Consider the following 115,343-nt stretch of genomic DNA (forward strand, 5'->3'; position numbering starts at 1 on the left):
TATTGCTTACGTGTTTCAGAAGAAATAAAAATTTATGAGAAATTAATTGATAACAGCTCATTAATAAATGCCCACTGCTCGCCAGGAACATTAGATATGTTGGCACAATTTTCTGTACTAACACGTCTAAAAGAACCACAAAACTCAAGCATTTATTCTAAAATGCGTGTTTATAATGGTGAAAGCTTAAAAGATACCGACCCTAAAGCAAAATCTTACCAAGAATATCGTGATTTTGCTGGTGTTGATGAAGGGATGAGTGGTATTTCTACCCGCTTTGCTTTCAAGATTTTATCAAAAGTTTTCAATTTTGATCATAGTGAGGTTGCAGCTAACCCAGTGCATTTACTCTATGTACTTGAAAGGCAAATTGAACAAGAGCAGTTTTCACAAGAATTACATGAGAAGTATTTAACTTTTATCAAAGAGTATTTATCACCGAAATACGTTGAATTCATTGGTAAAGAGATTCAAACAGCTTACTTAGAATCGTATTCAGAGTATGGCCAAAATATTTTTGACAGGTATATTACATATGCTGATTTTTGGATTCAAGATCAAGATTACCGAGATCCTGATACGGGCGAAATTTTTGATCGCAGCGCATTAAATTCTGAATTAGAAAAAATTGAAAAGCCAGCTGGGATTTCCAATCCAAAAGACTTTCGTAACGAAGTTGTGAATTTTGTGCTTCGCGCTCGTGCTAATTATCATGGTAAGAATCCAATGTGGAACAGTTATGAAAAACTTCGAACTGTTATTGAGAAAAAAATGTTTACCAATACAGAGGATTTATTACCAGTTATTTCTTTTAATGCCAAAGCTTCTGAAGATGATAAGAAAAAACATGAGGAATTTATAGCCCGGATGGTAGAGAAAGGTTACACTCGCAAGCAGGTACGTCTACTTTGTGAATGGTATTTGCGTGTACGGAAGTCGCAATAATAGTTAAGTAATCGTATGATTACTTAAGTTTACTTGCCTTAAACGAGATCGGGTGAGGAGAAATACTAAGCCATGTCACAATTTATTGATCGTCGAGAAAATGCTGGTAAAAAAAGCACTGTAAATAGACAGCGCTTTTTAAGGCGTTATAAAAATCAGATCAAACGTGCCGTGTCAGACGCTGTAGGCCGTCGTAGTATTACTGAAATTGATCAGGGTGAGCAAATTAGTATTCCTGCACGGGATATTTCTGAGCCGACCTTCAGAAATGGGCATGGGGGTCAGGTCGAGCGCGTGTTGCCAGGCAATGATCAATTTATTGCAGGCGACAGAATAAAACGACCTAATCAAGGTGGACAGGGATCTGGGGGCAGTCAAGCCAGTAAAGATGGCGAAGGCGAAGATGAGTTTGTATTTCAGTTATCAAGAGAAGAATTTTTAGAATTATACTTTGAAGATTTGGAACTGCCTGATTTAATTAAAAAAGATTTAGCTAAAGTTAGAAATTTTAAAGTGGTTCGGGCCGGGGTTACGACCAGTGGTGTACCTACTAATATAAATATTGTACGTTCGATGCGGCAAGCCACTAGTCGGCGTATGGCACTTGCAGCCCCTTACAAAAGAAAGTTACATGCAGCACAAGAAGAATTAAATCGCTTAGAAGCTCAAGCAAATCCTGATCGTTTAGAAGTCTTGCGTCTACAACGAGATATTGAATTTTACAAAAAGAAAATAAAATCCGTTCCTTTTATAGACACAATTGATTTACGTTATAACAATCGAATTCGCATCCCAACACCTACAACACAAGCGGTGATGTTTTGTATTATGGATGTTTCGGGCTCCATGGATGAAGCTAAGAAAGATATTGCTAAGCGTTTTTTTATTCTCTTATATCTTTTTTTGACCAAGAACTATGAAAAGATTGACTTAGTTTTTATTCGCCATCACACGTCAGCTAAAGAAGTCAGTGAAGATGAATTTTTTTATTCACGCGAAACGGGTGGTACTGTTGTTTCTAGTGCATTAGAACTGTTAAGTACGCTTATTGAAGCTCGCTATCCTGCTGCTTCTTGGAATATTTATGTAGCTCAAGCCTCAGACGGTGATAACTGGAATGCAGATTCACCTTACTGCCAAGAGTTATTACAAGAAAAAATCATGCCACTTTTGCAATACTTTGCTTATATAGAAATCATGCCTAGGCATCATCAGAGCCTCTGGGAAGTTTATCAGCAGATTCGAGAAAGATATGCTAATTTTGCAATGGAGAATATTGATACAGTTGCTGATATTTATCCTGTATTTCGTGAGCTGTTTAAGAGGAAAACAGTATGAGAAAGAAAAAAAAGCTTTTATCAACTGGTGCTGATTGGACTTTTGAACTCATTCAAGCTTACGATCGAGAAATTGGCAAGCTTGCTCGTGATTTTAAACTAGAGACTTACCCAAACCAAATTGAAATAATTACGGCTGAGCAAATGATGGATGCTTATGCGTCTGTTGGTATGCCTATTGGATATCACCACTGGTCATTTGGCAAACATTTTGTCGGTGTAGAAAAGAGCTATCAGCGTGGCGAGATGGGTTTGGCCTATGAACTGGTGATTAATTCTAATCCTTGTATTGCGTATTTAATGGAAGAAAATACGATGGCAATGCAGGCTTTAGTTATTGCACACGCTTGTTATGGCCATAATTCTTTTTTTAAAAATAACTATTTATTTAAAATGTGGACCTCAGCTGATGCAATTATCGATTATTTAGTTTTTGCTAGAAATTATATCAGTGAATGTGAGGAACGCTATGGTATTGATGAGGTAGAAAGCATATTAGATGCTTGCCATGCTTTAATGAACTATGGTGTCGATCGCTACAAGCATCCACCTGCATTATCTATTCAAGAAGAGAAAATTCGGCAACAGAATAGAGAAATCTACTTACAATCACAGATTAATGAATTATGGCGAACCATTCCTCAAGGCAAACAAACTCAATCCTCTAAACAAGAGAAGCGATTTCCACCTGAGCCGCAGGAAAATATACTTTATTTTTTAGAAAAAAATGCGCCATTATTACAATCTTGGCAGCGTGAGATTATTCGCATTGTACGTAAAATTGCTCAATATTTTTACCCACAAGGGCAAACTAAAGTCATGAATGAAGGGTGGGCTACCTTTTGGCATTATACGTTAATTAATGCTCTTTATGATGAAGGCCTGATTGCTGACGAATTTATGTTAGAAATTTTACAAAATCATACAAATGTTATCAGACAACCCTCTTTCAGTAGCCCTTATTACAGTGGCATTAACCCTTACACGCTAGGCTATCACATGATGCAAGACATTAAACGCATTTGTGAAAATCCAACTGAAGAAGATAAACGCTGGTTTCCTTATTTAGCTAATACGGATTGGCTAACAGGTCTAGACACAGCGATGCGTAATTTTAAAGATGAAAGTTTCATTGCTCAGTATTTATCGCCTCATCTCATTCGCGAATTAAAGCTTTTTCATATTATTGATGATGATGAGAATACCGATATTATTGTTAATGCTATTCATGATGAGTTGGGTTATCAATCTGTCCGTGAAGCCTTATCTAGGCAATATAATTTAGGTTATTTAGAGCCAGATATTCAAATCTATTCAGTCGATACGGAAGGCGATCGCTCTTTAACATTACATCATACGCAACGTAATAATGTTCCGCTTGCTGCAACTGCTCAAGAAGTTTTAAAACATCTTTATACGCTCTGGAAATTTCCTATTAAATTACAATCTATTGATATAGATGGTAAAGTCACTGCTGAGTATCAATGCCCGCCACCGCCCTTATCTAAAAGTGCTAAAGATAGTAAATAAAATTAGTTATTAAGTTTCGCTTTTCTTAAACAAAGCTGCCCAAATCTGGACCAAACAATATTTTTCTGTAAAATACAATTTTTTTCAAAAAAGAGGATAAAATGCCTGGATTTTTTTCTGCAAAAGCGGCTCAATCGCTGACTGAGTGGTCTAACTTTTATATTGACTGGTCTCGTGTTGGCGAATTATTACGTCAAGGTACACACCGCTATACCCGGCAGGAGCTAATACAACGCGGTATTATTTTAATAAGCATAGGTGCCGGCGGTTATACAGGTTATAATTATAATAACCAAAATTCTAGTCTTATGTCAGGCTTATACAGTATGTCAGGCTGTTTTGTAGGCTTTGTTGTTTCTCATCTAGTTGTAATTGCACCTTTAATCTATAAACGCTATCAACTTAGTCAAGAGTGTGCTGATAAACAAAAAATAATTTTAGATTCTTTACAAGAGTTAAAAAGTCATTCCCCTAATCAAGAAATAGCCAATAACTTAATTGGTTTAATTGCAACACATGTTCAAACCATTATGACTATGAATCTTAGTACTGAAAGTCGTGCAAACGCATCTCTAACTTGGGGTAGACGTCGTAGTTTATTGACTAATTTAGCTACAAAGCTTAACGATGATATCGATATACTTAATAACAATTCTGATTTTATAGAGGAAATGCAGCAATTTTGGTCTAAAGATACTAATGCTTTAGTAGAAGAACTTAAAACCTATTCTCTACGAGAAAATGCTAATATTGAAAATTTTACAGCAACACCAACATTAAGATAAGCTTATAATCTTCTATGCCATATCTCTACTAGGTTAGATTCAATCTAACCTAGCTAAATTCTTATTATATATTAAATCAAATATATCTCTGATAACTAATTGGCACGATTAATGAATACTTTATTAATAATTCTGTCTAATTTTTAGGCTAAAATTTATTAATAAGGGGGATTATGGACTATGAACATTCGTAATTCCAAGATAACTATACATGAGCTTTTTGAATCGCAAGCTAATCTACATCCAGATAATTTAGCTGTTATTTATAATAATGAATCATTAACTTACAAAAAATTTAATGAAAAATGTAACCAATTGGCACACTTTTTACAAAAACAAGGTATAAAAGCAGAAACGCCTGTTGGTTTATGCATGGAACGTTCAATAGAACTTTTAATTGCCATGTTTGCCATTCTAAAAGCGGGGGGCGCTTACATTCCGCTTGATCCCAGCCACCCTGAAGAACGTATAAGTAGTACGCTAAATGATAACCAAGTCCCCTTCTTGCTACTTACAAAAGATTTAAATGAAAAATTTCGCTCTTATCAAGGTCAGACTATTTCCCTTGATTTCAGCGAATTAAATAATTCTCCCTCATTAAATTTAAATACTACAAATCAAATTGAAAATTTAGCTTATATTATTTATACATCAGGCTCTACCGGTAAACCTAAAGGCGTTTTAATTGAGCACCAAAGTGTGGTTAATTTTTGCCTTTGGTTCGGTGATTTTTGTCATTGTCAAGCCAGTCAGCGCATTGATTTTTCATCTAGTCATGCGTTTGATATGGCAATCGCTAATACCCTTGTACCCCTGATGTTAGGTATGACCATTGTTATCTGTGATGATGAGATTAAAAAAAGCCCAACCTCTTACTTAAAATTTATTAAAGTCAATCGTATTAATGTCATTAAGTTAACGCCCAGTTTTTTTCGGGTATTATTGTTTGAAATTCAAAGTAATTTCATTGAACTACCTGATTTAAAGCTTATTGTTTTAGGCGGCGAACTTTTACATACGCTTGAATGCGCCTCTTGGCTTACACATTATCCACATCATAAATTAATTAATGAATATGGTCCGACCGAGGCCACTGTTGGCGTGTCTTTATTTAGGGTAAGTAATGCAGGCCTTCATTCTTTACGCCCAGATGTTCCCATTGGCAAGCCTGGAAATAACATAGAGCTTCATCTTTTAGATAAAGATTTAAATCCTGTTCCAACGGGTGAAGTGGGTGAGCTTTATATTGGAGGTCTTTGCTTAGCACGAGGTTATTTTAATCAGCCACAAATAACGCATGAAAAATTTATTAACAACCCTTTTAAACAAGAATCTAATGCTCGTTTATATAAAACAGGCGATCTATGCCGTCGTTTAACAGATGGTAATTATGAGCTTTTAGGTCGTATCGATCACCAAATTAAGATCCGTGGCTTTAGAGTTGAACTGGGTGAAATAGAACGGTGTATCACAAGTCATCCTGCCATTGGTGAAGCTGTTGTAATTGCCCGCCCCGATCACCTAAATGAGAAGCAGTTAATTGCTTATTTCACTTTAAAGGATAACCAGGTAAATCCTGGTACTCATCAAATTAAACACTATCTTAAAAGATATTTGACCGAATATATGATTCCAGCGGCTTTTATAGCAGTAGAGGCGTTTCCACTCAATGCAAATGGTAAATTAGATAGAGAAGCCTTGCCTATACCTGAATTTCAGCCTAACCGTCGCTATTTAGCCCCAACCAATGAGTTAGAAGAGGCTTTAACTGAAATATGGGCTGAAGAATTTAATTTAAACCCAATTGGCATTCATGATAATTTTTTTGAATTAGGCGGGCATTCCCTTATTGGCGCTCGTATTCTGACCAAGATAAATCAAATGGTAGGAAAAAATTTAACCATCAAAGAGCTATATCAAGCCCCAACTATTGCGGAATTAGCAATCATAATTAACAAGATAAAATCTATTAATCAGAAAAATCATATAAAAAATTCACTTATAACTTCTAATATCATACCTTTAAGCCATTTTCAGTTATTACTATGGCTTTCTAATACCTTTGAACCAAAAGTAAAAAAACTAAATATTATTTCACGGAAACGTTTGCAAGGCGCTTTTAATAAAGAAGCATTCCATAATGCATTAACTATTTTATTAAAAAAACATGAAGTACTTTCTTATTACATCTGTAAATTTAAATCTGGACAATATTTACAACGTAACTTAGTCCTTATACCTGAAGAAATTGACCTACAAGAATATGATGAGAAACACAGTAATCTGGCTTTAACTAATTCAGTTTTTGAACTACTTAATTACCATCTATGGCCAAAAGGCAAACCTTTGCTCAGGGTAAAAATATTCTATTTAAAAAATAACACCACTGAACTTCAAGTATGCTTGCCTCATATGATTTCAGATGGTGCTTCTATAAACGTACTTTGGTCTGAATTATCTAAATATTATCTTGCTTTTAATAAGTTAGAACCTACTAACAATATAGGGAATGCTAAATCCTATCGGCAATATTTAGAAAATGAGCTTATATTAGCTGGGTATTCAGTTAAAGATCATCAGTTTTGGCTAAATTACTTAAAGAATGCTGGCTTTATTAACTTTCCTCCGCAATATATAGTCAAAAATATGGCTAAAGCTCAGATTCCCTATTCCACTTATTTAGAGTTACCTGAGAAAGCTATTAACCATTTAATTCAATTTTGCGCGCATTATCATTTTGGGTTAAATGAAGCGTTGAGCGCTATCTTAGGGAAAGCCTTAACTAAGATTTGTCAAACTAAGAAAGAAACAATTTTTATTAATATTGTTAAATCAGCGCGGGATAATCCTTTATATGATAAAACGATTGGCTGCTTTTTAAAACTTGAGCCAATTAAACTAGCTTTAAATCAAAATTCTTCACTATTTAATTTAGCTCGTCAGGTACAAAAAGCAATTATAAAGACAGCGCCTTATCAACAGTGCCCAGCCTTACTTAAGCTTGCTTGCGTTAATTTTAAAACTGTTTCTCATAATCGCTTAATCCATTTTATAACGAAAATAGTTATGTCTTTGTATGCTAAACTATTTCCTTCTCTTAAATTAAATCCTAATGTGTTAAGTCAAGTAGCAAACCTTACTGCCATGAAAAAACGTCATAAATTTATTATCAACTTAAATGTTTTAGATAATTTTTTTCATAGCCATAAAAACAAAAAAAATCCACCTATTTTTGGCTTAAAAAATAAAAGTATTGAGACTATACAATATGATTTATTAAATATTGATTATTTTTTAGATATTTGTTTTCTAAGTGATTATAACAATAACCCTTATCTAGTTATTTCAGCTAACTTATTGCCTGAATTTCGCGAGCTATTAAGTAAGGAAATAATTCATATTATGCTCAATGAAACATTAGAAAAACCTAGTGTAGTAAAAAATAAAATTATTTAGATCCATTCTATACATAAGTCTAAATACCGTTAAATAGTAAGTGAGAGTTAAATAATTTTGCTAATTTAACGATTTTTTTGTAAGGGTTTGAGCGATAAAAATAATGTTTTCTAAGTTAAATTCAATATGTTTATCATAAAGTTGCCTCTTTATTTCTACCCAACGTGGCTCTGAACGAATAGATTCAAGTAAATCGTGTCCAAGCCAGGTAAGCCGAATTAAATGAAAGCCATGGGGAGAACCACCTGGCGTTTTATGAATTTTTCCTATCAATATCCCTGCTTCTTCAAGTATCTCTAAATGGTAGGAAATTTCGTGATGTGTATCTATCGGAAAGACATCTAAATTCAACAAAGCATTAGGCTCAAGTTCTTCTACTTTTAGTAGGATTGATCGAATCATATCCCAATTACGTTTCATAATTTACTTAACTTCTTTACTTAGCAATACAAATAGTATAATTACTCTATAATTATTTTGCTTAAATTAAAATTTATTTTTTAATTTTATCTTATAAAGCGGATATAAAATTTGAAATTTACTTATTCAATTAAATGGCTATTCATTTTAATAAACATTTACTAGTTACTAAAGAGGGCATATGCCCTCTTTAAAATTAGTTATTATAATTGTGTCACATATAGCTCAGCTTTACATGTTAGGAGCATCTCCCTGCCCCACTTCCTCTACTACAGCAGCTTGATTAGCTTTAGAAGCCTCACCTCTTTGCTTGGAGCCAAACAAGCTATCTCTAGATATAATTGAAGAGTTATCATCTTCCTCTTTAGAATCTTCTTTTACTAAGCCTGGATCTGCTTGAGACGCTTCATCTCCTTGGTTTAAAGGCGATTTAACTTTAGGTACTACGGGGCTTGGTAAAGCACCACCTTTTTGTTTTAAAACATTTACCACTTCTTTAGCTATAACATAATGGGCATTTGGGATGATTTTTTCAGCATCTACTAGAATATCTTCACTTGAAGAAAACAATATCTTTTCAACTGATTTTGGAGCGCATAACCTATCTAAGTTTTCACCCTTTAAAAAGTCTGGATATATTTTTGAACTCGCTCTTCCTAAATTGACGTCGGAAGAATAAATAACGTGATTTATCTGGGATTTATTTTCTGGGTCTGTTAATATGTTTTTGACTCGATCTTGAACCCAATCTGCTACATCATCTTCTTGGCCACTTTCAAAAATTTTTCGCTCTGTGATTACTTTTTTAGATCCATCTCCGAGTTTATTCAAATTGAAAGCAATAACAGATCCACCGCCCCCATTATTATGGGTACAGTAAATAAATAAATTATTATTTATGATTTTATGATGAAATTCTATGGGAATTGGCATTTTTTTTAACCTCAATAAGGTGCATATTTATGCATATAAATAACTTTTAATCCTTATAATATTACGATGTAATTTAATAAAAAATTTACTCGTCCTTAATATAATTTAATTATAAATTTTTTTTCTTAAGGAAATATTATTTATAAATATATAAATTTTTTTATTTTTAAATAAATTTAATTAAATATTTTAATATAATTTAAAGTATTATTTTTGATTTTAAATTTAATAGAATTTACTTACTCAATAGGGGAGAAATTATTTATAAATAGCTAGCTGATTTTTAATAAAATAATACTATCTATTTACCAACAGAATGCATGGATTCTTGCTTATCTTGCTCTTCATTATTGCCTGATTCTTCATATTTTCTTTTAAATAATCTAGACGACAAATTAATTGTTTTTTGGTCCTCAATGGGGAAGCTATTTACTTGAGGAGTTACAGGTTGAGCTATAATAACGGGTAATTTTACCTTATCTTCTTTAACTTTAAATAGGCGATTATCTATCGTACCGGTATTAGTCGTTGCCTTGGGATCTTCGACAATCGTTGGTATAACCACGTCCCTATAAGTCACTTCTATGGGTTTATTTAAATTTGGAGTAACTACTAGAGCATCTTTTTCCTGTTTTTTGGAGTCTTCTATGTTACTTAATTGCTGAGTTGCTGGGGTAATTAAAAAAGTCTTAAATCTATCTTTTACCTTCTTGGGTAGCTCACTCGAATTTATTATTTCAGCATCTTTTATAAAACGTTCAATCGCGATCGCTACAACAATTGGACAAGAGGAAAACAGAATTTTTTTGACCTTGTTAGGGGCAAATTGTTTTTGAATATAATCATCTAATAAAAAATCTGGGCAATATGGGTCACCTGGCCGCCCTAAATTAACATCAGAAGCAAAAACTACTCGTTGTACTCTAATATAATCAGGCTCATTTTTAATAAGTCTAAATTGTTCTTCTAACCAAGTTGTAATTTGTGCGTAAAATGCATTAATCATTGATTGTTCTGACTGTATAGCTTGAAGGGCATCAAGTTCTAATGGTAGTACCTCTGGAAAGTCGATTTTTTTGATTCTAAACAGAAGTTTAGTATTTATAGTATTAGGATGACTATGACTACAAAGAATGAATAAATCAGTACCTAAAACTTTATAATTTAATTTAAAACACATTTTAGCTTTCATTTAATAATCCAAGTAATAAAATACCAATAGCGACCAACCTGTTTTCTAATTTATTCTTATTAACGATTACTGTTAATCCCCTAATAACTTTAAATTAATATTTAATTTGCCATTATCTTTTTTCCAAAAAGTCAAATAATTGTACTATTTTTTCTAAAATTAATCAATATTTACAGTTTTTAATACATAATTACATATCTTAAAAGCCTATTTTCAATAAAGACTATTCCCTAACTCCTGGCATCTATATTGCATTATGTTAATCCTCTAAGGATAGGATTAGTTGAAAAAACGGATTAAATAAGGAGAAGCTATGTTGAAGGGACGGTTTTGTAGCCGTATTCAGCTGGTTTTACTGTTTCAAATTCTTTTTTCTTTACCATCATTTGCCGCTGAGAATGATACTTCACAAATTGCTGACGAGGAAGTTCAGCGCTTCTCACAGGCCCTTTATCAAATAAAACAAAATTATGTAAAGTCAATCAATGATGATGCTTTATTTAATAATGCTATCCGGGGCATGTTAAGTGGTCTTGATCCGCATTCAGCATTCTTAGATGAAAATGACTTCAAGGAATTAGAGCTAAATACACGTGGGAACTTTGCCGGTATTGGAATAGAAATTACCCAGGAAGAGGGTTTACTTAAAGTTGTAACACCACTCGTTGACACGCCTGCATATAAGGCTGGCATTAAAGCTGGTGATTATATTGTTAAATTAGGCGCAAAAACTGCTCAAGGCTTAAGTTTAACTGAGGCAGTCAATATTATGCGAGGTGCAGAAGGTACACCTATTGAGCTTGTTATTCTTCGTAAGGGAGTTAATAAACCCTTAACTTTCTCTATGACTCGTCAAAAAATTCAAATACAGAGCGTACAAAGCAAATTAATTGATAATCAATTTGGATATATTCGTTTATCACAATTCCAAGAATTAACAGGCAAAGATATGCGTAACGCTATAACTAAGTTACAAGGGCAAACCAAAAATAAGCTAAAAGGGTTAGTGCTTGATTTACGTAACAACCCTGGTGGATTATTAGATAGTGCTGTTGAGGTCGCTGATGCGTTTATTGATAACCAACAAGCAGATAAAGGAATTATTGTTTATACAAAAGGACGATTACCTGAAAGTAAATTTACTGCCATTGCTACACCTGGCGATATTTTAGCAAAAGCTCCCCTAATTGTATTAATAAACAATGGCTCAGCATCTGCTTCAGAAATTGTAGCAGGCGCATTAAAAGATCATAAAAGAGCGATTATTGTTGGAAGCAAAAGCTTTGGTAAAGGCTCTGTACAAACTGTATTACCCTTAGATGACAAACATGCCATTAAGTTAACAACAGCTCTTTACTATACACCATCTGGTACTTCAATTCAGGCAAAAGGAATCATACCTGATATCCAAATTGATGAGATTGCTATTCCTAAAAATGAAACACAGAAAAAAATATTACACTTTTCTGAACTCAACTTAAGTAGACATTTAAAAAATGAAAAAAATAATTTAGAAAAAACTGCCCAATCTTCAAATGATTTAACAAATCTACTCTACGAAGATTTTCAACTTTACTCAGCACTCACTATTTTAAGGAGTATGAGCCTATCAAGTTAATAAAATAACAAATAATTTTTATAACTAAAAATAGTCTCAGTTAAACAATTGCTGTGTCTTTTCTAAAGATATTAAAAGCAGGATGGGCCCGGCCACTTTTTTCAAATAATACGCAATAATTTTGTCGCTTTATCGGATCATGTTCTTTCGCGCATAACTCCTGATAAGTTGCCATTGCTGTATTTCCTGTTGCAGGCGCAGCAAATGAAGCTAGAGGAGATAAAAATATTAAAATAATAAATTTTTTCATATTAACCTTTGTAGTATTTTTAATAATTAGATTTATTTAACGAGAAGAGGCAACTTTATAAAACTCAGTAAAGTTAAATCATGCAAGCCATTAGTCGATTACATGCTTTTTTATGTTAAGGCCTTAAACAATTAATAAAGCCTTAAACATCTATAAATCTTACTAAAAAAAGTAATTATCGCTCACTGTTTTCAGCTTTTTTTGCTTGTTTTTGGTGTGCTTTCCACTCTTTATCCTTTGCAAAAACATAACAAGCCGCTTCTTCAATAAAGAAACTAATATCATCAATTTGTGACCATTGACAGTAAGCTTCTATCTTTCTTAAAACTTCACTACTTAATTCTACTTTAACTTTTTCTTTCTGATTAAAGCGTGCTTTCGATATGAGAGCCATTACATTCCTCTTCAATAAATAGTTATTAAAATGATTTAAAATAAATTCATATTTATAAATTTTGAACAGCGCCCTGTGAGGGCACCTATTTTTTACTATAAATAAGTTTGAAAGTCATTAATTTTTTTAATCTGTTTTTTACAGGTAAAAAATAAATTATAAATTATCTTATACTTAAAATCATCAATGTTTTTTAAATCACCATATAGAGAAAAAAGCCAACTTCTTTTATACTGCGCAACGATATCTTTTACTTATATATCATAATTTTTGTTAAAGAGAAAATAACATGCCAAATTTAAAGAAATCTGCCTATCTAGCACTTAGCGGAGGAATGGATTCAAGTACATTGTTACTACATTTATTGGCAAGAGATTATCAAGTTAATGCAATTTCATTTCTATATGGTCAAAAACACAAAGTTGAAATTGATTGTGCAATAAATTTAGTTAAATATTTAGCTGAAAAAGGATATAAGATTAATCATCATTTAGTGCATTTAGATGGCTTAAGTGAACTATTATTTTCAGCACTTGTTGATGGTGGCGATGTGGTTCCCGAAGGTTTATATGATGGCGAAAATATGGCTGCTACAGTAGTACCAAACCGTAACAAAATTTTTATTTCTATTCTGCAAGCAGCAGCACTCTCACGAGCTGTAGAAGACAATACCACTGTTTGTGTAGCCTTAGGTATCCATTCAGAAGACCACGCTGTATACCCTGATTGTCGTCCAGAATTTGTTAATACAGATTATCAAGCCTTTCAGGCAGGTAATTGGGATGCTCATAAAGTTATCAATTATATGCCCTACTTACATAGTGATAAGTATGGCATCTTAAAAGATGGAGAAGAGGCTTGTAGGCAATTAAATTTAGATTTTAATGAAATTTATAAGAGAACTATTACCTCTTACAAGCCTAATACAGAAGGAATTTCCGATTATAAGTCGGCCTCATCTGTACAACGAATTGCAGCCTTCATTCAATTAAATCGCATTGATCCAGTATTATATGCTGATGAAAATGGCATTGCTGATTGGAATACTGTAAAAGCGCATGTTTTATCAGTTTTAGAAGAAAATAAAATTAAAATTAACTTGTAATTTTAAAAGTGGTCATCTTTAACAGCATGACCACCAAATATATTAAATTATTAACAATAAAAGCTAATTAAAAGAGATATTACTCACTTGCTAATTCAATCGCAAATGCTAATCCTAATTTACTAAAATTAGCCATATGCTCTGGCGTTAAACGATCCATTGTATCCTTAGATGAATGGATATAGGGATTATGATCTTCAAAGCTTGTTTCACAAGGAAAAGCTGCAGGAATTCCTTCATCATCCCAAGAAGCATGATCGCTACAGCCATAACCGCAATACGATTCTGCTACTGGAACACCAACATAAGTCTGAATTAATTCACTAACGAAATTTGTTAGAGCACGATCAGTATAATCTTTAAAAACCCACATAGTTGGGTCATTACGATCATTACGGAAGCCTGTCATATCAAGTTGCATCACAGCCTTAACTGGAATAGATTCATCTAGAAAATGTTCTACAACATATTGAGAGCCAACAAGCCCACGCTCTTCTGCAGCATACCAAATAAAATAGATAGGCCTTTTAAATTCATAAGAGGATTCTAGTAAAACACGAGCAACTTCCATTAAACTAGATGAACCACTACCATCGTCACCAGCGCCTGGCATTCTACCATCTAACGTATCCATATGAGCACCAATTACAATAGCGGGCGCTTTAATATCTTTGCCCAGTACAGTTACCAGCGATGGCTGCTTATAATAGCTACCTGTTTTTACAAAGTAAGTCTCAGTATCACTTCTTTTTGCACCTTTTGCTAACTCTTCAAATTTAGCCTGTAACCATTTAGCTGTTTGAACACCTGTATCTTTGGTTGCTGAGCGATTCTCATAGGAAGTTAAATGAGTTAATGTTGCCATAATAGTTTCAACGTTAACTTTGCCAATGGCTGCAGAGACTTCAGCTTGATGCTGAATAGGGTAAGCATTTTGACGAGCTAATAACGTTTTTTTAGGCGATTTAACTAATAAATGCTGTGCCTGTTTTTGACGACCCTGCTTATTAGTACTTTGAATACGATGAGTAATATTCGTAAAACGTCCGCACTTTACTTTATCAGCAATAAGAACAATTTTTTCTAAATCATTAGCAGGTATGTCTATAATTCTAAAAGAATTATTCTCTGCAATGACAGTATAGTCTGAAGGTAAGTGTGCTGCTAAACACTGAGGAACTTTTAGTTGCTCTGTTTTCGCGCTAGTTTGTGCTATTGCTGGGTTAGCTAACAAAAAACTTGCTGAAAACAGAGTCATCCATGAGTAAGAACGCATTATTGCTCCTTTAACTGTTAAAATCATTTCGATGGTACCTCATCAATATAAATATGGAAATTGATTTTTAAGTTACTTACCCCACAAATTGATTATGAACTGAATGAGTAATGGAAAGGTTTACTGCAAAATTAACAATTTTTAATTTGAAATTCTGTTTTCTAATCCTTCTGGTTTCATTTTAACCTAAATGGTATTGATAATCATTTTCATTTGTTATAAAGTTACGCCTTCGCAAAATGTTTACTTGGTGAACAATGAAAACAAAAAAGATTCCTTATTATTTATTACTAACTCTCCTAACCTTAGGTGCAAGTTTAATTATTGGTTTTTTAAGCTTCGGTGGTATGTATGCCATATTGCCATTATTACCTTTAGCTTTTGCTTCCTTTGGTTTATCGGTGGCCTATGAAGGTGAAATTTATTTACAAAATATCAAAGGTGCTTTCAAAAAACTTTTTAAAAGCGATTACTTAACCCGCTATTTAGCAGATGAATTTTTATTGCAGCATTTTCCAGATACAGACGATAAAGATTGCCCACAGTTTTTTAAAGATTATGAGACACAATTAAAATTATTAAACAAATTTAGTCATAAGAATTTAGATAAAGAAAGCCTTGCGCGTAAAAAGAAAATAGAAAAAACCATGTCTGATATGCGCAAATGGTTTGCTCTCCAACTTTATAAAAAGCCTAATGAAGCTGATCTTGATACTTATAGTAAATATAAGATTCAATTGCAGTATTGGCTTGCTAGACATGGGCAACAAGAAGCAATAGAGAAATTAGCCTCTCGTACAACCACGTTTAAAGGGGTGCGAATTTTTAGCGCGTTAGCTGGGGCATTTATGGGATTGGGAACAACTTACCTTTTAGTTGGTGGATTCGCAACTATCCCGCTGCTTGCAAGCCTTCCTTTTACCTTTTTACCTCTTGCTATTGTCCCTATGGCAATTATTGCCGGTGCTGCTTATGGCTTTCTTACTTATAATGCCGTAACAGATATGATTAATAATGATACGTTACGTAAGTGGTTTTTTAAAATTAAAAACAATTTTACTAAAGAAAACGCTTCAGAGCACAAGATACGTAATGTCTTTTTAGCAATTACTGCCGTTAGCTTACTAGCGCTTACGGTAGCACTTACAATTTGCACAGCTGGAACTTGGTGGACCGTTGCTAAAACTGCCCAACCTCTATTTACTTGGATGGGTAAAATGCCAGCATTCATTATGGGAATTATTAACCCTATTATTACGGGTACTTCAACACTTATTTTCAATCTGCAAAATACGAGTGAATCGCTAGAAATGATAGATGGTTTGACTCGTACTAAGGGAAATATTTTTACTAAAGCATCTACATCAATTCAAAATGCTTTTCACAAACTAAAAGAACATGAAAATTGGTTACAATTATTTAACCCCGCTCGTATTCTTCTTAAATTAACCCTTACGCCATTAAGAATACTGCTCTTTTTAGGACATTTAGTTAGTATTGGGGTTACCTCTGATAGAGTACCAGGTGTCCCTGAAATTGTTTCTGCCCTTTTAGGTATTATCAGTGAAGGTTTTGAAGATGCGCATTATTTCTTTGAACAAGAGCATGTGCATAATCATAAACATACGGATCATTATCATCAAACAAAGGACTTACTCAAAGAACAATTACAACCTGGTGAAGGGCATACGCATGAAGTTGATTTGCCATCTAGGGTTTTAAAAGTTGTTTTTTCACCTTTATATTTATTGGCTGCACTTTGGGATTATGCGACAAGCCAACGTAATAAAGATGGCTCAAAACATGCTTTAAGCTTTAAAGAAGCTTGGAATAAGCAAACTGGACAACAACCTGTCGAAAATGTTCAAGTTACATCGGAAGAGCAAAAATTATCTTTAGACTGGCGTGTTGAACAAGCTGATTATCGAATTGAAAGCTTTAAAAATAAGCATTTAAAAGGTGTATTGGTTAATTCTAAGGTGGCCCAAGAAAAAGAAGCTAAACTTACTGCATTACAAGGCGAAGTTAGAAAAAATGGCGCTCAGCTTAATCCTGCAGCCCAAGTTAGAGAAGCAGCTCACGACGCTACTTACCAAAAACACCGTTTCTTTAACAAGAAAACAACAACCACTGAATTTTTAGAAGATCTGGCTGAACGTGTCTCACCAGCAGCATAAGAAGACTTTATTCTTAATAGTTAGAGCAGTCCATTTGACAAATGGAATGCTTTAACTAGCTTAATGAAATCCACACTAATTAACGTTCGTTTAGCGGCACAAAAGAGCCTTCATCTCTTTTATGTCGAACTCACGTTAATTAAGTAAACTTTTTAAGCTAGTTAAATGGGATTTAGCCAAAGCTTTAGATCGCTCTTCGTTGCGTTCACCTTTTCCAAACCATTCTAAACTATCCTTTGGTAATTCATCTAGGAAGCGACTCGGCAGGCATTCTTGTACTTCGCCGCCGCGACGCCGTTGCTTAGCCAACGTTAAACAAAGACCCTTTTGTGCACGCGTAATGCCCACATAAGCTAAACGTCTTTCTTCTTCAATTTGATCTTCATCAATACTCACTCGATGCGGTAGTAAATCTTCTTCCATACCTACTAAATAAACGAAAGGAAATTCTAACCCTTTTGCTGCATGTAAGGTCATAAGTTGTACACTATCTTCATTAGCCTCGCCGGATTGTTCTAAAATATCAATTAAGATAAGTTTATTAATTACATCACTTAAAGTTTGCGTAGCATCCTTTTCTAATAAACGCCCTACCCAATCGAGTAATTCCCAGATATTTTCCATACTCCGTTGCGCTCTGGCTGGCGAATTGCACTGTTCATAAAGGTAAGCTTCATAACCGCTTTCCTCGACCATTTCGCGTAATATCTCGACAGAATTAGCATGATTAGCTAGACGCTCTTTAATTCTTAACACCCATCGCTTAAAGCTTTCTAATGCTAAACGTGGCTTCTCAGCAATCCGATCGGCCAAAGCCATGTGATCAGCACATTGAAATAGACTAAGTTGCCTTAATTGTGCATACTGGCCTAAAGCCGTTAGGCTCGCATCACCAATACCTCGCTTAGGCGTATTAACGGCTCTTAAAAATCCAGCATCATCTGCTTCATTGCATATTAGCCTTAAATAAGCGAAAATATCTTTAACTTCTGCACGAGCAAACCAAGATTGGCCACCACTAATACGATAAGCAATACTATGATGACGCAAGACTTTTTCAAAAACACGAGATTGATGGTTACCACGATATAAGATCGCATATTCCCCATATTTTTTTCCTAGCTGTAATTTATGGCTAATCATATCCATAACCACTTGTTCAGCCTCATCTTGTTCATCTTTACAGCATAGAACGCGTAATAATTCACCTTGACCTAGTTGGCTCCATAATTTTTTTTCAAATAAATGAGCATTATTGGCAATTAACGTATTTGCAACATGCAGAATCTGGCTAGTTGAACGATAATTTTGCTCTAACATAATTACTTTTAACTGCGAATAATCTTTTTTCAACTGAGCTAAATTCTCAGGCCTTGCTCCGCGCCAGGCATAGATTGATTGATCATCATCACCTACAACTGTAAAACGAGCGCGAACACCGGTTAATAATTTAATAAATAAATACTGGCTGGTATTAGAATCTTGATATTCATCAACTAATAAATGTCGTACTTTATTTTGCCAGTATTCGCGAATTTTGACATCTTGATTAAGAAGCTGAACAGGAATTTTAATTAAGTCATCAAAGTCAACTGCATTATAAGCCTTAAGTGCTTCCTGATATTGCTCATAAACTAATAAGGCATCATCAAAAACAGGACTCGTCTTTGGCTGTGTATGGCAATCCTTAGGCATTAATAAATCATTTTTCCATCTAGAAATTTGTTGTTGCACTTGTGCTAAATAATCTCGATCTTGTGCACGTCCAACCGGTAGGTAATTTTTTAATAACTGTTGACTGTCTTCACTATCAAAGATAGAAAAGCCAGTACGTAAATTACACTGTTCTAAATGCTTTTTGATAATTTTTAAACCAAGAGTATGAAAAGTTGCTATATTTAAACCACGACGTTTAGGCGCATTAATCGTCGTTGCTATTCGACTGCGCATTTCTTCAGCAGCTTTATTGGTAAATGTTATGGCATAAATGGATGCTGCACTGTAACCACATTGTTCTATTAAATAAGCAATTTTTTGAGTAATTACTCGTGTTTTACCACTCCCTGCACCCGCTATAACGAGTAAGGGCCCATCAATATATTTCACTGCTGCCATTTGGCGAGAATTAAGCATTAATACATCCTAGATAAACTTAATTTTATTTACTTATAGTGTCAGTTAAAAAGCCTAAATATTTTGCAAGTTATTATAGCGAGCTAAACTCTAATAGAAATATAAAAGATTTAACACTATGAATAGTAGTAAAGATTTAAGGCTGATGTAACTGTACTGCAGATTAAAGCCATGTATTATTAAATAACTTTGCTAAATTATACACATTCAGCATTAAATAAGCATATGTTAGAATAGTTGATTTTGATTTTACTTAAATGGGGAATAACCATGGATAGTCTACAACGTTTTATGTTCGAACACGCCAGTATTCGTGGGGAAATTGCCCATTTAGACCATACTTACACGACTATTATTAACCAAAGATCTTATCCACCTATGATAAAAAATGTCTTAGGTGAGGCATTAGTATCCTGTTTGTTAATGATAGGAAGTATCAAATTTGAAGGTGAACTAAGCTTGCAATTCCAAGGCGACAAACGTTTACCGCTTCTATTAATTCAATGCGATCATCAGTTACATTTACGAGGATTTGCGAAGTTTCAACCTGATTTAACAACTGAAGAATATGCTGCTGCTTTTTTAGAGGGGAAAATGGTACTTACCATCAATCCTTATAATCAGACTCAGTCTTATCAAAGTATTTTACCTATTCAAAGTACCTCAATGGCTGAAAATTTAATGTATTATTATGCCCAATCTGAGCAAATACCAAGTCGCGTATGGCTGGCAAGTGATGATACAAAAGTTGCCGGTCTCTTATTACAATTAATGCCAGGACAAAGTTCAGAGCAGCGCGAACACTTTTGGGAATATGCAGTACATATTGGCCAAACAATAAGTGAGCCAGAGTTACTTAGTCTTGATAATGAAACGCTTTTATATCGTTTATATCACGAAACTGATATTCGAGTTTTTGACAACAAAATGGTCACGTTTAAGTGTCGCTGCAATCCTGACAAGATGAAACAAGTATTAAATGTTCTAGGTGAAAAGGATATTAAAGAATTACTGGCTGAAAAAGGTAAAATTGATGTTACTTGTGATTTTTGTAATCAACACTATAGCTTTGACTCAATTGACATTACAATGCTATTTCACAAAGGTAATTAAATTTTTAACTACATTACTGCAATGACAGTTTAGTTGCAGAAATAATGCCGGGATCTATTTCACTAAACTTTAAGTATTCACCACGCATAGCTTGTAATACTTGTTGTAATGTAGCAAATTGGGCACTAAGTTGGAAAAATAGTTCTGCCGTTTCAGGCGTATGTAGCTCTCCAACACTAAGATAAGCAATTTGCCCTATATTAGAAAAATAATTTAAATTAAGCTTACGGCGTTCAGCGATACCGGGAAATAAGCCACAAAAAAGTAAGCTTTTATCCCCAACGTCCCTTAATAAATCGGCTTGTCTACGACCTGTTGTTTGCATTGATTCTAAAAAGTCTAACGCAATCACTGATTCTATCAATCTAGGTCCTTGCGAGAAGCGCATTAGCAAGAAAACTAAATAACTTTCAGTATTTTCATTAAGAATTAAGCGAGTAGATGCTTGAGCTTCATTAACTAAGGCATACCATTGACTAGTCTCGGTAGGATGTAGAATCAACTTATCCATGACTAACTCCTTTTCTTACTTCTTATACACAGTTTAGCAAATAACATACCAATGTGAGCTAATTTGGATAAAATCCTTTACTCAACTAAATTGATACTGCAAAACTTATTAAGTGAGAATAGGCCCGCTTTTTAAAAGCAGGCCAATAGAGGTTAACTTTTACTTAAGACTAACCAGGAGTAGAAGTTGAAGTCGGATCTGCTTCTGGAGCTAACTCTTGATCCTCTTCACATTTGTGGGATTTATGGTTAAAAAGCCGAGTAGTAGAATTCACAATATATTTTAGCTCATCAAAGTGAGCGCCATCCATAAAAATCTCTTGGGCAGGATGTAAGTTTGTTGGATCAGCTATACGTTTAGAATCCCCTACTGCTAAAAAAGCATAAGTAGGCTGTAGAAGGAGAATTTCTCTTAATTCCTTACTAATTTCTTTTAAATGGGCAATAGCTCGTTTGTAATTCTTAGCTAAGTCATCTGGTTTGAGCCAAGTAACTGGACTATTATTGCTTTCATAAGCTTGTCTGTATTCACCTAGAGTAATAACAAAATTCATTTGTTCCTGCTCTAGTGTAGAAATTGCTTTATTTATTTTTATAGCTAAAGCACATAAGGGATCTGTATCATCTATCATTAGAGCTTTACTAATTTTTTCTAGAGCCATTGGGCCTTTTACTCCAAAAACTGGATAGTAAGATTGCTCCCATCCTCCATCTCTTTGAAGATTAAGGCTCGGAATTCTTGTATTAAAAGCGTCTTCAGCTAATTGGATTAATTTCTCTTTACGTGAGGGCATTTGTTACTCCTAAGATTAATTTAGGATATTATAACGCACAATTGTTAATAAATTATTAAATTAGATAAAATTTTGAACATTTTTATTGGTCTATTAGCGTTTTTTTAATAAATTCGAGGTGAAGTTTTTAAGCTTTATAGCTTAGAACCAGGATAAAGATTTAGTTATCTGTATTTATAAATTTAGTAAACAAGCCAGTCTTTAAGGATCGTGATAACTGTTGAGTATTTATAGGTAAGACAAAATTTCTAACTACCACACGCCAAAATGATTGATAAATATGGTTAAAGTAGATGATTAGCCTCAGTAGGAAAACAGATAAATAAAATAACCTAATACCTTTCATTTTAAATTAGCGAAAGAGTAGGCTGAGAATCTTCTAAGGTTTTGGCTTCGGAATTCTTAAAAAAGCGTGAGCCTAGGCGCTCTCTTCTCATCAATTCTGTATGAATATTTTTACAGCCAAAAATGGTTTGTATTAATTCTGTATGAATTTCTTTTAACTGAGCAATAGCTTGTTTATACTTCTTCTCTAATTTATCTGGATCAGGATAATAAATCGGTTTAGCAGCCTTAAGATAGACTTGTCTGTATTCACTCAAGTTGTTTTCGAATCGTTGTTGATTTTTCTCTAATGAATTGATTGCACTCATTATCTTATCTTTTAACTTAAATAACGGCTCCATGTCATCTTTCACTAAGGCCTTGGCAACCGTCGTTGGTAACTTTTCAGCGTACAATACACCAAAAACCATACCTTCATTTACGCTCCAACTGTGATCTACTTTGCCAAGATTTACAGAATGTATATTAATAACAGATTCAACTAACTTCATAAGTTTTTCAATGCGTAATTGCATTAACAACTCCTATTGACTAATTAAAGCCCATTATAACTAATAATTGTTAAGATTATATTAAATTTGATTATTTTTTATACAAAGCGAGGATTCTAACTTGTAATACTGATATTAGATGAGCAGATGTTAAATTTTTTTTACAATTTTTTCTGATAAAAATGGCTTGCTATTATGAAGTTAGCTTGCTTAAACTTTAAGAGTTGCAAACTTTATCACCTATAGCTATAAGTAATTCAAAATGTTACTACTTAGAGAAGCTTTGTAAAAAAGTCTGTTTCTACTAAGTGCTTCAATGGTTGATTACCTATAGGCACAGCAAAATTTCTGACGATAGCGCGCCAAAAAGGCTGATATAAATATTGCTGCAGTGGATGATCGCCAGTAGAAGGAAAACATGGACCATGATTGGCCTCAAGTAGCCAAACTTTATTTTGCTCATCAACCATAAAATCGACACCAAACAAAGCAAATGTAGGTTTTTTATGAAGCTTAAAGGCGTTCGGATAGTTTCTTTGTAGTCCCAAAATTACCTCTTCTAAGATTACTTTTATTTGAGAATAGAGGTCGGGAAAGAAAGTAAACTGATCGGTTGGAATCTGAATGACATTGGGATCATTGCCATACAAATGTTCATTAGTTAAATGGGCGTTAAGATTAACAATATTGTTTGGATTATAAGGTTGCCTAGCTACATTAAAATAGCCATGCGGATAAAGATAAGCCCCAGCATAATTAGTAAGTACCATAAATTGCCGGATACTGTATTTGCGTTGATCTCTAAGCAACTGCGGATTAGAAATATAATACTGCAACACATGTTCACCACCTAAACGATTAGTGCTCAAGAAGTGTTGCTCTAAATCACTTAATTTATTAAATAATTTGATAGATTGCCCATTATTTAATAAAGCCGGTTTTAAAATCCAAATTAAATTGTTTACCTCATTAAGTAACTGGTTATTTTTAAAATAAAATTTTTGGGCAATTTGATTTAATATTACTGGCCAATTATAATCATTAATACCATAAGTTAATGGCATGACCCCTGGACAGTGTTGATTAACCAAGTCGGCTAATAAATGTTTATATTCAAGGCATTGGGCAGCAGGCTCGTTAAACGCTAAATTATCAGTACTAAATTTAGCGAGACCGCGCCAACTACTTTCTCTCCACCCTAATTCTTTTAAATAAAGGCTTAAATTAAAATAAGTTGGTGAGCTATTTTTCTTTAAATAAAAAGTATTACGTTTTAAACCCACACCTTACCTAGTGATTTTATAGATTCTACTAATTATGTTGTAACTTATTTAGCAATTTTGCAAATGAGCCAGGCAAATGAGATGCTATTAAACCAGCTAGTAAGCTCCAAAAAGCAGCATTAACTCCCAATAAACTAATACCTGAAGCCGCAACAAGAAAAGTAATTAAAGCAGAGTCACGGTGCATATCATCCTCAACAGCTGCTTTAAGGTTAGAACCTAAGGTACTTAGTAAAGCAAGGCCTGCAAGGGCTGCCATTAATTCCTTAGGGAGCGCTGCAAGTAGGGCTAATAAAGTGGCGCCACAAAGCGCAATTAATAAATAAAAAAAGCCAGCCCAAATTGTAGAATAATAGCGAAGAGCTGGATCTTTATGAGCTTCTTCATTAGCACACATAGCGGCTGTTAATGCAGCTAAATTTACAGAAAAGCCGCCAAAGGGGGCCACTAATAAATTAGCCACACCAACCCAACTTATTATTGCTGAAATAGGCGGTTGATACCCTGCTACTTTCAAAACTGAAAAGCCAGGTAGATTTTGTGAAGTCATGGTAACAATAGCAAGAGGAAAACCAATACTTGCTAAGACTGCCCAAGAAAACTCTGGCTTAATGAAAATCGGATAAGCAAGTTCTAAATGGAGAGCAGCCGTGTTGATTAACCCTTCGCTAGCGGCAATAATCATGCCTGCGGCCATAACCATTAAAATTACCACACGGGGAAAGAACTGTTTACCAAGCAAATAAATAAAAATCATACCTAATACTAATAGCGCTTGCCCTTGTACAGCCATAAATAAGCCAAGGCCAAAATGCAATAAGATGCCAGCTAACATAGCACTTGCTATTGAATTAGGAATAAAACGCATGATTTTAGTTACAGAGCCACTTAAGCCAGCAAAAATTGTCAATATGGCTGAAAAAATGAATGCGCCAATAGCTTGATTAAGTGGAATACCTGGTAAACTTGCGATTAGAAAAGCCGCGCCTGGTGTTGACCAAGCAGTTAAGATAGGGATGCGATAGTAGAGAGATAAACCAATACAAGTGCAGGCAACGCCTATACACAGACTAAAAATCCACGAGTTTAACTCTGCTGTAGATGTACCAGCAGCAGCGGCGGCTTGTAAAATAATAACAGCGGTACTACTAAAGCCAATTATTACTGACATAAATCCAGCCATCATTTGACTTAAAGGAAAATTGCTTGCCATGGTGGAATTCCTGTATGGTAAAGCGCGCTGAGTTAAAAGATTTTGTCACCTTCTCACAAGGCAAGAATTTATTCTTATATAATTCTTGTCCTTCCTGCGGAAAGCACGCTACTGCCCGAGTAAAGCAAAGGTAGGTTGGGCTAAGCATAGCGCAGCCCAACAGTTGCAGTTATAAGGCGTTTGGCTATTCACAATTTGTTGGGCTGCACTTCATTTAGCCCAACCTACTCTGCTCAAAAGCGAGAATTTCTTATAGGATATGGATACCTATTGATTCACGGAGCCTCACTGCCACAATAATGACAATTAATCATTAATTAGGCTTCGTGAAGCTTTCTTTCTTAACTTAGTCCTACTACTATATGCTCTCTGTGCGTTATAACGCACAATAGCGCTAAGCATACCATTGTGCGTTATAACGCACAATGGTTAATAGGAGAATAAATGGATCATTTAACACGCTTTATTGGTTCACGTTTACGTCTTTTAAGACAGCAAAAGGGCTGGAGCTTAGATAAAACTGCAGAGATGACGGCAGTTAGCAAAGCCATGTTAGGCCAAATAGAACGTTTTGAATCTTCCCCAACCGTGGCAACCTTATGGAAAATCGCTAGTGGCTTTCGGGTCTCATTTTCTTCCTTTTTAAAGGAAAATCTAGATGCCCAAAATACTAATTTTATACATACTAAACCTCGTTTAATTAATCATCATCAAGAAAAACTTTATTTAACACCTCTTATTCCATTTGATGAGCAGCTAAATTTTGAAGTATTTGAAATTGAATTATTATCAGGGTGTAAACAATTATCATCCGCCCATGCTAAAGGTGTAATTGAACATATTATTGTCGTTAGCGGCGAGATTGATATACTTATTAAGGAAAAATGGCAACCTTTAAAGGCCGGCGATAGTTTACGCTTTAATGCCGATGTTCTGCATGGGTATCGTAATCTAAATCCAAAACCTGCCATTTTTCATAATGTTATTCATTATCCTCACGAAAAAAATTATAAAATCTAAATATTGACCCAAAATAGTTTAGAAATTGTAAAGATTGGGCATTAATAAACTTAAAAAGATGAATTATGCTATGATTTAGTAAAGATTTAATGACTTTATTTTAGGAATTATTGTTATGTCTGATTTAGAAGATACTCAAAGCACTAATGCGCCTGTAACTATGACGCCCTCTACCGTAGGAAATGGAGGTAATGTCCCTACACCAACGCCCAAAAAGGATGATAAGGGAGCGGCTGGTCCAGACGCAAAAAATTTTACTACGCCTCAGTCTGAACCTAAACCAACAAATCCAACAGTAGCCCCTAAAAAAAAGGATCAAGACAAAGATGATAATAATGAGTGGATCGCCGGTACTAATAGAAACCACAAAGATATATTTGCTTTTAGAAAAGAGTTTCAAGAAAACGGGGGTTGGCGCGCAGTTGGAGCCGGCATTTTAAACGGAGCTAATGAAATTAAAGACGGCGCGGTACTGAAAGCGCAAGATGCTAAAGAAGGTGTTAAAAATATACACTCAACAATTAAACAAACATTGAATGAAATTAACGACGGCGCCATACCGAAGGCTTTTAATGAGATGAGTAATGCTTTTAAACAAGGCCTTGATACAAATTTTGGCCTTAAGCCTATGTCTAAAGATTCAACAAAAGAGACACCAGCGTCAACTTTAGACAATGTGAGTATGAATGATAAAACCACTACAAAAAACCCAGGTGTTGATCAAGCTGATCCTGGGGTCGATTTGGATAACGCAGTGGAAAACAAAATGTAACTACTAGCCTATAAGATTGCTTTAGCTATATTCATGGTATTTACTATTATTCCCATGTTATAATGATTAATTAATAAGCATTAATATAATTACCTTATCCTATTCTATTCCACTTAATATGAAATAGCTTAATAGGCGACTTCCTATTACAAGTGGGTTAGAATCGCATCATTTTTAAATACAAGGCCCTTTATGATTGAAATGATTCGTAATATCGCTATCATTGCCCACGTTGATCATGGTAAAACCACCTTGGTTGACAAGTTACTGCAACAAACAGGAACCCTTAATGAACGAGCACCCCGCGTTGAGCGCATTATGGATTCTAACGCTTTAGAAAAAGAACGCGGTATTACTATTTTAGCTAAAAACACGTGTGTTTATTGGCAAAATTATCAGATTAATATTGTTGACACCCCAGGGCATGCTGATTTTGGTGGTGAAGTAGAGCGCATCTTATCTATGGTTGATAGTGTTTTACTGTTAGTTGACGCTGTTGACGGACCTATGCCACAAACTCGTTTCGTCACGCAAAAAGCCTTTGCCCGTGGCTTAAATCCGATTGTGGTCATTAATAAAATTGATAGACCGGGTGCAAGGCCACATTGGGTCATGGATCAAGTTTTTGATCTTTTTGACAATTTAGGTGCTAATGACACTCAACTTGATTTTCCTGTAGTTTATACTTCAGCTTTAAATGGCTATGCCAAGCTCGATTTAAATGATGAAGCGACCGATATGTCTGCCTTATTACAGACAATCGTTGATAAAGTGAAATCCCCTGATGTTGATGAAGATGGTCCTTTTCAAATGCAAATTAGCTCACTAGACTATTCTTCTTATGTGGGTACCATTGGCATAGGGCGTGTTACCCGCGGTCACATTAAAGCTAAATCACCGATTAAAATTATTGATAAAGATGGTCAAATTCGCAGCGGTCGATTATTACAGTTGTTAGGTTTCAAAGGCCTTGAACGTATTGAAATTGAAGAAGCAAGTGCTGGTGATATTGTTGCTGTAACCGGTATTGAGCAACTTAATATTTCCGATACCTTGTGTGATCCTAATCAGGTAGAAGCGCTTCCTCCTTTGTTAGTTGATGAACCTACGATTAGCATGACATTTCAAGTGAATGATTCTCCTTTTGCCGGCCAAGAAGGCAAATTTGTTACCAGTCGCAAGATAAGAGAACGTTTAGAGACTGAATTGTTACATAATGTTGCTTTACAGGTTGAAGATACAGCTGATCCTGATAAATTTCGAGTTTCAGGCCGCGGTGAACTTCATTTATCTATTTTAATTGAAACCATGCGCCGGGAAGGTTATGAATTAGCGATTTCTAAACCTGAAGTAATTATGCGGGAAGAAAATGGGGAAAATTTAGAGCCTTATGAACGGTTAACCATTGATGTCGAGGAAGCTCATCAAGGTGCTATTATGGAAAAGTTAGGCGAACGACGTGGTGAGCTACAAAATATGCTCCCCGATGGCAAAGGTCGGGTTCGACTGGATTATGTGATTCCGACGCGAGGTTTAATTGGCTTTCATACCGAGTTTCTTTCCAGCACATCAGGCACAGGACTTATGTATCACGTATATGATCATTATGGGCCCGCATTTAAAGGTCGATTAGGCAAACGTAATAACGGCGTGTTAATTGCCAATTGCCAAGGAATGGCCCGTGGTTTTGCTCTCTTTAACTTACAAGAACGGGGGCGCTTATTTATTGAGCCACAAACTATGTGTTATGCCGGTATGATTGTCGGTATTCATGCTCGAGATAATGATTTAGTTGTTAATGTAACTAAAGAAAAACAATTAACCAATATGCGTGCCTCAGGAACTGATGAAAATATTATCCTTACACCGCCTATTAAGCTATCTTTAGAGCAAGCACTTGAGTTTATAGATGATGATGAATTAGTAGAAGTAACTCCCCAAACTATTCGGTTACGAAAAAAAGAATTAGATGAAACAGCTAGAAAACGTACATCACGAGCTAATGCGGATAATTAAAAGCTAATCACTATGAAACCTAAATTTGAGCGTGTTATTCTTTATGCAAGGCAGCATCGGGCAACTCAGGAGATTGAGGAGACGCTACAACGTCTTAGTCATTTTTTAAACGCCCAAAAAATCGAAGTATTTATAGATAGTGATACTGCTAAATTTGCTACTAACCTACCCATCATACCCCATGAGCAAATTGGACAAACAAAAGATTTAATTGTGGTTGTAGGTGGGGATGGTAGTTTATTATCCGCAGCACGCATGGCTATTTTAGTCGATGTACCAGTAATAGGAATTAATCGTGGTCGTTTAGGTTTTTTAACTGATATCTCACCTACTGATATTGAAAAACAATTAGATGCTGTTTTACACGGGCATTACTTAGAAGAAAAACGCTTTTTGTTAAGTGCAAAAATTCATGACAAAACAAAAACTTATTTTCATGGCAATGCCTTAAATGATGTCGTATTAGGACGGGGTAGTGATACGCACTTAATTGAATTTGATGTGTATATTGATAGCCAATTTGTGAGTCACTATCGTTCAGACGGGATGATCCTTGCAACCCCTACTGGCTCAACTGCTTACTCGTTATCCGCAGGTGGTCCTATTATGCATCCACAATTAAATGCCATTGTTTTAGTGCCTATGTTTTGCCACAGTTTAAGCTCTCGACCTTTAGTCATTGATGCTCATTCCATTATTGATCTTGTTATTAGCGAGCATAATGAAGTTGACTTGCGAATTAGCTGTGATGGGCATGAATCAAGAATGGTTAAACCTGGGCAACAGGTTTGTATTGAACAAAATAAACAAAAGCTTCGCTTATTGCATCCATGTGATTATCATTATTATGATACGCTAAGAATCAAACTTGGCTGGGAATCAAAGCATCAAGGATAAGCTATGCTCACTGCTTTACGTATTGAAAACTTTGCTATCGTTAAATTGCTTGAACTTGATTTTACAAGAGGGATGAGTGCGTTCACTGGTGAAACAGGTGCAGGGAAATCCATTATGATTGATGCGCTACTATTAGCCTTAGGTGGTAGGGCAGATGCATCAGTCGTTCGATACGGTGAAGAAAAATGTGATATTCATGCCACTTTTCAAATTGATAATGCAAGTGAGCCAGCGAATTGGTTAACCAAACATGATCTTAATCATGAGGATGGAGAGGTTTATTTAAGACGCGTTATTTATAGCGAAGGACGCTCCCGTTCTTATATTAATGGCCAACCTTTTCCCTTGCAGAAAATTAAAGAACTAAGTGAAATGTTAGTACATATTCATGGCCAGCATCAACATCAAACATTAATGCTACATCAAACTCACCGTGAGCAGCTAGATCGTTTCGCAAATCATGATAAGCTTGTAGACGATGTATATTACCTTTATAGGCAATGTCAGAAAATAAAAAATGAAATTGATACACTAAAAACACATGAAAACTCTAAAGATAGAATTGAGCTTTTACAATTTCAAATTGATGAGTTAAGTAACCTTGCTCTGCAAGAAAACGAAATTAAACAATTAAATGAAGAGCATCAATTATTGCATCGAGCGCAAGATTATATTCATTATACCCAACAAATTTCTCAGTTATTAAACGCAGATAATGAACCTTGTATTCACCAGCAACTTAATCTAGTTTTACACTTGCTTCAGGATTTACCTCACGAACAAACTAATATTAAAAATGCATTAGAGTTAATTAATAGCGCTTTGATACAGTGTGAAGAAGCATTAGATGAAATTCAACATTTTGGTGAACGTATACAGCTTGATCCTGAGCGTTTACAAGAAATAGAAAATCGCTTAAGTGTTATCCACCATATGGCTCGTAAATACCATGTAGGACCCGAACAAATTATTCATCACCTGACGGGTTTACAGGAAGAACTACAAGCTTATCAAGATGCAAAAGAAAAAATTATACTTTTAGAGCAGCAGTACCAAAATCAATTACAAGCTTATGAAAAAGACGCTCTTAAACTCCACAATTCAAGAGTTATTCATGCAGAAAAATTGGCCAATGAAATAAGTAAAATTATAAAGCAACTAGGAATGCCCAAAGGTAAAGTATCTATCGAAATTACTAGCCTTGATAAAATGCAGCCTTATGGCCTTGATAAAGTAGAATATAAAGTTTGTACTAATCCTGGTATGGCGCCAGATTCATTAAATAAAATTGCCTCAGGCGGCGAGCTCTCTCGTATTAGCTTAGCTATTCAAATGATTACTGCACAGCGAGGTGCAACACCCACATTAATTTTTGACGAAGTCGATGTCGGGATAGGAGGTGCAACAGCCGCATTAGTAGGTCAACTTCTACGCCAACTGGGCGAACGGCTACAAGTATTTTGTGTCACACATCAACCGCAGGTTGCCGCAGCTGCTCATTATCATTTTGTGGTAGAAAAATTTAGTGATAATCAGCAGACGTATTCCCATATTGTTGCTCTATCTGAAAAAGATAAGGTGGATGAAATTGCCCGTATGTTGGGCGGTTTAACAATTACTGAGCAAACGCGTAATCATGCTGAAGAGCTTTTGTTAAGTAGTAAAAAGAGTAATAAAGTAGTAGAAAATACTCGTTTGCCATAATATTTATAAGTCTTCCTGTGGGTCAGTTTTATTGTTGGTCAAGGCCCAATCTACTTTTTAAACATATAATCGATTGCTTATAACTAAGAGCCCCCCTTATTAAAGCTTCAAGTTAATTTAAAGTCGGGCCTTAGCCCGACGAATTTCCTACAATAGATTATTTATACTGCAGAGCCGGACCGTCGAAGCTCCATGTTAACCTCGCAACAAAACCATTGTCCTTGACTCGGGAAGCAAATTGTCCGAAATAGGAAATATTTAAATGCACATCATTTGCAAGTCGTGCTATATCAATGCCTGCATCTAAAAGAAGCGCATTGCGAGCAAGTGGCGTGCCACCAATTAAAAATGGTAAGCTACCTGATGCAAAATTAAGTGTGGCTTGGGGCGTTAAACTATTGTAAGCATGACGCCAGCCTAAGAAAATGCGTTGATTAAGTGCATAGGTATCTGTTACATATAATACGCCTTTTTCCCTAATACCTAATGTTGTATAGGTCATGTCTTGAGAAGCTTGTCGAGCTCGTAGACTTGCTGCGCCACCGTGCTCCTTAAACCTATCTGAACTAACATCAATATAAGCAATATTAACAAGCGGCTTTATAGAAAAACGGTTTACTTGTAAATCATAGCCAAGCTCACCAAATACTTGCGCTGTATTAGCATTATAGTTATTCGTTAAATAATCATTAAAATAGGGGAAGCTAACGCTACGATTAGTATTAATATCATGCCAGCTATAAGCTGCGCCCACATGGGCAATAAATCGATTATAAAAAGCATTGGCGTAAAGGCCTATATGACCATTATTACTTTCACTAAATGAATTTCTTCGATCAACATCAAAATTTGATCGACTATAGCCACCCACAAGTCCTACCCGCCCTATTACACCGACTTCTTGATCTGCACCTATAAAAAAGCCCTGTGTAGAACGATCTAATTCACTAGCATTGTAATTACCATCTAATTTACCCCAAGTGCCAAAACCATGTGCCCAAAAAATAAGGCCGGTAATGGTTTTTACGTGTGGCAGGAAATTCGCTTGATCATCTAAACGCATAGAAATAGCGTCACGTATATAACGACTTTCTTCAAGTAAAGCACCTAACGTAGAAGGATATATTTCTCCACTTAAATTATTTAATGTAGTTTTAATCAAGGGCACATTATCTAAATTTAAAAAACCATTATAGAGAGGGTTACCCGCGCCTAAGCTTTCAACGCCAGTTGCCGTAGCAATTTCATTTAGGGTAGTACCAAAGAAAGCAAAGGATCTGTCATTACGAGCAACATCTAAATAAACATTACTAGCATCGTAATTAAGAATTAAATTTAAGAAAGGTAGATTCTGTAGTAAGTTATTATAAGTTCCATTAACGCCGCCTCCCGCAGTTAAAATGGTATAGCGAGTACCTGCTGCATAAAGCCCTGACTCTTTTAGCACATATACGTTTGCGCCCGGTAATAAATTGGCCGTACCGGTTACATTAATTAAGTCAGATTGACCAGCGGTGTTGATTTCTACTTCATAAACGGAACCAGTAGTTTGCGTGTAATTACCAGCTACAGTTAATACACCAATAGAGTAGTTACCAGGTGCAATAATACCATTCACTTCAGTTGTACCTACTGTGCCTGTGCCTCCTAAACGGCCATTTGTGCCTATTGTCACTTGACTACTAAGCACACCATTAACTATTAAACTACCAGCCTCTATTGAAACATTGCCACCATAATTTGTAGAAGCCCCTGTTAAAATCAAACTCCCTAGGCCTTGCTTGGTAAAACCTTCTGTACCTACAAACTCACCAGCAAAAAAGCTAGTATTGACCTGATTAATAATTAAATGAGTTGCGCCTACATTGACTGTACTACCTGCAACGCCTGATAATAACTGAATCACACGATTATCATTTGCATTTGTAATATCAAATACGGTATTTGTATTAACTAAATTAATCCCGCTACTACTAGCTACATCACCCGCTAATTCTAAAGCTAAAGTACCTTCGGCGATAATTGTTGGACCTGTATATGTGTTTACTGCTGATGAGATTAATGCGCCTGGACCTGTTTTAATAAGGCTACCGCTACCATTAATAGTATTATTTATATTGAGATTAGCTAATGTGTTAAAAGTACCACCAGCAGCCGCTAAGGTAACCAGGCGATCCATCATAACGGACGATGTTGTTTGTAAAATACCACCATTTAAGGTTAGTAAACCTGCAGCATTGCCTAATTGTGCATCGTCAGAAATACTTAATATACCTTGGTTAATAGTCCATGGTGTAACAATACTGGGATCAGGCAACGAGCCAATCAAAGTCCAAGTACTATCCCCTGTTTTTTCATAATTAGTAAAATTTAAATATTGGCCACCGGTACTTAATAAGCCTACGTCAAAGGTAGCACTACCTGATCCACCTAAAGCCAATACATCATCGCCACAATCACATCCAATAACTAACCCAGAAATAGAGAAACCAGGCTGCAATTCAAGGCGATTTACACCCCCCAAAAAAACGATAGCCGGTGCTCTAAATAATTCATTACCAATATGATCGCCTACAAATCCGCCTTCTATAGTTCCGCGATTAATGATATTAAGATTGCCACCCATAATAGCAACGCCACCTGCACCAGCGAAACCCGATGCAGAGGTAGGAGATGAACCGCCCACACCACCATTACCACCACTAATCATACCAGCGTTAACTAAAACACCCCCACCAATAGCTTCAATCCCTACTCCTCCTTCTCCACCATTACCTGGTGTAGCATCTTGAGAAGCAACATCGCCCCCACTGCCTCCAGCCCCACCACTAATAAGACCATTATTGATAATATGATTGTTTTCAATAAACAATAAACCAAAACCACCAGAGCCGCCATTACCCGCTATACTTGCAGCACCTAAGCTCTCTCCACCGTCTCCACCATTACCGCCAATAATATTACCTATATTATTAAGTTGAGAGCTAGTAAACGCAAAAATGTCTATACCATCTCCGCCGCTACCTCCATTGCCAGCTGAATTAGTAATACCGCCACTATCGCCACCACCTATACCACCTAAGCCACCATTGCCACCTATAATATTGCTGATATTAGTTAAATTAACTGCTTCGTTAAATAGCATCCCGGTACCACCGCCACCACCGCCGCCACCCCCACCTAACGAAGAACCACCATTACCGCCATTTCCGCCAATATTATTAAATGAATTAGTTGCATTGCTAATAACTGTATTAAAAACAACAGCAGTACCACCACCGCCACCGCCGCCACCACCAGCGTCAAGGGAAGCGTTACCCCCATTACCACCGTTACCGCCAGTATTTTCACCAATTTCTACGGGAGAAAATAAAAATGTTTGACCAACACCACCGCCACCACCACCGCCGCCAGCACCACTAGTATTGCTACCCCCCCCACCACCACCGCCAGTACCTTGTCCAGTCAAAAAATTAGTACTACTACCGCCACCGCCGCCCCCACCGCCAGAAATATTACTTCCACCATTACCACCTTTAAAAGCGCCTAAACCGCCCTCTCCACTAGCTATAAAACCGCTGCCTCCCTCACCACCATCGATACCCCCTGCACCATCAAAATTTAATCCCCCCCCGTTACCACCTTGTGTTCCAGGCGGCGTCCCAGTGCCTGCAATACCACTATTGCCTGGATTAACGCCAATCCCATTACCGCCATTACCACCATTCCCACCGGTAGCAAAAGACGTCTCTGCTTCTTCTGTAATTACATTAACAATAAATTGATTATTAGCTAAAAGATCCGACTGCTTTATTAAATTTAAAAAATCGATTTCTACGTTAGCAAATGTGCATTGAGAAAAAAAACTACTTGCTATTAGGGATGCAATGATTGTTTTTTTAGATTTAAAAATTTTATTATCTTGATTTATCGAGACAGCTTTATTATTTTTCATGATAGCCTCACATCAAACAGATAGAAAATCATTGTAGAAAGATTAAAAACTAAAAAGCAAGCTTAAGAATATTAACTTCATTTAGCTACTGTTAGTTAAGTAACGTGAATTCGACATAAACTATATTTGCTATAGCTTATGTCGAATTTAGTTATGTTTAATCTGGATCCCGTATAAATGCTTGGTATTTTACGGGATAACGTTCGTTTAGCGACATAAAAGAGCCTTTGTCTCTTTTATGTTGAACTCACGTTAATTAAGGTAATTTTATGCAAAAAATTATGGTTGGATTGGGAATTATTTTCATAATTTTAGGCTTAGCATGGCCTTTAATTAAAAAATTAGGTATAGGCAGGTTACCTGGCGATATCCTTATAAAAAAAGGTAATTTTACTTTCTATTTTCCAATTACCACCTCAATTGTCATTAGTTTAGTTATTATGATTATTTTATGGCTGATAAATCGCTAAGTGTTAAAATTTATACTTTTGCGCTGCCAAATGGATCATTTTTATAAATTTTTAATCCCAAAATCACCATTGCTATGATATAGATAATGTTTATACCAATATAGCAAATGATTGCGCCTAAAAGGTCTAACCAGCTAATAAAAATAATGCAAGCCACAAATTGAAAAAGTAATAGGCTAAGTGTTAACTTAGCTCCAATTTCACTGCCTCTATGAGAGTATTGAATCATTTTTGATAAAGGCATTGTAATTGAATAAGTTAAGATATTTATTAAACATGCGTAAGTGTACGGTAATGCATTCATGAAATGAGATTGGTACAGTAATAAAATTTGTTTAGCAAACAAACCTATTATTAGCATCACTATTAAAGCAATCCCAACACAAATTAATAAGTATTTTTGAATCACCTTTTTAAGCGCTTCGCGGCTTTGAGCAAAAGAAGCAGAAATATCCGGTCCAATTAATATACCGATTGGAGCGATAGCAATAGCAGCAATGGCAATAATAGAAGTAACAGCTGCAAATAAGCCAACTGAGCCTTCCTCATTACTTAACCACTCAATGACTATCAATGGAATTACAGTAAAGACATAGCGATTTAAGTTTTGAATCGTATAACCATACATCTTCTCCTTCCACTCTATACTGGTATTTGCTAATTCAGGTTTAAATGAGTGAATATTTGAGCGCTTATAAAGAAAGGAAACGATTACTAAGATTAATAGATAACTTAAAATAAATCCTATTAACATAATATGAGGGAAATAGTGCTTATTATCATGAAGGAGGGCTGGATAGAGATAAAAATAAATGATTAAACTTAAAATAAAATAAAAAATAGTCTGCAGTAAGCTTAATAAAATTGCTGTACGCATATAGTTAATGGCTCGAAAATACTGCATTGAGATGGTATATAAAGATAAAGCAACTGTACCCCAAAGAAATAAATATAATGGGTGGCCTATATCGAATAGGGTTATATTTTTAAGAGCAGTGGCTAAAGCAATAAGGGTAACTGCGCCAATACATCCTAATACCATAACCCACAAATAAAGGGGCTTTAGAAAATGTGAAACGTCCTCTGTTAGACGCACTATCGTGCTATATTTACTTTGCACATAATACTTAGGAACGTAGTAAGCAATAATTGAGTCAATCCCTAAAGTAATCAGGGTCGCAATTAAAAAGAGCGAACTTGTTGCTACAGCGTAATCACCAAACAAAGCTTCACCAGCATGCCTGGCAACCAGCATGTTAATAATGAACAGCATAAGCTGATCAGCGATAATAATGATTAGATTTAAAGCAAAATCCATGTGTTAAATTCATTAATAAATTCTATTAAAACTATTTTAATTTTAGAAATAAATGCCTAGACTTGATTTGTTACTATTTAATTAGATTTTTAAGGCCTCACTTAAGTGTAGATTAAATTTATCAAGTCTGACTAATATAGTATCACCTACTAAGTTTTATATTACGCTGCTAGCTCTTTTGCCTACTCATTTAGCTTTGTCTAAAATTAGAGGGCGGCGCTATATATTAACAAAGTTATCCACAGAGCTAATAATTAGACCGAATTTGTTTTTTACAAATTAATAATTAAATACAATGACTTAAACTAGAAAATAACTTTATTGAAATTTTACTCAAAATTTAATCACATAGTTATCCACAGCTAATCCTCAATACTTTTAGGCAAAAGTTACTCAGGATTTAAGTAAGTGCGCCGATCATGCATAGTTTCAATACTATTAATGACAGTTTGCCGGCTAATTTCATGTATTAAAGGAATAGAAGATAGAGGCATATTTTCATAAATGGCGTACGCAATAAAGAAACTATCTTGCCAGGTCTTTTCATTTTTACGAGATTTAGCTTTAAGCCATATAGTAATCCATAAAAAATGAAAAAGCCATTTCTCTCGATTTAACTCCATTTCCTGCTCTATAACGGCTTTAATAGCATCTTCAATCACGCAAAGTTTTACACCATCTACAAAGCTACTGCAACGGTTTACTAACTTATCAACATTAGCATTTTCAATATACCAAGATTCTGTAAAAGACTTGGTTTTAAGCCAATTTTTTGAGCGTTTAAATGAAGCCTGCATTTTATCTGGGGTAAAAGGAGAAATTTTTACACTTAATTCTTCTATTAATCCTGTTACGTCTAGTATACGAGGATAAAAGTTTATATTTAAAAGCTCTTGAATTTCTAATAAATGCAGATCCGGCATACCACCTTGTTCAATTGTTAGCGCTAGAAAGTGCTCTGTTATTATTTGCAAATAAGTCAGATCTACTTCTCTTAAAGTAATATTGTCATCAAATGTTTCATCATAATACTTTTTGATATCTTGTATTTTAATGGGTGGCGTTAACCAGGCATCTTTAATCCCTAAACCATGCTTGAGCAATAAGCCACAAAGTCGATTTTTCCTACCTTCCTTAATATGTATAAATAGACCTTGGGCACCACTGCCATCGACCTCACTGGCCTTAATTTTAATAATGGGAACACCTTTATTTGTGTTAAAAAGAACACCTTGCTTCCGTTGTTCCTTAATCCAGCGGTTAAACTGCTCATGATAAAGTGTTGAGTACCAATTTTTAATTGCTTGTAAGCGAGATAATGAAACTGAACTTAGAATAATCCTTGGCATTAAGTGTTCAAATGTTGCAATTACTATTTCTCTTACAGCAGGTTTAGGATGTAACAAAGTAAGAAGGGCAATTTCGTGGCCTTCTTCAATGCTATAAAGATCAATGACTAAATCAACAAAAAAATCAGCAGGCATAGCATGGCTTTGCGCAAAGAAATTTTCTGCAATATCAAAAGCAGAAAAATTAGAAAGCTCCTCTATCATATCCTTAATAGCGTCGAGATGATTTACTTCATCACTAACCTCATTGCTCTCATCATCTCCTTCAGCCAAAGTTAAATAAGCCTCCCGTAATTTGGGGGAAAGCTCTAAATGCACATCATAAAAAGCATTTAAAATAGGCAACCAAAATCCTAGCGAATGTTTACTCGTTAATATTGCGTCAGCCATGTGATCCATTAATTGATTTAATGTTTTCATTGCTAACTTATTTCCTGTCTCTTGAGCTGATTGTAATTGAGCAACACAAATATCAATAGCAAAGATACAAGCAGAATAATAAGGATTTTCCTCAGTGCTATTTTCTTCCTTTAAGGAAGCTATTAAATCAATAAGCTGCAGAGCTAAAACAGGTTCGTAAAGAAAAGGAGTAAAATTCTGAGGTTCAGGGTCAGAGTTATCTTCGATCAGATTAGCCATCTCAGCAATCCAATTCTTTAAGCTTTCAAAATGAGTGCTCATGTATGCTTAGGTACCTCTCTAGGTTTGCCATGTTCATCAATTGCAACAAAAACAAATGTACCTTCTGTAACGCGAAACTTACCAAAACCTGTAGCGGGCTCAGCCCATACTTCAACATCTATTGTCATAGAAGACTTTCCTAGCTTAACTAGCTCAGCATAACAACTAACTATATCACCTACTCGCACAGGTTTAAGGAAAGTCATAGAATTAATTGCTACCGTTGCCGCTCGTCCCTGCGATAACTTTTTAGCCAAAACACCCGCAGCTAAGTCCATCTGCGAAACTAACCAGCCGCCAAAAATATCACCATTTGCATTAGTATCAGCTGGCATTGCAAGAGTTTGGATAGTAACCTCACCTCTAGGGACTTGAATCATTATGAACCACGCTTTAATTTTGCTAAAGCATCTGCCATCGCAGTATTAAATATTCCTTTTTTACTAGTCGAAACAACCCCTTTTTTATGTTGATCTGCTTTCTTAACTATCGTTTTCTTCTTTATAGGTAAGGCTTTTTCTCCTTTTTCCCTTTGCTCAGGACTTACCGTTTTCTTAGCAGGCACTGAAGCTTTATCTTCCTCAAGCCTCATACTTAAACCAATTCGTCGCCTTTCTTTGTCTATTTCAATAACCTTCACTTTAATTATATCACCTGCCTTAACAACAGCATGTGGGTTAGTAACAAATTTATTAGTCATTGCTGATATATGTACAAGCCCATCTTGATGTACACCAATATCGACAAACGCACCAAAATTAGTAACATTGCTAACTACACCCTCAAGGATCATCCCTTCTTTAAGATGATTAATGTCTTCTACACCCTCTTTAAAACTAGCCGTTTTAAATTTTGGCCTTGGATCGCGCCCTGGCTTTTCAAGTTCCTTTAAAACATCCTTTATAGTTGGTAAACCAAAGTGCTCATTAACATAATCTTTAGCATTAACGCTTTGCAAAAGATTATAATTGCCAATCACTTCATTAAGTGAAACGCGTTGAGTAGTTAATATTTTCTCTACTAAAGGATAAGCTTCAGGATGTACTGCTGAAGCATCTAAGGGGTTTTCACCATTGATAATACGAAGAAACCCAGCACATTGTTGAAAGGTTTTATCACCCATTCGAGGTATTTTTTTTAATTGCTCTCGATTAATAAACTTGCCATATTCATCACGATACTGAACTAAATTTTTAGCTAAAGATTCATTAAGCCCAGAAACACGCGTTAATAAAGCTACGGAGGCAGTATTGACATCCACACCAACTAAATTGACACAATCTTCTACAACACCATCTAAACTACGAGCTAGACGGCTTTGATTGACGTCATGTTGATATTGTCCTACACCAATTGCTTTTGGCTCAATCTTTACTAGCTCAGCCAATGGATCTTGGAGACGTCGTGCAATCGAAACAGCACCTCTTATACTTACATCTAAATCAGGAAATTCTGCAGCAGCTAACTCAGAAGCAGAGTAAACAGAAGCGCCTGCTTCGCTAACCATAACCTTAGTTAATTTAAGATCTGGGTACATTTTAATCATATCATTGACTAAGCGTTCTGTTTCCCTTGAGCCCGTCCCATTACCAATACTGATTAAACTAATATGATATTTAGCAGCAAGTTTAGCTAATTCACCAATAGCTTGATGCCACTCATTATGAGGCGCAAAAGGAAACACAGTCGTATAATCTATAACTTTTCCAGTCACATCGACTACGACAACTTTAATACCTGTTCGAATACCTGGATCTAATCCAATTGTTGCTTGAGAGCCTGCAGGCGCTGCTAATAATAAATTACGTAGGTTACGAGCAAATACTTGAATAGCTTCTTCATCAGCAAGCTCACGTAAACGAGCAAGTAATTCGAGTTCTAACTTAGTAAATAGTTTGATTTTCCAAGTCATTTCTATAGTTTCTAATAACCATTTATCTGCTGCGTTGCCCTGATTCGTAATATTAAAAAAAGTAGCAATACGCTGTTGACCATAATCCTGATTATTAGAGAGCTCTAATCTAAATTGTAAAATACCTTCACGACGTCCCCGAAATAAAGCTAAAGCGCGGTGGGAAGGTATCTTTTTAATAGGTTCAGCGTAATCAAAATAGTCACTAAACTTAGCAGCATTGTTAGCTTTTTTCTCATCCCCTATAGCAGTGGATTTAAGCGCAATATGATTCCACAAATATTCACGTAGCTCTGTGATAAGCTCAGGCTCTTCTGCAAAACGTTCCATTAAAATCTGCCGAGCGCCTTCTAAAGCGTCTTCAGCTGTGAGAATACCAAGCTCATTGTTAATGTATTGTTGTGCTTTTTGTAAGGGCTCTTGTGTTGGCTCTTGCAACAAACTATCAGCTAATGGCTTTAAACCGGCCTCTTTAGCCACCTGTGCTTTAGTACGACGTTTTGGGCGATAAGGCAAATAAAGGTCTTCTAGACGCGTTTTAGTCGCTGCCGCCAAGATCAACTGCTCAAGCTCAGGTGTTAATTTATCTTGCTCACGAATTGATTGTAAAATAACATTACGACGTTCATCCAATTCACGAATATAGTGTAAGCGTTCAGCTAGTTTTCTTAATTGGGTATCGTTAAGGCCGTCTGTTGCTTCTTTTCGGTAACGTGCAATAAAGGGCACTGTCGCACCTTCATCAAGTAAACGAATAGCCGCCTCTACTTGTGCGATCTGAACTTTGAGTTCCTGCGCTATAATCTCTGCAGCCGATATCATTTCTTGAGCCATTCACATCCTCGCAAAACATTAATTAAAACCTTGCTATTATACACTCATTACCATTGGTTTTGCGAACTTTAGCAACAGCATTTTTGATGCTTTAAATGGTTAGAGTATATTAAATGAATTAATCTCTATATGATTGTCTAATTTAGATTAATTAATAATGAGAATAGATATGTCTATTTCAAACTCAAATCCATTTTGTTGGCATGAACTAATAACGCCACACCTAGACCAAGCCAAGGATTTTTATACTAAATTATTAGGGTGGCAATTTATAGAACATACTATTAATAATTCAATCTATACTATGATTATTATAAACGATAAGGAGTTTGGTGGTATTAAACAAATGACCTTGGATAGTGCGAGCGACAGCCGGGCCCAATGGCTAAGCTATCTCTCTGTTAATAATCTTAATTCTATTTTAGACCAAGCAAAAAAATTAGGTGCAATTATTAAAACACCTATGACAGCGATAGGAAATTATGGACACTTTGCAGTAATTACAGATCCCACAGGCGCCACTGTAGCTCTTTGGGAGCCACAATCTAAATGCGCTATGGAAACTCAATAAGATAACTCTAAATTTTAAACTATCTACTGCTTAAACAGATATAAAGAATTATTCAACGGTAACTGATTTTGCTAAATTACGTGGCTGATCAACATCTGTACCCTTGGCTACTGCTACATGATAAGCAAGTAACTGTAGTGGAATAGTGTAAATAATTGGTGCAATCCAATGTCCGCATGTCGGTACTGGAATTAATTGTGCTCCATTAGGCTGCCATGCTTGTGAGTCATCCACAAAAACAATTAACTGGCCACCACGAGCGCTAACCTCATGTAAATTTGATTTTAATTTATCTAATAGCTCATCATTAGGCGCTATGGCAATAACTGGCATTGCATCATCAACTAAAGCAAGAGGTCCATGCTTTAATTCTCCGGCTGGATAAGCTTCGGCATGAATATAAGAAATTTCCTTAAGCTTTAATGCGCCTTCCAAAGCAACAGGGTATTGAACGCCTCGACCTAGAAAAAGTGCATGTGATTTAGTTACAAATAATTGTGATAAAGATTCAATACGCTTATCCATTTGTAAAACACGCTCGCAGCAAGCTGGTAATTCTTTAAGTTGATTTAATAGTTCTGTGGCACGTTCATCATTACATAATGCCGTAGCTAACATTAAAAAAGCAGCTAATTGAGTAGTAAATGCTTTAGTTGAAGCAACACCAATTTCAATACCTGCTCGAGTTAAAAAGACACAATCTGCTTCGCGAACCAGAGTACTTGTTGAAACATTGCAAATAGCTAATGTGGCTAGATAGTTTAAAGACTTGGCTTTATGGAGAGCTGCCAATGTATCAGCAGTCTCGCCAGACTGAGAAACAGCGATAAAAAGTGTACCTCTATTAACTACTACATCGCGATAGCGATATTCACTTGCTATTTCCACTTGAGCAGAAATACCAGCTAAAGATTCCAACCAATAGCGAGCAACAAGTCCCGCGTGATAACTCGTTCCACAAGCTATAATATGAATTTGTTTAATATCTTTAAAGAACTTAGCAGCCTCAACACCAAAGCTCGCTCTTACAATCTCTTGTGAAGCGATACGGCCCTCAAGGGTATCTGCTAAGACTTTACTTTGCTCATAGATTTCTTTCAACATAAAATGACGATATTTGCCTTTATTTATAATTTGACTATCGCCATTAAATGCATGTGCCTGTCGATTTACTGACTGACCATTATTATCATAAATATCAATTTTACCATCATGTAAATGAGCACTATCACCTTCTTCAAGATAGGTTACTTTCTCAGCGAACGAACCTAAAGCAAGAGCATCAGAAGCTATAAATTGTTCATTAATACCTGAACCAAGTACAAGTGGACTGCCCTTTCTAATAGCCACCAATTCATTTGGACATTGCTCATGAATGACACCTAAAGCAAATGCGCCATGCATTAATTTTGCGGATTCTTGTACAGCACGTAATAAGTTTTCATATTGTTGATAATGGTAATGAACTAAATGAGCTGCTACCTCAGTATCTGTTTCTGAAGAAAATTCATAGCCAGCCTTTTCTAACTGCGCACGTAAAGCATCATGATTTTCAATAATTCCATTATGAACAACTGCTATTTGTCCATTAGAAAGATGAGGATGAGCATTTTCCTCACAAGGTTTTCCATGAGTTGCCCAACGTGTATGAGCAATACCTAAATTGCCACTAACAGCGGTTTCTTTCATAGCATCGGCTAAAGCTTGTACTTTACCCTGAATACGGACCCGTTTTAAATGACCTGTATTATCGATAACTGCGATACCTGCAGAATCATAACCTCGATATTCAAGACGCCTAAGCCCTGCTAATAAAATCTGACTAATATCGCGTTGAGATACTGCGCCTATAATTCCGCACATATCGCATCACTCCTTAATTTAATTTCCAGTATTGGCATACTGCTTAAATTAGAAACCGTGCAGTATGCCATAACAAATAGCCTTATTTAAATATTAGCTTTTTATAAGGTACGCACAATTCGCTTTATAGCCATGCGCTTTCATTAATAAACAAATTTCATCAGCTAAAAATAAATGTGCTTTAGTTGTTGGGTGAATCTCATCCCAAAAGAGGTAATCATCAGGATTACTACAAACATGATAATTTTTCTCATTAGGCGAAAAACTTTTATCTTGATACTGGAGCGCTTCGGCATATTCAAGCACGAAGTTGCCCTTAAACGGCGAATCTTTTAATGCCTTATACATAGGGAATTTAACATCTATACAAGCATCCGTTACATTTTTAAACCCAAAAAGTGCAGGATTTTCGATCGCTTTAAATAAAATAGGCTGAATATCGATAAAGAGAAAATCAGCATCAGGGAAAGTACTTTGCCATTCAGTTACTTTATGCGCTAAACGTTCATTATGAGTTTGACTCACAAAATTTAACAATTCACTATCCGCTGTATTGTTATATTTAGGGGCAACACCTACTGAAGGCACGCCTAAAATAACAAAACGTTTGGCACCAGCTTTAACTAATTTTTGTAATGAATAGTCTAAGCTTGCAATAACATTATCTATATAAGCACTTAATTTAGTAGGCTCATAATTATCTTCGAATCTAAACGTGTTTAAATAATCATTACCACCAATGAAAACAAAATAAACCGGTTCATCACTTAAATTCTTATTAATTAATAACTGAGCTTGAATATTTAACCCTAAGCTGGGAGGAATTAACTTACCAACGATTAAGTTTTTTACTGTTAACAATGGATGACGTATTAGATTCCATACCGTTAATTGATGATCATAGGTAACAGTCCAACTACCTCCAAATGCGTTATTAACAAAATAGCGTTTATCTTCTCTATCTATATAAAGCATTGGTGCTAAATACTCAGCCCACACCCGACCATTAGAAAAATGGTCTTGCCAGTAAGGTTCGCCAGGTAAAATTGGTGCTTTTTTAACCTTGGAAATAAGGGATGCAAGCATAGGCCCAACCCCTGTATCAAAAAAATCAGTTACTATATCTATGCCTGTATCGAGCAGGATTTGAGGAATATAATATTCGTCTGCAAATTCAGTCATTTTATTAATAACAAAAACTTTTACAGGATAAACAAGGTAAGCGGGACTTTCTTCTTGTCGTAAGCTTTTTAAAAGATGCGTAGTATTACCGGTATCAGATAGACTATCGCCAAAAATTACCATCGATTTAACAGGCACTTCTGCTTTTACCATAATAGGTAAAAAGAATGATAGTATAAATAAGATCCTGCACAACTTTGTGCAATATGACATAGTCCCCTCCTTAGGTTAAAAATTCCTTTTATATCTTTACTGCTTAAAATTCAATCATTTGGTATAACAATTTTACATAATTGTCATTAATTTGAAAATAGAGATACTTTTAGATTAAAGACTGATGTCTATTTATTGTCAATCTGTTTATCATGTAACTCTTTATTTTTGTCTATTATAATTAAAATTTGTAATAACTTAGTCAATGTTTTATTTATTTAATTTCAAGCACTAATTCTTCTTTTCAATTAATAATTATTTTTCTTTAATAACCTTGATCGATCCCGTTGCCAATCTCGCGCTTTGATAGTATCGCGTTTATCATGTGTTTTTTTACCTCTTGCTAAAGCTAATTTCATCTTTACACGGTTTTTGCGCCAATATAATGATAAAGGAATTAAGGTATAGCCTTGCCTTTCTACACTACCAATTAATTTATTTAATTCTTGCTTGTTTAATAAAAGTTTACGTGTCCTTATAGGATCAGGATATAAATGCTTTGCAGCAGTAGGTAAAGGCTGAATTTGAGCACCTAACAAAAATGCTTCATTGTGCTTAATAATGACATGTGCATCAGATAAATTTATCTTACCAGCACGTAAACTTTTTACTTCCCAACCCTCAAGCACTAAACCTGCTTCATATTCATCTTCAATAAAATAATCAAAACGAGCTTTCTTATTTAGAGCTATAGAAGCATCGTGATTTTTACTACTCATTAATCGCCTAACAATAAAATACTAAAAGTTAGAGTATAACATCGGCTAGGAAAATTAATGAAGCTATAAAATAATATTCTAAATGAAAAATCATTAAACAAAACACGGGTAAAATCTTACTAATTTCGATTTATTAATTTGTAGGCTAACTATAACTTTGGTAATAATGCATCACTCTCTTGGTGTAGCGCTGAATTTGCGCACAAAATGTGATTAGACGGTTATTTAGTACTCAAGATTGATCACTTACTAAATTTGTTTGTTGAATTGTATTTATAAAGATAAAATAAAAAGTGTATTTAAATTTAGGAGAAGTCATGAAAATTGGTGAAAAAGTACCCGATTTTCAATTTGCAGCAACAAACGGTATTAACGCCAATTTAGCGGATTACCAAGGTAGTTGGGTAATACTTTATTTTTATCCGAAAGATGCAACACCAGGCTGTACAACTGAAGGGCAAAATTTTCGTGATTTATATATAAATTTTCAAGCATTAAATGCTTTAGTATTTGGTGTTTCTCGTGACAGCATGAAGTCCCATGAAAAATTTAAATTAAACCAATCTTTTCCTTTTGAACTTATTAGTGATACTGATGAGAAATTATGTGCCTTATTTGACGTTATTAAAATGAAAAATATGTATGGCAAACAAGTAAGGGGAATAGAACGTAGTACTTTTCTGATTAACCCGCAAGGTATTTTAACTTATGAATGGCGAAAGGTTAATGTACCTGATCATGTTGATGAAATATTAGTTACGTTAAAACAGTTACAGAAAGAATTTAATTAAGAGCTAACAATGTTATAAAAAGAGACCTTGACGGCGACTAGTCAGGTTACACAATGAATACTTTGGCTGATGGAGTGGGTTATGGATAACAAAGGATATAAAAATAAGCTTTTTGTGCTCGATACAAACATAATGATGAGTGATCCAACAGCAATTTATCGTTTTGATGAGCATGATATCTATTTACCCATGGTTGTTTTAGAAGAATTAGACAGCCATAAAACAGGACTTTCCGACGTAGCTCGTAACGTTCGACAAACAAACCGAATGTTAGTTGAGTTGATGAGTGGTGCAACTCACAAGCAAATTGTTGAAGGTCTTTCTATTCCCAGCTTCCTACATCATGACAGTAATAAAACAACTGGGCGGTTGTTTTTCCAAACAGACGATTTTGAGCAAATAGGCTCAAGTACATTGCCCGGCCATAAACCTGATAATACATTATTAGCTACGGCACTTGGCTTACAAAAAAAATACCCGGAACGGCAAATTATTATTATTTCTAAGGATATTAATTTACGAATTAAAGCAGGTATTTTAGGCATCAAAGCGGAAGATTATTACAATGATCAAGTGCTTGATGATGTTAGTCTCCTGCATAGTGGTTTACATTTCTTGGAAAATAATTTTTGGGATACGCATGTTAAGGATATGAACGCTTGGCAGGAAAGTGGTAAAAGTTTTTATAAAATTAGCGGCCCTATAACGCATCATTGGAATGCTAATGATTGTTTAAGTACTGAAGATAATCAATTTCAAGCTATTGTAAAAAAGGTTGAAGCAGAGCATGCAATCATTCAAGTTGCTCGCGATTATACGCAACCAAAACACACGGTTTGGGGCATTAACGCGCGTAATAGGGAACAGAATTTCTCCTTAAATTTATTACTCGATCCTGACATCGATTTTGTTACCCTGCAAGGTTCAGCTGGTACTGGAAAAACCCTACTTACAATTGCAGCTGGTTTAACTCAAGTTTTAGATCAAAATCGCTACGCCGAGATTATTATGACTCGGGTAACTATTCCAGTTGGCGAGGATATTGGCTTTCTGCCTGGGACGGAAGAAGAAAAAATGACGCCTTGGATGGGCGCTTTAATGGATAACCTGGAAGTACTACATAGCTCGCAAGAAGGGGGCAGCTTTGGACGTAATGCGACCCAAGATCTCTTACAAAATAAAATTAAAATTCGTTCTTTAAATTATATGCGGGGTCGAACTTTTTTAAATCGATTTATCATCATTGATGAAGCCCAAAACCTAACACCTAAACAAATTAAAACCTTGGTAACCCGTGCTGGCCCCGGTACTAAAGTTGTTTGCCTAGGTGATATTAAGCAAATTGATACGCCTTATTTAACTGAAACAACCTCAGGTCTAACGTTTGCCGTTGATCGATTTAAGCATTGGGAACATAGTGCACATATGACGCTGTTACGTGGCGAACGATCAAGACTTGCTTATTATGCAGCTGAGCATTTATAGTACGTCTTTTAAAAGAGGATAACCGATGAACAATCATGCCATCACCTTCGATGATGTATTATTAGTCCCTTCTTATAATCATCATGAATCGAGGCGAGTCGTTGATATTAGTATGACTGATCGCTTAAGTAAGCTTAGCTTACAACTGCCAGTCATTAGCTCCAATATGGATACTATTACTGAAAGTAAGATGGCTAATTTTATGCACAGTAAAGGCGGTATTGGTGCCTTACATCGCTTTTTAAGTATTGAAGATAACATTGCCGAATTTAAGCGGTGCACGGGCCCTGTATTTGTTTCTGTTGGTTGTAGTGAAGCTGAATTACAACGCGCTGAAGCATTAAGGGATGCAGGAGCTGATTACTTTTGTGTTGATGTTGCTCATGCCCATGCTAAATATGTAGGTAAAACATTAAAAAGTCTAAGGCAAGTATTAGGCTCTCGTTGTATTATGGCAGGTAATGTTGCAACTTATGCTGGCGCTGACTATCTAGCTTCTTGTGGCGCTGATATCATTAAAGCAGGTATTGGTGGCGGCTCGGTATGTAGTACTCGGATTAAAACTGGCTTTGGTATTCCCATGCTAACCTGTATACAAGATTGTGCACGCACCGATCGCTCAATTGTTGCTGATGGTGGTATTCGTACCTCAGGTGATATTGTTAAAGCGTTAGCGTTTGGCGCTGATTTTGTCATGATTGGTGGTATGCTTGCTGGCACCGAGCCAACGCCTGGTAATGTTATTACTAAAGAAAATGGAACAAAAGTTAAGCGCTACCGAGGCATGGCATCTCGCGAAGCACAAGAAGAATTTTTAGGTCAGATGCATGAATGGAAGACAGCAGAAGGAGTCGCTACTGAAGTAGTATATCGTAATAATCAAGAAGCTATTATTGCAGATATCATTGGAGGGCTACGTTCTGGGTTAACTTATGCTGGAGCAGATTCTATTTCAGAATTACAGCGTAAATTAAATTATGTGGTGGTAACACAAGCTGGTCGTTTGGAAAGTTTACCGCATAAGTTAATAGAAGCTTGACACAACAAGAAAAGAGCCCTAACTATGTTAGGGCTTTATCAAAGTACCATTGCTACTTCGGCTAGTTCAGAGGCGTCAACTCCTGCAGCAGCGTCTCCTCCTCCGCTTAAACCATCACTCTGTTTCATGAAGTCGTTATTAAAACTATCCATTGGATTACTACTTTTCTTAGACTCTTTTTTATCGGAAGACTCCTCTTTGTTTGAATCATCGTCTTGAAATAATGCCTTCATTGCCTCTTCCATAGTTGCTTGTACCGAATTGCAACTTAAAGGGCTTAGCATACCCATAGTATCTGCAGGAGATGGACTTGAAGCCATAATAATTACCTCTATTCACTTTATAAAATAATAAAATTTAAGCTTAATTAGCTGTATTGAGCTTGACTCAATTATTAACATCACTAAATAATTAAATAGTTTAATTAAATTAAATTTTACTGCAACTAAGTTAATTATAAACCATTTTGTTTTAATTTTTACACTTTTTTAGCAATTAAGGTGGCTTAATGAAGCATGAAGACTTGCGCTGTATTTATATGGGTAAGCAGCTATATACAGTCAACAGTGAAGATTTAGACATTATAGCACCTAAAAAATTAAACAATCGGAAGAGTCGTAGCGCACTCTTACTTTTGCATGGCTTTTCCTCTACACCTGGCGTTTACCGCTTTTTATTACCTCATATTAAAGATTTTTACGATAGTTTAATTATACCTGCTTTGCCGGGCCATGTAGAAAGTATTCAAGCGTTTAGTCAAATAAAAGACAGCGAATTACTGCAGTTTGCTGAGCAAACATGCGCTTCTTTGGTAGAGAAGTATCAATATGTAGATGTCTTAGGATTATCATTAGGCGGACTTATTGGTTGCCACTTAAGTAATAAATTTGACTTACGCCACTTATATCTACTGGCGCCAGCTTTGGATTTAACCCTAAATATCACAAAAACAATGTGGTTAATTCAATTTTTGCAAGCCCTGGGTTTTCGTAATATACGCAGTGCAGCAGGAAATATCTACCTATCTTTGGCACAAGAAAAAGTTTATCAGCAGATGACTGTTAAGAGGGGCTTTAATTTAGATGAGTTTAAAGGCGGCGAAATTGCTTATCGCCAAATTCCTCTAGCAGCTAGCCTTACTATATTAACGCTTATTAAAGAGTTTCAATTTATCATACCCAAATGCCCTACTGATTTATTTTTAGGAGCCCACGATAAAGTAGTTAATAGTCAGCAAGTTGCTAAGCGTTTTGCAAATCAAGCTCATATTAAAACTCACTGGTTACCTAATTCGGCTCATGTTTTACCATTAGATAATGATATTGAAGTTATTATTCAATCTATTAAAACCAACTTCCAACCTTTGCAATCTAAAAAATAGTATGAAATAAAGGCTCATTTTTAGAGAGCTTTTAAATTATTGCTTATAATGAAATAAAGAAAGAATAGAATTCTTCTAAAACTACTAAAGTCTTTTTTGGATGAGAATTAATAGTAGTTTCCTAAGAATTCCAATGTTCGTATAGCTGAAGGAACAGTTTAATGAGCAATAAAAAAATAATTATTTTGGCTGATGAGAACTATTCTTTAGACGCCGATTTTACGCCGTCCCACTCAGTGGAATATATTCAAACATTAGATGATTTTTCTGCTAATGAATGTTTCTTATTGGCTCTTAAAGTTACTCAAACGACCTCATGGACTTTGCTTCAGCAGCTAAGAAAAATGCCAAATGCTCAACTTACTCCTCTCTTTTATATAGGCGAAATTGATGAACGGCTTTCATCTTTGTATGACGGCCCATTAGATGAAAAAGCCCTTGAAATAGCCGACCGAATAAATGAGCTTATTACTCAAATTTCAGCCGAGTATACGCATGCTATAACTTATTTAGAGCAATTAATTTTAAGTTATTTATTCACTCGTAAAGACTATTTATTAACAGGTTTTATTGACTATCATGTGCCCTCGGGCATTGAGTACCCTTTAGTACGTTTTTTAAATCCCAATAATGAAGAAAAAGATAGTTGGGCCTTTTTAGAAACAATGGCTGATGATGGCTTGTTACAACCTCAGTTAATAATTGGCGAAGTTCAATTATGTCCAACTTGCCAATCACCAGCCCTTTCCGGTGCGGAACTTATCCGTTGTACTGTGTGTAAGAGCAGCATATTAAAAGTGTCTCTTGATCCAAATAACAACAAATATTGTCCCTACTGCCAAACCAAATTTGAATCTCAAGCGGCAGCCAGTGAATCATTTGAATTAAAAAATGAGCTTCCCTTTTACAGGCCTTCTTTCGCAGAAAAAACAATCACCTGTTTAGATTGCAAGAGACAATTATCGCAAACAGAATTACTAACGAAGAAATGTTTTACTTACGTAATTACAAATGAGGGTAAAAAGTTTGTTAAAGGAATTTCTTTTAAAAGAACATACCTTATAAGTGACAAAGCGCCTATTCAATCTGTAACAGATACTAATAAAGAGCTCACTACTGTATACTCTGTCCAAGCCCTGCCCACTCGGGGTTGTTTTTCCGTAATACTTGATTTAACATCGAATTGGCAAGATAAATTGATTGCTCTGCGCAAGCTAAGCTACTATCAACTAACTCCTCTTTTTTATTTGGGCGAATTTATAACCTCACCAGAATTAATGCCACTCTTTGATGGCCCTTTTGATAATAATTCCATTCTTATTGCAAATGATATTAATGAACGTATTCAACGTTTGTATTTTAATGAAAATAATCAATTTATTGGCCAATATGAATGGTTTATATTAAGTTATTTATTCACGCGTCCTAAATTACGTTTATTACCTCAGTTAAATCATCAAGTAACACAAGCTTTTACTTATCCAGTACTTGATTTATTTGGGCAACCGCAAAAGGAAGATACGTGGGAATATTTACAAGACCTAGTCACAAGCGGATTTTTAAAACAAGGGGCCGCACATAGTGAAATACAAGCTTGCCCGAGCTGCCATGCAGGTCTTTTAAATTTTACAAGTAATTGTCCAAACTGCCATTCTGTCGATATTCAAGAACAACAATTTATTCATTGCTTTACTTGTGGCCATATTGGCCCTATTTCTGAGTTTATGTTACGCGAACAATTAAGATGTAGCCGCTGTCATACCAAATTAAGACACATTGGCATTGATTATGATAAACCCTTGGAAGACAAATTATGCTTAAATTGCAAGCATTCTTTTTTTGAATATGAAGTTAATGTAACTTGCCTTGTTTGTAAAAAGCAATCTATGCCACAAGATTTACTAACTAGAAAATTATATGAGTACAATCTTGATCGCTATGGTATTAATATTATCACTGGAGTTAGACAGAATTTATTTAAAGAATTGCCTCAAATTTTTAAATTTTTAGAATTCAATGCTTTTATGGCTATTGTTAAATGGAATATAAAAATGGCTAAACGATTTAATAACCTTTCTTTTAGTTTACTAGCTATTAATATTTTAAATACGGATGATTTAATGCTTGAACTTGGTTTATTAAAAATGGAAAAGCTTTTACGTGAATTTTTTGAGGGATTAAGAACAGTATTTCGCGAAATCGATCTTTGTACTAAAAATGAAAATCAGCTTATATTTTTTTTACCGATGACTGATGAGCATGCCAGTTCATTTATAATAAAAAAAATAAGAGATTTTACTGAAAAAAATTGGCGCAGACAGGAAGCAAAAATTGATATTAGCTTAAGCTATGTTTCATCGCACGAAATCATTAAATTAAATTTAAATGAAAACTCATTATTGGCCGAATTACATGGGTGGAAAACCTATGAACAGTGATATTTTTTATGAAATAGCTTATCATTTAACGTCTATTTTTAAAAATAATCAAAATCTTAGCTTTGCCCTTTTATTCTTTCCCTATGTTATTTTTATGGAAATTCCCTATAGTATTATTGTTATTCTATCAAGCGTAAGAAGCTGGTTAAAAAAATATAGCTTATATGCCTATACAAATAGTTATCCCTTAGTGACCGTCATTATCACCGCTTACAGTGAAAGCAAGGCTGAATTAAACATCACAATAAGATCGCTAATAGAACAAAATTATCCTGGCAAAATAGAAAGCATTATTATTTTCGATAGTTCAGGTACAAATAGAGCTAGTATTTTTTTTGCTGAAGAACTGGTAAAGGCTTATCAAGGTATTCGTAATCGTGAATTTAGGTTAGTAAAAAAATTAACTCGTGGTGGACACGCTAATTCAATGAACCTCGGCTTAAGGCTTGCAAAAGGAGCGGTGTTAATTATGCTTGATGCCGATACATCAATTGATAATCAAACTATTAGTAAAGCAGCTCGCCATTTTGCTGACCCCGATGTTGTAGCCGTTTCTGGCGCAATTCGCGTTCGAAATTTTAAAGATTCAATATTAACCAGATTACAAGCTATAGAATATATGCTTGGAATTCAACTCGGGCGCTTTGGTTTAAGTGAAGTCAATGCTGTGAATAACATTTCAAGTGCATTTGGCGTCTTTAGAACAAGTTTTTTAAAAGTGATGGGTGGTTGGTTAAATGGTACAGCAGAAGATTTAGATTTAACCTTGCGTATTCATGCGTATAGTGCACGTTATCCAAACTTAAAAATTGTGCATGAACCCTATGCCGTGGCTTGGACAGCCGCACCTACTTCCATGCGCAAGTTATTAAAACAACGTATGCGTTGGGATGGCGATTTGTATTACATCTATGTACGTAGACACTGGCGAAAATTTAATTCTCAATTTTTAGGACGCACAAAAAATATTTTCATGATTTGGTACAGCCTATATTTCCAGCTGACATTACCCTTCGTTATTATGTTATACACACTTTGGCTACTCATTACCTATAACCTTGGCTTTTTAATCGCCATACATGTATTAATCTATATCTACTATCTCATAGCAGATTATTTTTTATTTGCTTTATTTTTAATTCTTGTCTCAGAGCGGCCGAAAAGCGATGCTAAGATGTTAGGCTGGATATTAATTATGCCCATTTATCTACAAATAATGAGACTTGTTTCTGCTTCCTTTATTATTAATGAAATGTTATTTAAATCACATCGGACTTCAACTATGGCACCATGGTATATAATTAAAAAAACAAAATAAATAAACAGATTATATAATATGGGTATACTTTTAAGGATAGAAAATAAAAAACCCTTAATTCCTGCGCCACCGCCTGGCGCTCGTAAGTTAGCCAGATTGCGCTGGCTTTTGCTGGTTCTTCTTCTTTGTCTTCCTTTAGGCTACTTATCGGTTAGGTTAATTCAAGATTACATTTTTGTCCGATTTAGTGGCATTATTATTTATGACACTTTGTTAGTTAGAGCGCCTGATGAGGGTTATATTAAAAGCATGTCAGTTCATACTGGTGAGTCTGTTCGACCTGGCGATTTAATATTAGAAATTGATTCTCCAAAATTAAACAATAAATTAATGAATTTAATATATGAAAAAGAAAGAATTAGTAAACTCATTATTAATGTAAAAAAATTTAATCAAGATGAGTTAGTTAATTCCTTAAAGGTAGCCGAAAAGGATATGATTGATAGTCAAAAAACGTATGAAAAATTCAAGGAGTATTTTAAAGGCGGCAATTTAATTACGCTGCAATTAGAAGAAGCAAGAAAAAATTATACGGCAGCGCAGCAAAATTATGCCAGTATTAAACAAAAAATGTCAGAAATTGCGCTACATCAAAATACTTCATTAGAAGTCAATTATAATCGCCGTTTAGCTGAAGTTGAGAGCGATATAAAAGTACTTAAAACCCACCTTAAAAACTTTACTGTCCGAGCGCCACAACAAGGAACAGTTATGAGTATAGAAACGCATGTAGGCGAATATGTCCCTATAGGAAAAGATCTATTAACCATTGTAACAAATGATAACTTACAGATTAAAGCTTATATAGAGCCTAAATATAGCGCAGTAGCTACCCATGGTAGTAAAGTTACTATTCAACTGCCCAATAATGATAAAATACCAGGAATCATTATTAATGATCCCCGTTATGCGCAACAACTTCCTTCTTCTGAAACGAATCCACTTGCAACGCGGCAAAATAAATTAATTGCTATTATTGCACCTAGAAAGCCAATACCGAAAGAATATCAAGTCTATGGGATTCCTGTTCAAATAAACTTAGATTAATTTCTGAAGTAAAGCCAAACCTAAACTATTAACGATTCGACATCTCAGTAATTTTTTCTATTGTCTTTTCACCACTAATTTCTAATTCACCATTAAAAAAGGCAAGTTGATGAGTATTTTTTATTTCCTGCTTCATCATTTTATTATAAATAAGCTTTTTTACGTCTTCATGGCCGAAAATATCAGCAATCTCATGCGGTAAAATACTAAATTCACCCTCTTCATCAGCTTCTCTTTTTTCTATAAAACTTTTGGCCCTTTCTTGCGCTTCTGTATCGCCATATTTTTCAACCATCTCGTTTATCTCTTCAATGGTTGCTTTATAAGGTTCAAATCTGCAACCCTCAACAGCAAGTAAAGCGGAAGCTATTTTAACCTTACCCGTTACTGCCACTGCAATAAGGGGAGTTTGCCCTGTTTCTGTAGTTTGATTAACATCAGCTTTCTTCTCAAGCAAAGTAGCCACCATCTCTTCATCGCTCTGGCAAACTGCTACATAAAGCGGTGACTCACCATTCTCTGTAGAAACTTTATGAATATTAGTGCGTTCATCGGCGATTAACATTTTAGCAGCCTCTTTGTAGCCCCATTCCACTGCAATATAAAGGGGAGTCTGGTTAAAGGAGTCAGCCTCATTTAATTTAGCCTCTTTTTTACCTAGTAATATTTTAATGACAGCTACTCGATTATTTTTGACAGCATTATGTAATGGAAGCTCCCTACGATCATGAGCATTAGGTTGATTCAGGTCAGCATTGTTTTCTAATAAAGCATTAATAACGTCTGTATAGCCTCTGCTTGCTGCAATATGAAGCGGGGTATCACCCTGGCCATTGACTGCATTAACATTAGCGTCATTTTTAATTAAAGCGAGAGCAGCGTTGACTTTGCCCTTTCGCAATGCAAAATGAAGAGGCGTTTCAGACTTAGAATTGACTTTAGCATCTTTTTTAATTAATGCGAGCGCAACGTCTATTTGACTCATTTGTAATGCACAATTAAGCGGTGTTTTGCCATTAGAGTTAATTTGATTAACATCAACACCATGTTCAATTAAAGCGAGGGCAATGTCAATTTTGCCATTTTGCAATGCAAAGTGAAGAGGCGTTTCATTCTTAGAATCGTCTAAATTAACTTTAGCACCTTTTTTAATTAACGCGACCGCAACTTCTGTCTGGCCTGTTAGTAATGCATAATGTAGTGGTGTTTCACCCTTGAAATTAACTAGATTAACATCAGCACCATGTTCAATTAAAGCGAGAGCAGCTTCTTTACTGTCCTTTCGTAACGCTAAATTAAGTGGTGTTTCTCCACCTTTAATACATTGATCAACTTGAGCCCCTTTTGCTATTAACTTAGCTATTACATCTGGCTTATGACCTAAGACTGCCATATGAACAGCAGTACCGTACTTTGCATTAACATAGGAAATATTTGCGCCTGCTGCTAATAATGGTTCGATTAAAGCAACCTGACCATTAAAGGCTGCGGCTTGTAAAGGAGTCTCACCTTCTCTAAATTTGCCATCTTCTGTATTTATCAAATCTAAGCGTTGTAATTTGGCTACAACCTCAATCTCTCCTCTCATCAGAGCTGAATGAAAATCATTACGCCTTACTTGCCTATAGCTTTTCATAAAATTAAACGTATCTTTATCTGCAGCAAACGCTTTAAGGACATTTACTGTCCCTGCTAATGGCAAATCCCATTCATTGGATCGATAATAAAGAATGGCCATAAAGACATCTTGACGCTCTTTATTTTCCATTAATTGGCGCCAAGAGCTTATTTGTTTTGTATAAGCTACTAGTGCCTCTATGAGCGGCTCCGGTAATGTTTTTCCATCAATTTTTTTACTATTTAAATACTTTACTAAGCTTTTAGCAGGTAAATTTTGTGCAATTCGTTCCTCTTCACTTAAGCTCTGATAATCCTTAAGCGCCTCAAATTCAAAATTTAGTAGTTTATCAATGGCCCATAATTGGCCTTGCATAATATATTCTAAAATTAAGTCGAGCCGTTCCTCAAGGTCAAGAGAAGCTAATCTTTCTTCCATAGCTTGAGAACAAATTTCTTTTTTAACCGGTGGTTTAGATGGTTGGCTTTTAGCATTTTTCTGTGTAGCTAGCTTCGGTGGTTGTTTTTTTACCTTACGAGTTTCTTTGGTAGGCTTTTCAATTTCAGTCTTAGAATCAGGTACCTTAAGATTAACCCGACTCAAATATGCTTCAAAAGAAGTTACATCATTCTTGCTTTCGGTTACTTCTTGCTTGGTTGCAGATGAGTTTTTTAAATAACGATTTTCAATCTCACGAATCATTTCACTTATTTTAGGATCAGGGTTAGATTTCGCCCTTGCCTTTAAGTCCTCAACACGTTTACGCCAGTCTTCTTCTGAAGAGACTTTGACTTCCTCACTTGGTGTATAATCTGCAGTGGTTTTATTAGTTAGCTTTTTTAATGGGTTACAAATAGCTGCAATATCGCGGTGTTTTTTGCCATCAAGCGGTTGATAAATAGTGAGAGCGGTTTGAGCGCGCGTAATGGCCACAAAGAGTTCATTAAAAATGTTATTATGACAGATATTGCCAGTCTCGCACCCTTTAGGTATTTTTCCTTCTCTTAAAGCTTGTTCTAAATCAATTTCTTTTGCCTGACTCATAGGCTTATTAGCCGCACTAAAGCTATCTTGCTCAAAGAATCGATATAATAATATTTCCTTAGCTTGTAACCCTTTCATCTGCTTAGCAGTAAAAACTCGTTCCCGGCCAAATTTTTTGACAGCATCATCAAAATATTTAGGGCTAGTTATCACAACAAAATCAGCATTAGCCTGATTATTTTTAGCAATTATCTCAAGTTTTTCGCTATCTTTTTCTTCGCTCTTAGGATCGTGGCCACCTAACCACTTCACATCCACACTCTTTTCTTTTTGTTGCTCAATACTTTTGATAAAGGGTAATTCATTATTATCAGTGACTGCTGTTCCACCAATAGCCTGATATTTAAGGTATAAGGCTGCATTAGCAAAACGTACAATTGGCTCAGCGCAACGATAAGATGCATGCAGAGTAGTCGTTATATTGTCAGTAATTTCTTTTTTTTCTCCCCCTTCCCAAAAAAGAGTTTTCAAAAAGGGAACGGTTGATTCGCTACCAGATAAGCGCTGATGGTCACCTACGCAAAGGACTAAATTCTTTCTAGATTTTTTTTCATCAATTTGTACTAATGATCTCAGTTGCTGCCTGGATAAATCTTGCGACTCATCTATCCCAATAAAATCATATTGCTCAGTAAGTTTAATTTCATTAAAGGATAAGTCGACTACTTTCTGTTGTTTATTTAGTTTATTTAGGTTATCAATATGCGTGCGATAGGTCTGATATACCTGCCAAATTGCCTCACGAGCTTTGGGGTCAGGAAATAAAGATAAATTATCGTTAACTCCTTTATTGTATTTTTCAAGGCTAGGATAACCAGACATAGTATGCATCTCTTGATAAACAAGTGAAGCATTGACCTCCCCCGCTGGTAAAGGCCTCTGATCTTTTTTTAGATTGCTATTATAGTGTTTGGCATATTTCAGGTACCACTCAGTAAATTCTTTTTCGCCTAGGAATGTGACTGCTTCCTCAGGATGATTGGCTCTATAAATGTCCTCTGGCGTTTGAAATTTAATGCAATCAATCCATTCAGGCTTAATGCTGGCATCCTCTTGACACATCTGCTTCCATTCTTTTTTCATTTGCTCGACCAAATATTGCGATTTCGCTAGTATTAAAATATTTGGCAGTTCGCCCTCTTCTTTCTGTGCTACCCAATGGGCCATATTATGTTTAATTAATGCTAAAAGCGTACTTGTTTTACCTGAGCCGGGTGCGCCATTGATAATTCTGGGTAAAGAAGCCTTCTTTAATGATTCCTGCTCATCATCTAAGAAAATGTACTGTTGATTAGTGTATTCTATTTGTGTTGTTTCTTTGATTAATATCCCTGATTTTTCTTCCTTACCTGAACCCATAGCAAAATAGGCTTGCCTTACCGCTTCTTTTTCTGCGTCGCTTAAACCTACTGCACGGCCGCCTTTTTTAAGATCCTTATATTCATGCCGAGTAAGTATTTTTGTTACAATCCAAACCTGTTCTCCTAATTTTGTTTTAATTGGACAGAGTATAATTCTTCTTTTTCGGTTATCGCGGATACTATAGAGAGGTTGATCGCCTTCAGTTTGTAATTTTTCTAATTTAAGCGAAGGATGTGATGGATTATCACTAAAGGTGGTAAGTGCTTTTTCATAAGTCTCAAAATCACTACTAAGCTCTTTCATTACTTGAGAACGAATAAAGACTTTCATTATAACTACCTAATAAATAGAAAACAAATTAGGCTTATTGTATCATAATTAAACAAAATGAATCAATATGTTTCATTTATAAGATAGACAAATACCAGGAGCTTATTTAATTAGCTCTTCTAGGCTAGTGATATAGAAATTAGCTATTTATTGTAACGAGTATATTCTTCGACAAATGGACTATTTAAATCACGCATATCGAGTACCGCGCCGTCAAAGGCCATAAAGTCCGTTTTCATATCGGGGATTTCATAAAAATAGATATCACTCGCATCCGTTGCTAAAGTATGCTGTCGCTTAATAGCTAATAATTCTGCTACAGCGTGTTGATGAGTTTTAGCAAATAATCGTTTAGCACGTAAATAGCGGCCCTTAAAGTGAGCATAGCCCCATAGTTCTAAGTCTAATTTATTGACAATACCTGCCAATTGAATAACTGAATGACCACGACCACGAATCGTTAACCAGTCACTCTTGATCCAATATAAACTAATATTAGCATCACCTTTTAAATCAAGGTTGGAAAGATTGACAACGCCACTTAATTGAATTGTTGGATTTCCGGTAACTACTAATTGTAGATTAGACGATTTAATACCATTAATAGACACGTAACTTGAGCCATGGACTTCAAGGCGGCCTAAATTAATATTACCTCCTAAAGTCGTTTTTCCTGGATTAGTGATAAATAAATCTAATAATCCTGAATTTAAGTGCGGCCCGGTAATGGTACCAATACCTTGGTAAGAAAACGTATTAAGATGCCGAGTGCGAATTTCTATATTGATAGGACCATGCTGAGGGAAAGCATCTAATAGAGATACAAATAATCGACTATTATCTACAGACATATTAATTTGTACTAAATCACGCGGGTCACCCCGCAAAATCACTTTAGATTTAGCATAACCTGTATGCAAGCTAACATTCATTTTACCTTGCACAAAAACATCATTAAAAGCAGGTAATATTCTTGTCTGGGTGGTTTTACCGACAGGAATAACTGTTTTTGGAGCAGATATATGAGTTCGAGCGCACCCAACAAAAAATAATATTAGAAAAAATAATATTAATGAGCGCCTCAACATAAGTTATTTGTCCATTTAAATTTATTTCCCTACATTAGACGAACTTACCTCAGCACGCAAGGTTAATGCTTAAATCTTGCTATAAATTTCTTTAAATCAAATGGTTGAAAAGTTTTTTTAGAGAAATTAGAAATACTTACCATAGCCGGACAACCATCATACCGATTAAGACCTTTTGCTTTGAGCACCAATGAATTAAGTGGTTCGCTAAATGGAATTAAAGCAGGTAATTGAATGAAAATATCAACTAAGTAGCCATTTTTACAACCTAAATATACTTTATTCAATGCTTCTATACCAAAGGATTGCTCAATAACTTCTTTCAATTGCGTTAATGGCACGCGTTGTCCTACATGATTATGTAGATAATCACCTAAAAAAGTCGCTTGTGCTTCTTGTGTTAAGCGTAAAGCCAAAGAAAAATAATCATCATTAGATAAAATTTGACAGGTACCATGCTTATACCATTCATGTCTTTCTAAACAGCTTCCTACTGCAAAGCTTGGCATCAGTAAACGTAATAAGCTCGCTACTTTTTCGTTAAAATCTAAGACTGGGTAATCGCAATGATTAGATCGCGGTTTTGTATTACAAAAACCATAAGCTTGCCCACAAACATCTTGATTAGGCCATAAACCATGTAAAACTAAATGGCTAGCTTGATAACTATCTGAAGGTAGACGTAAACATTCAGGTTTTCCTGCTTCATAGCCATAAGTCTGACAGAAACCGGGTTGCCAACTTAGCGCCAATACATAGCTATCTGCCATCCCAGGTACTTGTTGACAATTTGCTTGATTAATTTCAAATGAAGCATAGCCACAATCACTACTTACCCAACGCAAGGGGTATTGAGAATTTTCTGGAATTTCGATACGTAGCCAATCAGGATTATTTTCTCGATTAATTTCTTTAATTTGATAACGAGCATTAGGCTGTATAAATAAGCCATCGGGATTGGTTTTTTTATTTTTCGAGAGATAAGCTGGACACGTTTTTGCTGCTTCAAATTTACCTACGACAGGTACTGCTAGTGTGTTTAGTGAAAATAAAAATAAACAAAAGCCAATCCTGTATTTCATAGACGCGTCCCTAGCAACGAGATTTTATTTATTATACTGTTTTATCAGCAGGATACGAACATTATTTTAAGTAATTTGTTGAAAATATATGGTGTAAGCCCTAACGTCTCACATTAAGAAAAAAATAGCAGCAAACTAGTTTTATTTTATAAAAAAAAGTGCAACAAAGCACTTTCTTATTTAGAAAAGATATCAGTGACCAGCTTCATCTTTCCTACCAATAACAGACAGGCAGCTATTGGTAGGGGATGAAAAAAAGCAGATTAGACAGCAGTTACTTCTTCTGCCTGTAGCCCTTTAGGACCTTTTGTAACAGTAAATTTTACTTTTTGGCCTTCGAGTAGGGTTTTACGACCAGCAGCACTCACAATTGAGCGAAAGTGAACGAAAACGTCATCTTGACCATTATCACGACTAATAAAGCCATAACCTTTATCATCATTAAACCACTTAACGTGGCCAGTTTCTATAGCAGACATGTATACTTTCCAATTTAAATTAAACACATACTTGATCCATTAAGCCAATAACAAAGCATCGTAGGAGTCTATTGCGCGATAAATATGCCACTTTGGAATACAAAGGAAGGATGTTATGCACTGGTAGTAACAATGTTTCATTTAGGATTGCTGGAATGCAAGTAATTTTATTATAACCTACAATCAATAAAATTGCATCATAACTGATGATATTTAATTAACATTGTAAGCATTTATATAGTGCTAAAGTGATTAATTTAGTAAATTAATGTCTTTTAATCCAGCAATTGAGAAGATTTATTTATGAAAAAAGTGCTATTAAATTTATCTTTTATAGTGATTATTTTTTTAAGCGCAAACAAAAATAGTGTTTATGCTAAAGATAATCATATTGTATTAATTACCGATCCAAACGTATTAGCAATTCCTATTAAAGATAACGGAGAATCTTTAATTGATTTAAAAAATCAGAAAGAAATTGCTTATGGTAGTTCACCTGAAATACCTAACAATCACGATTACACAAAATTAAGAAAAACAGTCTATCAAAAGCTAAATCAAGCACAAAAACTGTTACCAAAAGGCTTACATTTCTGCTTGTATGAAGGCTATCGAAGTCTTGCTTTACAAAAAAACCTATTTGATAGACGTTTTGATATAGTTAAAAAAAAACATCCTAATTGGTCTAGAGAACAAATTTTTAAGGAAACCACTAAATTAGTGTCTCCTGTTGTTAATTTAGACAATACAAAAAATATACCTGCCCATTCTACGGGTGGAGCTATTGATATTTATTTAATTGATGATACAGGTAAACCTGTTGATATGGGTATTCATCCTAAAGACTGGATAAAGGATGATGGCTCTTTATCGCGCACTGCATCAAAAAAGATTTCTCTACAAGCTAGACAAAATCGAGCAATTATGAATAGGGCGCTAGCCACCGTTGGTTTCGTTAATTATCCAACTGAATATTGGCATTGGTCTTATGGTGACAGGTACTGGGCTTTCTTTATGCAAGAACCTAATGCTCTTTATAGTAGCTATACGAAATAAACTTAATTAGGCATGCTTATATTATGATATGGCTAGTGCCATATCATTTTTAAACATTTAATCCTAATAAAAGCCTCAACACTATATATTAGTAAATTTTATTTAAAGAGGATTTAGTGGCTTTAGTGGCCTATCTCTATTCGCCCTACTCGCCGAATTTAACTTATAGTTAGTAACCAATTGCCACAATTTTTCACCACTCCAATTAGATTGATGAGGATGATAGATTGCCTTGGATAGTTCATTAATTTCTCTTTTAAACGCTATATCACTAACCACTTTATTTATATCATCTAAATTTAAAAATTCTAGGCCAGGCCATTGCCAACGGGCCCAGTTAAGTAAAGCGATCCTTGCTTGCTCAGGTTGATTGGTTAAACAGGCTTGCTTTAATTGCGCAAATACCTTTCTTTTACTTATATGACCACTATTTGGCCTTTTTCGTGCCCACCACCATAAAAATAAGGTTAAAACCCATGCTAGAGCAAAGCCTCCCGCTAACCACCAAGGTAAGTTTCCATTATTTTTATCATTTAAGTTAAAGGTATTTATAGGCTGGGTATTAGTTAAATTCGTTCCATGCTTTATGTTAGATGGGGTAGGTTGAGATTGCTGCGTCGTTACTGCTGATGTAGTTGCATTAGAATTGGTCTGATTAATATTAACAGGATTAGCAACAACATTTAGTGTTAAGGCCGGTAAAGTAGCCATTTCAGTTTTATTGGTAATAATATTAAACCAAGGTAACTGTATAGCCGGAATAGTAACCTGGCCAGATTTATTTAACAGGTAAGTAATATTAATAGTCGCTGTACCAATAAGATCAAATTGGCGAAACCTATTTTTTTCAATAGGCTTTTCAGGATAAACACTAAATTGATCGGTATTATCGAACGTTAAATTTGGAAGTAACTGAGCCGGTGTACCTATTGCCTGTAACGTGATAGTACGTCTTAATGTATTTCCTTGCTGTATAGTATTTGTAGTTTGATCATATTGTTCTGTTAAATTAATTTGTTTAGCAGGTAGCCAATTTTTTCCTTTAAAACTAGCAGGTATAGATTTTACTTGTAATTTACTTGCAGACGCTTGAACATGGACAGGCTCAGGAATAGCGTCATAAATCAAAGCATTAAAAGAAGGCGGAGTAATATTTAATTCACCGCTTTTTTGAGGGAAAATAGCATACTGTTGCTCTTCTACAGAATATAATCGACCATTTTCAGCGACCTGATAACGTCGCCCATCTCCCAAAGGAATTAACAAAGCGTCATCAATTTGAGGACCTTGGTAATTAACATCTAATAAACGACGACTATTGTACAATTTGACTGTATAGATAATTTGTTCATTAATATAAGGATGTTCGTTACTAAGCTCAGCAGTTAATATAACATCTTGTTGTTTATTTACCGTAGTTGACTTAGTACTATTTTGAATGTTAGTGACTTCGATTGTTTTAGCCGGTGTATACTCCTGTCCTACACGAATAGCAGGGATAGATAAAATACCTGTTTTTTTAGGCAATAACAAAACTGTCCATTGATTACTAGAAGTAGTTGTCCCGTTAATAATACTATAGTTGGTACTTCTTTCTGTACCTACAATAGTGAAATCCGCCTGTAAAGGTGTTAAGTCAGGCACGCCCGTTGGCATTTTATCATTCGTGATAATAAGTCGAAACGTTTCGCCTTTCTGTATTTTTGTTGCTTCAATTTGCATCGTTAATTCGGCGTGTATAATGCTACTATAAATTACGATAATGAACGCAAAAATTAGTCTTTCCATTGATACCACCCATGTTGTCTACGAATATAATCTCGAAGAAATTTTTCTCTTAATAGCCCACCTGGATCATCAGGGATTAAGCGTAACCATTGTTCTTTTGCTTGCTCCTTTTCTTGCTCTTGAGGAGATTGCCTAATACTTGCTTTCGCCTGCTTTTTAGAGTCTTGCTTATTTTGTTTAGCAGCGTCTTGCTCGCTTTTAGTATGTTCGTTTTTATCATTGTTTTTTTGTTTTTGCCTATTTTCAGATGTTTGACTGTCTAACTGCTTATCCTGTTGATTTTGTTTGTCTTGAGAAGTTTGATTTTGCTGAGATTGCGGCTGTTGATTATTATTTTGTTGCTGATTTTGTTTATCTTTATTCTGGTTAGCTGCATTATTCTGATTTTGCTGATTTTGTTGTTTATTCTGTTGTCCTTGTTTGTCTTGTTGATTTTTATCTTGTTGTTTATTATCAGCTTGCTGCTCTTTATTACGCTCGGAATTCTCTTGTTTTTCTTTTTGCTTTTTTAATAAATCCTCTAATAAGCGGCGATTATATAACGCATCTTTATTACTCGGATTTAATGTTAAGGCTTGATTATAAGATTTGATTGCGTCTTCATATTTACCTAAATGCGCTAAAGCATTACCTTGATTATAATAACCTTGTTCAGTCTGCAAATGGCCAAAAACTTGCGCAGCTTGCTGATAGTCGCCGGCACGATATGCAGCACTGGCGCGCCAAGCAGGATCATTAAAGGTTGTTTGTGCTTTTTTAAACTGACCTTGCTGCATTAACCGCTCACCCTGCTGGTCTTTTGTTGACCATAGATCTTGCCAAGTCAAAGCATAGCTATTACATGTTATTAATAAAAGTAAAAGCTTAAATAACCTTATCATGTATCAATCCTCTGCAACCAACCACGTCGAAACAAAGGTAATAGTAAAACAAGGGCTGGTAGCAAGAACCATCGCCCCTCATCGCGCCAAATAGGTATATCTTTATATTCATTCTGAACAAAGTGTGGATTTTTATTGGCTGTAGTTAACCACTGTTTTAAATCTTTTGACGTATTATTTAAGGATAAAACTATACCTTGCCCCGCTTTAACAAATGAATCAAATAAAGGTGATAAAGATTCATTAGTAACAATAGGCATGATAGACGTTGTAATACCTTCAGCAGCTAGTTTTCTAGAAGTATCACTTGCTTGTGCATCTGGTGGTGTCCCTGTCAATACTAATAATTGACCTTCGGTAAAACCAGCTTGCTTAATTAATCGAGCACCCTCTTCAAGAGCATCACTTAATTGCTGACCATCAATAGGCATTATATCGGGAGTAAGCGACGGTAAAAGTGCATCGATGGTTTTAGCGTCTTCGGTTAAAGGTGAAACGACAAATGGCTGGCCAGTAAAAACAATTAATCCTAATTGGCCAGTATTTGATTGAGTAAATAAATCATGTAGTTTAAATTTAGCTCTAGTTAACCTATCAGGCGGCAAATCTTTATTTAACATACTTTCAGACACATCTAAAATAATAACTCGTGGCTGTATTGCTTGAAAAGTAGGAACAGGTAAACGAACCCAACTAGGCCCAGCTAAACTAATGATAAGAAAAATTCCTATGCCTAACAAAAGCAAAAGACTACTATAACGTTTGCCAACTTCCTTAGATTGAATTAATTGATCAAGCAAATGTTTATCGCAAATAGCACTCCATGATTCTAAGCGTGGATTTTGCCGTGTTAGTTGCCATATTAATAAGATTAATGGCAGCAAGGCTATTAACCACCATGGTCGTAAAAAATGAAAATCAGCTATCATTGGGTAACCTCATTCATAGTACGCCGATTAAAAGGCAGCTGAAGTCGGTTAATTAAACCAGCTTTCTCACTGAGCCAATAGAAAAAAAGTATGAGGGCAACACTTAATGGCCAAGGATAGTATTCTTTTTTCGGCTGGGCGCTTACTTGTTCTTGTGATGTTGTTTCTAATTTATTTATTTTGCTATAAATTTCTTGCAAAGATTGAGTATCTGTTGCACGGAAATAACGGCCGCCAGTAAGCTTTGCAATTTCTTGTAGTGTCTTTTCATCTAAATCTGCACCTGCATTAAAGCTAAAGAAAGGATCATTAGGAACTTGTAATTCGGCTTCAGAGCCTAGGCCGATAGTGTACACTTTTATATTATCTTGTTTCGCCAATTCCGCTGACTTTAATGGATTTAACACGCCAGAGTTATTTGCTCCATCGGTTAATAAGATGATGACTCGGCTTGTAGGCGGAACATCTTGTAACCGTTTTACAGCTAGACCTAAGGCATCACCAATAGAGGTCGTTTTACCTGCTAAACCGACTGTCGCATCATCAAGCCGCATTAAAACACTGTGTCTATCAAAAGTTAGAGGTGTTTGTAGGTATGCTTGACTGCCAAATAAAATAAGTCCAATTCGATCTCCGGCGCGTGCTCGCACAAATTCTTTCGCAGCCTGCTTCACTACCGTTAAACGACTAACAGGTTGTCCATTAAGCAACATATCATTCAGTTCCATACTACCTGATAAATCAAGAACCATCATAATATTTCGTCCTTCACGAGCCAATGGGATGGGTTCTCCAATCCAACGAGGCCCCGCTGCTGCCAGCACAATCAAGGTCCAAATAATAAAAAACAGTCCTATTCGATTTGTACGCGCTACTGTTAATTTTTCTTTAGCAATAATTGACTGTAACGCTTTATAAAAAGGGAGCTTTAATGCAGCTGGCAAAATTAAGGTAGTAGGAGGCAGAAAATACCAAATGAGAAAAGGCAGTATAATAAGTAGCAAAAGCCACGGTGTTGCTAGTTCGAACATGGAATACCTCGTTGTTTTATCCAAGCATAGGCGCGACTAAATAAAGGTTTTAAATTAACCTTCTGGCTACGCCCTTGGTAGGGTAAAATTAATAAGCACTCGCGAACAGCATTAAAATTAATATTTTTAGACGTTTGATTTAAGAAATTAATCCAATTATCACCTTGTAGACTCGCTACATCTTGCCGTGGAAAGTAAACTAAAGCAACTCGCTTTAATAATTCAGAAATTTTTGCACATGTAGCAGATACATCACCATGTTGTAAAAAATCGTGTTCATAGCTAGCTAGTAATTGGCAAGCTTGACGTTTAGCTCGTGCATATTTGTATTGTCGATACACTATTGTAATTAGCAAACTTATAATAAGTAAACTTAGACAAGCTGCAATGTACCACCCAGGCGCTAAAGGCCACCATCCTATCGAGTCAGGTAAATGAATATCATGCAATTTAGCCAGTACCTGAGTATCAGACACGTTGCCTCCGCGGAAAAGTTTGATCAACCAATAGTGATAAATCCGTTTGCGCTGTTACTTGAGAATAAGGAATACGTAAACGCTTTAAATTAGTTTGAATTTTAGATTGCTGACTGTCGCACCAAACCTTATATTCTTCTGATAATTTAGAGTACGTCGTATCTAATAGTAACTCTTGCTTACCATCTGTAATAGCGTAAATCGCAGGTTTTGGTGGAGAAAGCTCTAAAGGATCACAAATGTGATAGGTTAATATATCATTATTCATTTTAAGACGACTAAAATGTGGCTCACATTTTTCATCCAACTCGTAAAAATCACTAATTAAAATAATAAGACTTCCTGGTCTAGCTACTCGATTTAATTTACTTAGAATTTGGTTTAAAGGAACAGCTTTATTTTCATTTTGTACTTGACGAAACTGTTTTGTATAGTGATTAAGAGAAGCAAGCAGAGGCAGCACGCCTGCTTCACGAGACTTGGGCATAAATTCATTATGCTCACGGGGTGAAAATAATAAAGCGCCTACCCTATCTCCTTGGCTAATTGTAGTCCAAGCAATTAAGGCAGCTAAGCGAGCAGCAATGACAGATTTAAAAGCTTGCTTAGTCCCAAAATACATAGAGGGATTAAAATCAACAATTAGTATAACAGGTCTCTCTCGTTCTTCCTGATATACTTTAATATGTGGCCTGCCAGTGCGGGCAGTTACACGCCACTCCATATGTCGTATTTCGTCACCGGCTTGATAATTTCTAACTTCAGCAAAATCCATACCGCGTCCACGAATACAAGAGAGGTGATTACCCGCCTTTGCTGCTCTAGCACCTAAGTGTCTACGCTTGCGGCTAACTAAACGCCTTAAGGTAATTAACTCATTAAGCTCTGTAATAAGACCGTAAGTCATGCTTTTCCTAAGGAATGGCTACTAAACGTAATAACGAATCAATAAAGTCATCACTATTAATACCTTCTGCTTCTGCTTCATAGCTTAATAAAATTCGATGTCTTAAAACATCGTGAGCAATAGTGTGGATATCATCAGGTGTAACAAAATCCCTACCAGAAAGCCAAGCATGTGCTTTAGAGCATCGATCAAGGGCTATTGTTGCACGAGGGCTTGCCCCAAAACGCAACCAACGCCCTAAATCACTGCTGTAAACACCAGGGTTACGAGTAGCAACAACAAGTTGGACTAAATAATTTTCTAATGGCTCACTCATATGCACATTTAAAACTTGCTGACGTGCTGCAAAAAGCGTGCGTTGATCAAGCGGTTGTATATTTAAATCAGTATTTTTTTGCCTATTATAAGCACCTGATGCTTCCCGTCGTGCTAACTTTAAAATATCATGCTCTACCGAAGCATCTGGATAATCAATTTTTACATACATTAAAAAACGATCCAGTTGTGCTTCAGGTAAGGGATAAGTTCCTTCTTGTTCAATAGGATTCTGTGTTGCCATGACTAGAAATAATTCTGGCAATGGATAAGTCTTGCCTCCAATGGTAACTTGACGCTCAGCCATGGCTTCTAATAATGCAGCCTGCACTTTTGCGGGTGCGCGATTAATTTCATCAGCTAATAAAAGATGATGAAAAATAGGTCCAGGCTGAAATACAAAGGAGCCATCCTGCGGATGAAACACATCTGTACCCGTTAAGTCCCCAGGTAATAAATCGGGAGTAAACTGGATGCGATGAAATTTTCCTTCAACTACAGCAGACAATTCTTTTACAGCTCGTGTCTTAGCTAGCCCTGGAGCGCCTTCAACGAGTAAATGTCCATCTGCAAGTAAAGCAATTAACAAGCGTGAAACCAGTTCTCTTTGCCCAAGTATACGTTGATTAAGATAGTTATTTAATTGCAAAATTTGCTGTTGTATCATTTCTATCTTGCTAAGGTCTAATTGCTCCATTTCTTTTACCCTGTGCAAAAAAAGATAATCGTATCTTGAAATTTAATGGATGCCAAGTCGAATAACTAAGAAGCTTTGTTACAAAGCCAATAACTACTTGTAGAAATTATAACCAAAATCTGGTTTTAGCAGCAATACTTATAGGTATAAATCAGGAGGAAAAATGAAGCTAATCTACTCATCACTGCACTTACTATTGACTAAAATAAGTTTAATTTTTTCCTTATTTATGGGCAATTTGCTATTAGCTACGAATTTATATGCAGCATCTGCATGCCAACTTGTTCTTAACCAACCAGTTAAGCTTAAGTCTAAGATAGGCGCTATTAATATAACAGCCATTCATCCCAACTCTATTTTAACATCATTAAAACCAACTATTATGGCAAATTTAGATGAATTGTATGGCTTAACAAAAGATAAAAAGACCTGGCTTTTTCGTATTGCAGCATTCACACCTTTACCTTCCGGCGGTACGCTTTACGCTGTAAACTGGGCTACTAAAGATCTACCTTCTAAGGGCACTTATGAGTTAGCTACGTATGAAGCGACTCGTAAACCGCCATTTAAAAAAACATTTGATACAATAGGTGATAGTATTACTTGGGGAGGTTATGGCCAATTTTTACGTTGCTTACTTAAAGATCAAGGCTTACCTTACGATTTTAACGGTAGTCATGTGGACTCCTTTGGATTAGGGCATGATGCCGAAGGTGGTGATACAACCCAAAATGTATTAGCACGTATTAATAAAATACCTTCTACTGACGTTTATTTTTTACTTATTGGTACCAATGATCGTATTTTACCTCAAGATACGGTGAATAATATTGTTCAAATTGCTAAACAACTTTATGCTAAAAATAATAAAGCAACTATTTACATAAGTACTCTTTTACCACGTGCAGATCTTTTTTTGGGTCGCAATCAAATGGTAAATGGGTTACTTCTGCAAACAGGCTCTATCTGCCCTAGATGTAAAGTTATTGATGTAGGTGGCGCTTTCTATGCTTTAAAAGATTGGCAAAAATATTTTCCAGATAAATTGCATCCTAATTACGAAGGCTATGTGGAACTTGCAAGAATAATTAATCGCTTCATAAAAAATGACAATCAAGCTAAAAGTTAAATATTCTTAGGCATAAAACTAGTATTATTATGAATACTAGTTTTATGCTAAATAGCTACTGATAATCCTCTTGTAATTCAAGTGGCATCATTGCTTGTAATTTTTCATATAAAGCAACAATCTGGTGACAGAAAATTAGAAACTGTTGTCTATCTTGCCAAATCTCATAATCAATCCCTTTACGAAAAGCATATTGCCTGGATAAGATTCTAAGTAATTGTTGCTCTTGAGAAGAAAATACAAGATCGCGGTTTAATTCAAGTAGTTCTAATAAACTTTTAAACTGCTTAACTGGTCGATGATCATGAATTAAGTAAGCTTTTAAAGTTAAATCAAAAGCAATGTACATCAACGATATAATAGATAATAAACAATCCTGATGCTCATCTAAATCGGGCAGTTGTGAATCTAGCTTATTATTTAACAAGGTATCAGCACAGGTAGCATGCTGAGTTGCAATTTTTAACAATTCCATTGGAGAGTAATAGCGTTTTTCCATGATTTAAATTACTTAATTTTTATTAATCACATCATAAAGTATATAAGTAGTTTTAGCTATTTGCCTATAATTTTAAATTACTTTCAGCTCAAATTATGCGAAAATAAAAGCACTATGAATGACTTTCTAAATACACCGCTTACTATTGGGTCTTTTACTTTAAATAATCGTCTAATTCAGGGCCCTTTAGCCGGCTATAGTTGTGCCCCTTTTAGAAAATTATTTTCTCTTTTTTTTGTCCCCGCTTACTGTGTTTCAGAAATGCTCTCCGCTCAGGATGTTCTTCATAAACATACAATCCAAGATCGCTATCTTTTGCGGGCAAAAGAGGAAAAAGCACTTTGCTATCAAATTGCTGGCAATGAGCCTAATATAATGGCTGCAGCAGCCCAAAAACTTGAATTATTAGGCGCTAATCTTATCGACATTAATTGTGGCTGTCCTAAAACTAAAATTCGTAAAAAAGGCGCAGGTAGTGCTTTACTGGAGCGACCTGATCAATTAATTAAAATTGTAACTGCTGTACGCAGAGCAATAGGCATACCCTTAACGATTAAAATTCGCTTACAGGAAAACTCTAAACAAGATATTGAATTAGTAAAACGACTTACCAACGTAGGTGCAGATGCAATCATTATTCATGGCCGTAGATGGTACGATACCTATGACACCCCATGTGATTTAAACCGAATTGGCTTAATTAAAAAAGCAACTGACATACCGCTCATTGTTAATGGCGATTTAAAAGATAAACACACCATTTTAAAGGCACTCAAAAATACAGGGTGCGATGCTTTTATGATTGCACGAGCAGGCTCTGGAAAACCCTGGCTATTTCAGGAAATTATCAACGATACTTCTATCAAATTAGATAAAAATCAGTTAAATAATTTATTTATGATTCATTTAACTGGTTTAGCTGAACTTGAAAATGAACATAAAGCTGTTTTACAAAGCCGCTCGCTTATCCGTTATTATTTTAGAAATCAAATATCGTCAGAACAACTATCGCTCTTTTATCAATTAAATACTTTAAAAGAAGTTGAGTTTTTTTTAATTAAAAATAGTTATGAACATGAGGTAGCCGTATCCCCTCAGTTTTAAACAAAACTCAAGTGAATAAGAATAAAATATTTATTTAAAAAAACTATTTGCTTTTCGATGCTTAAACCATTGCATGATATTGTATTAGTTTAATTACTGATGCCATGGTGTTTATATGGTTATACAATGAATCAAGAAGTTGGAGTTATTATCAAAAGAATATCTGAGTTTAAATTATAATGATGATCTTATCCTTTTATTGGCATTTGTTGTTATTATTGCTTATTGTGACAATAGGCAATATATATAGTTTGTTCAAAATTGTTCAATTTCGCCTATCAATAAAGCGCCTAGAAAAGCGATGTACTAATTCTTCTCGTGTATGGCCTAAGGTATCTATTATTGTCCCTTTTCATAATGAACAACAACATTTAGAGAGTGCTATGAGGTCTTTGTGCTCTTTAGATTATGCTAACTATGAGGTTATTGCCGTTGATGACCGTTCTACCGATTTTAGTTATAAAATAGCAAGTCAAATAGCTAACAAAAATCCATGTCTAAAATTGATAAAGGTAGAAACCTTACCCTTTAATTGGCTAGGTAAGCCTCATGCCTTACATCAAGGTTTGAAACATGCAACAGGCGATTATATTGTGTTTACTGATGCCGATGTAAATTTCAAACCGTCTACCCTTACCAAAGCAATAGATTACATGCTGGCTGAAAATTTAGGGCACTTAACGTTATCACCAAAAATTGAAGTAACCCATTTCAGCATGAAATTATTTATGCCTTTTTTACTTTGTATCATGTTTCTTTCTATGATGCCTTGGCGAATTAAAAGTATTAACCCTAAAGATGCGATAGGCATAGGAGCCTTTAATTGTATAAGTCGAGAGACACTTAACCTAATTGGCGGAGTAAAGTCCGTAGCCTTAAATCCGATTGATGATGTTGGCTTGGCATGTCGAATTAAGCAATACTCAGTCAAACAGGGCATCGCAGATGCAGGATTTTTATTAACCCTTTCTTGGTATGAAACAATTAAGGCGTGTAAAATTGGATTTGAAAAAAATATCTTTGCCTTCTTTAATTTTAGTCTTATTAAATCAGTGATGGCATTACTTAGCTTGGCAACGTTTATATTTTTGCCATTATTTGGCTTAACTATTTTTAATAGCTTAACTTATCTATTAAGTAGTATATCAATCATCAGTATGGTTCTTGCTATCATGCTAAGTTGTCATCAATTGAACCTACCAAAAATCTACGCTCTCAGTTACCCACTAGCTGCTCTGATAACTTTATATATAGTTATACGCTCTGTCAGTTTATGTATTTTAAGGCAAGGTATATATTGGGGCGGAAAGTTTTTTTCATTAAAAAAACTTATTACTTTTTATAAGTTAAATAACTAGCGACGTTAGCATTGAAATGGATACATTTTAATAAATTCCCATGGTCCATCTAAGTACCGCCATAAATTTAAGCCAATAATATTTCCATATAAAGGGATACTCTGCGTATAAAGTGCCTGATTTAATAACTTAGCCTCTTCTATAGAAACTTTATTTTGTATAGTAACATGGGGTTGCCAGGTTTGTTTATCTTGAGAAATTAACCAAGTACTCCACGCTTTACGAAGCTGTAAAAATAACGTTTGATCAAAGTCTAAAGAATAAGCATTGCCCCTACCTAAAAATTTTATCCCTGATATAGTTACCGGTACACAAACGTTATCCGATGTAATTTCATTGAGCTTAGTATTAATTTTAACGAAGTATTTTTCCGGAAGTTGATGAAAAACACTCACATGAGCTGGAACTTTATTTAAATGGAAAGGGTAATGCTGCCGACGTTGTTGTTCAAAGAAATTTTGTAGCGTTGAATTGAATTCTAATGTTAAAATAAATGACATAAGTCGCTTCAGATTAGTTATTGTTAGTTGATATTATGTAGTTTTTTTTCTAAAATCATAAATAATGAAATTTTTAACTAGCTAATAATCTTATTAATTCCAAAATACCTTCATTAGTAAATATACTCAGCAATAACTGTTACAAATGCTCAGGTAAATGTCTAAGAAATAATTTAGAATAAACAGCTGGACTACACAGCTAAGATCTACCCAAAAATTAATATCTTGCAAATTAAATTTTTGAAACAAAGCCTAGCGCTATCAGGCACCTAACAAAGCATTTCAGTATCTGAAAATACATAACTTTAAAATATTGTCACTTTTTTATAAAGCTCTTTTTATATGGACGATGTTGATATCCTTAAACGATTGAGCAAAAAAATTACTCAATAAATATCATTATCAGTTTAGACCCTATATACGGTAAAACCCAAGCTACATAATATTTGGTTAATGAAATTTGTATATAATATATACATATATGCAAAAATCTTTTATTTGCCTAGCGCGTTGAATGAGGAGTTAGTATGCCCTACAACACCAGTCAGTTAGAAAAAGAACGTGAAAAGAAAGAGGCATTATATTACATTAATCTGCTCATTAAGTTAATAAGTGAACAAGCTTTTTTTCGGCTTCAAGAGCTCCAAAAACGGCCTGAAGAAAAAGAAGAGGAAGCGAGAACGCTTGAGAAAAATATTAACCATTGTTTAACTTTATTAGCCTCTGTGAAAAGTAAGATTAAGGATCAGGGCCCTTCTTCAGTGACTGACTATCTGATTACTTCTGCAATATCACATCTTGCTAACAGTTTGCCACCAGAATCTGTGAGTAATATAGTTACTCAATTAAATACTGTCAAAATTAATGAATCTAAGACTCATAATATCAGCAAGCAGACAGACTCTTCAACCACTGATACTGCAAAAACTCATCAATCTAAGACTCACAACGTCAGTAAGCAGGCTGACTCTTCCCCCACTGATACTGCAAAAATTAGTGAATCTAAGACTCACAATGTAAGTAAACAGGCAAACTCTTCACCCACTAATCCCGATTTTCCTCGTTTACTATCAACTATAAGAGCTACCTTTTCTCATGAAATTTCTCTGAAACTTCCTCCTAAACCGCTTGAAAAACAAGTGGTTATTGACTTTGCGGCAGATAAGCCTGTTTATAGCGATTATGGAGTAAAATGCGCTCAACGATTAGGGGCAAATTTAATTCAAAGTCAACCAGATAATTTTTCCGCGGTTAATGAAAAATTTTCCATTTCTGAGGGTACTATTTTAACCTTAATTGGCCATTGTTCTCGTGGCTCAAATCATTTATCAGATAACTCTGGAAGAAGAATACGCGCAGCAGAAATTGCGGAACAAATATATATCAACATGAAAACAAACAACACGCCATTTGAGACGCCTTTCACTATCGATTTGATAGCCTGCCAGGCAGCAAGTTCCACAGCTAAACGACCTGCTTTTGCTCAACTTCTCGTAGACGAATTATCTAAGCGTGGTATTAAAAATGCAAAAGTTATCGCAAGTCCAACTATCATGACGACTACACCTGATGGCAGGCAAGCAAATCTTAGTAGGGAAGAAGATCAAAAAATGTCAGCGCAATTACAGGGTGTACAACAGCATGAGGTAAATAGTTGTTTTAAGTCTGGCGGTACTGCTTCTTTCTTTAAAGATACAATGCGACAATTACGCGAACCCGGTTTAAAGGTAGAAAAACAAACTTTTACTAGCAAACCTAGTTAGGAACTTGCCCATATGGAATTAGATCTCAATAGAAAGGAAAGTATAGAATAACCAGAAAAATGGTATGTTTTATATGGATTTATCTAAAAAACTAAAAAGTTTTTCCATTGCTATTTTAAAGTGTGTAGGATCCACGCCAAGCCGCATTCTGAAATAACCGGGTAAATCAAAACACTCGCCTGGTAGTATAGAAACACCTGTTTTATTAACTAATTTTTCCGCAAAACTATAAGAATCATTGGTAAAATTTAGTTTCGGAAAAGCAATTGTTCCTGCGTTTGGTTCAATCCAATCTATATATTGGGAATAATTTTTTTGATATTGTTTAAATAATGTTTTATTTATTACAATCCACTGTTTAACTTTTTGAGTCAAAACCGTATGATTTTTTATAATTTCATAAGCAAGATAATCGGCTCCCTTAAATAGTGAGTGTGTTGTTAAACACTTAAAAGCTAAACAACGATCTAAGATTTCTTGCCGCGCTATCATCCACCCCACTCTTAAACCGACACAACCATAACATTTACCAATAGAGCCTAATCCAATCACTCGAGGAGAAAAATTAACAAATGAAGGAACAGTATCATTGTCATTATGCGGCAGTAACCTATAATGCTCATCAACTACAACATCACAATCATAAATTTCTGAGATATTTAGTAATTCTTCAAACTCTTGCTGCGAATAAGTTATACCTGTTGGATTGTGTGGAGAATTGATTAGAATCGTTCGTGTTTTTTTATCTATATTTTTTTTGATTTGCGAAAGAGGCAATCTAAACTCTGTCTCAGGAGAAAGTGCAACTTTGCGTACTTCAAATCCTACAGCTTGAGGAACATCATATAAAGAATGGAAGACTGGCACCGTTACAATAACATTTGAGCCCGGAGAAAACTGGGTACTAAAATAAAGTAGTATCGCTTCAATCATTCCTGTAGTTACAAGAATATTGTCAGCTGAAATCTGCTGATATAATTTACTAATTTCATTTCGAAGCTGGAAAGAGCCCTTGGTATCATTATGTTCGAAATCAATATTTAAAAAATCTTGAATTTTTTTAGTGGAGTCTAAAACATCTTCTACCCTTAGACTAGCAACATCACTCTCACCAAGATTATAAGGTGCCTTAAGATAAGTATCTAACCATTTGTACAATAAACTCAATTCCATATGCAAATCCTCTTATTAATTGTTTTCTCTTAAATTCCTATTAACATTAACTTTTTCACCACTAGAATACTCTTTTAACAAATTAAACACAGTAGGCTTATTATTTGACGAAATGAAAATTCCTCCCATATCAGCGTTTAACTTGGCATACCTCTCATCTTTTAGCAAAATCGCATGTAATTTTTTAAGTTTCCAAAAAGGTACCTTTGGAAAAAGATGATGTGCTAGATGTAAAGTTTCTCCATGAATACCAGTAAAAAAGTACTCCAACCAATGACTATTTCGATTACGAGTCATATATAAATCAGTGCCGTTTCCCATTAAAGGTGCATGCTCTGCTAACTCAATAAACCAATTAATTAATTGAAAGGCAGTAAATAAAGGAATAAACCAAAATAAAAATAAAATGGTTAAGTAGCCACTCTTATAACACACTACAAAAATAATAGACCAATAAACTCCCAATATTAACAACTCTAATTTTTCTGATGCTACTTTACCCGTGTACAATCTTGATTTTATCGAAAAATAAAGATGGCTGGGGACTGTAAATTTCAAACAGGGTATAAGAAAAAGCTGCCGTAAATATTGATTCGAAGACAGCTTGGAATTATAAACGCCTTTTTGCAACATATAGCGGTAATCATCATCGCTCTCAGGATCGCCAAAATTACCATGGTGCAACCGCAAATGAGTATCTTTATAAGCTGAGTAAGTATGTAGAATAAGATGTCCGCTTAAGAAGGTGCCTAAAAACAGGTTAAGTAATTTGTTTTGGGCAATAGAATTATGTGAGGCCTCATGTAGAATGGTGGCCAGAGCACGTTGCCGTGAACCAATGATAAGAATAGCTAAAGGATATAAAAGATAATTGGAGTAAAGCGTTAAGATAATTGTAATAGCAATTACTGTATAATCATATGAGACTGCGATTAGACCATGATAATTATCAAATTGGTATAATTTATTAATATCAGCACGAACCTCAGGTGAAAAAATATAGCGCTTGCAAAAACTTCTCATATTTATTCCTAAGTATTAACTCTCCCCTTACACTCCTTTAAATTTTTAAATCCCTTTATTAAGAAAGACAACTGTTAAGCATGTAGTACTAAGGTATAGCTTATGTATAATTATTAGTCAAAATGATTTTTAAGCTCTCTATTTTCCTCAGCTGTTTAAGATTGGCTGTTTAAAAAATCCCTATAACTGAAGGTTTTGATAAGGTCTATCTGACCATTTAATTGTTTTATAGCTATGGCAGGCATTCTTAAACCATTAAACCAGTTTTGTTTAACAATGGTATAACTTCCAGTATCTTTAAAGGAGATGCGGCTTCCTGGCTTTAATTTTTCTTTAAAACTAAACTCACCAAAAATATCTCCGGCTAAACAGGAATTTCCAGCAAGAATATAAGTATAAGGGCCTTCATTAGGCTCAATGTGAACAGGTATAGGGAAAGAAATAACTTCAGGCATATGCGCGTCTGCAGAGCAATCTAAAATAGCAATTTGTTTCCCATTTTCAATAATATCCACAACCGTAGTCTCAAGGCTTACGACGTTATTAAGAACAGCCTGCCCTGGCTCTAGATAAATCTGAACCTGATATTTATCACTAAATTCTTTTAAACGATCAGAAAATTTCTGAATTGGATATCCTTGATTAGTAAAGCTTATACCGCCACCTAAATCTATCCATTCAATACTATGCAATAAATGACTATATTTTTTTTCAATTAGAAGCAAAGATTCAGCAAATTTATCAAAGCTGTTATTTTCACAATGAATATGGAACATCAGCCCAGAAACATCATCTATGACCGATTCAATATGATTGATATCACTTTCTCCAAGTCTACAATTGGGTCTGCACGTATTACTTAAATCATGAGGGGAAAAACTATAACCAGGATTTATTCTTAATCCTGTTATTTGCTTAGGAGACTGGTTTCTAAAATACTTGACTTGGCTGGCACTATTAAAGACAATTTTATCTGCATAATTAATAACTTGCTGAAAATCGTCTTCACTATAAGCAACACTATAGGAAATACCCTCACCGCCAAACTTTTCATAACCAAGCCTTACCTCATAAGGAGAAGACGATGTGAAACCATCCATATGTTTACTAATTATGTCAAATAAAGCCCATACAGAAAAAGTTTTTAAGGCAAATAAGAACTTAGCACCTGACTTTTCTCTTATTTGTTCGATAATTTTAAGGTTAGCTAAAAGCTTTGATACATCAATCAAATAAAAAGGGGGCTTCACCTGTTTCTCCTAACTAAACTTAAATCTTAAGTTATTTTTTACTTATCAATAGCTTATCAATTAATCTTTGTGGCACTAATTTAATGAAAGGATAAATGACTTTTTCTGATGTTCTAAGCCAAGTAGAGATATCAGGATTGATTTCTGGTGAATAGCTAATAGTTTTTGACAATACATAACCTATTAATTTTAATTTACTTAAATATTTAGCATACTTTGCAACATCAGCCCTCATTTGATTACAATCAAAGATTGTCGGATAACTGCACTTGGAACCCAAAAAAGATTGACCTGATGTACCCTTAATGACTCTAACATCAAGTCCTATCTTTTTTAATAATTTAAACAGCTTGACATCAATAACAGAAATATAATAGCGAATATCATTTTTAAATATAAATCCCAACATTGAAAGATATACACCTAGACCTACTGAAAAGCCTGAAGACGCGCGATACTCCTTTACTATTGAAAGTATGGTTATATCGTAAACAGAATCTAATACCTCCGATAAATTATTTAAATGAATGATTTCTTGAATATCACAAGACCACGGTGGCTCTACTATAGTATGAAATGTTTTAAGACCTATTTTTGAAGGGCGCATCATTCTTACAGAGCCAATTGGTAGTTTCTCTTTATGATCAATAACTAATAAAAAATTTGAATAAGGCATGTATTCTTCGTACTCATTATTAAGTAACTCCTCATCATTTCTATAAACTTCCCAAAAGACTTTAGCCTCAACATATCTGGATAAAAGACCAAAAGGACTATCATGATTTAAAAAATAAATTCCAAATCTTTTATTTGTATTTAATTTAAACTGAGTCATGCATTCTGAAGCTAATTTAAGCAGGGTTTCATTTGGAAGAGATAATAAAGAATTTTTCATATAAATGTGTCAAAAAAATATTAATTAATTATAGTATTAAAATTAATCAAATTGAAAAATATTTGAATAAATAGACATCTATTCCAAGAGATATTTATTTTTTTGGTACCTAATGATTAATTTATTTACAAAATCCTTTAACTCAAAGTTAAAGCGCTCCCTACATCTGACTAGCAATTAATCCATCTAACTAGTTCAAACCAGATGCTTTCAACCTCGCTATATTAAGAGTTACCTAGGTTAAGAATTTCTTAATATTATTTTTTTCAACTAGATCTATAATAAACTATATTGGTTTTTAATTGACTCAATTGTATGAAATTTAAAAATCAAGATTTTATTTTAAATCGGTTAGCGAGATTTTTAGAGTTCGATAAGCCTGATTCACCAATGTTTTCAGTGTCAAAGAATAATATTAATAGCTCTAGCAAAGATATTTTTATTGATACTGAGCTACGTGCTCAGCTGAAAAGCCAATTAGAAACAAAAGGCTTTTGTCACGGGTTAACTGTATTACACGCTTTAATGGAAAAAGAAGGCAAATTGACTTGGTGGGAAGCCTGTTTAAAAGAGATTATAAATTGGGATGGCCAAGAAAATTCCTTAGATAGCGACATTAACTTACCGGATCAAGTGGAGAGTACTACAAGACGAGCTCTATTTCATCGGGTGTTAAACTATGTCGTGATTGCCCATGTTTTATCAGGTCATCACTTTGATAATTTCATGGTAGGCAACACTCGAAACTTCAATCAAACCAAAGTATTTGCAAAAGACTATCTACCCTTAAGTTTTGCTACTGATATGCAGTTTGGGCCAAGGCAGTTTGTCATCGGTGACTTTAAATGTGAGACTTGGGAGCAGGTACTGAATGAAAAGCTATTAGATACGTCTATTGTTTTAGCGCACACAGCATCACATACTTTTAGAATAGGTATTACCAAAGACAAACCGGTTCAGTGGTTTGTTTATGACCCTAACTATAATCATAACACAGGTGATAAACCAATTCACAAACTCTTTCAGACTAAGCAAGCTATGATCAATGAAATATTAAGGATTTCAGAAGGTTCTTTGGGTTTAAGCTTTACCCCGCTACAAAATAATCGTCTAGAAATTGTTGAACCTACCCTTGAGGCAGAAAATATAACCAGTAACGTTATTCAAATTATGACTAAGTACGCGCCAGATAAATTGTTAATGTTAAATGATGTTGAAAAACTAGTAATGCTTATTGAAAATTTGCCTAAACCGACGTTTGCCTTTTTATACCTTTATTTACCTCAATTGCATCATACAATGTTAGAAGTTATAAAAAAAAATCATGCTATTAAATGCAAATTTTTTGATTTTTTATTTGCTAGAGAAGAGGGTTTAGGTTCAACATACCTGGAAAGTCTAGCTACCTGTTTACTACTGAAAGAAATATGCTTACAAGCAAATGATGAGTTTAAAAAAAAGCTAATAGATTTATTTAATAACATAAATTTTTCTTTATTTATTAAGCAAACAAACTCAGACAATTTATTAAGTATGTTTAACGCTATCTTGTCACCTTTAACTAATAAGGACGAAGACAATTTCATCCTACCTGACCTATTAAGTTTAGTTAATAAAACGAATGAACAAGGAATTTCTATTTGGCAAGAATTAAACGCAAAAACATCACATCTTTGTCTACAAATCATTCGTTTATGCGTTAATCATATACAAACTTTAGATATAGAAGCAGTGTACACTATCGCTTTAACACTCTCTTTGAAAGAAAAAGGCGACTTTAAAGAGTTATGTCGTGAGCGGCATTGGTGGCGTGCGAATGAATTTGGCGAAACTAGGTCTTGGCAAATGCTTATGCTTGCTTGTCAAGAGCGGCTTAAAGACCCAACAGTTGTTAAAGGAAAAGATTGGGAAAATTATGACAGACTTGTTAATCTGAAAGTCAGTAGACCAGGACTGAGTGGCTTTTTCTCAAAATCAGTCGTTTTGCCAACCACCAATAATATTAATGATGTCTCTTTATCTTATAATGAGCCTAGTAAAAAATAATACCATTTTTTAATAAATTAATTTTGCGGTTTAATTAAACAAAACTTATCTTAAAAGACCTCAAAAAAAACTATTGTCAAACCAGTAAAAATCTTTAATTTAATGTGCTAACAATAACAAAGATTATTGTGCGTTTTTTACCTCAAAATATCGTAGCTTAATTACTTAGAATCATTAGTTAGCCTAAGCGTCAATAGCAAAACAAGTACTACTTTGCTTTTTCTTTTCCGTTAATAATTTGCCACGCATATAGGTAAAGTAATATTTTTTCAATCCATTCTATACAGTTTTTCATTTTACCGAATGACTTCACCATTAGCTTTATTTTGCAGCACGACCTGTAGTATCTTTATAATTTGTTGAGCGCCACTTTATTTAGCTCAGCCTTAAAATTTTACATACAATTACATAGTAAATTGACGTGTTTCTGCAGCTTGTAAACATTTATTTTTACGAGATTGTGATGCTAAAAAAACCATTCTTACCCAAGTACTCACCACAGGCAATAACACTTTTTAGCTGATTAATTTCATTAAATACACTTATTCTTTTTTTTCTGTCTGTTTCTAAATACTGAGTATATTGATCACATAAGTCTTTGGAAGCTATCGTTGGACTTTGTCTTTCAAAATGGTTTTTTGCATCTAAATAAGGCTGTAAAAAATCAGCATTATAAATGGAATATGCCAGCTCCTGTTCACGAGCAGTCAAGGGCTCCATATTTGTAACTTTTATATAAGTTAATGTCTTTTGCAATGCCTGATATTCGAGTAAAAAATTATTAAATGCTTGATGCAAGAGTGGGTCGATAGGTAAATCCTCCTGTTGTATTTGATCATAAATTTGTTCAAGCAACGCAGATAAGGGATATTTATCATTATCATTAAGCAGCATACAATGATAGATAGATCATCGTGTATCCTCATCTGAATAGACCAATTTGATGAGAAAGTTTTCTAGTGTGGGATATTTTTTATAAAAATTAATTTGTGTTGCTAAATTTTTCTTAAGCATAGGCAATTCTTGCGGAAGAAATTTTTTATTAATCCAATTTGAAAAATCTTCTAAACAACCTAAAGGAAGCCCTTTTATGTCAAGAAAGTTATAATAATAGGCAAATGCTTTTAATCCAGATCCAAACACACCTGAAATGTTTTAACAATGCGATAATGCAGGAAAGATAAGATCAATATATAAAGAAAAATTTTTAAAAGATTAAACAAACCGCCAAAAAATTTAACCCCATCCTTATCAATTGATGGCAGTAATCTAAAAAAAGTATCAATAGGCGTTTCACCCTTTTTATTTTTTATCTTGAGATCAGCACCTAATAACATTAATTCTTTCCAATTAATAAATGTCGCGCTAGCTAGGGCAGGACTACAGCGGTTTGACATATGAATTAATGCAGCTAAATGCAGTAAAGTATTGCCATCATCATCCTATTGATTGATATTATATTTGTTTGCTTTAATGGCTTTATTGACTTCAGTAATAGAATAAGGTTGTCCATTTTTATCAGGCCTAAGAACATCATAAGTGCGTTCAGCTTGAATAAAAATTCTATGCAATGTATCGCTTGTTTTATCACTCTTACTTAGACTGTTTTTCAACATTGTATATTTCTCTTATACAAAAGATTAATGTTGTTTTATATCTAGTATAATGTTTGTGCTAACTCTTGTTTATTTTAAACTGACTTAGGCTTTGTTTACATCAGAATTTCAATCTCTTACTTAGTAAAGAGCGCTACTCTCCTCTTTCATACAATCATTTTAGCCCTATTTTGTTCTAACTCTTTAATAGTCTCTCTAGCTTCACTTAAGACTAAGTCCTCTTTTAATCCTTTTATTTCTGTGGTTGAAAATATAGCATGCTCAGCTTTAGCTTGTTTTATATAATTAATTAAATAAATTAAATCAGCATGATTAATAGTGAATGCTTGATTTAGCATAATTACATCCTTATTTTTGTAGGTTAGGCTCACCAGAATATTAATATTCAAAAAAATGAATGAGCCTATAATGCTTGTTCAAACTACAGTCAGTTTAATGTGTAGAGTAGAAGTAAAAAATTAATTAAAGTCAATGGGTTATTTATAATACTGTTATTCAGGGGTGTTTTATTTGGTTTTGTAGATAGAGCTTGGTACTTTAAAAAATATTATGAATAAAATCAGGCTAAACACAGTAAAATAGAAATAATTTTGAAGCTTTAGCCTATTAATAACTTGACCAAATTTAAGGGCTACAGACTCACCAGTATTTAATTCTTTTTGTTCATTCCCACTATAGCTTGCAGATTGTTTTTCATTAATCTAGTAGCGTCCGTAACCTTTTCTTGAAAAGCATTTGCAAAATTTGTATAAGCTTTTTCAATTATTGGATTTTTGAATGTAATTTCAGCCTGTCTACTTCTAGGTATTGTAAGCGAGCCCCCTTTTATTCTACCAGTTACTGAATCAACCAAATGGCTCGGCTATATTGTTAAAGGTAAGTAGCAAAATCTTTTAGATGAGCCATAGCCATTTTGTTTACTATTACGATCTTAAGGTCAACTCATTAATTTAAATTTAACATGAGTATTTTGTTATCAAAAAAGTCATGCATCTTTTGAGTTAGCTGCGGTAAAATTCTATCGACAGGAATGATGCTACTCTTATTAGTGAGACATTTCATAGTAGATGATTCATAAATCATAAAATTATAGGTATAGGCAAGCTCAAAAGTACGAATGAGTGTAAGAGCTAATCCCCCATTTGCTTTTTTTAAGTTTGAAAATTGCTTAATTAGAAAGGACCAACAATCCTCTGGCGATAGCTCATTGCAATGAGCCAGGGATTCTGCAATCGATTGGTTATCATGTAAAGAAAAAAAATTTTTTGACGGTGCTTTCAGGTTTAGGATATTTAGATAAATAAGCTAAGCCTATTGCTTGTACCATCTTATGATTCAACGCCAAAGGATTGCAACTCAATTTTTCAAATAAAGGTAGTTCTACACTAGAAATAAGTCCAAAATTTAACTCTCTATATTTAAATGTATTAAAATGCGATTGTTTTACAGTATTTGCTAAAACCTGCTCTATCTAGAATTACTCTTATTAAAAAGCGTTAATAATATCACTTTTATTTAAAAAATATATTTTAAATATTAAAAATAGAGTAGCGATTTCATAATTTAGAATATTATTAAAGACTAAAGCGTATTATCAAAAAGGACCATTGAATGATAATAACATACATAACACGTAGCATTTATACATGCAAAATTGGCCCTGGATATTGGGCTACAATACTATCTGAAGTAAGTAAAGTAATTCCTTCATGCGTAGCTTGAGCTACAAGTATTCTATCAAAGGGATCTTTATGGATAGCAGGCAGATTCTGAATAAATACAGCATGCGCACTTTCAATTGCTAATTCAATATACTCATTATCTAATAAATTGCGCCGCAGCACTCGCACATCAATTTGAAAATTAATCTTTTGTAAGCTACTTTTGATAGCAATTTCCCAGATACTAGCAGCGCTAAAAAAGAGCTCATTTGATTCTTCCTCAATAATACGCCGTGCTTCAGCTGGTAATTCCTCAGGAAAACCAGCTGCCCACAAAATTAAATGGGTATCGAGTAATACTTTCATAAATTTCCATCAAAGAGATTTTCTATTTCTGAACTTCCTATCCTATCAAAATCTTTCGGTATAGTTAGCTGACCTATCATAAACCCCAAACGACGCTTTTTTTTAGGAGCGGTTGTTGTAAGAGCTGTGACTTTTACAAGAGGTTTACCTGCTTTTGCAATAATAAAAGGTTCACCTTGAACTGCTTCCTCTATTAGCTTAGATAAGTGAGTTTTAGCTTCATGAATATTTACTTGGTGCATAGAAGCTCCAAAGAACTAAGTTTACTTAGTTTAGTTTAATTAAAAATAAGTTACTTTGCAAGTTAGAGCCTCAAAAACAACAGTAATTGAGAAAACAGATGTCACAATTAGTTGGCTATGCCCGCCTCAGCACCCTTGAGCAAAATTTAAACTCATAAGTCGATGCCCTCCTAAAAGCGGGCTGGCAAAAAATCTTATTTTTAAAGATAAAGTTTCCAGTTCTAAAACAGAGCGACCTGGATTAAATGAATGTTTAGAAAAATTATCAGCAGGCGATGTCTTAGTCGTTTGGCGGCTCGACCGTTTAGATCGCTCGATGGTGCATTTAGTAACGCTCATTGAAACCTTACGTGAAAAAGGAGTGGGATTTAAATCGTTATGTGATGGCGCGATTGACACCACCACTGCTTCTGGTGAATTAGTTTTTAATATTTTTTCGTCCATGGCTCAATTTGAACGCACGCTTATTCAAGAGTGAACTCAGGCTGGACTTTCTGCTGCGCGTGCTCGTGGAAAAAAAGGGGGGGCGCCCTAAAGTGGACGCTTCTAAAATTCAAGCAGCGAAACGTATGCATCAAGATAAAACTTTAGCCATTGCCGATATTTGCAAAGTGCTTAATATTTCTAAGCCAACCTTGTATCGTTATTTGGCTTCTTAAAAAGAAAATTGCCTAATTTACAAATATTTTCTTTCAGAAAAATATTTAATTATTTTTGTATTAAACAGACGGTTGAACTTTTTTTACGGATAAAAATAGAGTTAGACTGGCATTTTTTAAAGTATAAATCAAAATTCTTTTGAATTTCTTTTGCATCAACAACTACAGCATAGACGCCAATTTCCTGCGAAACATTTAATATTCGATTTCTATTTTAGTAACATTTATTATCAGGCAATTCGCTAAAGTAAACCATCATTGATCTGTTCAAATGCATATGATATGGTCTGGAAGATTTAAAATATATCAAAATACAAGTAATTTAAACAATAAGTTGGAAGTAATATGAATAAAAATCAATTAGCAGCAGGTTTCATTAGCGTACTAGTTACTACTTCTGTTTTTCCAGCATCCCTTTTTCAGAAAATAACACTACCTTTTTCAGATGAAACCTCAAAATTACAAACGGCTTCAACAACTACTTTAAATAATACAAACTCCAGCTTATTAGGTGAGTGGCAAGGAGGCTGTAATAATAACAAATTTAAACTTAAAATAATTATTAAAAGTACTTTCATAACGATTATCTATGATAATCCAGACCAGCCTAATAGTATCTCTATTCCAATTAATGAGTTTACCGCAGCAAATAATATGCATAAAGGACACGCCTCTACTTCTCCGGCCTGGTTATACTGGACTAACCAAAAATCAGTTCTAGAGGGAAGTTTCATCGATGTTTCAACTAACTTTATAAAAGAGCCATTATCTACCAGCATAGAGCATGTACAATTTTCCCTTAATGACGCAGGACAGTTAATTTTCAAAGAAGAATACAAAGAATTTGATGGTATTGAAGAGATTGTTCATACAAGTGATGGACCATGCATTTTTAATAAGGTTTCACAATAACCTTAGGATGACCTTAAGCTGTAAGACATCCTAGAATGAAGAAAAGTTCCTAAAATTATGAAAAAGGTTCTTGAATAAAGATAGGATTTCACCTAGGTATTAAATGGCTGTAGGAGTGGAAACAGCCAAGACAATATTAAAATAGGTATAAAAGTTATTGACTAATTAATAATTACTAATGTTAGCTTGTTTTTCAGTTTATCAATAAACACTACTAACTTTAGGATTGAAGCTTCTGAAAATAAACTTCAGTTCCTAATGCTGCTATGCTAACAGCTACGGTAGCAAATAAACCTAACTTACAAAGGTTAGTAGCGTTGGTACTTAAATAAGTGCTCGAGGGTTGTTGAGTAGTTTTGATTACCTCTTTAATTTCCTGCTCACTAGCCTTCGAGGATTCAGATATTTGACTAAAAATAAGTGGTTCTGTATTAGCACGTGCAATATCTATTGCAGCATTCAAAAGAGAAGTTATGGGAGCTGAATTTATTTGGCCCTCATATTCATAGAGGATCCGCTCAGTTAACTTAGAAAAGATTTTACAGTGTTCGCCGGGGGCATGATAATACCCTAGCCTTTTCTGGTAATATTCAAACAGTTTAACTAAATCATAAAAGTGACTGGCTGGAATCCGAACATTATATTGATATTTAGAATCATATAAATGTGAGCGACTGTATTTAGCTGCTTTCGATAAAAAACCACACGATAGTTCTTTAAAAATTATTTCTGTAGATGCCTCTAAAATTCAAGCTGCTAAGCGTATGCATCAGGATAAAGCCATAGCAATTGCTGATATTTGTAAAGTTCTTAATATTTCTAAATCTATCCTCTATCGCTGCTTAGCTTCTTAAATTATTCATATATATCCTATACGTTAAACATAGAGGGTATATATGAAATTGGATGAGGGCGATATTTATTCAATAGTCCAATAGTTAGCTGCCCATACTGTTTATCAATGGATAAACAAGCCGCCTTCTTTAAATGATTCTGCTAACTTCAGTAGTAATATAATAGAAAATTTTAAGACAGTTGGTGTTTACAAATCTCAACATGCTAAAAAATTTCAAGACGTTATTATAGAAGATCTCGAGTTTAAAGATAGGTTGCAAGTCATAACTACTTCTATGCAGAAATTGGCAGAAAAACAATTACGGGCTCAAGCCAGATAAAATCAAAAACAGCAATTCTACATAATTATAATTTAAAACTGCTTAAGAAAAGAACATAAGGTGAGAGCAGGATAAACTGAATGATTTGTTTCCATAATGAATAAAATTAGTCTATAAATTATGGTAATTCGTTATAAAAAATTAGTTGTTTTAGTATGCAAAGTAAACTACTAAAGTTTAAATTTTCCGAAATTCATGCTGCTATTATAATGCATAACAATACTAAAGAAGCTGCCAACGCACTTGGTGTCGACTTAAGATCATTACCAAAATACTTAAGTCAGCTTAGTTACCAGAATGAGCCGCTCACCTTTAAACGCTTACATAATATACCAGCTGAGGAAATGGCTGCGACATTAGGTGCGCAGTATCAAGCGCCTTGGGTTCCTAAGCAAGTCCATTTAGATCAACTTCCTTTTGCAACCATTCATGCCAGCATTTTAAACCATGCTAAAGTCACACCTGCTGCTAGCGCCCTTGGGGTTACCATAGAATCCTTAAAAAAATACTTAAGCAAGCTTAGTTATCAAAATGAGCCACTTACCTTTGAGCGCCTACGTGATTTATCCGCAGAGGAGATGGTAGCGGCAATAGGTGAACAGTATCAAGCGCCTTGGGTTCCTAATAAAGTCCATCTAAACCAACTTTCTTTTGCAGTCATTCATGCCTGTATTTTAAATCATGCTCAAGTTACACCTGCTGCTAAAGCCCTTGGGGTTAGCATAGAATCTTTAAAAAGATACTTAAGCAAGCTTAGTTATCAGAATGAGCCGCTTACCTTTAAACGCTTACGCGATATATCGGCAGAGGAGATGGCAGCAGCATTAGGTGAGCAGTATCAAGGGCCTTGGACTCCTAATCAAGTTCATCTAAACCAACTTCCTTTTGCAACCATTCATGCCAGCATTTTAAACCACACTCAGGCCTCGAATGCCGCTAGCGCTCTTGGGGTTACACCACAAACGTTACAAACCTATTTAAGCAAGCTTAGTTACCAGAATGAGCCGCTCAGCTTTGCTCGCCTACGTAACATATCGGCAGAGGATATGACAGTAACATTAGGTGAGCAGTATCAAGGGCCTTGGATTCCTAATACAGTCGTCCATCCAAACCAACTTCCTTTTGCAACCATTCATGCTAGCATTTTAAACCACGCCCAAGTCTCGAATGCCGCTAGTGCCCTTGGGGTTACACCACAAACGTTACAAACTTACTTAAGCCAGCTTAGTTACCAGAATGAGCCACTCACCTTTGAGCGCCTACGTAACATAACGGCAGAGGAGATGGCAGCGGCATTAGGTGAGCAGTATCAAGCATTTTGGATTCCTAATACAGTCCATCTAAACCAGCTCCCTTTTGCCGTCATTCATGCCAACATTTTAAACTATACTAAAATCACGCCTGCTGCTAGCGCCCTTGGGGTCGATATCTTGACTTTAAAAAGATACTTAAGCAAGCTTAGTTATCAGAATGAGCCGCTCACTTTTAAGCGCCTACATGACATGCCGGCCGAGGAGATGGCTGCAGCATTAGGTGAGCAGTATTATGCACCTTGGATTCCTAATCAAGTTCATCTAAACCAACTTCCTTTTGCAACCATTCATGCTAGCATTTTAAACCATGCTCAAGTTACACCTGCCGCTAGCGCCCTTGGGGTTACCCGACAAACGTTACAAACCTATTTAAGCAAGCTTAGTTACCAGAATGAGCCGCTCAGCTTTGAGCGCCTACATAACATACCGGCAGAGGATATGACAGTGGCATTAGGTGAGCAGTATTATGCACCTTGGGTTCCTAATACAGTCCATCTAAGCCAACTTCCTTTTGCAACCATTCATGCTAGCATTTTAAAACATAGCAAGAGTACGCCTGCTGCTAACGCCCTTGGAGTTGGCATAGAATTCTTAAAAAGCTACTTAAGCAAACTTAATTATCAGAATGAGCCACTCACCATTGAGCGCCTACGTGACATAACGGCAGAGGAGATGGCGGTAGTATTAGGTGAGCAATATTATACGCCTTGGGTTCCTAATAAATCCCATCTAAACCAACTTCCTTTTGCAACCATTCATGCCAGCATTTTAAACCATGCTCAAGTCTCAAATGCTGCTAGTGCCCTTGGGGTTACACTACAAACGTTAAAAAGATATTTAAGCCAGCTTAATTATCAAAATGAACCGCTCAGCTTCGAGCGCCTACATGACATGCCGGCCGAGGAGATGGCGGCAGCATTAGGTGAGCAGTATTATGCGCCTTGGGTTCCTAATAAATCCCCTTTAAGCCAACTCCCTTTTGCAACCATTCATGTCAGCATTTTAAACCATGCCCAAATCTCGAATGCCGCTAGTGCTCTTGGGGTTACACCAAAAACGTTAAAAAAATACTTAAGCCAGCTTAGTTATCAGAATGAGCCACTGACCTTTGAGCGCCTACGGAATATACCGGCAGAGGGAATGGCAGTAGCATTAGGTGAGCAGTATAATAATACACCCTGGGAGATTGACAACATTGTTGTAAACGATGTACTTTCAGCTGCCATCGAGCAGACACTTCACGACGGCTTAGAATTAGACTTAGAGCAGATTTTACTTGATATTACACACGGCACCCAGCAAGAAGATCTCTCACATATATTAGAATCCGTAGCAGACGAGTTGTTAACACTTCCCGATGAGGCATTAAAAAGTATGAGCAGTCACGCTGCTAACCAAACTACTTCACCTTCGGAGCCCATAGCCGCTAACGGAGGCGAACTTACCGCAGACGACTTGTTAACATTTCTCGAGGAGACATTACAAAGTGAGAGCAGTCGCGCTACCAACCAAATTATTTCATCTCAAGAGGAAGATAGTGCACAAGAAGATGATGTACAAATAGGTATGTTACGTAATGAGCTAAATAATACCTTGACGACCCTGGAAAAGAACATTAATAACAAAAGACAACTTGAAGTTGGTGAAAATGATGAGCTGCCTAGCAAACGAGTTTCTCGTTGGGATGAACCTTCTTCATCAGGAAACTCTTTTTTAGAGTCAAGTCATTTTCCAGGGACTTATACAGCTATGCCTTATGCTTTTAACACCTACCCTGAGCGTTATCAACAAGTCCATTCACCCTATCCAAACTATAATAACGTCCCTATGTCGGCTGATTTAGTTTTTTTTCCAATCACCTTTTCAGTACCAAGTGATTATCCTAATGGAGCTTATGCAGGTATATCCTATAATTTACCACATGTTTTTCAGTCCGGTCCAAAGCCCAATGGTCAACTAAACGATTCTACTCATTTCCGGCCTTTTTCAATAGATGATCCACTTATGCCAGTGGGCCATTTTACTCCATGGCCTGGCACCTCAACATCGGCTAACAATTCTTTATGTTCTTTCTCAAATCTATTCGCAGAAAGAGAACGAACAATGCCTAATACCAGTAATTTGCATCACCCTACACCAATCTATTCTGATCCGCTGTCTTCGCCAAAGCAGCTTTTTTTTGCACAAAATAATAAGCTAAACCAGCAGCAAATTAATGAGTATGACGCATCTAATGATAAATATAATTTAATAAATAACCCCAAAGGTGGTTAAAATTTTCTAGATATATTTTAAGTATGACATTATTACTACTCTAGCTTTAAATTATTGATTATTTCTGAGGTAGTGTATTTAGAGCTCTGTTGCAAAAAAATTAATTTTTATCAACCTATTTAATTAACTAAGATCAGAAAATCTCAATTTCTCTAAGAAATTATTTTACTTATTGAGATTATGTATCATTTAAAATGAGAATCTACAATTATGAAAATCAGGTCTGAATATAATTTAAGGACCTCTTCAACCATCGCAATGCTTTTTTATCCTTTACTTATTTTATTTTTGCTAAGAGGCCCTTTTTTAGTTAAATATTATTTTTTCAGGAAGTTAAATTAAAAATCGTGGTTAAAGAAGGTAAAGCGAAAGTTTTAACAGATGCTGAGTTTAGACGACTCTTAGCTGTGGCTAAAGATAGTACATTTGCTATTTGCAATGTAGCAATGATTTATTGTTCGTTTGGCTTAGGTCTGCGAGCAAAAGAAATTGCTTCTTTAACGATTGCTGATGTTGCCGATAGCCATTACCGACTACTCGATGAAATTTGTCTTAAACGTTCGATGACTAAAGGTGAAAAACAACGGTATGCTTATTTAACTAATAAAAAATTAAGAGAAACGCTACAAACTTATCTTAATCATTTAAAAGATAATAACGTAGCTCGTCACAAACCTTTCTTTCAAACGCAACGCCGAAGCCGTTTTACGCCGAATACCTTACAAAAATGGTTTCGCAAACTATATGACAAAGCAGGTATTCTAGGAGCAAGTTCACATTCGGGACGGCGAACCTTTATTACTAAATTGATAGAACAAGGCGTCGATATTAAAGCCGTATCAAGATTAGCAGGTCACGCTTCGATTGTGACAACGTCTATCTATGTCGATGATAATCCAGATAGACTTAAACGGATTGTGGCGAACTTGGCATTGGTTTGAAGTAACAGCATAATTTAAACGACCGGTTATGGAGCCATTCCTAACCTACTCCCAAAAAACTGTAAATTGGTCATTTAATTAACGTCACGTAAATATTTATTTATGTGATTTAAGACAATCTAAGTTTAAGACCTAATTCGGATATAGACTTACATTTAAAATGTTGCTGCCATTCAGTTTGCAGAATAATTCATAATTTATGTGAAGCAGGAAATTTTACTGAAAACTATGTTTTTAGAATATAGGTCCTAAATTTATGAAGATCTAGAAGGCTGAATTGAGTGGACGGTATTGCAAAGCTATAAAGTCTATGAAACAAACTCCATATGTATGCTTGAAACAATACCATCAATTCCTATTTTCATTTACAGATAATTGTGTTGTTTGATGATTTACTTTCTATTGTTTCTGCTAGAGAATTAGATGAATCACGTAATGAGCTTTCTATTTTCTGTTTAAATTCAACTGTGTTTTGATAAAAAGTATTTAATTTATCTAATTGATTTATTCTCTGGATATTCTGTTCTACCAATGAATCAGCTTTCTTTACAAGACTTTTGGCATACGGATAAATGCCTTTATGTTTTTCTATACTTTTCTCAATCTTTTCGCTCCCTTCTTCTGCAATATCTATAGTTTTATCACACTTTTCGTTCAAATAACGCATAAAAAAACTTGCTGTACTACCTACAGCGGTAAGAGCTGAGTACAATGTTTTTTTACTTGGATTTGTGAGTAAGTCTTGAGTGCTTGAGTGAGTTTCAGGAATACTATCTGTCAATTGTTGCAAATTAGTCTTAATAGAGCCTGTCGCTTTAAACTGCTCATGCATTTGTATTACATTATCTTTTTGTTTTTTAATAAAGCTACTAGTATTTTCTATAGTTCTTGCGAAAAAACTCTTATCTTGGGTATCTAGAGTTTGTGTTAGCGTTTGTAGTTTATTTTGAAACCTATTAATTTCTTTATCTAATGTATGTATCTCTTCCTTAACCGGATTAATAATTACGGCTTCGGTTATTTTTGTAGCAACTACCCCTTTTGCCTTTTCTACAATGAATTCTTCGATTTGTTCTTTTATATCTTCCTCTTCTTTTTTTAACTCCTTTTTTAACTTGCCAACCTGTTCACTAATAAAATTCTGACCGCTATCAAGCATAGCTTGTACTTTTTTTGTGGATTCATTCCATGGTGAAGTTTTATCATGCTTCTTAACCATCAAGTCGCATTCAGCTATGATATAATCAAGCTTCTTCTCCCACCTCTCAATTTCGGAAGAATTTACCGTTTTTTTCTGCTCTGGCATAATAAATATCTCTACAACTTAATAATTATCAGCCCATTGTAGGAAAGCAAAATTATAAGAATATTAAGTAAACATAATGTTTTTTTTTAAATCAATTAAATTTTTTATTATGTTTGTTAAGGTATTAAGCTCAATTATATTAGCTGCTTATTGAACAAAAGCAGCTATTTTACTGTCAACTCTATTTTTAGAATAGAGTTCCTAAAATTATGAGAGGCTCTAATACTGATATTTGCAAAGTACTTACCTACATTTTATCGATATTTAGCCTTGTAAAAGGATAATGGAATAGTTAATTATTATGCTTGAATATTTAAAGGCTAAGAACTCGTATTTATTTAATTGCCTCAGTATTAACAGTTCTTAGGTTTTATTTGACTCAATATTTACTTAAACATAGATTAATTATGGCTTAGCGCCGTTGTTCGAACTTATTGTCTCAGACTTTTTTAAATCTTCTTTGCCTCGTAATTTATTCAACGTATTTTTAAAGTTAGTTTTATAACTCGGATTGATTTTTGCCTGAGTATGGATAAAGCCATTATTCCGTAATGCTTTTTGTGATAAATCTCTAAATTCTCGAGCAATTTTTCTAAATTTGAAATTGCCTCCCCTTTACAGCTAGCGCTTAAATATGGCTACATTGATACTGCTAGGTTATTAATACAATAGCCTGGTACCTTATTTAAAAAACCCTATCGTGGCGACTTAGTAGCTAATATGACTAACGATGCTGATATAAAACAAATGATTGAAAGAAAAAAGAAAGAAAGACCTTGCCTATTTTGAAAACTTCAAAAACAGTAAGCTGGGTATCATTAACGAGGAGATAGATTATTTAATTGTTGCACTTCGTTTAAATGATACACTGCTATCCGCAGATGTTTAATTGCCTACCCGCAAATTAAAGTTACTAATTCTAGTAATTTTTACTGCACAGCCCCTCTGGCAGAGGAAATATGAAAGCTCGCAGGAAAAAAACAAAGAATGTGATGAGGCTTTTGAGATTGTTAGAATGATTCTAAAAACTCCAGGTATTAACATTAATGAAGTCCTCGCAACGTCAGAGCCTATATTATTTATGACAACTTCAATTGAAGATTTAGCAGTACTCGAATTGTTTCTTGCAGCTCCTAAACTAAATCCAGCTATACTAAATAATTTGGGTTATACAGCGCTCTATGATGCTGTAGAACAAGGTCACTTAGGCTGTGTTAAACTTCGCGTTGATAGCACCATTGTCAATAAGAATAATGAAACAGCACTAGATTTGCAGGTTTCTAAATACCAAATACACACATGCCAGAAGGAAGTAGCTAAGCATCAGCAACAAATGCAAAGCTATAGCGCAAAAATAACAATGTAAAATGAGGTAAAAAATAAAATTTATAAAAGAAGTCTTCAAAAATCATTTTAGAAGATGAGCCTTTTCACTTTTGCATTTATATCTTTTTAGAATTTTAAATTGTTAATTAGCTAATGCTTCTGCCACCATCAACATTTAACGTTTGTCCGGTAATAAAAGGATTATTAATTAAAGAGACAACAGCTTGGGCAATAAAGCGAGGATCACCGTGTCGCTTTAATAAGGTATTAGAAATAATATGTTCTTGTACTTTAAGGTTTAAAGCATTTTCCTTTTCAGGCCATACGATTGCTCCGGGTGCTACAGCATTAACGCGAACATGAGGGGCAAATTCTTTTGCTAACGCTTTAGTTTGCATAACAAGGGCAGCTTTAGTTTGACAATAAACCGCATAATCACGCAAGGGTTTATCAGCATGAATATCAGTAATATTAATAATAGTACCCTGCTGTAAAGACAGATGAGGAAATGCTGCAAGACTTAAGAGGAATGGGGCTTGTACATTAACGGTAAAAAGAGTTTGCCAATCATCTAAATTAATTTCATTAATATTCGTTTTTCTAAAGGTAGAGGCATTATTAATGAGGACATTTAATTTATTACCCCATTGTAATACTTGTTTAATTAAATCATTACATTCATTAGGCTGATTTAAATCAGCTTGAAAAACATAAGCACTTTCTGGCCTTATTTTATTTAAAAAATTGGCTAACAGTTGCGCCTCATGCAATGAATGTTGGCAATGAATAGCAACGTTAAAGCCCACTTGATGTAATTGCTGCGCGATAGCCGCGCCTATACGTCGAGCAGCGCCTGTTACTAATGCAACCTCATTGACTTGTTTGTTATCATAAATCAAGGTATGTTTCCTCGTTTTAACTAAGCAGATTAACAATGAATTCATTAAGCTTATTGTATAAGTATTTACAACAGCACCAAGAAATTCCATTTGTTGAATTTATGCAACTTGCTTTATATCATCCTGAGACTGGATATTACAGCGCTGGTTTGCCTAAATTTGGTATTGAAGGTGATTTTATTACAGCACCTGAGTTAACGCCTTTATTTGGCCAAACACTTGCTAATCAATGCAAGCAACTTCTTCCGTTATTAGCTAATCCTATTATTTTTGAATTTGGGGCCGGTTCAGGTCGCTTATGTGTGGATATATTAAAACGCCTGGAACAATTAAATTGCCTACCTTCAGCCTATTATATTTTAGAAGTGAGTGGCTTTTTGCAAACCGAGCAAAGTAACTTAATTAACCAAGAGATTAGTCATTTGGCTCATTTAGTAACTTGGGTTACTCAATGGCCAACTGAGCCCTTTAACGGGATTGTTATAGCCAATGAAGTATTAGATGCTATGCCTGTACATCGTTTCTTACAAACTGAAGAGAAACTTTTGGAAAGTTTTATTACTCTAAATAAGAAAAATGAGCTCATTGAGGTTTTTAAACCAACTGCAAATTTACGTCTGCGTGAGTACTTAAAAAGCATTCTTCCAAACTTACCTTTACCTTACCAATCAGAAGTTAATTTATTTATCGAAGGCTGGTTAAAGCAACTAGCTAGTCTACTGAATCAAGGTGCAATTATTTTAATTGACTATGGTTACCCAAGGCATGAATATTATCATCCTGATCGGAACCAAGGAACATTGATGTGTCATTATAAACATCAAGCTCATACTAACTTTTTAGCACATATAGGTGAACAAGATATAACCGCTCATATTGACTTTACTCAAGTTGCAGAAGCAGCATGTGCTGCTCATCTACATGTCGCTGGTTATACAAATCAAGCTGCTTTTTTACTTGCTAATGATTTGTTAGGCTTATTAGCTGAAATAGAAGATAACCGGGCACGTATTAACGCGAACCAAGCTATAAAAAAATTGACATTACCTAGTGAAATGGGTGAGTTATTCAAGGTAATGGCATTGACTAAAAATTTGGATGTGTTTTTAACTGGGTTTCAATTACAAGATAAAAGAGCAAGTTTATAAATGACTAAATACCTAACTACCGTTGAATTGCAAAAAGAATCAATGAAATTTTCTGCAGGCCACACAACCATTTTTTCGGCCACTGAACGAGAGCCATTGCATGGTCACATGTATGGTGTTTATCTTGCATTAACAACCTGGGTTGAAGAAAATGGCATGACGTTTGATTATCGCTATTATAAAGATCGTATTCACAAATTATGTCGCTTTCTTAATCAAACTTTTCTAATGCCCACCTATTCGCCTTTTCTAACCATGAGTGAAGATGAGGAATATTATTATTTTATATTTAATAAAAAGAAAATCCCTTTTTTAAAAGAAGATGTTACTTTACTACCTTTAACCAATATTACTGTTGAAGAACTATCCAGATGGTTTGTTAATGAGCTTATTAAAGATAGTGAAGAATTAATTAAACATCGGATAGAAAAGGTTGTTGTCAAAGTTTTTTCAGCCCCTGGACAATCGGCAAGTCATGAGTGGGTAAAACAATCTAATTAAAATAATATTTAAAGGAAATACTTGTGATTAACATCTGTCATGTATGTATACCTCATACTAATCATGATTATTTCGATTATGTAACCTCTAACGTTTCCCCTGCAATTGGCACACGTATCTGGGTGCCTTTTCGTAAGCAGGAACGTTTAGGTATTGTAGTTGGTAGCTCAATAATTTCTAAATTAGATAGGCCACTGAAATCAATTCATACTATTATTGATGAACAACCTATTTTAAGCGCTGAAATACTTGCTTTATGTCAATGGATTAGCACTTATTACCAAGCTCCTTTATCTGAAGTATTACCCTTGGCAATACCTAAAAAATTGCGTCAGGCCGGCACTGTTAAAGCACCCCTTGTAGAATCTTATCTACTTACTAAAACGCCAGACGAAGCTTATAGCCTATTAGGAAAAAAGGCACTTAAACAACGGGCTTTAGTTGATTTTTTAGCTCAGCAAAAAAAAGCCATAACAAAAAATGAATTAACGCGAGCCGGTTTTACTAAGGCACAATTAGATAAGCTTAATAAACTAAATATTGTTCACCAGGAGCAACTATTTGATTTACCCAATTTGCTCTGTTTAAAAAATGAGCCTTTAATACTGAATGAAGAACAAGCGATTGCCGTATCGACTATTAAAAAAAATTTAAAAAGTTATCATTGTTTTCTTTTACAAGGCATAACAGGCAGTGGCAAGACGGAAGTTTATCTGCATGTTATCGCTGAGGTCCTTGCTCGCGGACAGCAAGTTCTTATCCTAGTACCCGAAATTGGTTTAACACCTCAACTATTGAAACGTTTTAGTGCTCGTTTTGATAAACAAATTGTTACCTTACATTCAAATCTTAATGAAAGCGAACGATATGCATCTTGGTATGCTGCAATGCATAATATTGCTCATTTAGTCATTGGGACACGAGCTGCAATTTTTACGCCTATGCCTAAATTAGGATTAATTATTATTGATGAAGAGCATGACTCTTCTTTAAAACAAATGGATAATGTACGTTACTCCGCACGTGACACAGCACTTATACGCGCTCACCAAGCCAATATTCCTATTATTTTAGGCTCAGCAACGCCAAGCCTAGAAAGCTTGCATAATTGCCGTCAGAAAAAATACACTCTTTTACAGCTAAACCATAAAGCGTTAACTTCACAGCCGCTTAATTATCAACTAATTGATTTACGTTCAGCAAGCATCCATCATGGCTTAGCTGAAAGATCAGTACAAATTATTGCTCATCATTTAAATCAAGGAAATCAAGTTTTAGTTTTTATTAATCGACGTGGCTTTGCGCCTATTTTACTTTGCCATGCATGCGGTTTTATGATTGATTGTCGAGCATGTGATAGTCATCTAACCTTACATCGACACAGCCACCGTTTAATTTGTCACCATTGTGGTTTAAGCCAAGCAATTCCAACAAAGTGTGAGCAATGTGAAAACCCCGAGTTAATTCCAATTGGAACTGGTACTCAGCGACTTTATGATTACTTAGCAACTGTTTTTCCTGACACTAAAATATTAAGAATCGATAGAGACGAAATACGTAAAAAAAATGAATTTGAAAATCGACTTGAGCTTATTAATAATGAACAAGCGCAACTATTAGTTGGCACGCAAATGTTAGCGAAAGGACATCACTTTCCCAAACTAACGCTTGTTGTCGTAGTTGACGCTGACTTTGGATTTTATAATCAAGACTTTCGGGCTATTGAGCAATTGGGTCAATTATTAACCCAAGTCTCAGGGCGTGCAGGACGGGCCGAAAATCCAGGCCAAGTTCTTATTCAAACTCATATACCCCATCATCCCTTATTAAACATACTTATTCAAAAAGGCTATGCCGAATTTGCAAAAATGCTGCTCGCTAGTCGCGAGCAAGCTGCTTTACCACCTTATCATTACTTAGCTGTTATTCGAGCTCAACATAAGCAAAATGAACGTATTGAGCACTTTTTAAAGTCAATTAAAAATTACTTAAGTGAGCAATCTTTGCAAATCTTAGGACCGGCCCCTTCACCGCTCGCGCGCAAAGCAAATGTATTTCGTATGCAACTTCTCATCAAGTCTTCATCACGTAAACATCTACACTTATCATTGACGGCTATGCGAGAGTGGATAAGAATAACTAAACAATCACAAGATATACGTTGGAATATCGACGTTGATCCTATGGATTTATCATGACTAATTCAAAAATTGCTGTTTATCAAAAAACTTTTGCTATTGCTTGGGGTGATATGGATGCCCTTGGCCATGTGAATAACACCCGTTATTTTGATTATTTTCAAGAAGCTCGCATTGAATGGCTAGCTAGCTTAAATTTTAACTTAGAAGAGCCTACGGGGCCTGTGGTTATTCATGTCGCTTGTACTTTCCTTAAACCGGTTATTTATCCTGCAACATTAACGCTTAATAGTAGTATTCACAGTCTTGGGCATTCAAGCTTCATCATCGATCACGATTTATTTCAAGAAGGCGCTTTAGTGGCGCAAGGTATAAGTAAAATTGTTTGGGTTGATTATAAACTAAATAAATCTGTTGCGGTGCCTGATAATATTCGTCAGCTATTTGTTTAAATAAATTTAAATACTTGATTTAAATATATAAACAAGGTTAACTACAACATAGATTGATTATTTATACCTTTAATCAAGTTCTATTTGATCAATTCTAAGCTAAACCACAACGAGGAAATATTATGAATAAAGATATTTTTGAAGGTAACTGGGAAGAATTAAAAGGTAAAATGAAACAAGCTTGGGGTAAATTAACAGATGACGATTTCCGTGAGCTAGAAGGTAACCAACAAGAAATTTTTGGCAAATTACAAAAACATTATGGCTACACGCGTGATGAAGCTGAAAAAGCGGTGAGAGATTTCACAGACAGGTAGACATCAATTTATAAATTTTTCTTATAAACTAGACTAGCCAATTATGGTTAGTCTAGTTTACTCTTCGTTACTGGCCTTTCTAAAGACAATCTACGTACTAAGAATTAATATAAATACTAACCAAATAGAATTAAGGCTAAGACCATTTATTAAAAATATAGTTAGGCTATTTAATTATTACTCGGATAAAAATAATAACTTTCTTCCCTAATGAGTAAGCGAGGGACGATTTTCTATTTTTGGCACCTCGCCATATATATTAGGAAGTTCTGTATCAACATCAAATCTATGTGCAATATCGGAAGCCATGGTCTCATCAGGGGGTTCTTTTAAAGTCAAATGATGTAATAAATTATTTCTCTCATTATCTTGGCTGTCTATCATCTTTTTACCAAGAGAACCTAATTCTTCTATAAGCATCGAGATAATGCCTCTATTGTGAAGGGCTGCTAAATGCAAAACTGTAGAGCCATTACTTGTTTTTTGGAGTAGAAGACTTTTATCCTCCATAAAGGCTTTAACGATGTCATTTGCACCTTGTATAATAGCTAAATGAAGAATGTTTTGGCCTTGGGGATCAAGCATTTTAGCTAGCTCTAGGTCTGGTCTTTTTGCTAAAATCATTTTTATATAGTCTGGATTTTTTAAAGCTACCAAATCTAAAATTAACGTTCTCTTATCAGTATCAATAAAATCTAGTAATTCTGGATCAGTGATTGGCAATAAATATTTAAAAATAGCTTCATTTGCTTTAGATGTGTCATCGAGAGGGCTTCTTGCAACTAAGTTAAGGGGCAGATGTCCAGATCGATTAATACAATTTGGGTTACTTTTATGCTCTATTAAACATTTTACGGTTGGTAGTCGAAATTTATCTGCTGCCAAGTGGAGCGCTGTATTTTTATTCTCATCGGTAATATCAATGTCCACATGGTTATTTAAAGTAGCGTCTAAAAACCGATCATACCCTAAAGAGGCTGCTTTATGTAGAACCGTTCTTCTAGATTTATCATCAACAATATCTTCTAAAGAACCATATTTATTTAAAAGCATGCATTCTTCAACTAAATGCCGGGTAGCAGCAAAGGATACAAATTGAAAATCACTTTTAATAAACTGTGTACACCAGCTAGTTATCTGCTCTTGTTGTTTTTTATCATTTTCCTTAACTTCAGTAATATTTAACTGATCTAATAAGGAGGCCCAATCACCAGGTAAAGTAGTTATAATCATGTTAAATCTCACTAATTTTTAAGGGTAACGGATAATACATCCTTTGATAAATCCTTCTCTATTGTTATAGAGCTCTCTTTTGATTGATTACATTGCTTGCGAAGATCTTCACAAGCCTGAATTACATCGTCTAACGTTGGCCTTTCTTTGCTTTTTATATTAATCATACTTGTAATTAATTCCTGTATTTGCATTCCAACAGAAGTGCTAAAAATAGGTGCGGAAAAATCAAGCTCAAAAGTTTTGTTTTCTTCATTCCTATAATCGTATAATTGTCCAGCTAACTCATTTTTATCTTCTGCGTTTAGATTGGCTGCTAAGTCATATAATACGAGCCCAATTTGATAAACCATAAACGGTTTTGGATCAACCTCACTTGAATGCATCCTATGATATTCTGAAGGTGCATAATTAGGAGTAGTCGATATTGAATTTTTAGGAACCTTCCCCTCTTTTACTAATACAATTGATTTTAAGTCGGCTGTGATAACATCGTCATTGTCTCGAATTAAAAAGTTTTCAGATTTTATATCCATATAAGCCATATTATTTTGTGCAAGCGCTGATGCCATGGTTGCTAATTGCTGAGTCATTCTAAGAACCTCAGCAGAGATCATGGGGAAATCGTTGAGCTCCATCGCTTGGCGATAGGCTTTAAGATTGCCCCGTGGGCAATACTCTGATATAGCTATATTAACTGCACTTTCGCCTAAACTTTGTAAGTATTCGGTAGGATAATAAAAAATATCACGGGCAATATACTGAGAAACGCCTTCAAGTTTTATAATTTTTTCTCGTAAGATATAATCTGTAATTGGGCCAGAAGCCTTTTCAACGCGCACTACATATTTCTTTACTTCTGTACTATGTGTAGCTAACCAATTCCTATTATTATTACCACCTATATAATGTAGGTTAAATCCTTCAGGAAGCAAAACATCTGCCTGTTCACGACTTAGCTTTGTGATGAAATCATTAAAATTTGAATGGTCAGGATGGATAAAAATATCTGAGGATGAGCCACTATCTGGTCCTTGACTAGAGACAGCCATCTTACGGAATAACCTAGCTAATGCAGCATTTGTACTAACTTGAAGCTTATGAAAACGCTTAAACATTTTCTCTTTTTTATCTGGAATATCGTTTAATATTATAGCTACAATTTTTTCTTCTAACTGATGGAGTCGTTGCTCTTTTAACTTACCTGCCTCTTCACTTTCAACTTCTTCCTTACGGTTCTTTTCTCGATGGAGCTCATCTAATAAGGAATCCACTTCTCTATATTGCTCTGAACGCCAGCGATCACGACTTTCACGCTTAGGATTAAACAAAGAGATTTTTAGTCCGGTCGTCTTATTAGCCCATACTCTACTTTCTGGAGGTGATGGCATTTCCATTAGTATCTTTTCGGGAAATTGTTCCAGTATCTCTTGAATTCTACTTTCTAAAAATTCTTTATGATGAAATCGCCAAATATAAAAAAGATGGAAATTCAAATCTTCTGTAACATGCTGATCGTAATAGTTTCTATAAATTATTTTAGTTTGAATTTGTATTCTTTTTAATGATAATAATTCTTCAAGCAATCCTTTGGCTTTTTCCTTTTCATGATCTTCAATTAAGCGATTTAATGTCTGTATATCTGATAAATTGGCAAGTGCCTCATCTGAGAAACACTCTTTACTTAAACCTACTATTTTTTTCATACATACCTTAAACTAAAAAATAGTTAAAATACCAACTAATTGTTCAATTTTAACACAAAAAGGCTAATAATGGAATAGATTAATCAAAATTATAAGGGTTACACTAAATTTTAAATGGCATGCTAGGTGCAAGGTTTTCTGACAAGTAATAAAAATAATGCGATAACTTAATAGAATAGAAAGAAAATGATACTATCAAGATATATTTGCAACGTGGTTAAATAATAAATTACGATAAGCCTATAATTTTATTTGAGTAGAAATGCTAGGGAAATTTTATTATCAATAAGTAACATAATTAGCAAAATCTTATTAATTAAAATGATAATCGAAATTTTCCTCTAATAGCTACTCAATAAATTTCAACATTTGCGAAAACGAGTGCCGAGTTTATTATGGATAACCTAAGAACTATGGTTAACAGTCGTTGGTTTTATAATTTTATTATTATATTAATAGTACTTAATGCTATAGTTTTAGGGCTTGAAACTTATCCAACTATAACTCAAAAATATGGCCCCTTACTTACCTTTCTTGATAATACTTTCACAACTTTATTCGTCATAGAACTTAGTTTAGAAATGTTAGCGTTACGTAAGAAATTTTTTACTAATCCCTGGCACCTGTTTGATTTAATTGTCGTCTCTGTATCGTTGATTCCTGCAGGCCAGGCTTTTACAGTATTACGGGCTGCCCGTGTTTTACGAGTATTAAGACTCGTATCTGCCTTTCCTTCCTTGCGACGCGTTATTCAAGGCTTAGTTAACGCAATCCCTGGTATTACTTCTATTGCTGGTATTTTACTTATTTTATTCTATGTCTTTGGTGTTATGGCGACGAGATTATTTGGGCAAAATTTTCCTGAGTATTTTGGAAGTTTACAGGCATCTCTTTTTAGTTTATTTCAAATTATGACGATGGAAGGCTGGCCTGATATTGTTCGTAAAGTAATGGAAATTTATCCTTATGCTTGGATCTTTTTTATTACTTATATATTGATTGCAACTTTTTCTGTATTAAATCTATTTATTGCAGTCATTGTCGATGCCATGCAAAAACAGCATGAAATTGACGAAGAGGCCGAGCAGAAAGAATTGCAAAAAATTGAAAATCTTTTAGAGACGATTTATCAAAAATTAGAAAATATTGAAAATAAAAATAGTAGAAAATAATAATAAATTTATAAGATTAGTAGTTTCAGTTACCTCAAAAATTATCTCTATTTGGCTTATTGCCTGTAACAACACAAATATGTCAAATAAAAACTTAAAAAGGTACAGTAATATGAAAAAAAAATTACAAATAGAAAGAGAGTCTAAAAATTACAATGGTGATAGCGGCGCTAAACGTTATTTGTTTCTTACTAGGATAACTTAAGATATCAACGCCGCTAAATAAAAAGTAAATGAGTTAAACCAATATTCTAATAACTTTAATGCAAAGTCCCCCTTAACATTTCAACCTAAAAGCAATCAACTGAAAGCGAATGGCTTTCATTGCAACAGGGAAGTTCGACTTTCAATAAAAAATTATTCTCTTATATCAGCGTTCATTACGTCTTCTAAAACCTTTTTTAGACTGCACTTAGATCTAGTTCATCGCTAAATCTATTATTACTACTTAGTAGCGAGAGAAAATTAAGAAATAAAAACCTCGTATTTTACTAATTCTGATACTTCTGCCCCACATTGAGAATTTAAATAATAGGTAAATTTCCCGGATCTGCCTGGTAAAGTATTTTCTGTCCAAGTTAACGTTTTACCTTCCCACAGGGTTTGTTGCATCCAGTTTCTAACTTGATAGTTAGTAATATTGAGGCTTCCTTCTGGCTTTTGCCACTTCAAGGTTATACTCTTTTTATCTTTAGTATAACTAGCGGAAATATTAGCGGGAGGCTTGCATAAAGTAGGCGTAGCAACTTTATAGCTTTTAATACTTTGCACAAACATACTAGCCGTTTTCATATGGGGATTAGGCGGTCCAGCATAAGGGCCACCAATGGCTAGATTAACTATTAAATAAAAGCCGCCCTCTTTATCATTAAAACCTCTACTTAAAGCATTAGCACCATCTGCTGGTAACGAATCAGTTTTTAAGGGCCCCCAAATTTTTTTATTATCATAATAACCTGTAATAATATAACCACCTTTGATGCTTTGAGGATCTTTATTCCATTCAAAACCCCATTTATGAAAATCATTATACAATCGTTTAACTTCTTGCTTACGAATTAAACGATAACCTGGCCCTTTACAATCGCCGCCGTTACAGCTTGGATCTTTACCATTAAAATGTAAGGCAGCAGTCATTATGTCAAAGCTTGTATTCTTAGGGTAAGCTTCCATGATGTCGATTTCGCCATTTGTTGGCCATTGTTTGTCATTAGTAGGTAAAAGCCAGATTGCCGGCCACAAACCACTATGATAGTTAACTGGATTCGTTCTTGCTTCACACAATCCATCATCACTGCTTTCACAGCGTGGTAACTTAGCGATTACTTCAAGATAGCCATGCGATAAAGTACTTGTATCCCAAACAGTTGAATTTACCGTAGCATTATAAGGAGGCGCAGTAAGGTTGCGGCGTGTCATTATTTCACCCGCTTTCCAATAATTATCATTTATTTTGGTTGCTGATAATTTTAATTGGCCTGGTGCATTAATCTTATCAACGTAATAAGACACTAAGGATGAATCATAAACATTAATTTCGCCTGATTTCCTATGATCATAATTTGTAGCAGCATAGTAATTTAAGCCCTCTTTATTTTTATCGGTTAAAATATTTCTTACTAAACTGCACTGCTTGTTTTCATCAAAAGAACAAGGCGCTGCAAAGATATTCGTTGCTAACAAGATTGTAGTAGATGCTAAGATTCCCTTCATTACAAACCTAACTTATCCGTTAAACTTTAAAATCACTATATTATATTTACTTCTAGATGCGCAAATTTTATTTTAACTAACTAAATTACAAAGTAATCACAATATCAGGTAATTTAGAGACTGAGAATTAATTAGGTTTAGCTTCTTATCTATGCTTAAAATAATTGCGGGAAAAATCTTAATTTATTTCTACAGTTACGCCAGGCTTTATTAATTTACTAAGTTTTACTACATCCCAATTAGTTAGACGAATACAGCCATGACTTGTAGAACGTCCTATGGTTTCTGGCTCATTGGTACCATGAATTCCAATACCTTTTTTATTTAAACCTATCCATACCACACCTACCGGGCTGTTTGGCCCCGGTGGAAGATTGTGATAATTATTACTTTGCTTACCTTCTTTAAGCATCCTTTTATCGTATCTAAACCAGGGAAGGTATCTAATACTTTTAATCTTCCATTTTCCTTTAGGAGCAGGTAATTCTTGTGAGCCAGGCGTTATAGGAAAAAAAGCAATTACTTTATTATTTTCAAAAACCAAAAGCGTTTTTTTACGTGTGTTTATTTTTATAATTCTTTTAGGCAAAGGTAAATGTTTAGAAACACCCGTTTGAGTGAGGCTTTCTATAAGAAAAGGGGTTACATTTGGGACTTTTACCTTATCAGCCGGTTTTAATTTTTTAAAATTCACTTGAGGATTAATTTCTTTTAAAAAATCAATGTCAGTATGAAAACGCTCTGCAATAAACTCCGCTAAAGTTTCATAAGGTAATGCTTTCTTCTTTGCCTGTTTTTTTATTTTTTCTGGAATAGAGCCTAAATAATTTTTATCGTCATCGTTTATAGTATAAAAAGTATATAGTTCAGTAAGAGACCTTGGTTGTGGTAATTTGTAACACTGAAGTATTGAATTAAATCCTGTACGTTTTGTAGTTGCTTCTTCTAAATTAAAATTATCATTCACTAAGACTTGATTTTGGCGATAAACGGTATAGGGTAAAGGAAAATCCATTTCATTGTATAGAGGTTTAAGTTTAAATGATTCATGATATTTCAATGCTTGTTTTGTAAACTTGCCTCGGTGTCCATCAATTTTCCCTGTGCTAAAATTTTGCTCATCTAGTAAAATTTGCTGTTGTATAATTTTATCTCGAAAATTTTCTATATTTTTTGCATAAGTACTAAAGCAAAAGCAGAATAAAATCCCTACATAAACGATATATTTTTTCATAATTAAATATAACTGTTTAATTATAAACATAGCATATATAACTTAAATTTAATGCTAAATCTGTACAATTTTTAACCAAAAATTGATTCATTATAATTTTTATTACAAAAAAATCTCTGCTTTTGGAATTAAGGCAAACATAATGAATTGCAATAAACCTTTATAATCAAATATTAAACCTTAATTGGCTATACTTGCTAGATAAGATTTTAATTCCTTTACTATAGTCTTGACATGAATGTCACAATAATGTTAACTTAAATAGTCACAATTAAATATATAAAAAATTGGACAAGACTATCACCATAAAATTGACTAAAATTTCCTATAAAAAGGACTGGTCTATATAACATAAGGAGTGACTATGTTTAAACGAAGTTTATTATGTGGCGTTTTTGCTCTAACAACTATTTCTCCCTTAGCTGTTGAAGCGGCTGTTCATGGTCATAGTAATGTGACTCAAAATGTCATTACTGATACTGCAATTACAGCGAAAGTCAAAGCACTTTATGCGAAATCACATTTAGTTCCTGGCACAAAAATTTCAGTAAAAACAAAAAATCAACAAGTTATTCTAACAGGTAAATTAGAAAGTGATTTGCAATATGAGCGTGCACTTGCCTTAGCAGAATCAGTAGAAGGCGTTAAAAGTGTTAATGCTGATCACTTGTCTATAACTAATAGTAAAGCACCTTTAACTGACACGATGCTTACTGCAAAAGTAAAAGGTGTTATTTTAAAAGAAAAATTATTTGGTAAAAAAGCTGTCGAGTATTGGCCAATTAAAGTTGAAACAAAAAATAGAATAGTTTATTTAACTGGTGAGGTAGATAACGATAGAGAGCGAGCCAATATCACTAGTTTAGCAAAAAACATACGTGGTGTAAGAGCAGTTCATTCAGCAATTGCTGTGAGGTAATTAAGGTGAGTTTGACATAAATTGATGATTTTTTTATGTCGAACTCCACCCTATAAAATGCGCAGCCTTTGTACATGCTTCAAGAAAAAGAATAACTTATTTTAAATCATTTATTTGTAACTACTGTAAGGAGATTACAATGAATACCAACCATATTGTAAATGCTAATGATGTAATCGGAGTTAAAGTTGAGAATATTCAAGGTGATAATCTCGGTAAAATTGAAGCCTTGATGCTTGATAAATTAAGTGGAAAAGTAAGCTATGTTGTACTAAGTTATGGCGGCTTTTTAGGGTTAGGTAATAAACTATTTGCAATGCCTTGGAGCATTTTCTCTTACAACAAAGATCGCGATTGCTTTCAAATCCCTTTAAACGAAGAACAATTAAAAAACTCGCCTGGCTTCGATAAAGATAATTGGCCAAATATGTCAGATAAAATGTGGAGTGATTCTATTGCACGTTACTATGACACTGCCATTTCTAGTCGAGATGATCGCTCAAGTTCAGGGCAATTTTAATTAACTTTAGTGCAGTAACTTAAGTTACTGTACTATTTTCTTTTATTAGACCACGTGCATAACCTGTTTATTTTGTGTGAGTGCTAGGCGCAAGGATTTTGAGGAGCGGAGTTTACATGGCGTAAATGAGTACCGGAGAAACCCTTGCAAAACAGCAATCCCGCAAAATAAACAGGTTACGCAAGTGGTTTATTAACTTTTATGCATCATTTGTTGATGCGCGCACTCTTCACATAAATCATTAATATCTTCAATGGTATCATCTCCTTGAGGCAATACCTCTTGAATTGGCTCTAAATTATCCATATCTTCAATTTCGATTTTTGCGCCACATTTCTTACAAATTTTCATTGTCGACATAATTTTATCCTATTTTTATAATAATTAACTTGAAAATCAAAGAACTTAGATTTAATACAATAGATTGCTTAGTAGCTAGTACTATTAATAAATGTTAAATTGTTTATATCTTCATTGAAAAAATACTTTTATTTAATTTTAGGTGCTATTAATAAAAAGTCTCAAGTCTTATGAATTTAAAAAACCCCGAAAATCTAGTAATTGATAATGAATTTAATGTGCCACAAGCCATTATTTATCAAAAACAGTGGTCTAAAAAGATTGAAATAAAACCGATATCAGAAATAATAAATTATGTGGTAGGTATTGATATAGGTTATGATTATCCAAGCAATCAAGCGTTTACTGTCGCCGTTCTTTTGGATGCAAAAACATTACAGCCTATTGAAGTAACTAAAGCCATTACCCCGATTGAGATCCCTTATAAGCCTGGTTTCTTATCTTTTCGCGAAGTTCCTGCTTTATGTCAAGCATTAGATCAATTAAGGATTAAACCTGATTTAATTGTTTGTGATGGACAAGGAATAGCACATCCTCGTCGATTTGGGTTAGCTTGTCATATTGGGTTAGCCTATGATATACCAACTATTGGCTGTGGCAAAAGTAAGCTGTATGGCTATGCGAAAGAACCAAGTAATAAACCAGGTGATTACTCTGAGCTTCATGATAGGCAGAGTAATATTATTGGCGCTGTATTACGTAACAAATTAAATGTTAAACCGCTTTACATTTCCGTGGGACATAAAGCAGATCTTACAAGTGCATTAGCTTGGATCTTAAAACTTACAAAAGGTTATCGCTTGCCTGAGCCGACCCGGTTAGCTGACAAGCTTGCTCATGAACATAAATTAGCTAGCCTTGCCTAAAAGATAAACTAATTAATTTAAATTTGTTGTATTTTAAATAGGGATATTGATATGAATGATAATAAAAAAGACTCAGATTTAACTCATTTAAAAGAGCTACAGATAGGCGAGCAAAAGCTTTATGGTGGAAAAGGTGGGGATTTACATCAGCTCGCGGATACTAATGCTGCAACCCTCACTACTCAGCAAGGTATCCCTATTGCAGATGATCATAATTCGCTAAAAATTGGACCACGTGGCTCGACCTTATTAGAAGACTTTATTTTACGGGAAAAGCTCTTCCATTTTGATCATGAACGGATACCTGAACGAGTTGTCCATGCCCGTGGGTTTGGTGTTCACGGTTACTTTGAAAATTATGAATCTTTAAGTGATGTTACCAGAGCCCACCTTTTTCAAAAAAAGGGGGAAAAAACGCCTGCTTTTGTACGCTTCTCTACGGTAGCTGGCAATAAAGGATCACCCGATTTAGCACGTGATGTGCGAGGTTTTGCTGTTAAACTATATACGCAAGAAGGTAACTGGGATATCGTTGGTAACAATATTCCTGTCTTTTTTATCCAAGATGCTATTAAGTTCCCTGATGTTGTTCACGCAGCTAAAGACGAGCCTGATCGAGGTTTCCCACAAGCTCAAACAGCCCATGATAATTTTTGGGATTTTATCTCGTTAACGCCAGAATCAATGCATATGGTTATGTGGATTATGTCTGATCGTACTATTCCACGTTCTTTCCGCTTTATGGAAGGGTTTGGTGTTCATACCTTCCGTTTAGTTAATCAGGAAGGTAAGTCTACTTTTGTAAAATTTCATTGGAAACCCAAGCTAGGCATGCAATCTGTCACCTGGGATGAAGCGGTTAAAATTAATGGCGCTGATCCTGATTTTCATCGACGCGATTTATGGAATGCTATTCAAACAGGTAGTTTTCCCGAATGGGAGCTTGGTATGCAGTTGTTTGATGAGAGTTTTTGTGACCGCTTTCCTTTCGACGTGTTAGATGCAACTAAAATTATCCCTGAAGAAGAAATTCCTATTAGACCTGTTGGACGATTAGTTTTAGATCGTTGCGTAGATAATTTTTTTGCTGAAACTGAGCAAGTTGCTTTTTGTACGCAAAATATTGTTCCTGGGATTGATTTTACTGATGATCCTTTATTACAAGGCCGTAATTTTTCTTATCTTGATACCCAATTAAAACGTTTAGGTAGTCCTAACTTTACCCATTTACCTATTAATGCACCTAAATGCCCATTTGCGCATTTCCAGCAAGATGGCCATATGGCATTTATTAATCCTAAGGGGCGAGCAAATTATAATCCTAATTCTTGGGGAGTAGGTCCACGCGAAAACCGACAAAATGGCTTTAGCAGTTATCCCAACCATGAAGAAGGACCTAAATTAAGAGTACGCCCGGAAAAATTTGCTGATCATTACAGTCAAGCACGCCAATTTTATTTAAGTCAGACAGCTATCGAGCAACAACATTTAAGTGATGCACTTATTTTTGAGCTCAGTAAAGTTGAAACAGCTGAAATTCGAGAGCGTATGGTTGCCCATCTGCTGAATATTGATCAAAACCTAGCTCATACCGTAGCAAAAGGCTTAGGTATTATGCAATTACCTACCCCAGCTCCTGCTGCTAAACCCACCCTACAAAATTTACCAATTTCGGATAAATTAAGTATTTTAAAAAATACCCCTAATAGTTTCGCTGGTCGGACAGTAGGTATTTTATTATCAGATGGTGCTAATGCCAGTCTTTATAATAAGCTAGTTAAAGAAATAGAGGCTGAGGGCGCATTATCTTTTGTTATCGCGCCTCACATTTCGGGCGCAACCTTAAGTGATAATAGTAAAGTTAAAGTGAATGAAAAAATTGGTGGCGGTCCTTCTTTCTTATATGATGCTGTCGTCCTTTTAATTGCCGAGCCAGCCACAACGGAGTTCCTGAAGTTACCTAAAGTACAAGAATTTATCAATGATGCTTATCTTCATTATAAATTTATAGGTTATGAGCAACACTTACAACCTCTATTAACTCAAATAGGCTCTATCACCCATTTAGATGATGGCTTTATTAAATTAATAGATGAAAGCACCATACCGCAATTTCTTAAAACTTGTCGAAAGCTAAGATATTGGGCACGTACTATTTAATGTGAGTTCGACATGAAAGAGACAAAGGCTCTTTCATGTCGCTAAACGAACGTTATCCCGTAAAATGCAAAGCAGTTATACGGGATATTAAATATAAATAATTAATCCTCCTACTG

Annotated in this window: 99 protein-coding genes (1 of these 99 only partly in view); 46 read left to right on the forward strand and 53 right to left on the reverse strand. The window is 34.9% G+C overall.

The features are described 5' to 3' along the window. From DYH30_RS14420 to DYH30_RS14440, 5 genes are all read left to right on the forward strand, one after another. Positions 1 to 945: the end of a PrkA family serine protein kinase gene (locus tag DYH30_RS14420; RefSeq protein WP_115332314.1), read on the forward strand. Its footprint begins 987 nt before the window's first position; the window shows 945 of its 1,932 coding nt (coding positions 988-1,932); its start codon lies off the left edge, out of view; its stop codon occupies positions 943 to 945. A 72-nt stretch (positions 946 to 1,017) separates the two neighbouring features. Further along, positions 1,018 to 2,283, forward strand: coding sequence for a YeaH/YhbH family protein (locus tag DYH30_RS14425; protein ID WP_115332315.1), 1,266 nt, complete (start codon positions 1,018 to 1,020; stop codon positions 2,281 to 2,283). Then, the gene (locus DYH30_RS14430; protein WP_115332316.1) at positions 2,280 to 3,812 is read left to right on the forward strand and encodes a SpoVR family protein; all 1,533 of its coding nucleotides are present in this window, start codon (positions 2,280 to 2,282) and stop codon (positions 3,810 to 3,812) included. The genes DYH30_RS14425 and DYH30_RS14430 overlap by 4 nt, the downstream gene beginning before the upstream one ends. Positions 3,813 to 3,913: 101 nt before the next feature. Further along, entirely contained in the window at positions 3,914 to 4,597 is a 684-nt protein-coding gene (locus DYH30_RS14435; RefSeq protein WP_115332317.1) for a hypothetical protein, read from the forward strand. 180 nt (positions 4,598 to 4,777) lie between these two features. Beyond that, positions 4,778 to 8,053, forward strand: coding sequence for a non-ribosomal peptide synthetase (locus DYH30_RS14440; RefSeq protein ID WP_115332318.1), 3,276 nt, complete (start codon positions 4,778 to 4,780; stop codon positions 8,051 to 8,053). Between the two features lie 60 nt (positions 8,054 to 8,113). Here the strand turns inward: DYH30_RS14440 and DYH30_RS14445 are convergent, their stop codons facing one another. From DYH30_RS14445 to DYH30_RS14455, 3 genes are all read right to left on the reverse strand, one after another. Continuing rightward, positions 8,114 to 8,473, reverse strand: a complete 360-nt coding sequence (locus DYH30_RS14445; RefSeq protein WP_115332319.1) for a DUF2513 domain-containing protein — start codon at positions 8,471 to 8,473, stop codon at positions 8,114 to 8,116. 231 nt (positions 8,474 to 8,704) lie between these two features. Then, complete coding sequence (locus DYH30_RS14450) at positions 8,705 to 9,406, reverse strand: hypothetical protein (protein ID WP_115332320.1); 702 nt, start codon at positions 9,404 to 9,406, stop codon at positions 8,705 to 8,707. 301 nt (positions 9,407 to 9,707) lie between these two features. Next, positions 9,708 to 10,598, reverse strand: a complete 891-nt coding sequence (locus DYH30_RS14455; protein ID WP_115332321.1) for a hypothetical protein — start codon at positions 10,596 to 10,598, stop codon at positions 9,708 to 9,710. A gap of 313 nt (positions 10,599 to 10,911) precedes the next feature. Here DYH30_RS14455 and DYH30_RS14460 point away from each other — a divergent pair, with 313 nt between their 5' ends. Next, positions 10,912 to 12,216, forward strand: a complete 1,305-nt coding sequence (locus DYH30_RS14460) for a S41 family peptidase (protein WP_115332322.1) — start codon at positions 10,912 to 10,914, stop codon at positions 12,214 to 12,216. 40 nt (positions 12,217 to 12,256) lie between these two features. Here DYH30_RS14460 and DYH30_RS14465 read toward each other — a convergent pair whose 3' ends face one another. Continuing rightward, positions 12,257 to 12,466 carry a hypothetical protein gene (locus DYH30_RS14465; protein ID WP_115332323.1) on the reverse strand — a complete coding sequence of 70 codons (210 nt, stop codon included), beginning with the start codon at positions 12,464 to 12,466 and terminating at the stop codon, positions 12,257 to 12,259. 175 nt (positions 12,467 to 12,641) lie between these two features. Continuing rightward, positions 12,642 to 12,860 carry a hypothetical protein gene (locus DYH30_RS14470; protein ID WP_115332324.1) on the reverse strand — a complete coding sequence of 73 codons (219 nt, stop codon included), beginning with the start codon at positions 12,858 to 12,860 and terminating at the stop codon, positions 12,642 to 12,644. Positions 12,861 to 13,149: 289 nt separating this feature from the next. On the opposite strand from DYH30_RS14470, the gene DYH30_RS14475 reads away from it, so the two are divergent. Continuing rightward, entirely contained in the window at positions 13,150 to 13,965 is an 816-nt protein-coding gene (locus tag DYH30_RS14475; protein ID WP_115332325.1) for a 7-cyano-7-deazaguanine synthase, read from the forward strand. Positions 13,966 to 14,044: 79 nt separating this feature from the next. Here the strand turns inward: DYH30_RS14475 and lapA are convergent, their stop codons facing one another. Continuing rightward, complete coding sequence (lapA, locus tag DYH30_RS14480; RefSeq protein ID WP_115332326.1) at positions 14,045 to 15,241, reverse strand: aminopeptidase LapA; 1,197 nt, start codon at positions 15,239 to 15,241, stop codon at positions 14,045 to 14,047. 257 nt (positions 15,242 to 15,498) lie between these two features. Here lapA and DYH30_RS14485 point away from each other — a divergent pair, with 257 nt between their 5' ends. Next, positions 15,499 to 17,418, forward strand: coding sequence for a hypothetical protein (locus DYH30_RS14485; protein WP_115332327.1), 1,920 nt, complete (start codon positions 15,499 to 15,501; stop codon positions 17,416 to 17,418). 135 nt (positions 17,419 to 17,553) lie between these two features. Here the strand turns inward: DYH30_RS14485 and DYH30_RS14490 are convergent, their stop codons facing one another. After that, a complete protein-coding gene (locus tag DYH30_RS14490; protein WP_115332328.1) occupies positions 17,554 to 19,551 on the reverse strand; it encodes a UvrD-helicase domain-containing protein in 1,998 nt (665 codons plus the stop codon). Positions 19,552 to 19,821: 270 nt separating this feature from the next. Between DYH30_RS14490 and hslO the strand changes: the two genes are divergently transcribed. Beyond that, complete coding sequence (gene hslO / locus DYH30_RS14495; protein WP_115332329.1) at positions 19,822 to 20,664, forward strand: Hsp33 family molecular chaperone HslO; 843 nt, start codon at positions 19,822 to 19,824, stop codon at positions 20,662 to 20,664. A 13-nt stretch (positions 20,665 to 20,677) separates the two neighbouring features. Here the strand turns inward: hslO and DYH30_RS14500 are convergent, their stop codons facing one another. The 5 genes from DYH30_RS14500 to DYH30_RS14520 form a co-directional block, all read right to left on the reverse strand. Continuing rightward, a complete protein-coding gene (locus tag DYH30_RS14500) occupies positions 20,678 to 21,175 on the reverse strand; it encodes a hypothetical protein (RefSeq protein ID WP_115332330.1) in 498 nt (165 codons plus the stop codon). A 169-nt stretch (positions 21,176 to 21,344) separates the two neighbouring features. After that, positions 21,345 to 21,968, reverse strand: a complete 624-nt coding sequence (locus DYH30_RS14505; protein ID WP_115332331.1) for a hypothetical protein — start codon at positions 21,966 to 21,968, stop codon at positions 21,345 to 21,347. 347 nt (positions 21,969 to 22,315) lie between these two features. After that, positions 22,316 to 22,828 (reverse strand): hypothetical protein, encoded by a 513-nt coding sequence (locus DYH30_RS14510; protein WP_115332332.1) that lies wholly within the window; start codon positions 22,826 to 22,828, stop codon positions 22,316 to 22,318. A 248-nt stretch (positions 22,829 to 23,076) separates the two neighbouring features. Further along, positions 23,077 to 24,087 (reverse strand): ATP-grasp domain-containing protein, encoded by a 1,011-nt coding sequence (locus DYH30_RS14515; protein WP_115332333.1) that lies wholly within the window; start codon positions 24,085 to 24,087, stop codon positions 23,077 to 23,079. A gap of 28 nt (positions 24,088 to 24,115) precedes the next feature. After that, positions 24,116 to 25,300 carry a benzoate/H(+) symporter BenE family transporter gene (locus DYH30_RS14520; RefSeq protein ID WP_115332334.1) on the reverse strand — a complete coding sequence of 395 codons (1,185 nt, stop codon included), beginning with the start codon at positions 25,298 to 25,300 and terminating at the stop codon, positions 24,116 to 24,118. A gap of 444 nt (positions 25,301 to 25,744) precedes the next feature. Between DYH30_RS14520 and DYH30_RS14525 the strand changes: the two genes are divergently transcribed. From DYH30_RS14525 to recN, 5 genes are all read left to right on the forward strand, one after another. Continuing rightward, positions 25,745 to 26,320 (forward strand): helix-turn-helix domain-containing protein, encoded by a 576-nt coding sequence (locus tag DYH30_RS14525; protein ID WP_115332335.1) that lies wholly within the window; start codon positions 25,745 to 25,747, stop codon positions 26,318 to 26,320. A 115-nt stretch (positions 26,321 to 26,435) separates the two neighbouring features. Next, complete coding sequence (locus DYH30_RS14530) at positions 26,436 to 27,092, forward strand: hypothetical protein (RefSeq protein WP_115332336.1); 657 nt, start codon at positions 26,436 to 26,438, stop codon at positions 27,090 to 27,092. Between the two features lie 192 nt (positions 27,093 to 27,284). Beyond that, the gene (gene typA, locus DYH30_RS14535; RefSeq protein WP_115332337.1) at positions 27,285 to 29,108 is read left to right on the forward strand and encodes a translational GTPase TypA; all 1,824 of its coding nucleotides are present in this window, start codon (positions 27,285 to 27,287) and stop codon (positions 29,106 to 29,108) included. 12 nt (positions 29,109 to 29,120) lie between these two features. After that, the gene (locus DYH30_RS14540; protein ID WP_115332338.1) at positions 29,121 to 30,005 is read left to right on the forward strand and encodes an NAD(+) kinase; all 885 of its coding nucleotides are present in this window, start codon (positions 29,121 to 29,123) and stop codon (positions 30,003 to 30,005) included. Positions 30,006 to 30,008: 3 nt separating this feature from the next. Beyond that, positions 30,009 to 31,709 carry a DNA repair protein RecN gene (recN, locus tag DYH30_RS14545; RefSeq protein ID WP_115332339.1) on the forward strand — a complete coding sequence of 567 codons (1,701 nt, stop codon included), beginning with the start codon at positions 30,009 to 30,011 and terminating at the stop codon, positions 31,707 to 31,709. Between the two features lie 157 nt (positions 31,710 to 31,866). Here the strand turns inward: recN and DYH30_RS18590 are convergent, their stop codons facing one another. After that, complete coding sequence (locus DYH30_RS18590; protein WP_160116220.1) at positions 31,867 to 35,664, reverse strand: autotransporter outer membrane beta-barrel domain-containing protein; 3,798 nt, start codon at positions 35,662 to 35,664, stop codon at positions 31,867 to 31,869. Between the two features lie 269 nt (positions 35,665 to 35,933). On the opposite strand from DYH30_RS18590, the gene DYH30_RS14560 reads away from it, so the two are divergent. After that, positions 35,934 to 36,134, forward strand: a complete 201-nt coding sequence (locus tag DYH30_RS14560) for a DUF2905 domain-containing protein (RefSeq protein WP_115332341.1) — start codon at positions 35,934 to 35,936, stop codon at positions 36,132 to 36,134. Between the two features lie 10 nt (positions 36,135 to 36,144). On the opposite strand, the gene DYH30_RS14565 is transcribed toward DYH30_RS14560, so the two are convergent. The 4 genes from DYH30_RS14565 to DYH30_RS14580 form a co-directional block, all read right to left on the reverse strand. After that, positions 36,145 to 37,452: a lipopolysaccharide biosynthesis protein gene (locus tag DYH30_RS14565; protein ID WP_115332342.1), complete on the reverse strand. Its 1,308-nt coding sequence runs from the start codon at positions 37,450 to 37,452 to the stop codon at positions 36,145 to 36,147. Positions 37,453 to 37,841: 389 nt separating this feature from the next. Then, a complete protein-coding gene (locus tag DYH30_RS14570; protein ID WP_115332343.1) occupies positions 37,842 to 39,482 on the reverse strand; it encodes a hypothetical protein in 1,641 nt (546 codons plus the stop codon). Then, positions 39,479 to 39,862, reverse strand: coding sequence for an acyl-CoA thioester hydrolase YciA (gene yciA / locus DYH30_RS14575; RefSeq protein ID WP_165482128.1), 384 nt, complete (start codon positions 39,860 to 39,862; stop codon positions 39,479 to 39,481). Before yciA ends, DYH30_RS14570 begins: the two co-directional genes overlap by 4 nt. Then, complete coding sequence (locus DYH30_RS14580) at positions 39,862 to 42,228, reverse strand: Tex family protein (protein ID WP_115332344.1); 2,367 nt, start codon at positions 42,226 to 42,228, stop codon at positions 39,862 to 39,864. Before DYH30_RS14580 ends, yciA begins: the two co-directional genes overlap by 1 nt. 169 nt (positions 42,229 to 42,397) lie before the next feature. Here DYH30_RS14580 and DYH30_RS14585 point away from each other — a divergent pair, with 169 nt between their 5' ends. Continuing rightward, a complete protein-coding gene (locus DYH30_RS14585) occupies positions 42,398 to 42,799 on the forward strand; it encodes a VOC family protein (protein WP_160116221.1) in 402 nt (133 codons plus the stop codon). A gap of 48 nt (positions 42,800 to 42,847) precedes the next feature. Here DYH30_RS14585 and glmS read toward each other — a convergent pair whose 3' ends face one another. The 3 genes from glmS to smpB all read right to left on the reverse strand — a co-directional run bounded on the left by glmS (position 42,848) and on the right by smpB (position 46,776). Beyond that, entirely contained in the window at positions 42,848 to 44,662 is a 1,815-nt protein-coding gene (glmS, locus tag DYH30_RS14590; RefSeq protein ID WP_115332346.1) for a glutamine--fructose-6-phosphate transaminase (isomerizing), read from the reverse strand. Between the two features lie 93 nt (positions 44,663 to 44,755). After that, positions 44,756 to 46,057, reverse strand: coding sequence for a lysophospholipase/glycerophospholipid:cholesterol acyltransferase PlaC (gene plaC / locus DYH30_RS14595; protein WP_115332347.1), 1,302 nt, complete (start codon positions 46,055 to 46,057; stop codon positions 44,756 to 44,758). A 248-nt stretch (positions 46,058 to 46,305) separates the two neighbouring features. Further along, positions 46,306 to 46,776 carry an SsrA-binding protein SmpB gene (gene smpB, locus DYH30_RS14600; protein WP_115332348.1) on the reverse strand — a complete coding sequence of 157 codons (471 nt, stop codon included), beginning with the start codon at positions 46,774 to 46,776 and terminating at the stop codon, positions 46,306 to 46,308. Between the two features lie 317 nt (positions 46,777 to 47,093). Here smpB and DYH30_RS14605 point away from each other — a divergent pair, with 317 nt between their 5' ends. The 3 genes from DYH30_RS14605 to DYH30_RS14615 all read left to right on the forward strand — a co-directional run bounded on the left by DYH30_RS14605 (position 47,094) and on the right by DYH30_RS14615 (position 50,091). Beyond that, on the forward strand, positions 47,094 to 47,567 hold the full coding sequence (locus tag DYH30_RS14605) for a peroxiredoxin (RefSeq protein WP_115332349.1): 474 nt from the start codon (positions 47,094 to 47,096) through the stop codon (positions 47,565 to 47,567). An 81-nt stretch (positions 47,568 to 47,648) separates the two neighbouring features. Beyond that, positions 47,649 to 49,052: a PhoH family protein gene (locus tag DYH30_RS14610; protein WP_115332350.1), complete on the forward strand. Its 1,404-nt coding sequence runs from the start codon at positions 47,649 to 47,651 to the stop codon at positions 49,050 to 49,052. 25 nt (positions 49,053 to 49,077) lie between these two features. Next, the gene (locus DYH30_RS14615; protein ID WP_115332351.1) at positions 49,078 to 50,091 is read left to right on the forward strand and encodes a guanosine monophosphate reductase; all 1,014 of its coding nucleotides are present in this window, start codon (positions 49,078 to 49,080) and stop codon (positions 50,089 to 50,091) included. A 38-nt stretch (positions 50,092 to 50,129) separates the two neighbouring features. Here DYH30_RS14615 and DYH30_RS14620 read toward each other — a convergent pair whose 3' ends face one another. Further along, positions 50,130 to 50,411 (reverse strand): hypothetical protein, encoded by a 282-nt coding sequence (locus tag DYH30_RS14620; protein ID WP_115332352.1) that lies wholly within the window; start codon positions 50,409 to 50,411, stop codon positions 50,130 to 50,132. 188 nt (positions 50,412 to 50,599) lie between these two features. Between DYH30_RS14620 and DYH30_RS14625 the strand changes: the two genes are divergently transcribed. From DYH30_RS14625 to DYH30_RS14640, 4 genes are all read left to right on the forward strand, one after another. After that, the gene (locus tag DYH30_RS14625; RefSeq protein ID WP_115332353.1) at positions 50,600 to 51,472 is read left to right on the forward strand and encodes an alpha/beta hydrolase; all 873 of its coding nucleotides are present in this window, start codon (positions 50,600 to 50,602) and stop codon (positions 51,470 to 51,472) included. 161 nt (positions 51,473 to 51,633) lie between these two features. Beyond that, complete coding sequence (locus DYH30_RS14630; RefSeq protein ID WP_115332354.1) at positions 51,634 to 53,910, forward strand: TackOD1 domain-containing metal-binding protein; 2,277 nt, start codon at positions 51,634 to 51,636, stop codon at positions 53,908 to 53,910. Continuing rightward, positions 53,900 to 55,228, forward strand: coding sequence for a glycosyltransferase family 2 protein (locus DYH30_RS14635; protein ID WP_115332355.1), 1,329 nt, complete (start codon positions 53,900 to 53,902; stop codon positions 55,226 to 55,228). Before DYH30_RS14630 ends, DYH30_RS14635 begins: the two co-directional genes overlap by 11 nt. Positions 55,229 to 55,246: 18 nt before the next feature. Beyond that, complete coding sequence (locus DYH30_RS14640; RefSeq protein WP_115332356.1) at positions 55,247 to 56,275, forward strand: HlyD family secretion protein; 1,029 nt, start codon at positions 55,247 to 55,249, stop codon at positions 56,273 to 56,275. A gap of 28 nt (positions 56,276 to 56,303) precedes the next feature. On the opposite strand, the gene DYH30_RS14645 is transcribed toward DYH30_RS14640, so the two are convergent. From DYH30_RS14645 to DYH30_RS14660, 4 genes are all read right to left on the reverse strand, one after another. Then, a complete protein-coding gene (locus DYH30_RS14645; protein WP_115332357.1) occupies positions 56,304 to 60,629 on the reverse strand; it encodes an ankyrin repeat domain-containing protein in 4,326 nt (1,441 codons plus the stop codon). A gap of 143 nt (positions 60,630 to 60,772) precedes the next feature. Beyond that, on the reverse strand, positions 60,773 to 61,717 hold the full coding sequence (locus tag DYH30_RS14650) for a GIN domain-containing protein (RefSeq protein ID WP_115332358.1): 945 nt from the start codon (positions 61,715 to 61,717) through the stop codon (positions 60,773 to 60,775). A 62-nt stretch (positions 61,718 to 61,779) separates the two neighbouring features. Then, positions 61,780 to 62,799: a ribonuclease T2 family protein gene (locus DYH30_RS14655; protein WP_115332359.1), complete on the reverse strand. Its 1,020-nt coding sequence runs from the start codon at positions 62,797 to 62,799 to the stop codon at positions 61,780 to 61,782. Between the two features lie 263 nt (positions 62,800 to 63,062). Further along, positions 63,063 to 63,278 carry a cold-shock protein gene (locus tag DYH30_RS14660; RefSeq protein ID WP_115332360.1) on the reverse strand — a complete coding sequence of 72 codons (216 nt, stop codon included), beginning with the start codon at positions 63,276 to 63,278 and terminating at the stop codon, positions 63,063 to 63,065. Between the two features lie 303 nt (positions 63,279 to 63,581). On the opposite strand from DYH30_RS14660, the gene DYH30_RS14665 reads away from it, so the two are divergent. Beyond that, the gene (locus DYH30_RS14665) at positions 63,582 to 64,334 is read left to right on the forward strand and encodes a M15 family metallopeptidase (protein ID WP_115332361.1); all 753 of its coding nucleotides are present in this window, start codon (positions 63,582 to 63,584) and stop codon (positions 64,332 to 64,334) included. A gap of 102 nt (positions 64,335 to 64,436) precedes the next feature. On the opposite strand, the gene DYH30_RS14670 is transcribed toward DYH30_RS14665, so the two are convergent. Genes DYH30_RS14670 through DYH30_RS14700 form a run of 7 tightly spaced genes read right to left on the reverse strand, consistent with a single transcriptional unit; the run spans position 64,437 to position 71,358 of the window. Beyond that, the gene (locus DYH30_RS14670; RefSeq protein WP_115332362.1) at positions 64,437 to 66,122 is read right to left on the reverse strand and encodes a protein BatD; all 1,686 of its coding nucleotides are present in this window, start codon (positions 66,120 to 66,122) and stop codon (positions 64,437 to 64,439) included. Beyond that, entirely contained in the window at positions 66,110 to 67,003 is an 894-nt protein-coding gene (locus tag DYH30_RS14675; RefSeq protein ID WP_115332363.1) for a tetratricopeptide repeat protein, read from the reverse strand. The genes DYH30_RS14670 and DYH30_RS14675 overlap by 13 nt, the downstream gene beginning before the upstream one ends. Further along, the gene (locus tag DYH30_RS14680; RefSeq protein ID WP_115332364.1) at positions 67,000 to 67,932 is read right to left on the reverse strand and encodes a vWA domain-containing protein; all 933 of its coding nucleotides are present in this window, start codon (positions 67,930 to 67,932) and stop codon (positions 67,000 to 67,002) included. The genes DYH30_RS14675 and DYH30_RS14680 overlap by 4 nt, the downstream gene beginning before the upstream one ends. Continuing rightward, a complete protein-coding gene (locus DYH30_RS14685) occupies positions 67,929 to 68,963 on the reverse strand; it encodes a vWA domain-containing protein (RefSeq protein ID WP_115332365.1) in 1,035 nt (344 codons plus the stop codon). The genes DYH30_RS14680 and DYH30_RS14685 overlap by 4 nt, the downstream gene beginning before the upstream one ends. Continuing rightward, positions 68,951 to 69,439: a DUF4381 domain-containing protein gene (locus DYH30_RS14690; protein WP_115332366.1), complete on the reverse strand. Its 489-nt coding sequence runs from the start codon at positions 69,437 to 69,439 to the stop codon at positions 68,951 to 68,953. Before DYH30_RS14690 ends, DYH30_RS14685 begins: the two co-directional genes overlap by 13 nt. Beyond that, complete coding sequence (locus DYH30_RS14695; protein ID WP_115332367.1) at positions 69,432 to 70,346, reverse strand: DUF58 domain-containing protein; 915 nt, start codon at positions 70,344 to 70,346, stop codon at positions 69,432 to 69,434. Before DYH30_RS14695 ends, DYH30_RS14690 begins: the two co-directional genes overlap by 8 nt. Before the next feature lie 7 nt (positions 70,347 to 70,353). After that, the gene (locus tag DYH30_RS14700) at positions 70,354 to 71,358 is read right to left on the reverse strand and encodes an AAA family ATPase (RefSeq protein WP_115332368.1); all 1,005 of its coding nucleotides are present in this window, start codon (positions 71,356 to 71,358) and stop codon (positions 70,354 to 70,356) included. 163 nt (positions 71,359 to 71,521) lie between these two features. On the opposite strand from DYH30_RS14700, the gene DYH30_RS14705 reads away from it, so the two are divergent. Then, the gene (locus DYH30_RS14705; RefSeq protein ID WP_115332369.1) at positions 71,522 to 72,487 is read left to right on the forward strand and encodes an SGNH/GDSL hydrolase family protein; all 966 of its coding nucleotides are present in this window, start codon (positions 71,522 to 71,524) and stop codon (positions 72,485 to 72,487) included. A gap of 55 nt (positions 72,488 to 72,542) precedes the next feature. Here the strand turns inward: DYH30_RS14705 and DYH30_RS14710 are convergent, their stop codons facing one another. Further along, the gene (locus tag DYH30_RS14710; protein WP_115332370.1) at positions 72,543 to 72,986 is read right to left on the reverse strand and encodes a hypothetical protein; all 444 of its coding nucleotides are present in this window, start codon (positions 72,984 to 72,986) and stop codon (positions 72,543 to 72,545) included. A gap of 114 nt (positions 72,987 to 73,100) precedes the next feature. On the opposite strand from DYH30_RS14710, the gene DYH30_RS14715 reads away from it, so the two are divergent. After that, complete coding sequence (locus tag DYH30_RS14715) at positions 73,101 to 74,090, forward strand: tRNA-dihydrouridine synthase family protein (RefSeq protein WP_115332371.1); 990 nt, start codon at positions 73,101 to 73,103, stop codon at positions 74,088 to 74,090. A 251-nt stretch (positions 74,091 to 74,341) separates the two neighbouring features. Beyond that, positions 74,342 to 75,448, forward strand: a complete 1,107-nt coding sequence (locus tag DYH30_RS14720; RefSeq protein WP_160116222.1) for a glycosyltransferase family 2 protein — start codon at positions 74,342 to 74,344, stop codon at positions 75,446 to 75,448. A gap of 5 nt (positions 75,449 to 75,453) precedes the next feature. Here the strand turns inward: DYH30_RS14720 and DYH30_RS14725 are convergent, their stop codons facing one another. Continuing rightward, positions 75,454 to 75,948: a 2'-5' RNA ligase family protein gene (locus DYH30_RS14725; protein ID WP_115332373.1), complete on the reverse strand. Its 495-nt coding sequence runs from the start codon at positions 75,946 to 75,948 to the stop codon at positions 75,454 to 75,456. A gap of 527 nt (positions 75,949 to 76,475) precedes the next feature. On the opposite strand from DYH30_RS14725, the gene DYH30_RS14730 reads away from it, so the two are divergent. Then, positions 76,476 to 77,711 carry a hypothetical protein gene (locus DYH30_RS14730; RefSeq protein ID WP_115332374.1) on the forward strand — a complete coding sequence of 412 codons (1,236 nt, stop codon included), beginning with the start codon at positions 76,476 to 76,478 and terminating at the stop codon, positions 77,709 to 77,711. Between the two features lie 69 nt (positions 77,712 to 77,780). Here the strand turns inward: DYH30_RS14730 and gntC are convergent, their stop codons facing one another. From gntC to DYH30_RS14750, 4 genes are all read right to left on the reverse strand, one after another. Next, positions 77,781 to 78,884, reverse strand: a complete 1,104-nt coding sequence (gntC, locus tag DYH30_RS14735) for a guanitoxin biosynthesis PLP-dependent (S)-gamma-hydroxy-L-arginine cyclodehydratase GntC (protein ID WP_115332375.1) — start codon at positions 78,882 to 78,884, stop codon at positions 77,781 to 77,783. A 15-nt stretch (positions 78,885 to 78,899) separates the two neighbouring features. Further along, positions 78,900 to 79,907 (reverse strand): fatty acid desaturase family protein, encoded by a 1,008-nt coding sequence (locus DYH30_RS14740; RefSeq protein ID WP_115332376.1) that lies wholly within the window; start codon positions 79,905 to 79,907, stop codon positions 78,900 to 78,902. 155 nt (positions 79,908 to 80,062) lie between these two features. Beyond that, positions 80,063 to 81,157, reverse strand: coding sequence for a carboxynorspermidine decarboxylase (locus tag DYH30_RS14745; protein WP_115332377.1), 1,095 nt, complete (start codon positions 81,155 to 81,157; stop codon positions 80,063 to 80,065). Between the two features lie 31 nt (positions 81,158 to 81,188). Next, positions 81,189 to 82,052, reverse strand: coding sequence for a hypothetical protein (locus DYH30_RS14750; RefSeq protein ID WP_115332378.1), 864 nt, complete (start codon positions 82,050 to 82,052; stop codon positions 81,189 to 81,191). Between the two features lie 315 nt (positions 82,053 to 82,367). Between DYH30_RS14750 and DYH30_RS14755 the strand changes: the two genes are divergently transcribed. Then, entirely contained in the window at positions 82,368 to 84,098 is a 1,731-nt protein-coding gene (locus DYH30_RS14755) for a hypothetical protein (RefSeq protein ID WP_115332379.1), read from the forward strand. Positions 84,099 to 84,548: 450 nt separating this feature from the next. Here the strand turns inward: DYH30_RS14755 and DYH30_RS14760 are convergent, their stop codons facing one another. The 7 genes from DYH30_RS14760 to DYH30_RS14790 form a co-directional block, all read right to left on the reverse strand. Beyond that, positions 84,549 to 84,992, reverse strand: a complete 444-nt coding sequence (locus DYH30_RS14760) for a hypothetical protein (RefSeq protein WP_115332380.1) — start codon at positions 84,990 to 84,992, stop codon at positions 84,549 to 84,551. A 230-nt stretch (positions 84,993 to 85,222) separates the two neighbouring features. Beyond that, complete coding sequence (locus tag DYH30_RS14770; RefSeq protein WP_131740644.1) at positions 85,223 to 85,435, reverse strand: hypothetical protein; 213 nt, start codon at positions 85,433 to 85,435, stop codon at positions 85,223 to 85,225. Between the two features lie 105 nt (positions 85,436 to 85,540). Beyond that, positions 85,541 to 85,714, reverse strand: coding sequence for a hypothetical protein (locus tag DYH30_RS18045; RefSeq protein ID WP_160116223.1), 174 nt, complete (start codon positions 85,712 to 85,714; stop codon positions 85,541 to 85,543). A gap of 146 nt (positions 85,715 to 85,860) precedes the next feature. Further along, positions 85,861 to 86,052 carry a hypothetical protein gene (locus DYH30_RS14775; RefSeq protein WP_115332383.1) on the reverse strand — a complete coding sequence of 64 codons (192 nt, stop codon included), beginning with the start codon at positions 86,050 to 86,052 and terminating at the stop codon, positions 85,861 to 85,863. Positions 86,053 to 86,363: 311 nt separating this feature from the next. After that, on the reverse strand, positions 86,364 to 86,567 hold the full coding sequence (locus DYH30_RS14780) for a hypothetical protein (protein ID WP_115332384.1): 204 nt from the start codon (positions 86,565 to 86,567) through the stop codon (positions 86,364 to 86,366). A 787-nt stretch (positions 86,568 to 87,354) separates the two neighbouring features. Continuing rightward, positions 87,355 to 87,741: a type II toxin-antitoxin system VapC family toxin gene (locus tag DYH30_RS14785; protein WP_115332385.1), complete on the reverse strand. Its 387-nt coding sequence runs from the start codon at positions 87,739 to 87,741 to the stop codon at positions 87,355 to 87,357. Beyond that, a complete protein-coding gene (locus DYH30_RS14790) occupies positions 87,738 to 87,983 on the reverse strand; it encodes a type II toxin-antitoxin system Phd/YefM family antitoxin (RefSeq protein ID WP_115332386.1) in 246 nt (81 codons plus the stop codon). The genes DYH30_RS14785 and DYH30_RS14790 overlap by 4 nt, the downstream gene beginning before the upstream one ends. A 196-nt stretch (positions 87,984 to 88,179) precedes the next feature. Here DYH30_RS14790 and DYH30_RS18370 point away from each other — a divergent pair, with 196 nt between their 5' ends. The 3 genes from DYH30_RS18370 (at position 88,180) to DYH30_RS14800 (ending at position 89,554) form a co-directional block, all read left to right on the forward strand. Then, positions 88,180 to 88,461 (forward strand): recombinase family protein, encoded by a 282-nt coding sequence (locus DYH30_RS18370; protein WP_242604699.1) that lies wholly within the window; start codon positions 88,180 to 88,182, stop codon positions 88,459 to 88,461. Positions 88,462 to 88,519: 58 nt separating this feature from the next. Beyond that, entirely contained in the window at positions 88,520 to 88,642 is a 123-nt protein-coding gene (locus DYH30_RS18375; protein WP_242604690.1) for a helix-turn-helix domain-containing protein, read from the forward strand. Between the two features lie 345 nt (positions 88,643 to 88,987). Continuing rightward, positions 88,988 to 89,554 carry a hypothetical protein gene (locus DYH30_RS14800; protein WP_115332387.1) on the forward strand — a complete coding sequence of 189 codons (567 nt, stop codon included), beginning with the start codon at positions 88,988 to 88,990 and terminating at the stop codon, positions 89,552 to 89,554. Between the two features lie 220 nt (positions 89,555 to 89,774). Here DYH30_RS14800 and DYH30_RS14805 read toward each other — a convergent pair whose 3' ends face one another. Further along, positions 89,775 to 90,017, reverse strand: a complete 243-nt coding sequence (locus tag DYH30_RS14805) for a hypothetical protein (protein WP_115332388.1) — start codon at positions 90,015 to 90,017, stop codon at positions 89,775 to 89,777. A gap of 283 nt (positions 90,018 to 90,300) precedes the next feature. Here DYH30_RS14805 and DYH30_RS18725 point away from each other — a divergent pair, with 283 nt between their 5' ends. The 3 genes from DYH30_RS18725 (at position 90,301) to DYH30_RS14820 (ending at position 95,257) form a co-directional block, all read left to right on the forward strand. After that, positions 90,301 to 90,408, forward strand: a complete 108-nt coding sequence (locus tag DYH30_RS18725) for a helix-turn-helix domain-containing protein (RefSeq protein ID WP_423202823.1) — start codon at positions 90,301 to 90,303, stop codon at positions 90,406 to 90,408. Positions 90,409 to 90,884: 476 nt separating this feature from the next. After that, complete coding sequence (locus DYH30_RS14815) at positions 90,885 to 94,316, forward strand: hypothetical protein (protein WP_115332390.1); 3,432 nt, start codon at positions 90,885 to 90,887, stop codon at positions 94,314 to 94,316. Between the two features lie 347 nt (positions 94,317 to 94,663). Next, positions 94,664 to 95,257: a tyrosine-type recombinase/integrase gene (locus DYH30_RS14820; RefSeq protein ID WP_115332391.1), complete on the forward strand. Its 594-nt coding sequence runs from the start codon at positions 94,664 to 94,666 to the stop codon at positions 95,255 to 95,257. 361 nt (positions 95,258 to 95,618) lie between these two features. Here DYH30_RS14820 and DYH30_RS14825 read toward each other — a convergent pair whose 3' ends face one another. Continuing rightward, complete coding sequence (locus DYH30_RS14825; protein WP_115332392.1) at positions 95,619 to 96,563, reverse strand: hypothetical protein; 945 nt, start codon at positions 96,561 to 96,563, stop codon at positions 95,619 to 95,621. Between the two features lie 1,015 nt (positions 96,564 to 97,578). Here DYH30_RS14825 and DYH30_RS14830 point away from each other — a divergent pair. After that, positions 97,579 to 97,929: an ankyrin repeat domain-containing protein gene (locus tag DYH30_RS14830; protein ID WP_131740646.1), complete on the forward strand. Its 351-nt coding sequence runs from the start codon at positions 97,579 to 97,581 to the stop codon at positions 97,927 to 97,929. 106 nt (positions 97,930 to 98,035) lie between these two features. Here DYH30_RS14830 and DYH30_RS14835 read toward each other — a convergent pair whose 3' ends face one another. After that, the gene (locus DYH30_RS14835) at positions 98,036 to 98,833 is read right to left on the reverse strand and encodes a pteridine reductase (RefSeq protein ID WP_115332394.1); all 798 of its coding nucleotides are present in this window, start codon (positions 98,831 to 98,833) and stop codon (positions 98,036 to 98,038) included. Between DYH30_RS14835 and DYH30_RS14840 the strand changes: the two genes are divergently transcribed. From DYH30_RS14840 to DYH30_RS14860, 5 genes are all read left to right on the forward strand, one after another. Continuing rightward, positions 98,824 to 99,936 (forward strand): class I SAM-dependent methyltransferase, encoded by a 1,113-nt coding sequence (locus DYH30_RS14840; protein WP_115332395.1) that lies wholly within the window; start codon positions 98,824 to 98,826, stop codon positions 99,934 to 99,936. The two genes, DYH30_RS14835 and DYH30_RS14840, sit on opposite strands and share 10 nt — an antisense overlap. After that, on the forward strand, positions 99,937 to 100,437 hold the full coding sequence (locus DYH30_RS14845; protein WP_115332396.1) for a 6-pyruvoyl trahydropterin synthase family protein: 501 nt from the start codon (positions 99,937 to 99,939) through the stop codon (positions 100,435 to 100,437). Positions 100,438 to 100,460: 23 nt separating this feature from the next. Then, positions 100,461 to 102,635, forward strand: coding sequence for a primosomal protein N' (locus tag DYH30_RS14850; protein WP_115332397.1), 2,175 nt, complete (start codon positions 100,461 to 100,463; stop codon positions 102,633 to 102,635). Continuing rightward, entirely contained in the window at positions 102,632 to 103,027 is a 396-nt protein-coding gene (locus DYH30_RS14855; RefSeq protein ID WP_115332398.1) for an acyl-CoA thioesterase, read from the forward strand. Before DYH30_RS14850 ends, DYH30_RS14855 begins: the two co-directional genes overlap by 4 nt. A gap of 122 nt (positions 103,028 to 103,149) precedes the next feature. Further along, a complete protein-coding gene (locus DYH30_RS14860; RefSeq protein ID WP_115332399.1) occupies positions 103,150 to 103,344 on the forward strand; it encodes a CsbD family protein in 195 nt (64 codons plus the stop codon). A gap of 207 nt (positions 103,345 to 103,551) precedes the next feature. Here the strand turns inward: DYH30_RS14860 and DYH30_RS14865 are convergent, their stop codons facing one another. Next, positions 103,552 to 104,577 carry an ankyrin repeat domain-containing protein gene (locus DYH30_RS14865; protein ID WP_115332400.1) on the reverse strand — a complete coding sequence of 342 codons (1,026 nt, stop codon included), beginning with the start codon at positions 104,575 to 104,577 and terminating at the stop codon, positions 103,552 to 103,554. A gap of 11 nt (positions 104,578 to 104,588) precedes the next feature. Continuing rightward, positions 104,589 to 106,283: a protein kinase domain-containing protein gene (locus tag DYH30_RS14870; protein WP_115332401.1), complete on the reverse strand. Its 1,695-nt coding sequence runs from the start codon at positions 106,281 to 106,283 to the stop codon at positions 104,589 to 104,591. A 395-nt stretch (positions 106,284 to 106,678) separates the two neighbouring features. Between DYH30_RS14870 and DYH30_RS14875 the strand changes: the two genes are divergently transcribed. Then, positions 106,679 to 107,455 (forward strand): ion transporter, encoded by a 777-nt coding sequence (locus tag DYH30_RS14875; protein WP_207385769.1) that lies wholly within the window; start codon positions 106,679 to 106,681, stop codon positions 107,453 to 107,455. Positions 107,456 to 107,920: 465 nt separating this feature from the next. Here DYH30_RS14875 and DYH30_RS14885 read toward each other — a convergent pair whose 3' ends face one another. Next, the gene (locus DYH30_RS14885; protein ID WP_115332404.1) at positions 107,921 to 109,168 is read right to left on the reverse strand and encodes a glycoside hydrolase family 16 protein; all 1,248 of its coding nucleotides are present in this window, start codon (positions 109,166 to 109,168) and stop codon (positions 107,921 to 107,923) included. A gap of 178 nt (positions 109,169 to 109,346) precedes the next feature. Continuing rightward, positions 109,347 to 110,432, reverse strand: a complete 1,086-nt coding sequence (locus DYH30_RS14890; RefSeq protein ID WP_115332405.1) for a L,D-transpeptidase — start codon at positions 110,430 to 110,432, stop codon at positions 109,347 to 109,349. 334 nt (positions 110,433 to 110,766) lie between these two features. Between DYH30_RS14890 and DYH30_RS14895 the strand changes: the two genes are divergently transcribed. Both DYH30_RS14895 and DYH30_RS14900 read left to right on the forward strand, forming a co-directional pair. Next, positions 110,767 to 111,321, forward strand: a complete 555-nt coding sequence (locus DYH30_RS14895) for a BON domain-containing protein (protein ID WP_115332406.1) — start codon at positions 110,767 to 110,769, stop codon at positions 111,319 to 111,321. A gap of 139 nt (positions 111,322 to 111,460) precedes the next feature. Next, positions 111,461 to 111,841, forward strand: coding sequence for a PRC-barrel domain-containing protein (locus tag DYH30_RS14900; protein WP_115332407.1), 381 nt, complete (start codon positions 111,461 to 111,463; stop codon positions 111,839 to 111,841). Positions 111,842 to 112,033: 192 nt separating this feature from the next. On the opposite strand, the gene DYH30_RS18050 is transcribed toward DYH30_RS14900, so the two are convergent. Further along, positions 112,034 to 112,201, reverse strand: a complete 168-nt coding sequence (locus DYH30_RS18050; RefSeq protein WP_160116224.1) for a hypothetical protein — start codon at positions 112,199 to 112,201, stop codon at positions 112,034 to 112,036. Between the two features lie 170 nt (positions 112,202 to 112,371). On the opposite strand from DYH30_RS18050, the gene nfi reads away from it, so the two are divergent. Further along, complete coding sequence (gene nfi, locus DYH30_RS14905; RefSeq protein WP_115332408.1) at positions 112,372 to 113,067, forward strand: deoxyribonuclease V; 696 nt, start codon at positions 112,372 to 112,374, stop codon at positions 113,065 to 113,067. Positions 113,068 to 113,118: 51 nt separating this feature from the next. Next, positions 113,119 to 115,227, forward strand: coding sequence for a catalase (locus DYH30_RS14910; protein WP_115332409.1), 2,109 nt, complete (start codon positions 113,119 to 113,121; stop codon positions 115,225 to 115,227). Positions 115,228 to 115,343: the final 116 nt, after the last annotated feature.

The sequence above is a fragment of the Legionella busanensis genome (assembly GCF_900461525.1).
Lineage (GTDB): Bacteria > Pseudomonadota > Gammaproteobacteria > Legionellales > Legionellaceae > Legionella_C > Legionella_C busanensis.

Bases quoted from the DNA above. Each gene is read 5' to 3' on its own strand.
- DYH30_RS14425 (WP_115332315.1), top strand. From the start codon at position 1,018: ATGTCACAATTTATTGATCGTCGAGAAAATGCTGGTAAAAAAAGCACT.
- DYH30_RS14430 (WP_115332316.1), top strand. From the start codon at position 2,280: ATGAGAAAGAAAAAAAAGCTTTTATCAACTGGTGCTGATTGGACTTTT.
- DYH30_RS14435 (WP_115332317.1), top strand. From the start codon at position 3,914: ATGCCTGGATTTTTTTCTGCAAAAGCGGCTCAATCGCTGACTGAGTGG.
- DYH30_RS14440 (WP_115332318.1), top strand. From the start codon at position 4,778: ATGAACATTCGTAATTCCAAGATAACTATACATGAGCTTTTTGAATCG.
- DYH30_RS14445 (WP_115332319.1), bottom strand. From the start codon at position 8,473: ATGAAACGTAATTGGGATATGATTCGATCAATCCTACTAAAAGTAGAA.
- DYH30_RS14450 (WP_115332320.1), bottom strand. From the start codon at position 9,406: ATGCCAATTCCCATAGAATTTCATCATAAAATCATAAATAATAATTTA.
- DYH30_RS14455 (WP_115332321.1), bottom strand. From the start codon at position 10,598: ATGAAAGCTAAAATGTGTTTTAAATTAAATTATAAAGTTTTAGGTACT.
- DYH30_RS14460 (WP_115332322.1), top strand. From the start codon at position 10,912: ATGTTGAAGGGACGGTTTTGTAGCCGTATTCAGCTGGTTTTACTGTTT.
- DYH30_RS14465 (WP_115332323.1), bottom strand. From the start codon at position 12,466: ATGAAAAAATTTATTATTTTAATATTTTTATCTCCTCTAGCTTCATTT.
- DYH30_RS14470 (WP_115332324.1), bottom strand. From the start codon at position 12,860: ATGGCTCTCATATCGAAAGCACGCTTTAATCAGAAAGAAAAAGTTAAA.
- DYH30_RS14475 (WP_115332325.1), top strand. From the start codon at position 13,150: ATGCCAAATTTAAAGAAATCTGCCTATCTAGCACTTAGCGGAGGAATG.
- lapA (WP_115332326.1), bottom strand. From the start codon at position 15,241: ATGCGTTCTTACTCATGGATGACTCTGTTTTCAGCAAGTTTTTTGTTA.
- DYH30_RS14485 (WP_115332327.1), top strand. From the start codon at position 15,499: ATGAAAACAAAAAAGATTCCTTATTATTTATTACTAACTCTCCTAACC.
- DYH30_RS14490 (WP_115332328.1), bottom strand. From the start codon at position 19,551: ATGCTTAATTCTCGCCAAATGGCAGCAGTGAAATATATTGATGGGCCC.
- hslO (WP_115332329.1), top strand. From the start codon at position 19,822: ATGGATAGTCTACAACGTTTTATGTTCGAACACGCCAGTATTCGTGGG.
- DYH30_RS14500 (WP_115332330.1), bottom strand. From the start codon at position 21,175: ATGGATAAGTTGATTCTACATCCTACCGAGACTAGTCAATGGTATGCC.
- DYH30_RS14505 (WP_115332331.1), bottom strand. From the start codon at position 21,968: ATGCCCTCACGTAAAGAGAAATTAATCCAATTAGCTGAAGACGCTTTT.
- DYH30_RS14510 (WP_115332332.1), bottom strand. From the start codon at position 22,828: ATGCAATTACGCATTGAAAAACTTATGAAGTTAGTTGAATCTGTTATT.
- DYH30_RS14520 (WP_115332334.1), bottom strand. From the start codon at position 25,300: ATGGCAAGCAATTTTCCTTTAAGTCAAATGATGGCTGGATTTATGTCA.
- DYH30_RS14525 (WP_115332335.1), top strand. From the start codon at position 25,745: ATGGATCATTTAACACGCTTTATTGGTTCACGTTTACGTCTTTTAAGA.
- DYH30_RS14530 (WP_115332336.1), top strand. From the start codon at position 26,436: ATGTCTGATTTAGAAGATACTCAAAGCACTAATGCGCCTGTAACTATG.
- typA (WP_115332337.1), top strand. From the start codon at position 27,285: ATGATTGAAATGATTCGTAATATCGCTATCATTGCCCACGTTGATCAT.
- DYH30_RS14540 (WP_115332338.1), top strand. From the start codon at position 29,121: ATGAAACCTAAATTTGAGCGTGTTATTCTTTATGCAAGGCAGCATCGG.
- recN (WP_115332339.1), top strand. From the start codon at position 30,009: ATGCTCACTGCTTTACGTATTGAAAACTTTGCTATCGTTAAATTGCTT.
- DYH30_RS18590 (WP_160116220.1), bottom strand. From the start codon at position 35,664: ATGAAAAATAATAAAGCTGTCTCGATAAATCAAGATAATAAAATTTTT.
- DYH30_RS14560 (WP_115332341.1), top strand. From the start codon at position 35,934: ATGCAAAAAATTATGGTTGGATTGGGAATTATTTTCATAATTTTAGGC.
- DYH30_RS14565 (WP_115332342.1), bottom strand. From the start codon at position 37,452: ATGGATTTTGCTTTAAATCTAATCATTATTATCGCTGATCAGCTTATG.
- DYH30_RS14570 (WP_115332343.1), bottom strand. From the start codon at position 39,482: ATGAGCACTCATTTTGAAAGCTTAAAGAATTGGATTGCTGAGATGGCT.
- yciA (WP_165482128.1), bottom strand. From the start codon at position 39,862: ATGATTCAAGTCCCTAGAGGTGAGGTTACTATCCAAACTCTTGCAATG.
- DYH30_RS14580 (WP_115332344.1), bottom strand. From the start codon at position 42,228: ATGGCTCAAGAAATGATATCGGCTGCAGAGATTATAGCGCAGGAACTC.
- DYH30_RS14585 (WP_160116221.1), top strand. From the start codon at position 42,398: ATGTCTATTTCAAACTCAAATCCATTTTGTTGGCATGAACTAATAACG.
- glmS (WP_115332346.1), bottom strand. From the start codon at position 44,662: ATGTGCGGAATTATAGGCGCAGTATCTCAACGCGATATTAGTCAGATT.
- plaC (WP_115332347.1), bottom strand. From the start codon at position 46,057: ATGTCATATTGCACAAAGTTGTGCAGGATCTTATTTATACTATCATTC.
- smpB (WP_115332348.1), bottom strand. From the start codon at position 46,776: ATGAGTAGTAAAAATCACGATGCTTCTATAGCTCTAAATAAGAAAGCT.
- DYH30_RS14605 (WP_115332349.1), top strand. From the start codon at position 47,094: ATGAAAATTGGTGAAAAAGTACCCGATTTTCAATTTGCAGCAACAAAC.
- DYH30_RS14610 (WP_115332350.1), top strand. From the start codon at position 47,649: ATGGATAACAAAGGATATAAAAATAAGCTTTTTGTGCTCGATACAAAC.
- DYH30_RS14615 (WP_115332351.1), top strand. From the start codon at position 49,078: ATGAACAATCATGCCATCACCTTCGATGATGTATTATTAGTCCCTTCT.
- DYH30_RS14620 (WP_115332352.1), bottom strand. From the start codon at position 50,411: ATGGCTTCAAGTCCATCTCCTGCAGATACTATGGGTATGCTAAGCCCT.
- DYH30_RS14625 (WP_115332353.1), top strand. From the start codon at position 50,600: ATGAAGCATGAAGACTTGCGCTGTATTTATATGGGTAAGCAGCTATAT.
- DYH30_RS14630 (WP_115332354.1), top strand. From the start codon at position 51,634: ATGAGCAATAAAAAAATAATTATTTTGGCTGATGAGAACTATTCTTTA.
- DYH30_RS14635 (WP_115332355.1), top strand. From the start codon at position 53,900: ATGAACAGTGATATTTTTTATGAAATAGCTTATCATTTAACGTCTATT.
- DYH30_RS14640 (WP_115332356.1), top strand. From the start codon at position 55,247: ATGGGTATACTTTTAAGGATAGAAAATAAAAAACCCTTAATTCCTGCG.
- DYH30_RS14645 (WP_115332357.1), bottom strand. From the start codon at position 60,629: ATGAAAGTCTTTATTCGTTCTCAAGTAATGAAAGAGCTTAGTAGTGAT.
- DYH30_RS14650 (WP_115332358.1), bottom strand. From the start codon at position 61,717: ATGTTGAGGCGCTCATTAATATTATTTTTTCTAATATTATTTTTTGTT.
- DYH30_RS14655 (WP_115332359.1), bottom strand. From the start codon at position 62,799: ATGAAATACAGGATTGGCTTTTGTTTATTTTTATTTTCACTAAACACA.
- DYH30_RS14660 (WP_115332360.1), bottom strand. From the start codon at position 63,278: ATGTCTGCTATAGAAACTGGCCACGTTAAGTGGTTTAATGATGATAAA.
- DYH30_RS14665 (WP_115332361.1), top strand. From the start codon at position 63,582: ATGAAAAAAGTGCTATTAAATTTATCTTTTATAGTGATTATTTTTTTA.
- DYH30_RS14670 (WP_115332362.1), bottom strand. From the start codon at position 66,122: ATGGAAAGACTAATTTTTGCGTTCATTATCGTAATTTATAGTAGCATT.
- DYH30_RS14675 (WP_115332363.1), bottom strand. From the start codon at position 67,003: ATGATAAGGTTATTTAAGCTTTTACTTTTATTAATAACATGTAATAGC.
- DYH30_RS14680 (WP_115332364.1), bottom strand. From the start codon at position 67,932: ATGATAGCTGATTTTCATTTTTTACGACCATGGTGGTTAATAGCCTTG.
- DYH30_RS14685 (WP_115332365.1), bottom strand. From the start codon at position 68,963: ATGTTCGAACTAGCAACACCGTGGCTTTTGCTACTTATTATACTGCCT.
- DYH30_RS14695 (WP_115332367.1), bottom strand. From the start codon at position 70,346: ATGACTTACGGTCTTATTACAGAGCTTAATGAGTTAATTACCTTAAGG.
- DYH30_RS14700 (WP_115332368.1), bottom strand. From the start codon at position 71,358: ATGGAGCAATTAGACCTTAGCAAGATAGAAATGATACAACAGCAAATT.
- DYH30_RS14705 (WP_115332369.1), top strand. From the start codon at position 71,522: ATGAAGCTAATCTACTCATCACTGCACTTACTATTGACTAAAATAAGT.
- DYH30_RS14710 (WP_115332370.1), bottom strand. From the start codon at position 72,986: ATGGAAAAACGCTATTACTCTCCAATGGAATTGTTAAAAATTGCAACT.
- DYH30_RS14715 (WP_115332371.1), top strand. From the start codon at position 73,101: ATGAATGACTTTCTAAATACACCGCTTACTATTGGGTCTTTTACTTTA.
- DYH30_RS14725 (WP_115332373.1), bottom strand. From the start codon at position 75,948: ATGTCATTTATTTTAACATTAGAATTCAATTCAACGCTACAAAATTTC.
- DYH30_RS14730 (WP_115332374.1), top strand. From the start codon at position 76,476: ATGCCCTACAACACCAGTCAGTTAGAAAAAGAACGTGAAAAGAAAGAG.
- gntC (WP_115332375.1), bottom strand. From the start codon at position 78,884: ATGGAATTGAGTTTATTGTACAAATGGTTAGATACTTATCTTAAGGCA.
- DYH30_RS14740 (WP_115332376.1), bottom strand. From the start codon at position 79,907: ATGAGAAGTTTTTGCAAGCGCTATATTTTTTCACCTGAGGTTCGTGCT.
- DYH30_RS14750 (WP_115332378.1), bottom strand. From the start codon at position 82,052: ATGAAAAATTCTTTATTATCTCTTCCAAATGAAACCCTGCTTAAATTA.
- DYH30_RS14755 (WP_115332379.1), top strand. From the start codon at position 82,368: ATGAAATTTAAAAATCAAGATTTTATTTTAAATCGGTTAGCGAGATTT.
- DYH30_RS14760 (WP_115332380.1), bottom strand. From the start codon at position 84,992: ATGCTGCTTAATGATAATGATAAATATCCCTTATCTGCGTTGCTTGAA.
- DYH30_RS14770 (WP_131740644.1), bottom strand. From the start codon at position 85,435: ATGTTATTAGGTGCTGATCTCAAGATAAAAAATAAAAAGGGTGAAACG.
- DYH30_RS18045 (WP_160116223.1), bottom strand. From the start codon at position 85,714: ATGTTGAAAAACAGTCTAAGTAAGAGTGATAAAACAAGCGATACATTG.
- DYH30_RS14775 (WP_115332383.1), bottom strand. From the start codon at position 86,052: ATGCTAAATCAAGCATTCACTATTAATCATGCTGATTTAATTTATTTA.
- DYH30_RS14785 (WP_115332385.1), bottom strand. From the start codon at position 87,741: ATGAAAGTATTACTCGATACCCATTTAATTTTGTGGGCAGCTGGTTTT.
- DYH30_RS14790 (WP_115332386.1), bottom strand. From the start codon at position 87,983: ATGCACCAAGTAAATATTCATGAAGCTAAAACTCACTTATCTAAGCTA.
- DYH30_RS14800 (WP_115332387.1), top strand. From the start codon at position 88,988: ATGAATAAAAATCAATTAGCAGCAGGTTTCATTAGCGTACTAGTTACT.
- DYH30_RS14815 (WP_115332390.1), top strand. From the start codon at position 90,885: ATGCAAAGTAAACTACTAAAGTTTAAATTTTCCGAAATTCATGCTGCT.
- DYH30_RS14825 (WP_115332392.1), bottom strand. From the start codon at position 96,563: ATGCCAGAGCAGAAAAAAACGGTAAATTCTTCCGAAATTGAGAGGTGG.
- DYH30_RS14830 (WP_131740646.1), top strand. From the start codon at position 97,579: ATGATTCTAAAAACTCCAGGTATTAACATTAATGAAGTCCTCGCAACG.
- DYH30_RS14840 (WP_115332395.1), top strand. From the start codon at position 98,824: ATGAATTCATTAAGCTTATTGTATAAGTATTTACAACAGCACCAAGAA.
- DYH30_RS14835 (WP_115332394.1), bottom strand. From the start codon at position 98,833: ATGAATTCATTGTTAATCTGCTTAGTTAAAACGAGGAAACATACCTTG.
- DYH30_RS14845 (WP_115332396.1), top strand. From the start codon at position 99,937: ATGACTAAATACCTAACTACCGTTGAATTGCAAAAAGAATCAATGAAA.
- DYH30_RS14855 (WP_115332398.1), top strand. From the start codon at position 102,632: ATGACTAATTCAAAAATTGCTGTTTATCAAAAAACTTTTGCTATTGCT.
- DYH30_RS14860 (WP_115332399.1), top strand. From the start codon at position 103,150: ATGAATAAAGATATTTTTGAAGGTAACTGGGAAGAATTAAAAGGTAAA.
- DYH30_RS14865 (WP_115332400.1), bottom strand. From the start codon at position 104,577: ATGATTATAACTACTTTACCTGGTGATTGGGCCTCCTTATTAGATCAG.
- DYH30_RS14870 (WP_115332401.1), bottom strand. From the start codon at position 106,283: ATGAAAAAAATAGTAGGTTTAAGTAAAGAGTGTTTCTCAGATGAGGCA.
- DYH30_RS14875 (WP_207385769.1), top strand. From the start codon at position 106,679: ATGGATAACCTAAGAACTATGGTTAACAGTCGTTGGTTTTATAATTTT.
- DYH30_RS14885 (WP_115332404.1), bottom strand. From the start codon at position 109,168: ATGAAGGGAATCTTAGCATCTACTACAATCTTGTTAGCAACGAATATC.
- DYH30_RS14890 (WP_115332405.1), bottom strand. From the start codon at position 110,432: ATGTTTATAATTAAACAGTTATATTTAATTATGAAAAAATATATCGTT.
- DYH30_RS14895 (WP_115332406.1), top strand. From the start codon at position 110,767: ATGTTTAAACGAAGTTTATTATGTGGCGTTTTTGCTCTAACAACTATT.
- DYH30_RS14900 (WP_115332407.1), top strand. From the start codon at position 111,461: ATGAATACCAACCATATTGTAAATGCTAATGATGTAATCGGAGTTAAA.
- DYH30_RS18050 (WP_160116224.1), bottom strand. From the start codon at position 112,201: ATGTCGACAATGAAAATTTGTAAGAAATGTGGCGCAAAAATCGAAATT.
- nfi (WP_115332408.1), top strand. From the start codon at position 112,372: ATGAATTTAAAAAACCCCGAAAATCTAGTAATTGATAATGAATTTAAT.
- DYH30_RS14910 (WP_115332409.1), top strand. From the start codon at position 113,119: ATGAATGATAATAAAAAAGACTCAGATTTAACTCATTTAAAAGAGCTA.